The sequence below is a fragment of the Sinomonas sp. RB5 genome, from assembly GCF_054063535.1.
In genome coordinates, this window is sequence record NZ_JBSSGJ010000007.1 from 1 (window position 1) to 113,530 (window position 113,530).

The following is a 113,530-nucleotide window of genomic DNA, read 5'->3' on the forward strand; positions in this document are numbered from 1 at the left end:
CGAGACCGAGGGCGGACCGCGCCGTGCGAAACCCAGCCAGAGCGATCCGATGACCTCTCCGGTTTACGCTCCCTCCCCGGGCAGGTCAAGAGGCCGTGCGCGCGTGCCCCGCGACGTGGAGATGTCCCATCCCGGGCGTCGTGGCAATTCGAGAACCTAACCGCGCTCTCGTGTGGGAACGGTCTCGGGCCGGTGGGGCAGTTCTCGCATCGGCGTATTGCCGCCCGTCCTGTCCGGGCCTACCCTTTTCCCAGATCCCGGGGGACCTGCGGGGTCAGCGCCCTGATTCGGCGAGGTCTCGCGCTGAAGCCGGCAGCAGCGCCGGCCTGCCGTCCCGCCACTGTGGCGGGCGGCCCTTCTGCCTTCCGCTGTCGACGCTGGGACGGCAGGGCAGCGCTCCCTCGCAGAGATCGGGAGAAGCACGATGAAGAAGACGCGCACAGCTGTGCTAGGCGTCGCCACGGCCGCACTGGCCGCCGCAGCCTTCGCCACAGCAGGGCCCGCCACCGCCGACTACGGCAGCGGGCAGATCTACCAGATAACCCTCTCGGACAACATTGCAGGCCCCCACGGCGGCGGAGTGTGGATCTGGTGGGGACTGAACAGCGACGGAACCGGCGACTACGCCGGATCCGACTGCGGGCACGGCGGCGAGGGCGCCGTCTCCGACCTAGGTGACGTCACCTGGAAGTACAGCCCCGACGGGACCGAGATCATCATCTCCGGCACCGCCCTCAACGGGCTCGGCGGCTACCTCACGACGGTCACCGTCCCGGCAACCACCGGGCACTACACCGGGACCGACGAGACCTTCCTGACCCTGCCAGGATTCATCCCAAGCGGCATCGGCAACGCCCAGCTGCAGGTCTCCCCGTAGAACCAGCCGCAGCGCTGCGCCACGGGTCCGGGACGGCAAGCCGTCCCGGACCCGTCCCGCGAAGTCCTCGACCTGCTCGCTCGCTCGCACGGACTGACCGTCCGTGAACGGCAACTGGTCGGGCTGGCCCTTGCCGGCCTGGACACCCGGCAGATCGCAGGGCGCCTCTTCATCTCCGACTACACCGTGAAGGACCATCTGAAATCCGTGTTCGCGAAGATGGGCATCCACAGCCGACGCGAACTCCTTGGGAACCTGTTCGGGGCCGACGTCTAAGGCGAACGTCCAGCTCTCGATGCACGAGGTTACCGAAACCGACCGCACGAGGCCGTTCGTGGCGCCAGCAATCACCCTTGTTGGTTTCTGCCACCTCGCGTCCTGCTGACGGATCCGCCGGATTCGAAATACTACCCCTCACGTCGTCTCTCAACGCTGGAGATACGAGACGTCTCATCGGCACCCCCAGTCACCGCAGCGCCGGCGCCCTGATTTCCGCGACGAAGCAGGATTCTGTCCGCCTCCGGCGATTCTCGTAACTATGTCTCAAAAGACTCTGGTTGGATGACGGTATCCATCGTTGGTTACGAGACACATCAGAGTGGTCCATGGCGAAGCTGATCGGCTACGCGCGGGTCTCGACCCGGCAGCAGTCCACCGACCGGCAGCAGGCGGACCTCCTGGCCGCCGGCGTCCGACGCGACGACCTCTATGTGGACCACGGAGTCTCCGGGGCCCGGGCGTCGCGGCCGGCGTTCGACCGGGCGCTCGGGGCGCTGATCGAGGGCGACACCCTCGTCATCACGACGCTGGACCGGCTCGGCCGGTCCACCCAGAACATGCTCGCCTTCGCCCAGGACCTCCGGGCCCGGGGCGCCGGGCTGCGCGTACTCAACCTCGGCGGCGGCGACGTCGACACCGCAACACCCATGGGCTCGATGCTGTTCACCATCATGGCCGCCGTGGCCCAGATGGAGCACGAGATCAAACGCGAACGCGCCACCGACTCCATCACCAAGCGCAGAGCAGCCGGGAAGGACCTTGGCGGCCGACCCCGCCGGATCACCGATAGCCAGATCCGAAGCGCCCTCCGCCTCGTCCAAGGCGGGGAATCCGCCGCCCAGGTCGCCCGCGACCTCGGAATGTCACGCGCCACCTTCTACAGACGATCCCGGGCACTCGAGGGTTAGCTGTCCGGGCAGCCTGATCGGCGGGAGGTCAGGCTGTCTCGGCGTGGACGTCGCCGGCGAGCGGTCTGGGGCGCCGACCCGTCGTGAGCTTTCACGGGGGATCATGGTGGTCGCCAGGAGCGTCCTGCGGCCGATTGAGGGAGTCTCTTCGCCGATCCGACTGATCAGAAGCCTGGCGGCTTCCGTTCCTACTTCGTACGCGGGCTGGGAGACGACTGATATGGGCGGGTTGAGCAGGGGCGCCCATGGGGCGTCGTCGAACATGATGATCCCGATGTCCTTCCCTGGACGGATTCCCCGCTCCGCCAGCTCGGCGAGAACGCCGAGTGCGAGGCTGGCATTGGCGATGAAGAACGCGTCGGGGGGAGCGGCTTCCGAATCGAGTAGGGCAGCAGCGGCCCGCCGCCCGTCTTCAGTGCGGAATGCGCCGTGGACGACTCTCTCGTGCCGGGAGAGTCCGCGCTCCCGGAGGGCATCCTCATAGCCCCTGCGACGGTCCATGGCGGTGCTGGCGTCCTCGGGGCCAGTGATGCAGGCGGGAGCGGTCCATCCCTGATCCAGCAGGTGGAGGGTCGCTTCCCGGGAGCTCGACCGCGAGTCCACGAGCACGCTGTCGACCGGCTCGGCGAGGGCCCTGTCGATCACCACGCATGGGATACCCGCGTTCTGGAGGGAGGAGATGTCGGTATTGGCGTTGTGGGGCGAGAGGATCACCCCGGCGACCCGGTCCTCTTCCGCCACGGCCAGATAGGCGGCTTCCTTGGCTGGCTTCTCGTCGGCGTTGCACAGCATGACGGAGTAGCCGGCCTTCTGCGCGATGTCCTCCACGCCCCGGGCGACAGATGTGAAGAAGGGGTTGCTGATGTCGGAGATGATGAGGGCCCAGACCTTTGTGCGCTGACGTCGGAGGCTCCGCGCCAGAGGGTTGGGCCGGTAGCCGAGCCTCTTCGCGGCTGCGTGGACCCGTTTCCTCAGCTCCGGGCTGACGCTGTCTGGCTTGTTCATCGCGCGTGAGACGGTCGCGACGGAGACTCCGGCTTCTTCTGCCACGTCTCTGATCTTGGCAACCGGCTTCGCGGGAGCGCCCCCATTGGGGGGCGAGGGGCGCTCCCGGGTGCCCTCTCCCCTTTCGGCCCCCTTCCGGGGCGCCGGGGACGAGGTCATGTTGACCATGGTATTAGATACCGCTGATGTCGCCGCAGAGGTGGACGCGGACGCCGAGTTCGTCGAAGAATGCCGCTTTGGCCAGGAGTGCCTGTTCGGCTGTTGCAGTGTCGGGGGCGTAGGCGACTTGGACGTGGTTGGCCTTGTGGCGGGCCATCAGCTGGTCCCGGTCCACGCCGTGGAGCACGGCGTTCATGATGGGCCACTGGGGGTCGGTTGCGTCCAGCCTCCGCTGGGTCTCCTCGCGGGGAAGATCCGCTACGTGGCCCAACCCGAGGTCGAGGTGGAGCTGGCCGTCCATGATGAAGACGCGGGACCAGACGATCTCTCCCGGCTTGGAGACGCCGGAGAGGGTTCCCCCGCCCAAGGGGAAGAACATGGGGGGCTGACGCATGCTGTAGGACTTGTCGTAGCCGCCGTTGTGGGAGGCCGGGACGGAGCCGGAGATCTCGAAGACCCATACGAATTCGCCGTCGTACTCTTCCCCCCAGCGGACGTCGTGGAGGGTGGTTGCTGGGTCGAGCCCCATGGCGGTCCAGATGCGGTTGGTGATCAGGGCGTCGACCGCGACTCCTTCGTCGACCTCGTTGAAGTGGGGCAGGGCCCGGCCCGCGTAGAGCTCGCGGGAGCCGTCGCGGGAGAGTACCGGGGGCCTTTCCACGTTGTTGAGCAGGCCCTCTGCCAGGTCGCTTGCCGGGACGGTGTCCTTGAGGCCCTGCTGGTACTGGATGCCGACGGCGTCGAGCCCGAAGTCGTCGGCGATGCGGACGGCTGCGATGTACATCTTGAGCTGGCTGAGCACCTGGGCCTCGGTGAGCTCGGTTGCCCCGTCTGTCCCGAAGTGGAACTTCAGCCCTGCCCTCTCGAGCCAGTCCTTGGCCGAGGACGCCTCCTCGGCCGTGACCTCCTGCATTTCGGCGACCAGTGCACTCTGGGAGAGGCGTTCCTTGTAGATGCCCAGCGGGTTGAGCAGCTCGTCGTCGATGATGGCGTTGTACATGCCCATGCAGCCTTCGTCGAACACGCCGATGATCGCCTTCTGCGTGACGAGCTCGTTGCCGAGGGCGCGCCCGAGCCTGACCTCGTCGCGGTCCTCCGGGAGCGCGGGAAGGTCGCGCACGTGCGACTGGTCGTGCTCGACGTGTCCTGTCTCGAGCCATGTCTTCAGCTTCTCCACGGCCCACTCGTCCGTGAAGTCCTTGCTCCACAGGGCCGAGTAGTCCACTCCTGCCTTGGTGAGGCTGCCGGTGAGGTTCAGGAGCCCCACGAGGCCTGGGAAGTCCCCGGCCCAGTTCGCCACGACGAGGATGGGGCCGCGGTGGGTCCGCAGCCCGGGCAGGACGTGGTGGGAGTACTGCCACACGGCTTCGACCACGACCAGCGGCGCCTCCGGAGGAATGCCCTTGAAGACCTCGATCCCGTGCCGCTGGCTGTCGATGAAACCGTGGCCCTTTCCGCCGTCGACGCCGTGGGCCCGTTCGATGCGGTAGCCAAGGGCCTGGACGGCGGCGGCGAAATCTGATTCGAGCCGCTCCTGGGTCGGCCAGCACTTGACGTTGGCGCTCAGCCGCAGGTCCCCGGAAGCGACGGTGTAGACGGTCTTCGGTTCTGCCGCGGGCGCGGCCGGCAGCTGGGGGAAGGTATAGGAGGTCATCGTGTTCTTTCAGCTCGGAGGGAAGCGGAAGCCTTGGCCGGACCGGCCTGGAGGGCGGCCAGCCGGTGGGAGATGGGGGCTGTGGCCCGGTAGCACTCCAGATAGAGGTCGAAGAGCTCGTCGTACTGGGCGGCTACGCCTCGGCCCGGTGTGATCTCATCGGCGGGCGGGTTCCAGAGGGAGATGTCGGGGTGGCCTACAGCGCTGGCGGCCAGGTGGGCTGCCCCGTAGCTGGCGCCGATCGTTATCGAGGGGATGGTCTGGGGAAGCCCGGTGACATCGCTGACGATCTGCATCCACAGGCGCCCCTGGGTTCCCCCTCCGACCGCGACTGCCCGTTCAATGGATCCCCCGGCCTCTTCCATGGCGGCGATGTTGTGCCTCACGCCCAGTGCGGTCGCCTCGAGCGCGGCGCGGTAGATGTCCCCCCGGGTGTGGGAGAGGGTCAGCCCGGCAATGAGGCCGCGGGCGTGGGGGTCGCCGATCGGAGTCCGTTCCCCCGCGAAGTGCGGGAGCAGTAGGAGCCCGTGCGCCCCGGGCGGCGAGAGCTCGGCCTCTCGGAGGAGCTGGGGATAGTCCGCGGCGCCGAAGAGCTCTTTGAGCCATGCCGTCAGCGCCCCGGAGGTTGCGAGGCCGCCGGCGAGGTTCGACGTTCCCTCGAAGGCCCCGACCGTGCCCCACATCGTCCGGGAGGTCAGCCTGCTGGGCACGGTGTTGATGAAGAACATCGTGCTGCCGTACATGAGCATGAGGTCGCCGACGTTCTGGGCGTTGACGCTCACCGCCTCGCTCCAGGCGTCGATGGTGCCGGTGATGACCGGGATCCCGGCCGGCAGGCCGGTCGCCTCCGCGGCGTCGGGGGTGACGGCCCCGGCGATGTCCCCGGGCCACTTGAGCCGCGGCAGCTCCAGTTCGGGCGCGATTGCGCGGGCCCACGGGAGGTGCCACTGAAGGGACTCCGAGTCGTACAGCGGCACCGATTGGCTTGCCGAGTGGTGGTCCAGGACGTATTCGCCTGTCAACCGGTAGGCGAGGAAGGAGCTGGGCATGAACAGCATCCGGGCCCTGGCGTACGCTTCGGGCTCGTTCTCGGCCAGCCAGGCGAGTTTGGGCCCGACGGCCTGGGTGGAGAGGGCCGATCCGCAACGCGCGAGGATGTTCTCTGCGCCGAACCGCCGTTCGAGGGCCTCGATCTGCTCGGTGGCACGCGTGTCGATCCCGTACAGGATGGCGTTGCGCAGCGGCCTCCCACCGGAGTCGGCCAGCAGCACGCAAGGACCCATACCGCTCACCCCTACCGCTGTCACCCTCGCCGGGCCCCCCGCGGTCAGCTCCCGGCTGATCGCGGTGAACTCCTGCCACCACACCTCTGCGTCCATTTCGACCTGCCCGGGCCCCGGGCGCAGGACCGAATGGGGGCGCACGGCGCTCCTCAGGAGCCGGCCGTCCATGGCGACCAGCACCCCCTTGCTGCTGGACGTGCCGACGTCCACCGCCAGGACCGCCTCCTCAGACGCATCCATAGAGCCCTCCTTCTCCCTCAGCACCCACACGGTCCTGTGTGGTGGAAGTCACGGTATCCGCCTGTAATCGATTACTCAAGAGAAGGCAAAAGTGTGGCCTCCTCGCAGCGGACCGGTCCACTGCCTTCTCAGATACATATGATGTATAGCCCGGTTCATCGGGATTCCATCCCGTATAGGGCGGCGCAGCTCGACCTGAGGTTGGATGTATGCAGGGTCTTTACCGTCCCATGTGAGCTAGGTTACGATGCCGACATGTTCGTAATCGATTACGCGAGCTGCCACCGCAGCCACGCCGGCCTCGGGCCCTTTCCACGGCGAGGGGCGACCCATCCCGCAGGGTCCGCAGCTCCGTCCCGCCGAGCAGGGGGCAAAGGGTGGGAAGCGCGTTGAGCGAGGCCCCGAAGACGCTCCTGCGCGCGGAGGGCGTCAACAAGAGCTTCCCGGGCGTCCGGGCCCTGGCGGACGTCCGCCTCGAGCTGCGCCATGACGAAGTCCTCGCGCTCGTGGGAGAGAACGGCGCGGGCAAATCGACACTGATGAAGCTGCTCTCGGGCATATACCAACCGGACTCCGGGAGCTTCTTCATCGACGACCAGCCCGTCCACATCGGCGGCCCCCGCCACGCCCAAGAGCTGGGCATCAGCATCATCCATCAGGAATTCAACCTCATGCCCGACCTGACGGTCGCCCAGAACGTGTTCATAGGACGTGAACCGCGCGCAGCGGGGACGTTCCTGCAGGAGCGCTCCCTCAACAGGCGGGCGGCCGAGCTGTTCGAGCGCCTCGAACTCCCCCTGGACCCCCGCAGCCGGCTGGGGGACCTGACCGTCGCCACACAGCAGATGGTGGAGATCGCCAAGGCCCTCTCGTACGACGCCCGGATCCTGATCATGGACGAACCCACGGCAGCCTTGAACGACGCCGAGGTGGAGACCCTCCACCAGCTGATCCGACGGTTCAAGAACGAGCGAACCGGAGTCATCTACATCTCCCACCGGATGGACGAGCTGCGCGCCATCTCCGACCGGATCACCGTGATCCGCGACGGGCACTACGTGGACACGCTCGAGACGGCTGCTACCTCGATGAAGGAAGTCATCCGGCTGATGGTGGGCCGCGAGATCTCCGACGCGACGGCCCCCGAAGTGCAGAACGCACGCGAAGACGTGGTCCTGGGCGTCCGCGGAGTGAGCACCAAGGCCCTGCTGAAGGACGTCTCCTTCGAGCTGAGGAAGGGCGAGATCCTCGGATTCGCCGGCCTGCTCGGGGCCGGACGCACCGAGCTTGCCCGGGCCATCGTCGGCGCAGACAGGATCGACTCCGGCTCGACCACGGTGAACGGCCGCGAAACCGTGATCCACAACCCGGCAGAGGCTGCCAGCATGGGGATCGGGTACCTGTCCGAGGACCGGAAGCGGTACGGCCTGCTCCTGGAACGCGACGTGAAGGCCAACATCGGCCTGAGTTCCCTCGCCCGGCACAGCACTCGCCTGGGGTTCATCCGGGACAAAGAAGTCAAGGAGGAGTCCGAGCGGCTGATCTCCGCCCTGCGCATCAAGACGCCCTCCTCCTCACAGACCGCCAAGAACCTCTCCGGCGGGAACCAACAGAAGATCGTCATCGCCAAATGGCTGCTCAAGGACTGCGACATCCTGATCTTCGACGAGCCGACCCGCGGAATCGACGTGGGAGCCAAAGAGGAGATCTACAGACTCCTCAACGAGCTCTCCGCCCAGGGCAAGTCGATCATCATGATCTCCTCCGAGCTCCCAGAGGTGCTGCGGATGTCGCACCGCGTCGCGGTCATGTGCGAGGGGAAGATCACCGCCGTCCTCAAAGCGGACGAAGCCGACCAGGAGACCATCATGCACTACGCCACGCTGCGCCCCGACGTTCTGGGCGCCGTCGAACAACCGCAGGAAGGGGTGGGGTCCAAATGAGCCAGCAGACCCTGCAACGCAAGAGCGCAGCCCCAGGGATCGGGAACCGCGCCAGAGCCGGACTCCAGCAGCTGCTGGCATTCGGCAGCCTAATCGTCATCATCATCTTCTTCTCGATCGTGAGCCGGACGTTCTTCACGTTCACGAACATCACCAACGTCCTGCTGTCCGCAGTCGTCGTGGGCCTTCTCGCGCTGGGAACCACCTTCGTGATCGTCACCGGCGGGATCGACCTCTCGATCGGAACAGGCATGAGCCTGTGCGCCGTCATGTCCGGGGTCCTGATCGCCAACCTCGGCCTGCCGATCTGGGTTGGGGTCCTGGGAGCGCTGGCCGTAGGGGCCGCAATGGGAGCCTTCAACGGCGCGGCCGTGTCCCTGTTCGGAATCCCGCCCTTCATCGCCACCCTGGCCATGATGCTCGTGGCACAGGGCCTGGCCCTGGTGATCTCGAAGACGTCCCCGATCTACTTCACCAACGCGCCCCACTACATCGACATCTCATCGGGCAACCTCATCCCCGGAGTGGCCATCCCGAACGCGGTCGTCATCTTCTTCGTCGTGGCCGTCATCGCCGGCGTCCTTCTCAACCGCACTCTCGTGGGACGCTACGCGATCTCCATGGGCAGCAACGAGGAAGCCACCGCCATCTCGGGCATCAACGTCCGCAAGTGGAAGATCCTGATCTACACGATGGCAGGGCTCTTCACCGGCCTGGCCGGCGTGCTGATCTCGGCCCGCCTCAGCTCCGCCCAGCCGGCCGTGGGCGCCGGCTACGAGCTACAGGCCATCGCCGCCGTGGTGATCGGAGGGACCTCCCTCTCCGGCGGGAAGGGGTCCATGGTCGGGACCGTGATCGGCGCACTGATCATCGCGATCCTCAACAACGGCCTCCAGCTGATCAACGTCCCCCAGGAGTGGCAGAACGTCGTCCTGGGCTGCGTCATCCTCTTCGCCGTCTACATGGACATCGTCCGCCGCAAGCAGCAGCACTGAATGGACCGAGAGGTCCGAACCTTCGAAACAAGGAGTCCACATGAGAATCAAGCACGGCGTCGCAGCAACGGCTGCTGCTGCCCTGATGCTGTCCCTCGCCGCCTGCGGCGGAGGCGACGGGAACTCGTCCGCCGCAGGCGGCGGGAAGAACATCGCGATCATCGCCAAAGGCTTCCAGTTCGCCTACTGGCAGGCCGTGAAGAAGGGCGCCGAGCAGGAGGCCGCCAAGGAAGGGGCCAGCATCACCTTCAACGGCCCGCCCACCGAGCAGGACGTGGCCCAGCAGGTCACCATGATCCAGAACGCCCTCGCGACGAAGCCGGACGCCCTGGCCCTGGCCGCCCTGGACAGCAACGCGGTCGCGCCCCTGCTCTCCCAGGCACAGCAGCAGAAGATCCCCGTCATCGGGTTCGACTCCGGGGTCAAGAGCGACGTCCCCGTGACCACTGCCGCGACGGACAACAGCGCTGCGGCAGCCGAAGCGGCCAAGCACATGGCGCAGCTGATCGGGAACTCGGGCAAGGTCGCAGTCGTCGGCTTCGACCAGACGAGCGAGAACGGCAAGCAGCGCGTCCAGGGCTTCGTGGACTGGATGAAGCAGAACGCACCGAACGTCACCGTGTTGACCCCCCAGTTCGGGGGCGGCGACTTGGGCAAGTCCGCGGACATCGCCAAGAACTTCATCACCTCCAACCCCGACCTGAAGGGGATCTACGGTGCGAACGAGGGCGCCGCAGAGGGCGTGATCCAGGGGGTCACCGAAGCCGGCAAGGCCGGCAAGGTCACCGTCATCGGCTTCGACTCCGGCAAGGCCCAGACCGACGCCATCCGTTCAGGGGTGGAAGCCGGGGCGATCACCCAGAACCCGATCGGGATCGGCGAGCAGGTGGTCAAGGCCGCGATGCAGGCGATCAAGGGAGAGAAGCTGCCCAAGACGATCGACACGGGCTTCTACTTCTACGACAAGAGCAACATCGACGACCCGAAGATCGCCCCGCTGCTGTACCAGTGAGCACCGGGCGTGACCGGGGATAGGCCACGGGCAGGGCAGCGGCGATGCCTCGCTGCTGCCCTGCCGCCTACACCGTGCTGGAGTCGGTCCCCGCGATTTCGGCCGGAGTGCCCATCTCGTGGGGGGCGGCGGTGCGCAGGAAGTCCTCCACCCCATAGAGGTGCGCAGCCATCCGCACCCTTGCCCGCTCCGCGTCCCCTTCCCTCAGGGCTGCCAGGATCGCCAGATGTTCCCGGTGCGTCTGCAGGAGCCCAGGGAGGTCGTGGGTCGAACGCCACATCCGCCCCCGCACCGTCGGCTCCGAGAGAGCTTCGATCAGCGCTGCCAGGACCCCGTTCCCGCTGGCTTCCGCGATGAGGCGGTGGAACCGGATGTCGGCATCAAGCGCAGCGGCGTGGTCAACGGGCTCGCCCGTGATGGCCTGCTCGGCCCCCCTGAGGATTCCGGCCGCCCGCTCCAACTCCTCCGGAGATATTCCGGCGGCAGCGGCCCCGGCGGCCTCGGTCTCGAGGGAACGACGCACGGCATGGACCTCACCGGCCCTCACGCCCTCCTGCAGCCCGACCCAGAACTGCATGGCGGAGAGCAGCCTCGCCGGCTCCAGCTGCGTGACGAAGGTCCCGGCCCCCTGGCGCGTCTCCAGGATGCCCAGGGTGGACAGGGCCCTGACCCCCTCCCGCAAAGATCCCCTCGAGACCTCCAGCTCAGCCGCCAGATCCTTCTCGACCGGGAGCCTGTCCCCCGGGGCCAGCCTGCCCGTGACCAGCATCCGCTTAACACCGCTGATGACGACCTCCGTCTGGGACATCGTCGGCCGAGCGTCCACATCGGGCATCAGCGCCCACCTGCCTTTCCGTGCATGGAAGAACTTCCATCAATCATATGATGTTTACACCTCGAACTATGGACCGAACCCGTCAATACGCTATATATGATGAAGATCATCTGATCTTTAGGCCGAACCGTCGATTTTTGGAGTTTGCCATGTCCCGTGTCACTGGGTTCGACGTCTATGACGTGCGGTTCCCGACCTCGCTGTCCGCGGACGGCTCGGACGCCATGAACAAGGACGCGGACTACTCCGCTGCCTACATCGTCCTGCACACAGAGGACCCGCAGGTGTACGGGTGCGGCTTCACCTTCACGATCGGCCGGGGGAACGAGGTCTGTGCGGCGGCCATCGAGCTGCGTGCCCGGCCGCTCGTTGGCCGGGACGTCCAGGAGCTGTGCGGAGCACCGGGTGATGCCTACCGGTCCCTGAAGGCGGATTCCCAGCTGCGCTGGCTGGGACCGGACAAGGGGGTGGAGCACCTCGCACTGGGCGCAGTGATGAACGCCGTCTGGGACATGGCGGCCAGGCGGGCAGGCGTACCGCTGTGGAGGCTCCTGGCGGCCATGAGCCCCGAAGAGCTCGTCGACGCCGCGGACCTGAGCTACCTCTCCGACGTGCTCGGCCGGGCAGAGGCGCTCGAACTGCTGGAGAAGATGGCACCGACTCGGCAGGAACGGATTGCCGAGCTGGAACGCACCGGATACCCCTGCTACACCACCTCCGCGGGGTGGCTCGGCTACTCGGACGAGAAGCTGCGGCACCTGTGCCAGGAAGCCGTGGACCAGGGATACCGCCACATCAAGCTGAAGGTCGGAGCGAATCTGGAGGACGACGTGCGCCGCCTGCGGATCGCACGCGAGGTGATCGGCCCCGAGGCGAACCTGATGATCGATGCCAACCAGGTCTGGGACGTGCCCCAGGCGATCGAATGGGTGGGACGCCTGGCCGAGTTCAGGCCGCTGTGGATCGAAGAGCCCACCAGCCCCGACGACGTCCTCGGCCACGCCGCGATCCGCAGCGCCGTCTCGCCCATCGGGGTCGCGACCGGGGAGCACGGGATGAACAGGGTCCTGTTCAAGCAGCTCTTCCAGGCTCGGGCCATCGACTACTGCCAGCTGGACGCCTGCCGGCTCGCCAGCGTCAACGAAGTCCTCGCCGTCCAGCTGATGGCGGCGAAGCACGGCATCCCGGTCTGCCCCCACGCCGGCGGTGTGGGGCTGTGCGAACTCGTCCAGCACCTGTCGATCTTCGACTACGTCGCCGTCTCCGGAGACCTCACCGGCCGGGTGACCGAGTTCGTGGACCACCTCCACGAGCATTTCAGCGATCCCTGCATCGTCCGCGACGGCGCCTACGTGCTGCCCTCCAAGCCCGGCTACTCCGCCCAGATGCACCAGTCCTCCCTCGAGCGCTTCGCCTACCCCGCCGGCACCTACTGGTCTGGGACCGCCGAGGGCCGGGGCGAACAGCTGCACCGCGAGCGGACTTCCGGTGTCGGCCCCGTGTTCGCCTCAGTGGGTGAGGGGAGCCGGGCATGATCAACTACACGCTGCTCCACCCGGACCTCCTGGCTGTCCTCGCCCGTGCCGGCCACGGGTCGAGGATCCTGATCGCCGACGCAAACTACCCCCACAGCACCGGCGCCCCGCCAACGGCGGCCAGGATTGCCCTGAATCTCCGTCCGGGGCTGCTGACCGTGGACCAGATCCTCGAGGTCCTCCTGGACGCGGTCCCCATCGAGGCAGCCCTGACAATGGCCACAGCTGACGGGACCGAGTCCCCCGCCGTCCAGGGCTACCGGGAACAGCTGGGCCCCGACGTGGCATTCAGCGCCTGCGGACGCTTCGACTTCTACGCAGCCGCCCGCGAACCGGACGTGGCAGCGGTGATCGCCAGCGCAGACATGCGCCAATACGCGAACCTGCTGCTCACCCTCGGCGTCCGGACCACGGCCTAAGGCCTTGAAGGGACACAGAGATGGAAGAGATCGTCGACACCCACCTCCACTTCTGGGACCCTGCCCGGCTCCACTACCCCTGGCTCCGGGAAGCCCCCGGCCTGGACAGGCCGTTCATGCCGCCGGACCTGGACACCGGCGGGGTCCCACTCAAGGGGTTCGTCTTCGTCGAGGCGGACAGGAGTCCCGAGCAGAGGATGCAGGAGACAGACTGGGCCGTCGGACTTGCCCACCAAGACCCCCGTCTGCTCGCCGTAGTCGCCTCCGTTGCACTGACAGGACCGCAGGACGTGCGCCCTCAGCTCCGGGAGCTTGAGCAGAAGCCTCTGGTCAAGGGGGTCCGGGGGCTCTTCCAGGACCAGGATCCTTCGCTGATCACTGCCCCGGACACCCTCAGAGCAGCCCAGGCCGTCGCCCAGGCCGGCCTCGCCTTCGACGCCTGCATCCGGCACAGCCAGCTTGCTACCCTCACCGCCTTCGCCGCAACGGTCCCCGAACTGCCAGTGGTGCTCGACCATATGGGCAAGCCTCCGATCCGCACAGGCGGACACCGCGAGTGGGCCACCGCCCTCAAGGAGCTCGCCGCCCTGCCCAATACCTTCGTCAAGCTCTCCGGCGCCGCACCCGAAGCCGACCCCGACAAGGACCTCTCGGCCCAATCACTCCCCTATCTCAGGGCCGCCCTCGACGCCTTCGGCCCCCACCGATCCATGTTCGGAAGCGACTGGCCCGTCTCCAGTACCCGGCAAGGAGGACTGGAACCCGCAGCGGCATACAGGGAATGGGCAGAGATCGTCCTAGGCCGCGCCACGGACGGCCTCAGCACCCAAGATCAGGCAGCCGTCGCCTCTGGAACAGCACAGCGGTTCTACGGCATCGACTCCAAGGAGCCATCGCGATGAAGACCCGCTCTCTGCCCGGTACCGGCCTGGAGCTGACGGAGCTGGGGTTCGGAGCCGCCTCGATTGGGAACCTGTACCGGCAGACCACCGAGGAGGAGGCAGCCGCGGCAGTCCAGACCGCCTGGGACTGCGGCATCCGCTACTTCGACGTAGCCCCGCACTACGGCCTGGGACTGGCCGAGCGCCGCCTCGGAGCCGCACTGGCCCACCATGCCCGCGGAGACTACATCCTCTCGACCAAGGTCGGCCGCCTCCTCAGGCCCAACCCCCACCCCGTCGGAAGGGACCCCGAAGGCTTCGATGTGCCCGATGACCTCACGAGGGTCCGGGACTACTCGCGCGAGGGCGTGCTGCGCAGCATCGAGGAGAGCCTCGAACGGCTAGGCACGGACAGGATCGACATCGTCTACATCCATGACCCCGACGAGCACTGGGCCGAGGCCCTCGAAGGTGCCGTTCCGACCCTGTCGGCCCTGCGCGGGCAGGGCGTCATCGGCGCCTACGGGGCGGGCATGAACCAGGCCGAGATGCTCTGCCGCTTCGTCAACGAGACCGACGTGGACGTCGTCATGCTCGCGGGACGGTACACGCTCCTTGAGCAGGGAGCGAGCAGCGAACTGATCCCGGCATGCCTCGAGCGCAAGGTCGGGATCGTCGACGTCGGAGTGTTCAACTCCGGCCTGCTCTCCCGTCAACGGCCCGCCCCCGGCACCACCTACGACTACCATCCCGCACCTGCCGGGCTCATCGCCCGCGCGACACGACTGGCGGAAATCTGCGAAGCGCACGGCACCAGCCTGCCCGCGGCGGCGATAGCGTTCCCCCTCCAGTGCCCGGCCGTGGTCAACGTGACCCTGGGCATGCGGACCCGTGAGCACGTCAAGCGCAATGCCGAACTCGCAGCCCAGACCATTCCCGTCTCCCTCTGGGAGGACCTGCGTGCCGAAGGGCTCATACCCTCGCCAGCGCCTGACCCGAACCACACCTTCTGAAAGACAAGGACAGACATGAGATTCCTACGCGTGGGGGAACCCGGGCACGAGCGACCGGTACTGCTCCATGACGACCGGCACTACAGCCTCGAATCCCTCACCGATGACCTGGACGGAGCGTTCTGGGCCGAGGGCCCGTCCCGCGCCCTCGAGGCACTCACCGCCGGAGAACTCGAAGAGGTCAGCATCGAAGGCCTGCGCATCGGCTCTCCGATCGCCCGACCGGGCGCGGTGATCTGCATCGGACAGAACTACGCCGCCCACGCGGCCGAGTCCGGCTCCCCGGCGCCCGAACAGCCCATCGTGTTCTTCAAGACCCCCAACACCATCGCCGGACCCAACGACCCCGTCGGCATCCCCCCCGGCTCGGTCAAGACCGACTGGGAGGTCGAGCTGGGGATCGTCATCGGAAAGCGCGCCGAATACGTGTCTGAACCCGCCTCAGCTCCCGAACACATCGCCGGCTACGTACTCGCCAACGACCTCTCCGAACGGAGATACCAGCTGGAAGAGTCCGGGGGCCAGTGGAGCAAGGGGAAGTGCATCAAGGGCTACTGCCCCCTGGGACCTTTCCTGGTGACCCCCGACGAAGTCGACGTCCGCGAGCTAGCGATCCGCAGCTGGGTCAACGGCGAGCCGCGTCAGGACTCCAGCACCGCTGACATGATCTTCGACGTCAACTACCTCGTCCACCACCTCAGCCACTACATGCAGCTCGAACCAGGCGACCTCATCCTCACAGGCACCCCGCAGGGGGTGGCCCTCTCAGGACGGTTCCCCTACCTCAGCGACGGGGACGTGGTGGAGATGGAGATCACCGGACTCGGCCGTCAGCGCCAGCACTACACACAACTCTGAACAGACAGGAACACCATGAACAGCAGCAGCGGTGAATTCGAAGGGCTCCGCGCAGTAGTCACCGGCGGATCCTCCGGCATCGGCGCGGCAACCGCCGAACTCCTCCGCTCCAAAGGGTGCGCGGTGGCCGTCCTGGACCTCAACCCCCAGGCCGCACCGCCCGGCACCCGCGGCTTCAAGTGCGACGTCTCCGACACCGCATCAGTCGAAGACGCCGTCGCCGCCGCAGCCGACCACCTCGAAGGCATCGACATCCTCGTCAACAACGCCGGCATCGGCGCCCAGGGCGACATCGCCGCCAACGACGACGCCGAATGGGCCCGCGTCCTCAGCATCAACACCATCAGCATCGCCCGAGTCACCCGAGAGGCCCTCCCGCACCTGCGTGCCTCCGAGAACGCAGCCATCGTCAACACCTCCTCCATTGCGGCCACCGCAGGCCTGCCCCAACGCGCCCTCTACTCGGCCAGCAAGGGAGCCGTCCACTCCCTCACCCTCGCCATGGCCGCCGACCACATCAGGGAAGGCATCAGAGTAAACTGCGTCAACCCGGGAACCGTCGACACACCCTGGATCGGGCGCCTATTGGAAGCGGCCCCCGAACCAGAGACTGAACGCGCCGCACTGAATGCCCGGCAGCCACACGGCCGCCTCGTGAGCCCAGAAGAAGTCGCAGAAGCGATCGCTTACCTCGCAAGCCCCCTCAACAGATCAGCAGTGGGAGTCGCGCTTGCCGTCGACGGTGGAATGCAGGCCCTCCGCCTCCGCACCCAGTAAGGCCCCGAAATCGGCGCAGCAGCCTTGGGTGCAATAGCCGTCCGGACACCTGGGCTCCGCTCATCATCCCGGAACAACGGGTATCAACCGGCACTCCCAGGCAGCCCGGCCAAGCGAGGTTCGCAGGCCCTCCCAGAGCCCTCCCGATGAAAGAGCGAAAGCCGACAGAAAGCCAAGCCGACCCAGCCATGACCAAAGACCTCTACACCGAGTACACGGCACGCCCGGGCCATGAGCACCAAGTCGCCGAGATGATCCGTGAACTGACCTCGATGTCCATCAGCCAGCCAGGAGTCCTGCAATTCAGGAGCTACACCCTCGATCGTGAGCCCAGGAAGTACTTCCTGCTCGAACGGTACCTGAACGAACAGTCCTTCGAAGCCCACATCACCTCAGAGCTCCGCCAACGGTTCACGGAAGAGATAAGCCAGCATCTCGAGGTATCGCCTCCCTCCTTGACCCTGCTGAACACAGTCGTCTGACTCCACAACGCGCGCTTGGACAGGGGAACAGTCAGAAGTTCGCAGGACGATGCGCCGCAGTGACAGCGCGCCGCGGTGCGCCGGTGTCGAAGGAGTAGCCGATGCCGAGCCTCGATGGGGCCCGGGCCAGCTCCGCCGGGCCAGTTTGAAAGATCACGCGCTGCCCGTGGCGCCCCGCCACCGACAGCGCATCCGCTGGGCATCCACGTGCTGGTCCCAGTCGCGACTCTCCCCTACTTGGCACGCATGCCGAAAACTGAACGGGGAAGCCAGGACAAAGGCGAGTACACGACAAGCGTTACACATCAAGGGCGAAGAATCGGCAGGAGCTCAGAAGCGAACGCGGCCCTCTCAGGAACGATCGGCTCGGAGACGACATCGCGCAACCACACGTCTTTATCAAGGAACCAGTCGGCTCCCGCTTGGAGCGAGGAAACGAGGATGTGCCATGGGGCGCCTTTGAGAGTTCAATTATCACGAAGAGGAACTTCTCAGATATGCCATTACGGATGATCTGTTCGTACCTGTGCAACAGTTCTTGGCGGATTCTGAAGACGATGCGACCCGCGAGAGTAATTCGATTACAAAGACCACCCCAAATTCCGACCGAAGGGGAGCAAGCGGGGGATGCCCGCTTAACCTCAGCTGCGGATGAGGAACAGCAAAGGGGTGGTTCGCAGAATCGCCCACAAATGAGCGACCTGCCTGGAAGACTTCCAGGCAGGCCGCTCGTCTCTTGCACGTGAGGTCCGGTTCTTTCACCTAGACCTATTTCTCACACCAACGCGGGAATCCAGATTCACGTCCTCGGTGTTCAGGGGCTTGCCAATAGCCTAGTGCGATCCAACTTCCGAGAAGTAGTCACCGAACGGTGCTGGGTGGACCAGAGCGAGCCTGGGCCACCTACATGCAAGCCTTCCACGCAGGTGGCTCACCACATCCAACTTGACCGGCGTACGTCCAACTGGTCGACGCCCGGCAAGCGGATGGCCTATCTGCAAGAACTTGCAGATAGGCCATCCATTTCCGACAAATAGATGCCCAGACCTGCATCTAGACCTCTATCTCACACCCGACAAGGGATCTCGATTCTCATCGTTGGTTGCGACAAGATGCACGATCGCGTAGCTCGACTCTGAACCTGGGAAGAAGTCGCGGTTCGTGACCCGTCCCTAGACGAGGGCGTTGTTGGTGCAGTCCGAGATGGCCGCACCTTCCAACCTAAGGACCAAAGGACCAAGTTCGATGGAAGAGGACCAAGTACGTTGGAAAAAGGTCCAAGTTGCGTGGAAATCTACAACGACTCAGAACTCCCAGTCCTCGTCCTCCGTGTTGACGGCCTTGCCGATCACATAGCTCGAGCCGGACCCGGAGAAGAAGTCATGGTTCTCGTCCGCGTTCGGGGAGAGCGCCGAGAGGATCGCCGGGTTCACGTCCGTGACCGAGGACGGGAACATGGCCTCGTAGCCGAGGTTCATGAGCGCCTTGTTGGCGTTGTAGTGCAGGAACTTCTTCACGTCCTCGGCCAGGCCCACCGGGTCGTAGAGGTCGTGCGTGTACTGCACCTCGTTCTCGTACAGCTCGAAGAGCAGCTCGAACGTGTAGTCCTTGATCTCCTGGCGCTTCGCCTCGGAGACCTTCTCGAGGCCCTTCTGGAACTTGTAGCCGATGTAGTAGCCGTGCACGGCCTCGTCGCGGATGATGAGGCGGATGAGGTCGGCCGTGTTGGTCAGCTTGGCGCGCGAGGACCAGTACATGGGCAGGTAGAAGCCCGAGTAGAACAGGAAGCTCTCGAGCAGGGTCGAGGCGACCTTGCGCTTGAGCGGCTCGTCGCCCCGGTAGTAGTCCATGACGATGTGCGCCTTGCGCTGGAGGTTCTCGTTCTCGAGGCTCCAGCGGAACGCGTCGTCGATCTCCTTGGTCGAGCACAGGGTCGAGAAGATCGACGAGTAGCTCTTTGCGTGGACGGACTCCATGAACGCGATGTTCGTGTAGACGGCCTCCTCGTGCGGGGTGACCGCATCCGGGATGAGCGAGACCGCGCCGACCGTGCCCTGGATCGTGTCGAGGAGCGTGAGGCCCGTGAACACGCGCATCGTGAGCTGCTGCTCCTGCGGAGTCAGGGTCGCCCACGACGGCACGTCGTTGGACAGCGGCACCTTCTCGGGCAGCCAGAAGTTGTTCACGAGGCGGTTCCACACCTCGACGTCCTTCTCGTCCTGGATGCGGTTCCAGTTGATCGCCTGGACGTGGTCGAGGAGCTTGAGCTTCTCGGGAGTCATCGCTGGTCCTTTCGAGCGGATCCGAACAGAGGGGGTGCCACCACTAGAGCATGCAGCTGACGCAACCCTCCACCTCCGTGCCCTCGAGCGCGAGCTGGCGGATGCGGATGTAGTAGAGCGTCTTGATCCCCTTGCGCCACGCGTAGATCTGGGCCTTGTTGATGTCCCGCGTCGTCGCCGTGTCCTTGAAGAACAGCGTGAGCGAGAGGCCCTGGTCCACGTGCTGCGTCGCGGCCGCGTAGGTGTCGATGATCTTCTCGTAGCCGATCTCGTACGCGTCCTGGTAGTAGTCGAGGTTCTCGTTCGTCAGGTAGGGGGCCGGGTAGTAGACGCGGCCGATCTTGCCTTCCTTGCGGATCTCGATCTTGGAGGCCACCGGGTGGATCGACGAGGTCGAGTTGTTGATGTAGCTGATCGATCCGGTCGGCGGGACGGCCTGGAGGTTCTGGTTGTAGATCCCGTGCTCCATGACCTGCGCCTTGAGCTCACGCCAGTCGTCCTGGGTGGGGATGTGCACCTTGGCGAACAGCTCCTTGACCTTCTCGGTCTGGGGCGCCCACTCCTGCTCGGTGTACTTGTCGAAGAACTCGCCGGAGGCGTACTTGGAGTCCTCGAACCCGCCGAACGCCTGCCCGTGCTCCTTCGCGAGCAGGTTCGAGGCCCGCAGCGCGTGGAACAGCACCGTGTAGAAGTAGATGTTCGTGAAGTCCAGGCCCTCCTCGGAGCCGTAGTGGACCCGCTCCCGGGCGAGGTAGCCGTGCAGGTTCATCTGCCCGAGCCCGATCGCGTGGGACTTCGCGTTGCCCTCGGCCACCGAGGGGACCGACTGGATGTAGCTCATGTCGGACACGGCCGAGAGGGCGCGGATGGCCGTCTCGATGGAGCGCCCGAAGTCCTCGGAGTCCATCGTCTTGGCGATGTTCATCGAGCCGAGGTTGCAGGAGATGTCCTTGCCCACCGCGGCGTAGGTGAGGTCCTCGTTGTACTCGCTCGGCGTGGACACCTGCAGGATCTCCGAGCACAGGTTGCTCATGGTGACCTTGCCGGCGACCGGGTTGGCCCGGTTCACCGTGTCCTCGAACATGATGTAGGGGTAGCCCGACTCGAACTGGATCTCGGCGAGGGTCTGGAAGAACTCGCGGGCGTTGATCTTGGTCTTCTTGATCCGCGCGTCGTCGACCATCTCGTAGTACTTCTCCGTGACGGAGATGTCCGAGAATGGCTTGCCGTACACGCGCTGGACGTCGTACGGCGAGAACAGGTACATGTCCTCGTTCTTCTTGGCCAGCTCGAACGTGATGTCCGGGATCACGACGCCGAGGGAGAGGGTCTTGATGCGGATCTTCTCGTCCGCGTTCTCGCGCTTGGTGTCGAGGAACCGGTAGATGTCCGGGTGGTGCGCGTGCAGGTACACCGCGCCGGCGCCCTGGCGTGCGCCCAGCTGGTTGGCGTACGAGAAGGAGTCCTCGAGCAGCTTCATGACCGGGATGACGCCGGAGGACTGGTTCTCGATCTGCTTGATCGGCGCCCCGTGCTCGCGGATGTTGGTCAGCGACAGGGCGACGCCGCCGCCGCGCTTGGAGAGCTGGAGGGCCGAGTTGATGCCCCGCGCGATCGACTCCATGTTGTCCTCGATGCGCAGCAGGAAGCAGGAGACGAGCTCGCCGCGCTGCTTCTTGCCCGCGTTGAGGAACGTCGGGGTCGCCGGCTGGAACCGCCCGGCGATGATCTCGTCGACGAGCTGGGTCGCGAGCTGCTCGTCGCCGCGGGCGAGGTGGAGCGCCACCATGCACACGCGGTCCTCGTAGCGCTCGAGGTAGCGCTTGCCGTCGAAGGTCTTGAGTGTGTAGGAGGTGTAGAACTTGAACGCGCCGAGGAACGTCTCGAACCGGAACTTCTTCTTGTACGCGCGGCCGAACAGCTCGCGGACGAAGTTCATCGTGTACTGGTCGAGGGTCTCGCGCTCGTAGTAGTCCTTCTTGATGAGGTACTCGAGCTTCTCGTCCAGGTCGTGGAAGAAGACCGTGTTGGTGTTGACGTGGTCGAGGAAGTACTGGCGCGCCGCGTACCGGTCGGCCTCGAACTGGATCCTGCCGTCCTCGCCGTACAGGTTCAGCATCGCGTTGAGCTCGTGGTAGCCCAGGCCCTTGTAGTTGGCGGGCAGCTCCTTGGGGTCTGCCGTCACGGCGACTGCGGGCTCTGCGAGAGTCGTGTCCAAAATGCGTCCAATCCTTCGGTGACCCGGGCCACGTCGTCGGGCGTGCCCATGAGTTCGAATCGGTAGAGGTGGGGGACGTGGCACTTGGCGGCGACGATGTCGCCCGCTGCGCAGTAGTTGTCCCCGAAGTTCGTATTGCCGGCGCTGATGACGCCCCGGATGAGCGCCCTGTTGTGCGGGTCGTTCAGGAACCTGATGACCTGCTTGGGTACCGACCCCGCTCCCCCGGTCCCGCCGTAGGTCGGGACCACCAGCACGAACGGCGCCGTGGCCCTGAGGGCAGCCTCGCCCTGGTGGAGCGGGATCCGCGCGGCGTCCACGCCGAGCTTGTCGATGAACCGGCGCGTGTTCCCCGAGACGGAGGAGAAGTAGATGAGCCGTGCCGCCGTGGGGCGGGGTCCGGAATCCGAACCCGTGGCCCCGGCGTCGGCCGCGGCGAGGACCTGGGAGGTCATCTCAGCGCACTCCCTCGTTGGGATGGCGGAGTCGGGGCGTGCCCGACGCCGGGGATCAGGCCACCGAGGCTGCCGAGCTGCCCTCGGCGATCGCCGCGATCTTGTCCGGCCGGAAGCCGGACCAGTGGTCGGCGTCCGTGACGACGACCGGCGCCTGCATGTACCCCATGGACTTGAGGCGCTCGAGGGCCTCCGGGTCCTGGGTGACATCGACGCTCTGGTAGGCGATGCCCTTCTTGTCGAGGGCACGGTAGGTCGCGTTGCACTGCACGCAGGCCGGCTTCGTGTAGACCGTCACGTTCATGAATCCTTACCCCATTCTCCAAAGCTTCCCCAGCCGAGGCGTTCGCCGCTGCCGCACCGACGGCCGCCCTGACAGCCCTGTGATTCAGTCCTGCGCACCTCGGTGCCCTCGATACTACATGTAGTGCACGTCGCCGCCGAGGACCCCAAGATGTTGTCTTACAAGTATGTCATTCCTCACGCCGCGAGTCCACACGCAGCCCACATTTAATGCACCGCAGAAAGCCCGGATTCACGCCGTTCACGGCCCTGCGTCCACAGCCTGTGGATGCCCGGTTCCCACACCCGCGCCCAAGTGCGTGTCGCCCATCTCACGGCGTGTCGCGGCGTGTCGTAGGCTGGGCGGGTCGAGGCCGGAAGGAGCCGAGATGGTCAACCCTGTGCACCTGACGACCCTCATCGAGGTGGTCCGCCTCGGCTCGTTCGCGTCGGCGGCCGCCCATCTGGGGTACACGCCGTCGGCCGTGTCGCAGCAGATGGCGGCACTCGAGCGCGAGACCGGCGTCGAGCTCTTCCGCCGCACGCCGCGCAGCATCGTCCCCACCGAGGCGGCACTGGTGATGATCCGCCACGCCGAGAAGGTCCTCACGGACATCGACGCCCTGAAGGCGGCGACGGCCCGCGCCGCGGACGCGGCGGGCCGGGAGCTCCGCCTCGGCATCTTCCCGAGCCTCGCGACGTACGTGCTCCCCCGGGTCCTCAGCGGGGAGCGGTGGCGCCGGCTCGGCCTGGACCTGCACGTGTCCGTGGCCGAGCCCGGGGACACCATCCGGCGGCTCGCCTCGGGGGGAGGGCTCGATGTGGTCCTCGTCTACCAGGTGGGCCAGAGCGGCCTGGCCTGGCCGCACACCGCGGAGCGCCTCTGGATCGGCGACGACACGTTCCATGTGGTGCTGCCGAAGTCCTGGGGCATCGCCGACGGCGCCCGCGTCACCGCGGACCAGCTGGGCGGCATGCCGTGGATCGTCCACCACCCGGGGACCTCCGACGCGACGGTGATCGACCGACTCTTCGCCGCGTGCGGCCTCGCCCCGCGCGTGGTGGCCTACAGCGACGACTTCAACGCGAGCCTGGGCCTCGCCTCGGCGGGCCTGGGCGCGGCCCTCGTCCCCGAGCTCGCGCTCCAGGCGACGCCCGAGGGGGTCGTGCTCGTCGACGTGCCCGAGATCCGTCTCGCCCGGAACATCTTCGCCCTGCGTCCGCACGCCGCCGCGGACTCCGCCACGCGCCTCTTCCTCGACCTTGTCGCCGAGGCGCTCGCGGCGCTGCCCGTCCGGGCCGCGCGGGCAGAGCGCGGAACGTCCCCGGGGTAGCGTGTCCGGCATGGCCCGCGCATTCATCGGCACCTCCGGCTGGCGCTACGCCAGCTGGCGCGGCGACTTCTACCCGCAGGGGCTGCGGCAGGCGGACGAGCTCGCCTACCTCGCCCAGCGCATGACCTCCGCCGAGCTCAACGGTTCGTTCTACTCCCTCCAGCGGCCCTCCTCCTACGAGGCGTGGAAGGCCGCCGTCCCCGAGGGGTTCGTCTTCGCGGTCAAGGGCAGCCGCTACATCACCCACATGCTGCAGCTGCGCGGCATCGAGACGGCGCTGGCGAACTTCCTCGCCTCCGGTGTCCTCGCCCTCGGCGACACCCTCGGCCCCGTCCTGTGGCAGCTTCCGGCACGGATGGCGTTCGACGCCGGTCGGCTGGCCGAGTTCTTCGACCTCCTTCCGCGCACCACGGCCGACGCCGCGGCCCTCGCCGCGCGGCACGACGCCAAGGTCCCCGACGACAGGGCCCTGGTCAGCGCGGCGGCGGACCGTCCGATCCTGCACGCTGTCGAGCCCCGGCATGCGAGCTTCGCCAGCGGCCAGGCGCGGGAGCTCTTCGCGCGGGAGGGCATCTGCATGGTCACCTCCGACAGCGCCGGGACCTGGCCGGAGGTCGATGCGGACACGTCCGGAATCCGCTACGCGCGGCTGCACGGCGAGGCGAGGCTCTACGGGGGCGGGTACTCCGAGGCGTCGCTGGACCGCTGGGCGGAGCGCGTGCGTAGCTGGCTCGGCGCCGGGCGCGATGCGTACGTCTACTTCGACAACGACGCCGACGGGCGGGCTCCGCACGACGCGGCGGCGCTGCTCGCACGGCTCGCCTAGGGATGCTGGCCTGCCGCGCCCGCGCGGGCTTATCGTTCTGTCATGGAGACGGCAGTGAGCCAGCACTTCGGTGAGATCGCCCTCACGCCCGGCGGCGGGAGGGCTGTGGCCGGCAGGTTCACCCTCGACGGCGTCCCCGTCGAGCTCGACCTCAACATCACGGCCCAGGACCGGCTGGACGAGGCCGCGCTGCACAAGGTGGACTACCGGCTCCGCTTCCTCCCGGAACTCGTCGAGTCCGTCCGGGAGCTCATCGGCCAGCAGCTCGAGGACGCGGACAGCGCCGCGGAGCAGTACCGGCGCTTCCACTGCCAGAACGTCGACGACGGCGAAGTCCGGTCCGTCTTCGGCGTGGACCGCGCCCAGGACATCACGGACGAGGTGTTCCTCAAGGCCCTCCGGCTCGCCCATGTGGGCATCTTCCCCGCCCAGCCTGAGCGGTACTTCGTGCTCGACTTCACCCTCGGCGAGCACTTCACGGACGAGGTGCTCGTGGCCGCGGCGGACGCCGACGGCGTGGTCGACGACGAGGTGCTCTGGGACTGAGTCATGCCGGACACCGCTGCGGGGCCCCTGGCGTACCAGGGGCCCCGCAGTAAGTCACCTCACTCAGACGGCCGAGGACACGTCCGCGAGCGCGGCGCGGGCCACCTTCGCCGCCTCCACGAGGTTCCGCAGCGAGGCCTCGGTCTCCTCGTAGCCGCGGGTCTTGAGACCGCAGTCCGGGTTGACCCACAGCTGACGGGCGGGCACGTGCTCCACGGCACGGGCCAGCAGCTCCTCGATCTCCTGCTGGCTGGGCACCCGGGGCGAGTGGATGTCGTAGACGCCCGGGCCCACGCCGCGGCCGAACCCGTGCGCCTCGAGGTCCGTGACGACCTCCATGCGGGAGCGGGCGGCCTCGATCGAGGTCACGTCGGCGTCGAGGCCGTCGATCGCGTCGATGATGACCCCGAACTCCGAGTAGCACAGGTGGGTGTGGACCTGGGTCGCGTCCGCGGCGCCGGCCGTGGCCAGCCGGAACGCGTTCACCGACCAGTCGAGGTAGGCCGGACGGTCGGCAGCCCGCAGGGGCAGGAGCTCGCGGAGGGCGGGCTCGTCGACCTGGATGATGCCGATCCCGGCGTCCTCGAGGTCGGCGATCTCGTCGCGCAGCGCGAGGGCGACCTGGTTGGCGGTCTCGGCCAGCGGCTGGTCGTCGCGCACGAAGGACCACGCGAGGATCGTGACCGGGCCGGTGAGCATGCCCTTGACCGGCTTCTCGGTCAGGGACTGGGCGTAGGCGGCCCACGGGACCGTGATGGGCGCGGCGCTCGTGGCGTCGCCCCAGAGGATGGAGGCGCCGGCCTGCCGGGACACGTCGCCCCACAGGATCGACGGGCGCGTGCACCGCGAGCCGTAGGACTGCACCCAGCCGTGCACCGTGACGTCGAACCCGTCGAGGTGCTCGGCGAAGTACTGGACCATGTCGTTGCGCTCCGGCTCGCCGTGGACGAGGACGTCGAAGCCCAGCTCCTCCTGCAGGTCGATGACCCGGGCGATCTCGTCCTTCATGAGCCGCTCGTACTCGGCCTCGTCGATCGCGCCCTTGTTCAGGCGGGCGCGCGCACTGCGGACCTCGGCCGTCTGCGGGAAGGAGCCGATGGTCGTGGTGGGCAGCGGGGGCAGGTCGAGCACGGCCTCCTGGGCCTGGGCGCGGACACCGTACTCGGAGCGGGAGAAGTCGGCTGCCGTGAGCGCGGCCGTGCGCTCGCGGACCTCCGGCCGGCGCACGCCCGGCGCCTCGGCGCGCGTGGCGATGATCCGCGAGGACTCGGCCAGGGCCGCGTCCTGGGACCCCGGTGCGGCGAGATGGCCGGCGAGGGTCACGACTTCGCGCACCTTCTGGTCGGCGAAGGCCAGCCAGCTGCGCAGCTGCGGGTCCAGCTGGGTCTCCTCCTCCGCGTCGTGCGGGACGTGGAAGGTGGAGGTGGAGGTCGCGACGGCGACCGCGAAGCCGTGGCGGGCGCCGGCCTCGCGGAGGGCGTCGAGCGTGGCCGCGGAGGCTGCGAGGTCGTTGCGCCAGATGTTGTGGCCGTCCACGAGCCCGGCCACGACGGTCTTGCCGGCGAACTGCGCGAGGTCGGCGGGCAGCTGGCCCTTGAACAGGTCCAGGGCCACGGCCTCGGCACCCGTCGCCGCCACGGCGGCGGTCTGCTCGCCGAGGCCGCCGTACGGGGTGGAGAGGAGGATCGCGGGCCGGGCCGCCCCGACGGCCGGCGCCGTGAGGGCGGCGTAGGCGCGCTCGACGGCGGCGCCCAGCTCGGCGGCCGAGGTGCCGCCGGGCAGGTCGAGGTCGGCCACCAGGGCCGGCTCGTCGAGCTGGACCCACGGGGCGCCGGCGGCGGCGAGCTTCCCGAGGAGCTCGGCGTAGACCGGGAGGACGTCCTCGAGGCGGGACAGCGGCGCGAAGCCGGCCGGCGCGCCGTCGGACGCCTTCGACAGCGCGAGGAGGGTGACGGGCCCGACGAGGTAGGGGCGGGTGACCGTGCCGTGCGCCTTGGCGAGGGAGAACTCCTCCACGATCCGCTCCGAGGAGAGCGAGAAGACCGTCTCGGGGCCGATCTCCGGCACGAGATAGTGGTAGTTCGTGTCGAACCACTTGGTCATCTCGAGCGGCTGCTGCTCGGCGTTCCCGCGGGCGAGCGTGAAGTAGGCGTCGAGGCCGAGGCGGCCGGCGTCGTCGTGCAGGGTCCCGAAACGGGCCGGGACGGCGCCGAGCGCCACGAGGGTGTCGAGGACCTGGTCGTAGAAGGAGAAGGTGCCGGGGACGGCGGCCTCGTCGGTGAGGCCGAGCTCGGTGAGGCGGGCCGCCGTGGCGAGCTGGAGCGCCTCGGCCGAGGCCTCGAGCTCCGCGAGGGAGCTGGCGCCGCTCCAGTAGGCCTCGACGGCCTTCTTGAGCTCGCGCCGGCGGCCGATGCGGGGGTAGCCGAGGACGGTGGCGGAGGGGAACTGGGCAGGGGTGTGCTGGGTAGCCATGGTGGAGTCCTTGGTGGTGGAGGTCAGTGGGTCAGACGGCGGCGACGCGGTGGCGCGCCGCAAGCAGCGGCCGGCTGGGCCGCGGGAGGTCGAGCCGGGCGAGGACATCGAGGGCCGCGCCGTGCTCGTTGAAGGTGTAGAGGTGCAGGCCCGGGGCGCCGGCCCCGAGCGCGGCCTCGGCGAGCCGGACGCTCGCCTCGGTGCCGATGCGGCGGACTGCTGCCGCATCGTCCCCGGCGGAGCGGAGCCTGTCGACGAGCGCGGGGTCGGGCGCGACGCCGGAGAGCTGGGCGAGCTTCTCGACGCGCCGCAGGCTCGTGAAGGGCATGATCCCCGGGATGATCGGGATCGTGACCCCGGCCCGCCGGGCGCGGTGGACGAGCGAGGCGTACTGGTCGGCGTGGAAGAAGACCTGCGTGATGGCGAAGTCCGCACCCGAGCGCTGCTTCGCCAGGAGCACCTCGATGTCGTGGACCTCGCTGGGCGATTCCGGGTGGCGGGTGGGGTAGGCCGCCACCCCGATGGCGACCTTGCCCGCCGCGAACTGCGCGCACCGGCGGCCCTCGACCCGTCGGATGAGCTCGATGAGGTCCTGGGCGTAGCGCAGCGCACCGCGCGGGAGGGCCCCGTCGCGGGGAGCGTCCCCGCGAAGGGCGAGGATTCCGCGCACGCCGCGGTCGAGGAGCTCGTTGACGACGGCGGTCAGCTCCTCGGGCGTCCCGCCGACGCAGGTGAGGTGCGCGAGCGGGCGCAGCGTGGTCTCGAGCTGGAGGCGGTCCACGAGCTCGAGGGCCGTGTCGTGGTTGGACCCGCTCGCCCCGTAGGTGACGGAGACATAGTCCGGATCGGTGGCCTCGAGCTCGCGGATGGTGGTCCACAGAGTCTGCGAGGCGGCCGCGCTCCGCGGGGGGAACAGCTCGTAGGAGAGGGCGATGGGCGCCGGCGCGGCCGCGCCGGGTACGTCGATGAAGGTCGGTGGTGACATCTGCATCCTTGGCTGTCCGGTCTGCTCAGGCGCGCCGGGGCACGGCGCATCTCAAGAGCAGTGTTCTTCAGGGATCGCAGGGGAGGTCCACTCCTGTGGCGCCGCCGCGGCTGGCGCTGCTGACCAGGACGGGTCCCTGCGGCAAATGTCAGGCCCACACGGGGGCACCCACATCCCCGCTGAGGGGGATCGCTGACACGTTGCACGAGCAACTTGCCTACGAGCCTAGAAAGGCAGGAGCGGGTCCATCAAGCCCCCGCCCGAATGTGTCCTGCAGTGACGGAATGTGACCGAAGGCCGTCCGGCTACCAGGGCCTGTCGACGGGGGCGGTCGGCGGGGAGTCGAGGTAGTCGTCGCGCTGCTGTCCGTCCGAGCGTTCCTGCTGGCCGGCCTGGGACTTGCGCTCGAGGTCGCGCAGGCGCTGGTCCTGGGGCGTGCCGCCCTGCCCCGGCGGGGGCGCGGCCGAGGCCGAGGGGGCGGGGCCCTGCTGCCCGGACTGGTCCTGCTGTCCTGGCTGGCCCTGCTGTCCCGAGGGGTCGGGGCTGCCCTGCTTGGTCTGCAGCCGGTCCTTGGCCTCGCTGAGCCTCTGGCCCTGCTGCTGCTGGTTCTGGGGGCTGTTCTGCTGGAAGCACCCCTGCGGCGCAGCCTCGGCCACCGCTTCCCCGTCGCGGTAGAGCGCCCCCGCCTTCGGGGCGTCGCCCGCCTCCCGCGCCGCGTCGCCGAGCTTCTCGATCGTGAGCACGAGGTTGACCCGCACGGTGCACTCGTCGTCGGGTCCGGTCCGGCGCAGTGCCTCCTCGAACTCGGCGCGTGCCCGCGGCCAGTCCCCCGCCAGGACCGCGGCGTCGCCCGCAGCGAAGTGGGACTTGTGCGTCTCGACGAGGTCCAGGAAGCCCATGCCCGCCGCGGCCGAGGCGACGCCGCCGGCATCCTTGCCGTCGAAGGCCACGATGGCCCCTTGGGCGAAGGCGCTCATGCCCACCAGCTTCGCCGCTGCCAGCAGGAGGGCCAGGACGAAGGGCAGCCCGCCCAGCAGCAGCCTCGACCGGCGCCGCAGCCGCGCGGTGCGCTCGTCTGCGCTCTCCTCGGCGGGCCCGGGGCCGGCCGTGGGCCGCCGTCCCAGCAGCGCCGTCATCCTGGCCTCCGGACCGGCAGGATCTCCAGCAGGGCGCGGCCCGAACGCACGAGCTCCGCGAGGGTGAGCCCGAAGGCGGCCAGGGCGAAGACCCAGTACAGCTCGAACCGGCCGAACAGCCCGGACTCTGCCGTGGGCCGCAGGGTTCCCGGCTGCGCCTGGACGAGGGCGGCGTCCACGGCGTCTCCTGGTCCGCGGTGCACGTAGGGGACGCCGAGCTGGCCTGCGAGCCCGCGCAGGGCGTCCTCGTCGATCCGGCTCACGGCGTCGGCGCCGGTGGACGGGTCGAGCAGGTAGGGCTGCTCGCCCTTGGCGTCCGGGGCGTTCTCCCGCATGCGGCCGCCGGAGGCCGTGCCGTATCCGAGCACCGCTCCCCCGCTGACGAGCCCTCGGTCGATCCCCAGCGGCGCCGGCGCGGTCGCGCTCGTCTGCTCGCCGTCGCCGAGGTAGAAGACCACGCGCTGGCGCTCGGGGGCGTCGTGGGCCGACGCCTCGAGCCGCTGACGCAGGGCGTCCGCTCCGGCGGTGATGCTCGAGCCCTGCGAGTACACGTAGTAGGCGGGACGCAGGGTCTCGGCGGTCGCCTCGAGCGCGGAGGTGTCCGCGCTGAGGGGCATCCTGACGCTGCCCCTGGTGTCGAACGTGATGACGGCGAACTTGGCCCCGGCGAGCCGCTCGGCGATGGCCTCCATGTCCGCGCGCATGCCGTCGAGGCGGGGCCGGCCGCCATAGTCCTCGGCGGTCGAGCTCGTGGTGAGGTCGACGACGAAGAACACGTTCACGTCGCTCGAGGCGCCCTGCGCCTCGGCGCCGGGGATGCCGGGCCGCCACACGGCCGCGACGAGGCACAGCGCCAGCAGGCCCCGGAGGATCCAGGGCGTGCGCGGCCGCCCCGCCGCCACGGCGCGCCACGCGGCCCAGCCCACCCCGCCGAGCATGAGGGCGCTGGCCGCGAGCGCGGCCCACCAGGGGATCACGGGCAGCACGGTCATGTCCGCACCCTCCACAGCCCCAGCGCGAGCACCAGGGCCGCCGCCAGGGCGATCACCAGGGGAACCTCCGGCGTGTCCGCGACGAGACCGCGGGCCGCGGCCTTGGTTGCGGTCGCCTCGCTGGCCTGGATCTGGGCGATGATGCTGCGGGCCGCGGTGGTGCTCCGCAGCGGGAAGTAGGTCCCGCCGGTCGACTCCGCCGCCGTGCGCAGGCCGACGGCCTCTTCGGTGGCGGTGGCACCGCCGAAGTCGGCGGGGTTGAGGGCGTAGACCTTGACCTGGTTCGATGTCGCGAGGTCGGCGGCCTGCTGCAGCGTGAAGATCGGCCGGCCGGCGAGGTAGTTGTCCGTCGAGAGGATGACGGACCGCGAGCGCTGCTCCGTGCCGAGCCGCGGGAAGTTCGTCACGCACGCGGCCAGCCCGTCGCCGATCAGGGACGTGCCGCGCCCCTGGGACGTCCCCTCGAAGAAGGACGGGTCGCCGCCGCGCTGGTCGAAGGCGGACTGCGCCCGGCCCAGCTGCTCCTCGATGTAGGAGTAGTCGTCGGTGAGGGGGAAGACCTGCACCCCGCTGCCGTCGAAGATGGTCATGCCGATCCGCTCGCCCTGGAAGTCCCGCACCATGGAGGCAAAGACATCCACGATCGCCGAGTCGGCGCGGCTCATCGACCCGGAGGTGTCCAGGCACAGGATGATGTCGCGGCTGCGCTGCTCGGGGCGCTGGGACGAGGCGAGGATGGGCCGGGCGGCCGCGACGAGGAGCGCGCCGGCGAGCACGAGCGCAGCGCCGACCACGACAGCGAGCCAGATCCGCTGCCGGCGTACCAGCCGCTGGTAGCTCGGCAGGGAGGCGAGGCGATCGCCGTGGGCGACCAGCACGGCGTCGTCCGTGCCCTTCTTCCTCCACAGCACGAGCGCCGCGGCGCCGACCAGGGCCAGCGCCCCCGGCACGAGGAGCCAGGCGTAGTTCAGGTCCATGCGTCCACCACCGTCCGGGCGGCGGCGAGAGCGGCCTCCGCATCCGGCTCTCCCGGGGCCGAGAACTCGCCGGGGTAGAAGCGCTCGACGGCGGTGGCCACCGCCGGGACCGGCTGCCGGCGCAGTTCCTCGAGGGTCATGCGGGACGCCCTGACGGCGGTGGCCTCCTGCACGAACCCGCGCACGATCTGCGACAGCTCCTGGACGGCGGTGCGGGAGCCGATCTCCCCCGCCTCGAGCAGCGCGGCGATCTCCTCGATCCTGCCCAGGTACACCCCGCGGAGGCCGGGCGAGGCGTGGAAGCGCGGGATGGACGCCTCTGCCACGGCCCGGGGCGGCCGGGTGCTGACCACGGCGTAGCCGACCCAGCCGACGGCGGCGGCCGCGAGCGCCAGGCCCAGGAAGAGCCAGAATCCCGAGTAGGCCAAGGGGCCGTAGAACGGTGTGTCAGCGGGCACGGCGATGCTTCTCCAGGAGCCGGAAGAGGCCCGGAAGGACCTCGTCGACGGAGCCGAGACGGCCTTCGACGATGCCGAGACGGTTCAGGATCCGCTCGCGGCGCTCGGTGCGCCCGGCCATGAGGCGCCCGTAGTCGCGCACCACCTCCTCCTCGGCGGCGAGCCGGCCCAGCAGCGGTGCCCCGCCGTCGACGTCGTAGCTGCGCCGGGGCGCGGCGGCGCCGACGAGCTCGGCGTCCAGGACCGTGATCCACAGGATCTCGTGCTGGATGGCGAGACGCGTCAGGAGCGCCTCGTCCTCCTCGTCCAGCGCTGCCTCGTCGGCGACGATGACGAGCAGGCCGCGGCGCCGGACGGTCCGGGCCACGTGGGCGAGCTGGGCGGTGAGGTCGCTGCGGGCAGCAGAGGCGCCGGCAGAGGACTCGAGGCGGCGCAGGATCTGCTCGAGGTGGGCCTGGCCCGTGCGGGGCGGGTGCGCGGCGGTGGCCGCGGAGTCCCCGGCGACGAGGGCCAGCTGGTCGCCGTGGCGGTGCGCCAGGTAGCCCATGACGCCGAGCGCCATGAGCATGATCTCGCGCTTGGGGTCCCCGCTCCGGGACACCGCGGCCATGCCCCGCCCGGTGTCGGCCACGAGGATGACCGTCTGCTTGCGGACGGCCGCGTAGCGCCGCACGAGGGGGGACCCGAGGCGGGCGGAGGCCTTCCAGTCGATGTCGCGGATCTCGTCGCCGGGGGTGTAGGCGCGCAGGTCGTCGAAGTCGAGGCTGCGGCCGCGGGACACCGCGCCGTACTCGCCGTCGAGCATCGTCCGCGCCCGGCGGTGGGCGAAGATGAACATCTTCGAGGCGACCCGCGCCACGAGGCTGGTCTGCACGGTGCGCCTAGGGGGTCTGCACGGCCGCGACCAGCGCGTCCACGACCGTCTCGACGGGCACCTGGTCCGCGGCGGCCTCGAAGCCCAGGATGACCCGGTGGCGCAGCACCCGGTGCGCGAGTGACTTGACGTCCTCGGGGACCACGTAGTCGCGCCCCGACAGGAGGGCCGCCGCCCTGGCTGCGGCGGCGAACGCGATGGACGCGCGGGGGCTCGCGCCGAACTCGATGTAGCCTGCCAGCCGCGGATCGATGTACTGCTCCGCGTGCCGGGTCACGTAGGTCAGCCCGACGATGTAGCGCACGATCGCCGGATCGAGGTAGACCCGGCGGGCCGCGGCCTGGAGCCCCCTGATCTGGTCGAGGTCGGCCGCCGGTCCGGCGGAGGCGTCATCGGCGTAGACCCCCCGGTCGATCCGGTGCAGGACCTCGGCCTCCTCCTCGGGCGTCGGGTAGTCGAGCACGTCCTTGAGCATGAACCGGTCCATCTGCGCCTCAGGCAGCTGGTAGGTGCCCTCCTGCTCGATCGGGTTCTGGGTCGCGAGCACGAGGAACGGCTCGGGCAGACGGTGGACCTCCCCGCCGATGCTGGTCTGGCGTTCCTGCATCGCCTCGAGCATGGCGCTCTGCGTCTTGGCGCTGGAGCGGTTGATCTCGTCGAGGAGCACGATGTTGGCGTGCACGGGGCCGAGCTGGGTCGTGAAGCTCGCATCGCGCGCGTCGTAGACCTGCGTGCCCACGATGTCGCTCGGCAGGAGATCCGGCGTGCACTGGATGCGCCGGAAGGAGCCGCGGATCGAGTCCGCGAGCGTGGAGGCCGCGGTCGTCTTGGCGAGCCCGGGGACCGACTCGAGCAGGACGTGGCCGCCGGTGAGGAGGCCGATCAGCAGCGTCTGCCGCAGCCGGTCCTGGCCCACGACCTTCGATTCGAACTGCCGGGAGACTGCCGCGATGACGCGCGCCGCCTCGTCGAGTTCGCCGGCGGTCAGCGGCGGTGCCGGCGATCCCGTGTCGACGTGCTGGAGCATGGCGTCCCCCTCCTGTGCTCGCACCGCCCGGGCGCGTGCGCCGGCGGCTTGGTGCCCATGCTACCCGCCGAGCAGGAGCCGTTCTGCCCTCGGGGCGAGCGCGCGCTCGAGCACGAGGCACGCGGCTCCGACGGCCCCGACGTCGTCGCCCAGCACGGTCCCGGCGATCTCGACCCGGTGGATGCCGCGCGCGGCGAGGAGGTCGTTGACCATGTCGGGCAGCACGGCCAGGCAGAAGTCGGCCACCGGCGCCCAGAAGGGTCCTCCCAGGACGAGCCGGTCGACGTCGAGGAGGTTGCCGACCACGGCGGCCGCCCAGGCCAGCTTCCGCGCGGCCGCGCCGAGGATCGCGACGGCGCGCTCGTCGCCCTCCCCGACCAGGCGGCTCAGGTGCGCGAAGGCCTCCTGGAAGTCCCCGGCCGTGGGCTCCTCGCCGAGCGGCGAGAGCACGCCGGCCTGGATGGCCTCGCCGACGAGCCGCACGGGCTCGAGGACGGTGGCGATGGTCCCGCGCATCCCGCACCGGTCGAAGCATTCCGGACCGTCCGGGTCGACGATGATGTGCCCGATCTCGCCGACGTTGCCCGAGCTGCCCCGGTAGACCTCGCCGCCCAGGACGAGGCCGCAGCCGAGTCCGGTGCCCAGGTAGAAGAGGGCGAAGCTGTCCGCCCCGCCGGGAGCCCCGGCCCAGGTTTCCGCGACGGCGGCACCGGTGACGTCCTTGTCCATGGTGGTCGGCAGGCCCGTGGCCTCCTCGACCATCGCCCGCAGCGGGACGTCGACCCAGCCGCGCAGCAGCGGCGGGCCGACCACGGCGCCACGGTCCAGGTCGATGGGTCCCGGGGCGGCCACACCGACGCCGGCCACGAGTTCGCGGGGGATCCCGGAGCGGTCCAGGAGCCCCTCGATGGAGTCCGCGATGGCCGCGACGACCTCGTCGGGCTCGTGGCTGCGGGGGGTCACGAACATCTCCTTCACCACGATCTGGCCGACCAGGTCGAGGAGCACCACCGTGACGAGGCTCGGATCGAGGTGGACCCCGAGCGCGTACATGCCCTGCGGATTGAGCCGGAGGATGGTGCGCGGCTTGCCCGGCCCCGAGCCTTCCTTCCCGGCCTCGACGATGAGCTTCTGGTCCAGCAGGCGGCGCGAGATGTTGGAGATGGTCTGGGGCGACAGGCCCACGATCTGTGCGAGCTCGACGCGGCTGAGTCCCGACTCGGACCGGCGGATGGCGTCGAGGATGACGGTGAGGTTGAAGTCGCCCATGCGAGGCAGGTTGGTGCCACGTCGGGCGGCTGACTGGCGGGGCTCCGTCACTGGGTCCTCTCGGCAGAATCGCGGACGCGCTACTTCGGAGTACGTTACCGCGAAGGCAATTCTCCCACCGTCCGCGTGCCGCACCGCACTTCGGCCCAGCATTTGCACAAACGCAATTGTTTGCATGGCGCAAGCGGCGGGAAGGAGCGCACCAGCCGGCCGGGTGCGCCCCTGCTCCTGGCCGCGGAGTGATCGGAGGATTGCGGATGTCGTCTTGGCCGTTGTGGGCACTGCTGCTGCTCTTCGCTGTCGCCGCCGCGGTGATATGGGTCGCGGGCATCCAGCTCTCGAAGCAGACCGACGTCCTCGATGCGCGGCTGCACCTGGGCTCGGCGCTGGGCGGCCTGATCCTGCTCGCGGTCGCCACCAACCTGCCCGAGATCGCGATCACCGTGAGTGCGGCCCTCTCAGGCAATCTGGGCGTCGCCGTGGGCAACATCCTGGGAGGCATCGCGGTCCAGACCGTGGTCCTGGTGGCCCTGGACGCGATCGGCACACGAAAGGGGGAACCGCTGATGTACCGCGCATCGTCGCTGACGCTCGTGATCGAGGCGGTCACCGTCGTCGGGGTACTCGGCGTCGTCGTGGCCGGCAGCCAGATGCCCCCGAGCCTCGTCGCCTTCCGCCTGACCCCTGCCGCCGTCCTGATCGCCGCCGTGTGGATCGTGGGCCTCCTCGCCGTCCAGCGCAGCCAGAAGGGCCTGCCCTGGCACGAGCAGGGCAATGCCCCCGGCTCCCAGTCCAAGCCCCAGGGACACAGCAAGGACTCCGGAGACGGCAGCAAGAAGGTCAGCACAGGCCGCGCCGCGCTGATCTTCTCCGTGGCAGCGATCGCCACCCTCGGCGCCGGCGTCGCGCTCGAACGCAGCGGGGACGCGATCGCCGGGCACATCGGCCTCTCCGGAGTCCTTTTCGGCGCCACCATCCTGGCGCTGGCGACCTCCCTGCCCGAGATCTCCACGGGCCTGGCCTCCGTCAAGCAGGGCGACTACCGGCTCGCGGTCAGCGACATCTTCGGCGGCAATGCCTTCCTGCCCGTCCTCTTCCTCGTCGCAGTGCTCATCTCGGGCCAGCCGGTGCTGCCCCAGGCGCACAACACCGACATCTACCTCACCGCGCTGGCGATACTGCTGACCCTCGTCTACGTCATGAGCCTGATCTTCCGACCCAAGCGCCGCATCGCGGGCATGGGCGTCGACTCGTTCATCGTGCTGGTCCTCTACCTGCTCGGCGTCGCGGGGCTCTTCGCCGTCGCCTCGGGGTAGGGCAGGTCCGGCACTCCTGCCGCCGCGGCTAGGGCCGCGCCACGTCCTGCACCACCTCGTTGCGGCGCAGGAAGAAGGGCTTGAAGGGCGGGTCGAAGCGGGCGAACCGGGGCGGCCCCGAGGGCTCGAGGCCGGCCGCGGCCATCGCGTCCCGCAGCTCCCGGCTGCGCTTGGCGAATGCCTCGCCGGAGCCGCGGCCGGAGAAGCGCAGCACGGCCGCCGTCGAACCCGGCACAGTGCGGATCCGCACCCGCGGATCGGCGGGCACCGGAGCCGACTCCTCGGTCATGCCGGCAGGGAGCACGAACGCCACCGCGTAGGCGCCCTCCCCCGCGGCGGCGCCGCCGGCACGGCTGGCATCCAGCGGCCCGCTCTGGAGCACGGGGGCCGTCATCGCCACCTTCTGGGACGGGGGCCGCCCCGGCGCCGCCCCCTGTACCACGGGCGCGGTCATGGCCAGCGACTGCCGGGCCGTGTTGTTCCCGCTGATGTAGTTGAAGAGGTGGCGGAAGGCGGCGTTGCCCGCCCGGTCGAAGGACGCGTCCACCTCCACCTCTGCCACGGTGTGGGCGGGGTAGCGCCGCAGCTCGAAGTCTGCGTAGCGCCGGAGGAGCTCGTAGGGCTGCTGTTCGGTCATGGTCCCTCCGACGGTACGCCGGGCGGCGGAGCGCGAGAAGGGCCCTAGGCCCGCGCGTCCGTGGCGCGGACATCCCGAGGGCGGTCCCGGCGCACCGAACGCGTCACGGTGAACTTCCGGTCGCGCCCTGCCACCTCGGTCCTGCCCACCGCGCTCTGGAGCGCGGCCCGGTAGCCGAGGTGGCTGTTCGCCACGCACCACAGCTCGCCGCCGGGGGCCAGCAGCCGCCCGGCGGCGCGGATGAGCTTGAGGCCCGCTCCCGCGTGGACGCTCGCCCCGAGGTGGAACGGCGGGTTGAGGAGCACGACGTCGGCGGAGGCCGCGGGCAGCGAGCCGCCGGCATCGTCGTGCTCCACGGCGACCCGCCCGGCGACGCCGTTCGCCTCCATCGTGGCGCGCGCCGAGCGGACCGCCGCGGCCGAGCGGTCCGTGGCCACGACGTGCGCGCCGGGGTGGCGCAGCGCGTAGGCGGCGGCGAGGGCGCCGGTGCCGCATCCGAGGTCGACGGCGGAGCCCCCTGGGCCTCCGGGCATGCGGTCGAGGAATCCGAGCAGGAAGCGCGTGCCGATGTCGAGCCGCGGACCCGCGAAGGCGCCGCCGAACGCACACAGGGTCAGGCCCACGTCGTCGTGCGCCGTGCACACCGGGAACGGCGCCCGCTCCGGGACGGGGCGCGGGCCGGCCGCGGTCAGCAGCCGCGACTTCTGCACCGCGAGCCCGGCGCCGACCTCCGTGAAGCGGGAGCCGAGGACGGCATTCATGGCCAGCGTCATGTGCTTGACGCGCCCGCCCGCGACGAGCACGACGTCGCCGGCCGCCCAGCGGGCGACCGCGTCGGCGAGCTCCTCGAGCTCCGCGAGGCCGCGCGGGAGCTGCGCGAGGACCAGCCGGACACCGGAGAGCAGGCCGGCGTCCAGCTCGTGGGCCTCGTAGGTGCCCGCGAGGCCGAGGGCCGCGGCGTTGCCCGCGAGCGCCGCCCGGCCGGTCACGAGGTCCTGGTGGACCCGGACTCCGGTGAGTCCGGCGGCGGCGAGCTGGAGCGTCACCGCGCCGTAGGCGTCGCCTATCACCGCGATCTCCCGCCCCGCCAGTCCGCGCGCGGCCGCCTGGTCGATGCCGCGGGCACCGAGGAGCCTGTCGGTCGCGTCGAAGGCCAACAGGTTCGGCGCCTCGACATCGGGGTGGCGTCGGAGCTCGTCGAAGGGGAAGTCTGGCCTGCGTGGGTCGTGCACCCGTCCACCCTAGCGGCGTGCCAGCCACCCCAGTGCGGCCTGCGCGGCCCGGTACCCGGACATCCCGTGGCTCCCCGGTCCGGGCGGGGTCGCCGCGGAGCAGAGGTACACGCCCGGGACCCCGGTCGCGTAGGGGTTGACGGCCAGGCGGGGGCGTGCGAGGAGCTGGAGCCCGGAGGTGGCACCCGTGCCGATGTCGCCGCCCACGTAGTTGGCGTTGTGCGCCTCGAGGGCCGCCGGTCCCCGGACGGCGGTCGCCCGGATCCTGGCCCTGAAGCCGGGGGCGAACCGCTCGATCTGGGCCGTGAGCGCCTCGGTCGCATCCCCCGGGTAGCCGTGCGGGACGTGGGCGTAGGCCCAGATGGGGTTGATGCCCTCCCGCGACCGTGAGGGGTCGGCGAGGTACTGCTGGCCCACGAGGACGAACGGCCGTGCCGGCATCCAGCCTCGGGCCACGTCCGCCTCGGCCGCGGCGATCTCCTCGAGCGTGCCGCCGAGGTGCACGGTGCCGGCCCGGCGGGAGTGCTCTGCCTGCCAGGGGATGTCCCCCTCGACCGCGAAGTCGACCTTGAAGGCGGCGGGGCCGTGGCGGTAGCGGGCGTAGGCCGCTGCTGTGCTGGCGGGGAGGCGCCGGGCGAGGAGCCTGGCCGCGGCACCGGGGGCGAGGTCGAGCAGGACGAGGTCCGCGCCGTCGAACTCGCGGGCCGAGGTGACGGGGGCGGCGGTCTCGATGGTCCCCCCGAGGTCCGCGAGCCGGGCTGCGAGCGCGGCGGCGATGGTCCCGGATCCGCCCGCGGCGACCGGCCACCCGACCGCGTGCGCGGACGCGGCCAGGACCAGTCCCACGGAGGTGGTCAGGGGCGTGTGGAGGGGCGCGAACGCATGCGCGGCGATGCCGGCGAACAGGGCCCTCGCCTCCTGGCCCCGCCACCGGCGGGCCGTGACCGTCGCCGGGAGGACGGCGTCGGCCCCGAAGCGGGCGAGGGCCAGGGGATGCCGGGGCACATGGAGCAGCGGGCCGAGGAACTCGCCGGCGATGGTGCCGAAATCGCGGGCGGCGCGGCCCACGAGCGCGTCCCACGCCGGGCCGTCCGCACCGAGTCCCGCCGTGGTACGGGCCAGGTCCTGCCACAGGACAGCCTCCCGGCCGCCGTCGAGGGGGTGCGAGAGCTGGACCTCGGGCCACAGCCAGCGCAGGCCGTGCTCCTCGAGCCCCAGCCCGGTCAGGAACGGCGACGCGGCGGCGAGGGGGTGGAATGCCGAGCAGTCGTCGGCGACCACCCCCGGCAGGGTCGGCTCGGACGAGCGGCATCCTCCACCGATCTCCGCCTGGGCCTCGAGCACCCGGACCCGGACGCCGTGGGCCGCCAGGTGCACGGCCGCAGAGAGGCCGTTGGGTCCGCTGCCGACGACGATGGCTGTGCTCACCCTCCCATCCTGCCACCGGCACTGGCGGCGGGGAGGGGCTGCGCCGCATCATCCCAGCATGGGCGTGGGCCGGAGGCAGACACGCGGCACGGAGGCTGGTGGCCGCGTGCCGCGCTGGATCCCCCTCGCGCCCTGGCTGCGGCACTATGAGCCGCGGTGGCTGCGCGACGACGCCGTGGCCGGGGCGGGGCTGTTCGCGCTCCTCATTCCGGCCGGGATGGCGTACGCGCAGGCCGCGGGGCTCCCGCCGGTCACGGGCCTCTATGCGACCGTGGTCCCGATGGCCGTCTACGCCCTCGTCGGGCCGAGCAGGGTCCTCGTGCTGGGGCCCGACTCAGCGCTCGCGCCCCTCATCGCGGCCTCCGTCCTGCCGCTCGCGGCGGGCAGCGCCGAGCGCGCCGTCGCGCTCGCGGGCCTCCTCGCCCTGCTCATGGGCGCCATCATGGTGATCGGCTCGATCCTGCGGCTCGGGGTCGTGACGCAGCTGCTGTCGCGGCCGATCCGGCTCGGATACCTCAGCGGGCTCGCGCTCGTGGTCTTCGCGTCCCAGCTGGCCACGCTGCTGGGACTCCATGCCGCGGGGGCCACGCCGTGGGAGGAGCTCGCGGCGCTGGCATCGGCACTCCGTGCGGCCAACCCGGTCTCGCTCGCGGTGGGCGCGGGCTCGCTGGCGGTCATGGCTGCGGCCGGGCTGCTCGGGTGGCGGCTCGTGGGCATGCTCGCGGCCGTCGTCGGGTCGGCGCTGGCCACCTGGGTCCTCGGGCTGGGCGCCCGGACCGCGGTGGCCGGCGCCCTCCCCTCCGGGCTGCCGCCCGCGCCGCTGGGCGGCCTCGGGTGGGGCGACGCGCTGGCGCTCGTGGTGCCGGCGGCCGGAATCGCCCTCATGACCTTCGCGGACTCGGGCGTGCTCTCGAAGAGCCTCGCATCACGGCACGGCGGCGATGTCTCGGGCAACCGGGAGCTCGGCGCGATCGGGCTGGCGAACGCCGCGACCGGGCTCCTCGGCGGCCTCCCGGTCTCGGCCAGCGGGTCGCGGACCCCGGTGGCGCTGGCGGCGGGGGCGCGCAGCCAGCTCGCCGGGGTCGTGGCCGCAGTCCTCGTGCTCGCCTTCATGCTCCTCGCGCCGGGCGCCACTGCGTACCTGCCGACCGCGACGCTCGCGGCCGTGGTGATCGTGGCCGTGGCCGGCCTCGTGGACGTGCCCGAGATGGTCCGGCTCGTGCGGATGAGCCGGGCGGAGGCGGCAGTCATGGCGGCCACGTTCGTGGGCGTCACGACGCTCGGTGTGCTCCCCGGCATCCTCGTGGCGATCGGGCTGGCCCTGCTCGAGTTCGTCCGGCGGGCGTTCACGCCGTACCGCGCCGAGCTCGGCCACCTCGAGGAGGTGCCCGGCTACCACGACCTCTCCCGCCACCCCGAGGGCACCCGCATCCCGGGCCTCATCCTCGCGCGGTTCGATGCGCCCCTCTTCTTCGCCAACGGCTCGGTCCTCACGGACTTCCTCCGCTCGCTCGTCGAGTCCGCCGGCAGGCCCGTCACCCATCTGGTCCTCGCCGCCGAGCCGATCACCGGGATCGACACCACGGCGCTCGAGGAGCTCATCGAGCTCGACGAGTGGCTCGCGCAGCGCGGCATCCAGCTCGTGTTCGCCGAGCTGAAGGGCCCCATGAAGGACAGGCTCGTGCGGTTCGGCACCCGGGCGAGGTTCGGCGTCGACCATTTCTACCCGACGGTGAGCGCGGCCGTGCGGGCCCTCCGCGCCGACCGGGACGACCCGGGGACGCACGACGGCGGGGAGGAGCCTCCCGTGCCGGCCCCGCCCCCTGCATGAGGTGGGGCTAGAGCGCGGCGCTGCGCACGAAGTCGGCCGTCTGCCGCGCCAACGGGGCCACGACCTCCGCAGGGCTCCGCCTGGCGCCCTTGATGGCGAAGGAGTGGTCGCCGCCCTCCTGCCAGGTGAGGGTGGCCGTGGGGAGCTTGGCCACGACGCCCTCGAGCAGGTCTGCGCCGGCGAGGGTGTCGCGGGTGCCGGAGAGGAACAGCATCGGCAGCGTGATCCCGTACAGGTGCTCGTCGCGCAGCTTCTCGGGCTTTCCGGCCGGGTGCAGGGGGTAGCCGAGGAACACGAGCCCGGCGGGCTCCATGGCGCCCTCGGCCACGGCCAGGGACGCCATGCGGCCGCCGAAGGACTTCCCCGCCGCCCACACCGGTTCCCCGGCGGAGCGGCGCCGCGCCTCCTCGAGCACGGCCGCCCACACGGGGACCGCCTTCGGCGCCCGGTCGGGAAGCTTCCTGCCCGCCTCCAGGTAGGCGAAGTTGAACCGTAGGGTCGCCAGACCGAGCGCGTTGAGCGCCTCGGCGTAGGCGACCATGAACGGGTGGTCCATGCCGGCCCCGGCGCCGTGCGCGATGACGACGGTGGCGTCCGCACCGTCCGGGCGTGAGTAGACGCCGGAGACGTCGGAGACGGGTGTGGGGATCGTGAGGCGCTCGCCGTGGTCAGCCATGGGACTATCCTGCCGTTCATGGACCTCGACGTCAGGCCGATCCCCAAGCCCCAGCGCAAGCGGGCGGTGTTCGCGGCGTTCGCGAACCTCGCGGTGGGCGAGTCGTTCGTGCTCGTGACGAACGTCGAACCCGGGCCGCTGCGGGCGGAGTTCGACGACGACCAGTACGGCGCCTCCTCCTGGGTGTACCTCGAGCGGGGCCCCGTGTGGCGCATCGGGGTGACGCGGACCGCCTCCACTCCCCTGCCGCGGGTGCTCACCGACACCCGCGCGCTGGCACAGGAGCACGACGCCGACGCCTCGGGGGCCGTCTTCCGGCTCACCATGGGCAACCGCGACCTCGACTCGAACGTGATCGCCCTTCCGCCCCACGGCACCATCGGCGAGCATGTCGGGCCGGACCTCGATGTGCTGCTCCACGTCATCGCCGGGGACGGCACCCTCGCCACCGAGGACGGCGAGGTGGCCCTCGCGCCCGGGGCTCTCGTGTGGCTGCCCAAGCGCTCGCGCCGCCAGTTCACCGCCGGCGCCGAGGGCCTGCGCTACCTCTCGGTGCACCAGCGCAAGCCCGGCCTCGGCCTCACCCGCCGGCCGTGGTGAGCCAGCGCCCGGGGACCTAGTCGTCGGGGGCGGTCCGGCCCCGAGGGCGCGCCTCAGCCTGAGAGGTTGTCGATCATGGCCTGGAGGGCCCGGAGCGTGCGCTCGTACTCGCCGTCCTCGAGGCCACGGACCGTCTGCGCGCGCAGCCCGTGGACCGTGTCCCGCGCGCCGTGCAGCTCCATCCGGCCCAGGTCCGTGAGCCGGTAGACCCCGCCCTTCTCCGCGACGAGGCCGCCGCCGAGCAGGGGCTCGAGGTGCCGCTCGCTCGTCTCCTCCGCCCCGTCATCGAGCAGGGGCGCGACGGCCTCGTCGAGCTGGGCGACCGTGGCCTGGGTGTCGGCCAGGACATTCAGGAGCTGCCACTGGCGCCGGCTGAGCCGATGCCGCTCGAGCGCCTCGTCGAAGCGCTCCTCGAGCAGCCGGTCCAGCGTCCGCAGGAGGAAGCCGATGGGGCGCTGGGTTTCTTGCATGGCGTCGCTCCGGTGGCGCGTGGGTCTCGGTCGAGACCACTATGCGCCGCCACGGGGAGCGCGGCTAGGGACCTCAGTCCGTCTGCAGCGCCTGGCTGCGGACCTCCCGGCCGGCAGACTTGACGGTCTGGGCCAGGCTCGCGGCCGCAGTGCCCTCGCCGTTGAGCACGGCGGAGGCGAGGTCCTCGACGAGGTCGATGTACTCGGTGATCTGCACGGGACCATCGTCGCCTCCCGACGTGTACCGGCAGCCGAGAGGCCGGTGAACGCCGGATGAAGGCTTCGTGGAAACACAGCGACGAGGACCGCCTCGTGGGCAGCATAGCCACCGGATCACGCCCGAGGGAACCACGCCGCCACGCGGAGGCTTCCAGATGAGTCTCGGGGCCCTATCGCCACAGGTGATCCGGTCGTACCCTGCGCGTGTAGGGACCGCTGGTACCCCTGCCAAGGGTCCGCGCTCACGGCGCTTCGCCCGCTCGCGCCCCGGCAGCTGTGGCAGCGCAGCAGCAACACTTGATCGGAGTGCAAGAGATGACCGCAACATCAGCTCACAGCGCGGCAACGACCCCAGTCACTGTAGGACCAGCATTCGCCGATCCGGCTGCGCTTGGCCTAGGTGCCTTTGCCATGACAACCTTCGTCCTCAGCCTTGCCAACGCGAACGTCGTCCCGACGGCGGGCTCGGCTGTGCTCGGTCTGGCCCTCTTCTACGGCGGACTCGCGCAGGTCGCGGCCGGGCTCTGGGAATTCGCCAAGGGGAACACGTTCGGCGCGACCGCGTTCTGCTCCTTTGGATTCTTCTGGGCGTCCTTCTGGTGGCTCGAGATAAACCCGGACGTCGCCAGCAAGGCCGGGTCCGCTGGCGTCGGCGCCTACCTCCTCGGCTGGACGATTTTCACCGCCTATATGACAGTCGCCGCGATCAGGACCAATGGCGTGGTCCTCGCAGTCTTCGTCATGCTGACCCTGACGTTCCTTGCCCTCACCATCGGCGCCTTCTCGGCTTCCACCATTTTCGACCGCATCGGGGGCTGGCTCGGCATCATCACCGCGATCCTGGCTTGGTACGGTTCGTTCGCGACCGTCGTCAACGCGACGTGGAAGCGATCATTGCTTCCCGTCTGGGCAGCACGGTAGGCAGCAGGATGGCCACCGCCCCAGAGGGGCCACGTCCCTCTCCCTTGGAGAACCTGACAACCGAGGAGCGCGTCTTCCCTCCGTCGCCAGAGTTCGCCTCAGCCGCGAACCTGCACCAAGACGCCTATGCCGAGGCCGAGCGCGATCCGCTCGCGTTCTGGGCCAAGCAGGCCGAGCGGCTTACGTGGTCGAAGAAATGGGAGACAGTTCTCGACTGGTCGAATCCCCCGTTTGCCAAATGGTTCGTCGGAGGGCGCCTGAACGTGGCGTACAACTGCCTCGACCGGCACCTGGAGGCGGGCCTCGGGGAGCGTGTGGCCTTCTACTTCGAGGGCGAGCCGGGCGACAGCCGCACCATCACCTACGCAGAGCTCACCGAAGCGGTGTGCCAGGCGGCCAACACCTTGGCGGGCCTCGGGGTCAGGGCCGGTGACCGGGTGGCCATCTACATGCCGATGATCCCGGAAACCGTCGTGGCCATGCTCGCGTGTGCGAGGCTCGGGGCTCCGCATACGGTCGTCTTCGGCGGATTCTCTTCCGAAGCACTGCAGGCCCGCATCCTGGACTGTGACGCGCACGTCGTCATCACGGCCGACGGCGGGTACCGCAGGGGCAACGCCACGGCCCTCAAGCCTGCGGTCGATGAGGCGCTCGTGGACTGCCCGGACGTCCACAGTGTGCTCGTGGTGCGGCGCACGGGCCAGGACGTGGGGTGGACCGAGGGGCGCGACCACTGGTGGCATGAGACGGTCGAACGGGCCGACATCCACCACGATCCGGAGGCCTTCGACGCGGAGCATCCGCTCTATGTCATGTACACCTCTGGCACGACCGGGAAGCCCAAGGGCATCCTCCACACCTCTGGCGGCTACCTGGTCGGCTGTTCCTATACCCACTGGGGCGTCTTCGATCTCAAGGCCGACACCGACGTCTTCTGGACGGCCGCGGACATCGGCTGGGTGACGGGGCACAGCTACATCGTCTATGGGCCGCTCAGCAACGCTGCGACGTCCGTGCTCTACGAGGGGACCCCCGACGCCCCGCACCGGGGCCGGTGGTGGGAGATCATCGACAAATACAAGGTCTCGATCCTCTACTGCGCGCCCACGGCCATCCGCACCTTCATGAAGTGGGGCGAGGACATCCCCGGACGCTTCGACTTGGGCTCACTCAGGGTGCTCGGTACCGTCGGGGAGCCGATCAACCCCGAGGCATACGTCTGGTATCGCGAGAACATCGGCCACAGTCGAGTGCCGGTGGTCGACACCTGGTGGCAGACCGAAACCGGCATGCAGATGATCAGCCCCCTGCCGGGTGTCACGCCGGCGAAGCCGGGCGCCGCCATGCGAGCACTGCCCGGGGTCTTCGCCGATGTCGTGGATGACGAGGGCCGCCCCGTCCCGAAGGGGTCCGGAGGCTATCTTGTGCTGACCGAGCCGTGGCCAGCCATGCTGCGGACGATCTGGGGAGATGACAAGCGGTACGTCGAGACCTACTGGTCGCGGTTCCCTGGGCTGTACTTCGCCGGCGACGGGGCCAAGCGCGACGAGGACGGCGACATCTGGTTGCTCGGACGCGTGGACGACGTCATGAATGTCTCCGGGCACCGCCTCTCGACAACAGAGATCGAGTCGGCCCTCGTGGCGCATCCCAAGGTAGCCGAGGCCGCGGTCGTGGGGGCCTCGGATGAGGTGGGCGGCCAGGGGATTGTGGCGTTTGTCATTCTCCGCGCAGACGCGGGAGACGGCGGGCCCGACGTCGTGCAGGAACTGCGCGAGCACGTCGAACACGAGATCGGCAAGATCGCGAGGCCGAGGCAGATCATGATCGTCCCTGAGCTGCCCAAGACGCGGTCGGGAAAGATCATGCGCCGGCTCCTGCGCGACGTCGCAGAGCAGCGCCCGATCGGCGACGTCACGACCCTTGCGGACACGACCGTCATGGAAACCATCAAGGCCAACCTCGCTGCCGGAGCCGAGGGGCAGAGCTAGGCCGCGGGGCGGTTGCCCTCCTCCGGAAACGCGTGAGGCCGCCCATCGGGCGGCCTCACAGCTCGGATGCACTTTTGATACGAGCAACTCCGTGGAGGTAAGGGGATTCGAACCCCTGACCTTCTGCATGCCATGCAGACGCGCTACCAACTGCGCCATACCCCCGTGGAGCTGAGGGGACTCGAACCCCTGACCCCCTGCATGCCATGCAGGTGCGCTACCAGCTGCGCCACAGCCCCGGAAGTCGGTTCCGGACGTGTCGTGACGGGCCTTCAGAGCCCTTCACCCCGTCCGGAGCAACTCGATTATCTTAGAGCCTCGCGGCCCGTCCGCACAAATCAGCGGCGGTCGCCGCGCGACGTCGTGCGTCAGCCCTCTTCGACGGTGACGGGCACGGGCAGGGTCCCCGCGTTGTGCTCGCCCAGCCGCCACCGGGAACCCCCGTCGCGGTGCGGCCGGCGCTCCTCGAGGATGGACCACGAGCAGTTCGAGAGCCCCGCCAGCGCGCCCCAGAGGTCGTGCGGCAGGCCCAGCAGGTGGGCGAGGCCCACGCGGATGGCACCGCCGTGGCTCACGACCACGAGGGTTCCGTCGGCGGGCACCGCGGCGAGGGCGCGGTCCACGGCGCGGTGGACGCGGGCGGCGACGTCGAGGCGCGTCTCGGCGCCGCCCGCGGCCGTGTTGACGTCGCCGTCCTCCCAGCGGCGGAGCGCCTCGGGGTCCATGCCCCGGATCGCATCGAATGTGTGCCCCTGCCAGGCGCCGGCGTTGGTCTCGCGCAGCCCGCTGTCCACGGCCACCGGCAGGCCGGTCACCGCGGCGAGGGCCTCGGCGGTCGCCCGCGTGCGGTCCAGGTCCGAGGAGACGATGGCGGACGGGGAGAGCGAGGCGAGCCGGCGCGCGGCCTGGTGGGCCTGGCGGTGGCCCTCCTCGTTCAGCGGGATGTCGGTCTGCCCCTGGAACCGGCCGGCGGCGTTCCAGTCGGTGCGCCCATGGCGCCAGAACACGATGCGCCGCAGCGCCCCGCGCGCGGCGTCGGGGTGCACCGCCCTCAGCCCGCGGCGGAGGCGGAGGCCCCCGCGTCGTCGAGGCCGAGGTCCACCAGAGGGCAGTCCTTCCAGAGGCGCTCGAGCGCGTAGAAGGCGCGGTCCTCGCGGTGCATGACGTGGACCACGACGTCGCCGAAGTCGAGCAGGACCCAGCGGCCCTCGGAGCGGCCCTCGCGGCGCACGGGGCGCCGGTCCAGCTGGACGATCAGCTCGTCCTCGATGTTGTCCACCACGGCGTTGACCTGCCGCTCGGTGTCCGCCGAGGCGATGACGAAGACGTCGGTGATCGCGAGCCGTTCGCTCACGTCTACGGCGACGATGTTCTCGGCCAGCTTGTCTGCTGCGGCCTTCGCGGCCGTGCGGGCCAGCTCGACGGCCGTCTCTGTTGCGCTCACTCTTCTCCTTGGAAGCTTGCTGCTGCTGGGCGGGCTACTTGCCGCCCAGCACGATCATGATGATGGCGACGATGAGGGCGAGGATGCCGACCGCGCCGATGGCCAGGAGCACGATGCGCTCGCGCTGGGCCCGGCCCATGCCCGCGTGCGCGGAATCGAGCGGGTCGAGACCGTGGGCGCTGCGGGCAGAGACTGGGGCGCCTTCCGGCATGTCCCCGCGGGGCTGGGCGCGGCGGACGTCCACGGGCCGCGAGCCGGCAGGTCCGGCGCCCGCGGACCGCGGCTGGCGCGCATTCTTCCCGGTGACCACGGGCACGTGGGTGGTCGTGGGGGGCTTCATGACCGGGTGCGGGACCCCCGGCACCCGCACGAACTCGAGCGGGGTCACCATCGCGAGGTTGTCGGTGGCCGCGGGGGCGGGCGCCTTCCGCGGCGGAGCCGCCGCTTCCTTCCGCGATTCCTCGGCGAGGCGCTGCTTGGCCTGGGCGCGGCGGTTCAGCACGGCGGCGCGCTCGGCCATGGCCACCTGCTCGGCGAGGAGCGCCGGGTCGACTTCAGTCCCGGCTCCGCCGCGCTGGGCCTCGAGCATAGCCGCCTGGTTCTTGGCCTGCTCCTTGAGCAGTTCGCGGGCGGCGGCGATCTGCTCGTGGCTGAGCCGGCGGAAGGAGCCGGTCTCGGGGCCCAGTGCGGGGGTGACCGTCAGGCCCTGCGGCACGATCCCCTGCATGGCCGTCGGCGGCGCCGGGTCGACGCCGGGCACCGGCGCACTGCCGCCCTCAGGTGGGCCCTGCGGCTGGGGGACGACCGGCAGCGGCTGGGCCGAGGGAGCCGGCCCTCCGGAAGCCTCGGCCGGCGGCTGCTGGGCGGGCGCTCCGGGAACACCCGTGATCGGCGGGATCTTGCCCGTCTCGCGTTCGCGGATGGAGCGGCGGGTCGGGAAGGACTGCCGGGCGTTCTGGGCGGCCTGCTCCTTCTCGGCCAGCTCCCGCAGCACGCGCTGGGCAGCGCGGTCCCGGGCGCGCGCCTGGGAGCTGCGCTCGGAGGGCGCCGGCTCGCTTCCCGCGGTGCGGGCGCGGGGGGCGCGGGCGGGTGCGGGCGGCACGGCGGCGGACGACGGCGCGTGGCCGCCGCGCGCTGACGCCGCAGCCGCGCCGTGGGCAGCCGCGAGGGCTTCGGACCGGGCACGGGCGGCCGCGGCCGCCGCCTCGGCCCGGCCACGGGCCTCCGCCTCGGCCTGGTCCGGCGTCAGCTGCTGCTGCGGGGCCGAGGCGAGTGCAGCCTGCTGGGCCAGGCGACGCTCGCGCCGGCTCGTGATCGGCCTATCCTCGTTGCTCATGCCTGCTCATCGCACAGCAGCTGCTGTGCTCCCTGCCTCTCCGTTCTCGTCCTGCGCGTGGCCGTCGCCGTCGTCGGACGGGCGGCCCTTCCCACGGTAGAGGCCGTACTTGGCGATGTACTGCACCACGCCGTCGGGAACCAGATACCAGACCGGCTCGGCCACGGCCACGCGCGCGCGGCAGTCCGTCGAGGAGATCGCCATCGCGGGCACCTCGAGGAGGCTGACGTCCGCCCGGCCGAGGTCGTGCAGCTCATGGCCGGGCCGGGTCACGCCCACGAAGTGGGCGAGCTCCCACAGCTCGTCGACGTCCTTCCACCCCACGATCTGCGCCATGGCGTCGGCGCCGGTGATGAAGTAGAGGTCGGCCTCGGGCCGCAGCCGCCGCAGGTCGCGCAGCGTGTCCTTCGTGTACGTCGGGCCGGGCCGGTCGATGTCCACGCGGCTCACCGTGAAGCGCGGATTCGACGCTGTCGCGATCACCGTCATGAGGTAGCGGTGCTCGGCGGCGCTGACCGTGCTCTTGGACTTCTGCCACGGCTCCCCCGTCGGCACGAACACGACCTCGTCGAGATCGAACTTCGACGCGACCTCGCTGGCCGCGACAAGGTGGCCGTGGTGGATCGGATCGAAGGTGCCGCCCATGACACCGAGTCGGTGACGGCGTGCGCTCCGGGGCTGCTCTGCTGGGGCCAAGGCGAAAGGGTTCAGTGGCCCTGGCCGCGGTCGTGCTTGTTCGGGTGCTGGCGGTGCGGATCCGCGTGCTCGTCGACGGCCTCGTGGCGGCGGCCGAGGTTGGTGTAGGAGACCGTCACGAACATCAGCACTGCGAAGATCACGAACATCGTCACACCGATGACGAGCGGCGGTGCGATGAGCGGCGCGGGCTCCTCGTGGCCGGCGGCCTCCGCTGTGACGTTGACTGCGGTGCTGATCAGCGTTGCCAGCATGGTCTCCCCTTCAGGTCGTGTCTCTCAGATGAAGCATCTGGACTGGCTATCATCCTACCCCGGCGGATCAGGCGCGGACCTGCCCCTCGCCCTGCACGATCCACTTGGTGGTCGTCAGCTCCGACAGGCCCATGGGGCCGCGGGCGTGCAGCTTCTGCGTGGAGATCCCCACCTCTGCGCCGAGTCCGAGCTCGCCGCCGTCGGTGAACCGGGTCGAGGCGTTGACCATGACCGCGGCCGAGTCGACCTCGGCGATGAAGCGCTCGGCGTTCGCGAGGTCGTTGGTGATGATGGCCTCGGTGTGGCCGGTGCTCCAGCGGCGGATGTGCGCGATCGCCTCGTCGAGTCCGTCCACCGTGGCGACCGCGAGCTCGAGGTCCATGTACTCGGTGGCCCAGTCCCGGTCGGTCGCCTCGTCCGCGGCCACGTCGGCCGGCAGCGCCGCGAGGGTGCGCCCGTCGACGTGCAGGCGCACACCGCGCTCGGCGAGGGCCCGCGCGACAGCGGGCAGCACCGTGGAGTCCTTGTGGACCAGGACGGTCTCGACCGTGTTGCAGACACTCGGGCGCTGCGTCTTGGCGTTGACGAGGATCTCGACCGCCATGCGCTCGTCGGCGCTCGCGTCGACGAAAACGTGCACGTTGCCCTCGCCGGTCTCGATGACGGGCACGGTCGAGTTGAGCACCACATTCTGGATCAGGTCGCGGCCGCCGCGCGGGATCAGCACGTCCACCCGGCCCCGGGCCCTCATGAGGGCGTTGCCGCCCTCGCGCCCGTAGGCGTCCACGCTCTGGACGGCGTCGTCGGGGAGGCCCACGGAGGCGAGGGCGTCGCGGATGATCCCCAGCAGGGCCGCGTTGGTGTGGCCCGCGGCGCTGCCGCCGCGCAGGATGACGGCATTGCCGCTCTTGAGGGCCAGCCCGGCGATGTCCACGGTCACGTTGGGGCGCGCCTCGTAGATGGCGGCGACCACGCCCATCGGCACGTTGACCTGGCGCACCCGCACCCCATTGGGCAGCGTCTGGCCCCGGACCACGGTGCCCACGGGGTCGGGCAGCCCCGCCAGGGTCTCGAGGGCATCGACGAGTCCGTCGATGCGGGCGGGGCTCAGGGCGAGCCGGTCGAGCAGGGCCTTGGACGTGCCGTTGGCGCGTCCCGCCTCGAGGTCCTCGCTGTTGGCGGCGAGGATCGCGGCCTCGTTCTCCTTCAGCGCGGCGCCGATCGCCCGGAGCGCGCGGTCCTTCCAGGCGCGGTTGGCGCGGGCCAGCACGCGCGAGGCGGTGCGGGCGCGGTCGCCGATCGCGTGGACCGCCGCCTCGACGTCCGCCGGAACGAGCACGGCCTGCCCGGGCGCCGGCGTGGCCGGTGCGGTGGCAGCAGTGGTCTCGGGCTGGACGGAGGCAGGCGTGGCCGTGCGCGCGGTGTCGGTCATGCAACAAGTCTACCGAGGCGGGCGCGGGCGGGCCCGGCCCGGCGTCACACGAGCACGAGGTCGTCGACGTGGACGACGACGCGCTCGTACTCGGGCCCGAGCTCGCGCCCGAGGTCCCTGGTCGAGCGGCCCAGCATGGCCGGGAGCTCGTCCGCGGAGAAGTTGACGAGCCCGCGGGCGAGCACGTGGCCGGACTGGTCGGCGATCTCCACCGGGTCGCCTGCCTCGAACTCCCCCGAGACGGCCGTGATGCCGGCGGGCAGCAGCGAGCGGTGACGCTGCCCGACGGCCCGGACGGCGCCGTCGTCGAGCGTGAGGGTCCCCCGGACCGCCGCGAGGTGCTCGAGCCAGAGCAGGCGCACGGGCTTGCGCCGTCCGCTCACGCTGAACCAGGTGCCCACGTCCTCCCCGGCGAGGGCGCGCGCAGCGGCGGCGGTGGAGGTCACGAGGGCGGGAATGCCGGAGCTGGCGGCGATGCTCGCGGCCTCGACCTTGGTGGCCATGCCGCCGGTGCCCACGCCGGCCTTGCCGGCGCTGCCGATCCTCACCCCGTCGAGGTCGGCGGCGTCGCGGACGTGGTCGATCCGCACGCCCCCCTCGGCCGGCGGCCCCGTGTAGACGGAGTCCACATCGGAGAGGAGCACGAGCGCGTCGGCGTGCACGAGGTGGGCCACGAGCGCGGCGAGCCTGTCATTGTCGCCGAAGCGGATCTCATGGGTGGCCACGGTGTCGTTCTCGTTCACCACCGGGACCACGCCGAGGTGCAGGAGCTTCTCGAGGGCGCGGTGCGCGTTCTTGTACTGGGTCCGGCGCACGAGGTCGTCGGCGGTGAGGAGCACTTGGCTGACGGTCACGCCGTGCGCCGTGAACGCCTGCGTGTAGCGCGCCATGAGCAGCCCCTGCCCCACGCTCGCCGCAGCCTGCTGGGTGGCGAGGTCCTTGGGCCGGCGCGCCAGCCCGAGCGGGGCCAGGCCGGCGGCGATGGCACCCGAGGAGACGAGGACGATCTCGGTGCCGGCGTTGGCACGCTCGGCGAGGGTGTCGACGAGCGCTTTGAGGGCCTTCTCCGAGATGCCGCCCCGGATCGTCGTCAGGGACGAGGAGCCGACCTTGACCACGATCCTGCGGGCCTCGGGCAGCCATTCGCGCCCGCGCGCGGTGGCCTCAGAGGTCGTCGTCGTCATCGACCCACTCTCCCTCGGCGGCCTCCTCGGCGGCCACGGTGTCCTTCTCCGGCGTCCGGCGCCGCGACGACTCGGTCCAGATGCCGGCGCGGCGCTCGGCCTCGAGCTCCTCGCGTGCCGCGGCCCTCGCGGCCTTGCGGTCCTCGTAGTCCTCGCGCTTCTGGGCGCGGGTGGGGCGTTCCCAGTCTGCGAGGCGCAGGTCCGTGCCCCGGGGCCCGGTGAGCACCTCGGCCCCGGTCATCATGGTCGGCTCCCAGTCGAAGACCACCGCGTTGTCCTCGCCGATGACCACGGTGTCCCCCGGCTTCGCGCCGACCTTGAAGAGCTGGTCCTCCACCCCGAGGCGGTTGAGGCGGTCCGCGAGGTACCCGATGGCCTCCTCGTTGGTGAAGTCGGTCTGCTTGACCCACTTCTCCGGCTTCTCCCCCAGGACGCGGAACAGCGGCTCGAGGTTGCGCTCCTCGCGCCGGATCGTGAATCCGGCCTCGTTCACGGCGCGGGGACGGAGGACGGCGGGTGCCACCTTCGGCGGGGCGGCCTGGACGGCGTCCCGGGCGGCCTGGACGATCTCGGCCATCGCGAAGCCGAGGGGCTTGAGGCCCGCGTGGCTCGTCGCGGAGACCTCGAAGACGCGGTATCCGCGGCGCTCGAGCTCCGGCCGGACCATCTCGGCCATGTCCTTCCCGTCGGGCAGGTCCGTCTTGTTCAGGGCCACGAGCTTGGGACGGGCGTTGAGCGGCTGCGCCTGCCCGTCGGCGCCCGCGTAGCTCATGTCCACGGCGTACTTCTCGAGCTCGCGCTCGATCACGTCGAGGTCGTCGATGGGGTTGCGGTCGGCCTCGAGGGTGCCGCAGTCGAGGACGTGGACGATCGCCGCGCACCGTTCGACGTGGCGAAGGAAGTCGTGGCCGAGGCCGCGGCCCTCGCTCGCGCCCTCGATGAGGCCCGGGACGTCGGCGATGGTGAAGCGCACGTCGCCGGCCTGGACCACGCCGAGGTTGGGCACGAGGGTCGTGAAGGGGTAGTCGGCGACCTTCGGGCGGGCGGCGGACATGGCGGCGATGAGGCTCGACTTGCCTGCCGAGGGGTAGCCGACGAGGGCGATGTCCGCGATCGACTTGAGCTCGAGGACGATGTCCCGCTCGTCCCCGGGGATCCCGAGGAGGGCGAAGCCGGGGGCCTTGCGCTTGGCCGAGGCGAGCGCGGCGTTGCCGAGGCCGCCCTGGCCGCCGGCCGCGGCCACGTACTCGGCGCCCTCGCCGACCAGGTCCGCCAGGACCTTCCCGTCGCGGGACTTGACCACGGTGCCGTCCGGCACGGGCAGCACGAGCGTGTCGCCGGTGTGCCCGGCGCGCCAGTCGCCCATGCCGGGGCCGCCGTTCTGGGCGTGCCGGTGCGGGGAATGGTGGTAGTCGAGCAGCGTCGTGGTCTGGTGCGACACGCGCAGGACGACGTCGCCGCCGTTGCCGCCGTTGCCGCCGTCGGGGCCGCCGAGCGGCTTGAACTTCTCGCGCTTGACCGAGATGCAGCCGTGGCCGCCGTTCCCGCCCGAGACGTGCAGGACTACGCGGTCCACGAAGCTCGCCACGTCATTCTCCTTAGCTCTTCGGGCCTGTCACCCGATTCTAGTGCTGGGCCGTGCCTGCCCCTCCGGAACGGAGTGGGGACACAGCAAAAGGGTGGAGCGGACCACTGGCCCACTCCACCCTGTGTCAACGGACCGCGCCCAAGGGCGCAGCCGCTGCTGCCTGTCCTCTGCTACGCAGCGACGACGATGTCCACGATCCGGCGCCCGCCACGGGTGCCGAACTGGACCGCGCCCGCGGTCAGAGCGAAGAGGGTGTCATCCTTGCCGCGACCCACGCCGTTGCCGGGGTGGAAGTGCGTGCCGCGCTGGCGGACGATGATCTCGCCGGCGTTGACGGACTGGCCGCCGAAGCGCTTGACGCCGAGGCGCTGGGCGTTCGAGTCGCGGCCGTTGCGGGTGGAGCTTGCGCCCTTCTTGTGTGCCATGAGCTGTGCCTCCCTGAGGAAATCTAGAGTCTGGGCGAACCCGAAGGTTCAGGCGTTGATGCCGGTGATCTTGACCTTGGTCAGCTCCTGGCGGTGGCCCTGGCGCTTCTTGTAACCGGTCTTGTTCTTGTACTTCTGGATGACGATCTTCGGGCCGCGCAGGTCCTCGAGGACCTCGGCCGTGACCGTCACCTTGGCCAGCTCGGCAGCGGCGGAGGTCACCTTCTCGCCATCGACCAGCAGGAGGGCGGGCAGCTCGATGGTGCTGCCGGCCTCACCGGCCACGCGGTTGAGGGTGACGAGGTCTCCGACGGACACCTTCTCCTGACGGCCGCCGGCGCGGACAATCGCGTACACCACTGGGGAACTCACTTCTCTCGACTGATATTTCCAAAAGCTCTTTGCGCGCGGCGCCCGGCGTCCGTGCCTTCGCACGGCGCGTCAGGCGCCCAAGTGTGCTTCTGCCGTGAGTCCGCGAGGGGAATCCCTGGGAGTGAATACCCAAGTGACGGCGCAAGCACCGAGGATCAAGAATACGCTAGTCCTCTGTCCGGCCGCAAATGAGGCCTACCCGGCCATTGCCTGCCGGAAAAGCACGCCCGACCAGTGTATCCCACCGGCCGGGCGTGCCCCGTCACGCGAACCTGCGCGGCGCGTCGAAGAACTCGCGTTCGTAGACGGCGGACGCGGCGAAGGCCTCGCGCATCGCCGTGCGCTCGTCGACCGAGGCGCGGCGGCCCGCGGCGTCGGTGAAGGCGATGGCACGGCGGGTCGCCGCGGCAAAGCCCTCGTCGGCGTACGTGCCGATCCAGGCGCCGTACGGATGCGCGTCCTTCTCGGGCCGGGCGGCATGCCGCGCGTGCAGGGCCGCGCCGACCTCGGCGTAGATCCAGTAGCAGGGCAGCGCTGCCGCGGCGAGCACGGCATAGCTTCCGGACGCAGAGGCCGCGAGCAGGTGGTCCACGTAGGCCTTCGTCACCGGGCCGGGGACGGCAGCGCCGGTGCCGCCGGTCCCCGCCCCGGCCGCGGCGGCGTCGTGCGCGGGCTGCGGATGGCGGGAGAGCCAGGTGCGGTGCAGCTCGGCCTCGACCTCTAGGCAGACCCGGGCGCCCTCCGCCCAGAAGGCCTGCTCCTCCTCCGTCGGGGCGAGCGCGCTCGCCCTGGCCAGGACGCGGGAGTACCCGTTGAGGTACAGGGCGTCCTGGGTGAGGTAGTAGGCGAAGTGCGCCTGGGACAGTGTCCCGTCGTCGAGCTGGGCGACGAACGGCAGCGCGTCGATCTCGGCCCGGACCTTGGCCGTGTCGCGCCAGAGCCCGTCCGTGAACTCGCCCTCGGCGAGGGGAACGGACCCCGTGAGGTGGTGGAAGTGGTGCACGGGGCCGTGGCCGCCGCCGACCTCGAGGTCGCCCGAGGCGGCCAGCGCACCGCGCAGCCACTCCTTGACCACCGCGAGCGAGCGCGCCCAGTCGCCGGTGCGGACCTGCACCGTGGCCAGTGCGGAGGACAGCGAGCAGCCGGTGCCGTGCGTGTTGCGGGTGGACACCCGATCGCCGTCGAGCTGTACGAGGACGCCGTCCGCTCCGCGCCGGGCATCGACGATCGCGTCGGGACAGGCCGCGCCGTCGAGGTGGCCGCCCTTGACGAGCACTGCTCCCCCGGTGCGCTCAGAGAGCCGGCGCCCCTGGTCGAGCGCCTCCTCCCAGGACGATGCCGTCGCCTCTCCGAGCAGCGCCCCGAGCTCGGGCAGATTGGGCGTGACGAGATGGGCGTGGGCGAGCAGGTCGCGCAGCGCCTCCTCGGCGTCCGCGGCGAGCAGCCGGTCGCCGCTCGTGGCGACCATCACCGGATCGAGCACGACGACGGCCGGCCGCGCCCGCTCGAGCCAGGCGGCCACCGTGCGGATCACCTCCGCGTCGGCGAGCATGCCGATCTTCACCGCATCGATCTGGATGTCGCTGCCGACGGCCTCGAGCTGGGCCGCGAGGAAGTCCGCCGGCGGGGTGTGCACTGCGGTGACACCGCGGGTGTTCTGGGCGGTGAGCGCCGTGATGGCGCACATGCCGTAGCCGCCCATCGCCGCGATGCTCTTCAGGTCGGCCTGGATGCCGGCTCCGCCCGAGGGGTCGGAGCCGGCGATGCTCAGGACGCGCGGAACGCTGCCCACAGCGCTACAGCTCCGACGCCGGGACGCCGACGCCGAGGATCATGGGGCCGCCCTCGTCCTTCGGGCTGTCCTTGGCGGCCCGGCCTGCCTCTGCCGGCTGCGCGGGCGCAGCGGCGGAGCGCGTCTGGCCGCCGACGGCGCCTGCGGTCTCCTCGACGCGCGTCACCTCCGCCGAGCCCTGGCCGCTGCGGGCGCCGCGGCTGCGGCGCTTGCGGCCCTGGCGCGGCTCGGCCTCGCTCGGCGCGTGCCGCTCCCCCGTGAGCTGGTCGAACGCGTGGCTGAGCGCGTCGAGGCTCAGGGCCGGTGCGGCGGCCGGGGGCTCGTGCGGCGTGTCGCCGTGCGGGATCTCGATCCGCTCCCCGCCGATCGTGAGGACGGGCCGGCCGTCCTCGCCTTCGGAGGTGGCGCGGGCCGTGGCAGGCCCGTGGGTTGCCTCGGCCCGGGCCGCCGGGGCGGACGAGGCCAGGGCGCGCACCGGCTCCTGGGCCTGCCGTGCGGCGGCGTGCTCGGCCGCGCCGGCCGCCTCCGCCGGGACGGTGGACGTGGCTGCGGGCGCCTGCTGCGCGGGCGCCTGTGCGGGCGCCTCCGGGGCGGGCCCGGCAGCGGGTGCGTGCTCGGCGGGCGCGGGGTGCTCGCCGTCGTGCAGGTGGGCAGCGTGGGCCGCTGCTGCCACGGCGGCAAGAGCGGCGCGGGTCGCCTGGGCACGGGCCTGGCGCTCGGCGTCGTCGGCCGGCGGAGCGGCGGGCTGCGCCGGGGCCGCCTGCGGCTCGGCCGGCTGCCCGCTGCCGCGGCGGCGGCGCTTGCGCCCGCTGCTGGCGGCGGCGCCCTCAGTCCGCGGGGGGGCCTGGTGCTCGGGTGCCGGCGCCGGCGGACGGCTGCCGCGCTCCACGGGCTCCTCGTGGGTGATGACGCCGCGGCCGCCGCACACCTCGCAGTTCTCGCTGAAGACCTCGAGCAGGCCCGTGCCCATGCGCTTGCGGGTCATCTGGACCAGCCCGAGCGAGGTGACCTCGGCCACCTGGTGCTTGGTGCGGTCACGCCCGAGGCACTCGACCAGACGGCGGAGCACGAGGTCGCGGTTGGACTCGAGCACCATGTCGATGAAGTCGATCACGATGATGCCGCCGATGTCCCGCAGGCGCAGCTGGCGGACGATCTCCTCCGCGGCCTCGAGGTTGTTCTTGGTGACGGTCTCCTCGAGGTTGCCGCCCGAGCCGGTGAACTTGCCGGTGTTGACGTCGACCACCGTCATGGCCTCGGTCCGGTCGATCACGAGGGAGCCGCCCGAGGGCAGGAACACCTTGCGGTCGAGCGCCTTGTGGATCTGCTCGTCGATGCGCCAGTGGGCGAAGACGTCCTCGTCCGCCTCGTACTTCTCGAGCCGGCCGAGGAGGTCCGGCGCGACGTAGGTGACGTAGGCCTCGATCGTGTCCCAGGCCTCCTCGCCGCTCACGATGAGCTTCGAGAAGTCCTCGTTGAAGACGTCGCGGACCACCTTGATGGTCAGGTCGGGCTCGCCGTACAGGAGCTCCGGCGCGAGCACCTTGGTGCTGGAGGCCTGCTCCTGGATCGACTCCCACTGGGCGCGGAGCCTGTTGATGTCGTGGGTGAGCTCTTCCTCGCTCGCGCCCTCGGCGGCGGTGCGCACGATCACCCCGGCGTCCTCGGGGAGCCGGTCCTTGAGGATCTTCTTCAGCCGCGCGCGCTCGACGTCGGGCAGCTTGCGGGAGATGCCCGTCATCGATCCGCCGGGCACGTACACGAGGTAGCGGCCGGGCAGGGAGATCTGGCTCGTGAGCCGTGCACCCTTGTGGCCCACCGGGTCCTTCGTGACCTGGACGAGGACGGAGTCGCCGGACTTGAGCGCGTTCTCGATGCGGCGCGGGGCGCCGTCGAGGCCAGCCGCGTCCCAGTTGACCTCGCCGGCGTACAGGACGGCGTTGCGGCCGCGGCCGATGTCCACAAAGGCCGCCTCCATGGAGGGCAGCACGTTCTGGACCCGGCCGAGGTAGACGTTGCCGATGAGCGAGTCCTGCTGCGTCTTGGAGACGAAGTGCTCGGCCAGCACGCCGTCCTCGAGGACCGCGATCTGGATGCGGTCGTCCTTCTGGCGGACCACCATCTGGCGGTCCACGGACTCGCGGCGCGCCAGGAACTCGGCCTCGGTGATGACGTGGCGGCGGCGCCCCGACTCGCGGGACTCGCGGCGGCGCTGCTTCTTGGCCTCGAGGCGGGTGGAGCCCTTCAGGCTCTGAACCCGGGTGCTCGTCGACTCGGACGGCGTGCGGGGCGCGCGGACGCGGGTCACCGTTCCGGGCGGGTCGTCGTCGAGGCCGCCCTCGAGCTCGAGGTCGGCCTCACCGCGGCGGCGGCGCCTGCGGCGGCGGGACGTGACCTCGTCGGTCTCCTCGTCAGCGTCGCCGTGCTCGGCGTCCTGGTCGTCGCCGGCCTCGGTGGCGCGCGTGCGGCCCCGGCGGCCGCGTCCGCGGCGGCGACGGCGTCCGGTCAGCTCCGACTCCTCGTCCTCCTCCTGCTCCTCCTCGTGGTCCTCCACGGGCTCTGCGGCCACCGGCCGCACGACCGTGCTGAGGTCAGGGGCCTGGAAGATCATCGAGGTCGGAGAGATGGGCTCCCGGAAGAGCGACGCGAAGCCGCCCTCCGGCTGCTCCCCGGTCTCCGCCTCGGCGGCTTGCGGGGCGGCTGCCTCCTCGCGCGGGGCGCGGGCCGGCGCGGATTCCTGCGGGGCCGCTTTCCGGGTGTTCGGCTCTGCGGCCTGCTTCTCGGGCTCGGCTGCGGCAGCGGCCTGCACCACCTCGGCCGGGGCCTCGCCGGCTGCACCCGGTCGCGCCGCAGCGCGGCGGCGGGCGCGGACCGAGCTCTTGGCCCGGGAACCGGCCGCGGGAGCAGCGGCGTCCTCGTCCTGCGGTGCCTGCGCCTGGTCCGCAGCGGCCGCGTGCTCGGGACGGCGCGTCTCCTCCTTCACCGCGGCGGCCCTGGCGGAGGTCCGCCGTCGGCGCGGCGCCTTCTGCTCGGTGGCCTCCGTGCCCTCGGCGCCCGTCACCTCAGCGGCTGGCTGGGCCGCCGGGACGGCAGCCGTCGCCTCAGCGGCAGGCTGGGCCGCCGGGACGGCTTCGGCGTCGTTGGCGGGGGCGGGGGCAGCCTGCTGCTCCCCCTGCGGCCCGGCGGCCTCTGCGGCCTGTTCGGCAGCCACCGGCTCGGCGGTTGGCTCCTTGGTCGCGGCGGCGGCGCGGCGCGTGCGGGTCGCCCGCTTCGGCTTGGCCGGCGGCTCAGCCGCGCTGGCCTCGGCCTCGCTGGCCTCGGTGCTGGCGGTCTGGGGCGCCTCCGCCACGGCGGCGTCCACCTCTGCCGGCTCCTGGGCGGCGGCCGGCGACGCGGCCGGGCTCGAGGCGCTGCGCCGCCGGGTGGTGCGGCGGGGCTTCTGCTGCTCGGCTGCCACGTGCTCGGCTACCGCTGCGTCGTCAGGTGAGGCTGCGCCCGGCTGCTGTTCCATATCCATCTGTACGTACTCCAAAGGCCGCCCCGTCCGTCCCCACATACGGCGGCCGCGGCGGCGCCACGAGTCGGCACCCGCAGGCGCCGACGAAGTCAGTCCTGTGCCCTCGCGGAATCCCGCGCGGGCCGGCGCCACGTTGCAACCCGCCACCGGTCGAGGCCGGGCAGGTGCCGCTCTGGCCCGCGCATCCCGGTCGGGATCGGTGGATCCGGACGGGCACGGGGCGGCGGTCTTCTCGCTGAGCACCGGACCGGGCACTGCATGTGGATCAGCGTCCGGCCACTGGCATTCTCTCACATGCCGGCCCGGCAAGATCCGGAAGGGCGCGCCCGCCGCCGCCGCGTCGCGCGGGGTCCGGCCCGCGGGCGGGGCTGGACGGGCTCCAGTGATCGCCCAGACGGGCAGCCTAGAATCGGAGCATCCCGCAGGAAGGACCTCCATGACTCCCCAGAGCAGCCCGAGCCGGGCAACGACCGCGTCCGAGACCCACGAGGCCGGCACGGACGGGACGGCCGCCCTCCCCGACGGCGACCGGCACGTGATGACCCGCACCGTCCCGTTCGCGTGGCTCGTGCTGGTCACGAGCGTGGTCGGCTGGCTCGCCTCGGGCGAACTCGTCCTCGAGAAGATCGAGAAGCTCATCAACCCCAGCCACACCACGATCTGCGACGTCAACCCGTGGGTCTCCTGCGGCGAGGTCATGAGCACATGGCAGAGCTCGCTCTTCGGTTTCCCGAACATGTTCATCGGGATCGTGGCCTTCGCCGTCACGATCACCGTGGCGATGGCGCTCCTGGCCGGGGCCCGCTTCAGCCGATGGTTCTGGGTCGGCCTGCAGGTCGGCGTCACGCTCGGCTTCGTCTTCGTCATCTGGCTGTGGAGCCAGGCCCTCTACGCCATCGGGATCCTGTGCCCGCTGTGCATGATCGTGTGGGCCATGATGATCCCCCTCTTCGTCTGGACCACCGCCCGCAACGTCGCCCACGGCGTCATCCCGGCGCCGGCCCGGGTCGCGAAGGCCCTCGCCGACTGGGGCTGGGTGACGGTGGCGGTGCTCTACGTCGCGGTCATCGCGACGATCTTCTTCCGCTTCCTGAACCTCTTCGTCCCCTCCACCATGTAGCCCCCCTCGCCGTTTCGGGTACGCATCTCGTCGCGCTTCTGCCGTTCCGGGTACGCATCTCGTCGGCTTTCCGGCATTCCGGGTACGACGACGGCCGGCGCCTTCCACACGGAAGGCGCCGGCCGTCGTCGTCTGTGGATCCTCCGGAAGGATCGGCCGCTGGCGCGCGTACCCGAAACGCGAAATCAGCGTCGAGATGCGTACCCGAGAGTCAGCGGGAGAACCAGATGCCGATCTCGCGCGCGGCGGACTCGGGCGAGTCGGACCCGTGGACGAGGTTCTGCTGGACCTTCAGGCCCCAGTCGCGGCCGAAGTCGCCGCGGATGGTTCCCGGGGCCGCGGCGGTCGGGTCAGTCGCGCCGGCGAGCGAGCGGAAGCCCTCGATGACGCGCTCGCCCTCGAAGACCGCCGCGACCACGGGGCCGCTCGCCATGAACTCGAGCAGCGGCTCGTAGAAGGGCTTGCCCTCGTGCTCGGCGTAGTGCTCGGCCAGCAGCTCGCGGCTCGGCGTGAGCTGCTCGAGGGCCGCGAGGCGGTAGCCCTTCGCCTCGACGCGGGCGAGGATGGCACCAGTCAGGCCGCGGGAGACACCGTCGGGCTTGACGAGGACAAGGGTGCGTTCGGTGGTCACAGGTACTCCTGGGTGAAGGGGGCTGGTTTCCCGACCAGTCTACTGATCAGGCCCCGCCGCCGCCGGCGCCGGTCCCCGCCGGACCGCCCTCGGGGTGCGTGCGCTCCCATGCGGCCTGCTCGCGGTCGCGCTGGAGGTTCTCCCGGTCGAGGCGGGCGCCGGTGCGGACCGCGAAGAACCACGTCACCAGCAGGATCCCGCCGACGAGGAACATCGTGGGCTCGAAGAAGCCGAGGGCAACGAGGACCAGCTGCAGGATCCAGCCGAGGGCCATGCCCCACGGTCGGGAGACCACGGCGCACGAGAGCACGAACACGGCGAGCAGGACGAACCCGCCGCCGAGCACCGTCCCGGCGCCGAGATCATGCGCGCGCAGCCCGAACAGCACGAGCGTGGCGAAGAACACGACGAAGGCCTCGGTCAGCAGGAGCACCGAGGCGAACATGACGCGGACGGAGCGGCGCTTCTTGGGCATGCCCGGGCGCCACTCGCGCTGGGCCCTCGTGAGCCTGGCCATCATGAGGCATCCTTCCCCAGCAGGGTGCGGGCCTCGCCCACCACCGTGATCGATCCCGTGATCAGCACCCCGCCGGCGAAGTCCTCGGTGGCGTCCGCGCGCTCGACGGCGTACGCGATGGCGTCGTCGAGCTTCTCCTCGACGTGCACGGCGTCCTCGTCGAATCCGAGGTCGAGGGCCAGCTCGGCGAGCTCCTCGGCCGGGATGGCGCGCGGGGACGCCGACTGGGTGAAGCAGTACTCGACGCGCTCGTCCGCGAACTCCTCCTCGAGGGTCCGCAGGATCTCCTCGGCGTCCTTCTCGCGCAGGACGCCGAGCACGATGACGAGGGTCGAGAAGTCGAACGCCTCCTTGAGGGCCTGCGCGCTCACCCGGATCCCGTCCGGGTTGTGCGCGGCGTCCACGATGATCGTCGGGGACGTCCGGACGGTCTCGAGCCGTCCGGGAGAGCTGACCTCCGCGAAGCCCTCGCGCAGCAGGTCGATCGAGAGCTCCCGCTCCCCGCCGCCGAGGAAGGCCTCGAGGGCCGCGACGGCCACCGCGGCGTTCTCCGCCTGGTGGGCGCCGTGCAGCGGCACCGCGAGGTCCTCGTAGCGCCCGGCGAGGCCGCGCACCGTGACGAGCTGGCCGCCGACGGCGAGCGAACGGGACTCGACCCCGAACTCCACGCCCTCGAACCGGTGCGGCACGCCCACCTCGCGGGCCTTCTCGAGGAGCACCTGCGCGGCGCCCCGGGGCTGGGCCGCGCTCACGAGGAAGCCGCCGCGCTTGATGATGCCGGCCTTCTCGCGCGCGATGTCCTCGACGGTGTCCCCCAGCAGGTCGGTGTGGTCGAGGGAGATGGGGGTGACGACGGAGACCGCGCCGTCGCCGACATTGGTGGCGTCGGTGATGCCGCCAAGGCCGACCTCGATGACCGCCACGTCCACGGGCTCGTCCGCGAAGACGGCGAAGCCGAGGATCGTGACGCACTCGAAGTAGGTCAGCCGCGGCTCGCCGGCCGCCTCGAGCTCGGTGTCCACGATCGCCAGGTACGGGGTGATCTCATTCCAGATCCGCACGAAGGTCGCGTCCGGCACCGGGGCACCGTCGAGGCTGATCCGCTCCGTCACCCGGGCCAGGTGCGGGCTCGTGTACCTCCCGGTGCGCAGCCCGTGGGCCCGCAGGCCAGCCTCGATCATGCGGGCGGTGGACGTCTTCCCGTTGGTGCCGGTGATGTGGATGATCGGGAAGGCCCGGTTGGGCTCGCCGAGCACATGCATCGCCCGGAAGAGGGGCGCGAGGCGCGGCTCCATCTTGTTCTCCGGGGCCCGGCTGAGGAGGATCGCGTAGACCTCCTCGACCGTGGTCGGCTCCGCCGCGGGGCCGGTGGCGCGATCGCTCACTGGCCAGCCTCCCCTGCGCGCACGCCCTGGCCGTCGGCCACGCCGGCGTCGACGCGCTCGACGAGCGCTGAGGGCTCGACGTCGGCCACGAGCAGCTCGAGCTCGACCGCGAGGGTCTCGCCCCTGAGCAGCTCGGCATGCTCGCGGGCAGCCGCGATGACGTGCGCCTTCGCGGTCACGCTCGCGCGGATCCGGTCGCCCACGGCGAGGTCGGCCTCCTTGCGGGCCTGCTGGATCACGCGCACGAGGTCGCGGGCCAGGCCCTCGGCCTCGAGCTCGGGGGTGAGGCCCGTGTCGAGGACCACGAAGCCCCCGCCCGGGAGCATGGCGACGGCGGCGTGCTCGCCTGCCTTCGCCGGGTCCACGACCGTCTCGAGCGTGTACTCGTGCGGTTCGAGGCCGATGCCCCCGGCGGTGACGGAGCCGTCGTCGGCCACCGACCAGTCCCCCGACTTCGAGCCCTTGATGGCCGTCTGGACGCCCTTGCCGAGGCGCGGGCCGGCGGCGCGGGCGTTGACGACGAGCCGGCGCTCGATGCCGAACTCCTCCTCGCTGGCCTCGGCCGCGTCGAGGAGCCGGACGGCCTTGAGGTTCAGCTCGTCCGCGATGACCGCTTCCGAGCCGGAGAGCTCCGCCGCGCCGGGCACGACGACGGTCATCGCCGCGAGCGGCAGGCGCACCCGCAGCTTCGCGGCCTTGCGCAGCGACGAGCCGGCCGAGCACACGGCCTGGGTGCGGTCCATCTGCTCGACGAGCGCGGGGTCGTCGGCGAAGAGCGCGGCGTCCGGCCAGTCGGTGAGGTGGACCGAGCGGCCGCCGGTGAGGCCGCGCCAGATCTCCTCGGTGACGAGGGGCAGCAGCGGCGCCGCGACGCGGCACACGGCCTCGAGCGCGGTGAAGAGGGCGTCGAAGGCGTCGGCGTCCTCGTCGAAGAACCGCTGGCGGGACCTGCGCACGTACCAGTTGGTGAGCATGTCGAGGTACTCGCGCAGCACGTCGCATGCGGTGGAGATGTCGTAGGCGTCGAGGTGCTGCTGCATCCCGCGCACGAGGCGTCCGGTCTGGGCCATGAGGTAGCGGTCCAGGGGGTCGGTGTAGCCGTCGTGCCGGACTGCCGCCTCGAAGCCTGCGCCGGCAGCGCCGTCGCGGGAGGCGCGCGCCGCGTTGGCGTAGAGCGTGAAGAAGCTGTACACGTTCCACAGCGGCAGGATCACCTGGCGCACGCCGTCGCGGATGCCCTGCTCGGTGACGATGAGGTTGCCGCCGCGCAGGATGGGGCTGGCCATGAGGAACCAGCGCATCGCGTCGGAGCCGTCGCGGTCCAGCACCTCGGAGACGTCCGGGTAGTTGCGCAGGCTCTTGGACATCTTCTGCCCGTCGGAGCCGAGCACGATCCCGTGGCTGATGACATTGCGGAAGGCGGGACGGTCGAACAGCGCCGTCGCGAGGATGTGGAGCGTGTAGAACCAGCCGCGGGTCTGGCCGATGTACTCGACGATGAAGTCGCCGGGGTTGTGCGTCTCGAACCATTCCTGGTTCTCGTACGGGTAGTGGACCTGGGCGTACGGCATCGACCCGGAGTCGAACCAGACGTCGAGGACGTCGGGGACGCGGCGCATCGTGGACTGCCCCGTGGGGTCGTCCGGGTTGGGCCGGGTGAGCTCGTCGATGAAGGGCCGGTGCAGGTCGGGCTTGCCCTCGTGGTTGAGCGGGAGCCGGCCGAAGTCGGCCTCGAGCTCGGCGAGGGAGCCGTAGACGTCGGTGCGCGGGTACTCCGGGTTGTCCGAGACCCAGACGGGGATGGGCGATCCCCAGTAGCGGTTGCGGCTGATCGACCAGTCGCGCGCGTTCTCGAGCCACTTGCCGAACTGGCCGTGCTTGACGTTGCCCGGGATCCAGGTGATCTGCTCGTTGAGCTCGAGCATGCGGTCCTTGATCTTGGTGACCTCGACGAACCAGCTCGAGACGGCGCGGTAGATCAGGGGGTTCCGGCAGCGCCAGCAGTGCGGGTAGCTGTGCACGTAGCTGGCCTGCTTCAGGAGGCGGCCCTGCTCGCGCAGCACGCGGGTGATGGGCTTGTTGGCCTCGAAGACCTGCAGCCCCACGATCTCCCTCAGCGGGGCGTTCTCGCGCGAGCCGAACAGCGGAAGGAACTTGGCGCCGTCGTCCACGGAGAGGATCACCGGGATGCCGGCCGCCTCGCAGACGCGCTGGTCGTCCTCGCCGTACGCGGGCGCCTGGTGGACGATGCCGGTGCCGTCGGTCGTGGTGACGTAGTCGGCGACGAGGATGCGCCAGGCCTTGCCCGTGCCGTAGACCTCGGCGTCGGCGAAGTAGTCCCACAGCGGCTCGTACCGGATGCCCTCGAGCTCGGTACCGAGGTAGGTGCGCTCGACGGCGGCCGCGGCGGCCTGGGCGTCCTCGTAGCCGAGGTCCTTGGCGTAGGAGGCCACGAGGTCCTCGGCGAGGAGGAAGCGGGTGCCGGCGGCGAACGGCGAGACGCCGGGGGCGCTCACCCCGTCGGGTCCGGCGGGCACGACGGCGTAGCGCACCTCGGGCCCGACGGCGAGCGCTGCGTTGGTGGGCAGCGTCCACGGCGTGGTGGTCCAGGCGATGGCGAGGACGCCGGCAAGCTGGCGCGAAATGTCGGAGTCGCCGGCGAGCAGCGGGAAGGTGACCGTGACCGTCTGGTCCTGGCGGTCCTTGTACACGTCGTCGTCCATGCGCAGCTCGTGGTTGGACAGCGGCGTCTCGTCGTTCCAGCAGTACGGCAGCACGCGGTAGCCACTGTACGTGAGCCCCTTCTCATGGAGCGTCTTGAACGCCCAGATCACGGACTCCATGTACTCGACGTTGAGGGTCTTGTAGTCGTTCTCGAAGTCGACCCAGCGGGCCTGGCGCTTGACGTAGGCTTCCCACTCGCGCGTGTACTTGAGGACCGAGGCACGGCAGGCGTCGTTGAACTTGTCGACGCCCATCGCGTCGATGTCCGACTTCTGGTTCATGCCGAGCTGCTTCATGGCCTCGAGCTCGGCGGGAAGGCCGTGGGTGTCCCAGCCGAAGCGCCGCTCGACCCGCTTGCCGCGCAGGGTCTGGTAGCGCGCCACGAGGTCCTTGGCGTAGCCGGTGAGCAGGTGGCCGTAGTGCGGCAGGCCGTTGGCGAAGGGCGGCCCGTCGTAGAAGACGAACTCGTTGGCGCCGTCACGCCCGGCATCCCGGCCGTCGACCGATGCCTGGAAGGTGCCGTCCTCGTCCCAGTAGGCGAGGATGCGCTCCTCCAGCTCGGGGAAGCGCACGGAATGGGTCGTCGCCGCATCCTGGGCGGCTGCTGCAGAGGCCTTGGGGTACACGCTCACTCGGATCCTGGCTCGCTTCATGCTGCTGGATGCGAGGACGGCGTCCACCCGGATCTGCCGGACGGGGCCGCGGTACCACCTCACTTGCCCGCACCGGCCGGCGCGGGCCTCTCATTGACGGCTGTGACGGGCCTGCCCGTCCGGTTCTACTGGGCGTCCCCGCTGCGGCGGGTGGCGCTGTTCTTCCGGAAGCTCGCCGGTGATGGCCGGGTCGACGCTGTGCTGCCCAGTCTACGCATCCGCGCTCGGCCCTGTCGAAAGTCCCGAATATCTCCAACGACTAGAATAACAGGCCTAGGGGGCGCACAATGGAGCCGTCCCACCACGCGCACGAAGGAGCCCAGGATGCGCACCACCCCAGCACTGTCGCTGCCGACCCTCGTCTCGGCGCAGGAATGGGTCGCCGCGGCCGCCGCCGACGGCCTCCGGCTCGAGATCGCCCACACCGGACGCCGCCAGCGGGTGGGACGCACCACTCGCTCGGCCGCCACCGCCATCCTGCGCACCGCCCTCGAGAACGCGGCGCGGCACGCGGACTGCTCCCGGCCGGTGCGGCTCGAGATCGCCTGGCAGCCCGGGGGCCTCAGGCTGCGGATGCTCAACGTTCCCGGCGAAACGGCCCTCGGCCAGATCCTGCGGCCCGGCCGCGGGATCGCCTCGATGGCCGCACAGGCCCGCCGCGCCGGCGGCTGGCTGCGGGCAGGACTGTCCGAGGAAGGGTTCGAGGTCGCGGCCTTCCTGCCGTGCGCCGTGCCGTTCCCCGTGCAGGCCCGCGCCCACGTCGCGGGAGCGCGGCGCCCTGCGCCGGCCCTGCCCGCGTGCGCGGCCGGCGCGTGAGCCGGACGCGCCCTAGGCCCCCTTGCGGATGAGCTTGTGGGCGGCGGCCTGCGCGACCGGCCGCACCACGATCTCGTCGAGGTTGATGTGGTGCGGCACGGTCACCGCGTACCGGACGATGTCGGCGATGTCCTCCGCCGTGAGGGGCTCCTCGACGCCCTCGTACACCTTGTCGGCCGCCTCGGCGTCGCCGCCGAGACGGCGGAGGGAGAACTCCTCCGTCTTGACGAGCCCGGGCAGCACCTCGATGACGCGCACGTTGTTCTCGGCCTCCTCGAGGCGCAGCGCCCGGGTCATGGCCCGCTCGGCTGCCTTGGCGGCGTTGTAGCCGCCGCCGCCCTCATAGGAGACGAGCGCGGCCACCGAGGTGAGGTTGAGCACGGTCCCCTGGCCTTTCGCACGGAGCATCGGCAGGAAGGCGCGCGTGATCTTCATCGTGCCGAGGACGTTCGAGCGGAACATCCACTCCCAGTCCTCGGTCTTGGCCTCCGCGACCCAGTCCGTCCCGCGTGCGCCGCCGGCGATGTTCACGAGCGTGTCGGCCCCTCCCCCATCGGCGACGGCGGCGAGGAGCCGCGCGACGTCGTCGTCCTCGGAGATGTCGGCGGGGACGGCGATCGCGCCGGTCTCGGCGGCAAGGCTTTCGAGCCGCTCGGCCCGCCGGGCCACGGCGAACACCCGCCAGCCCTCCGCGGCGAGCGCCCGCACCGTGGCCTCTCCGATCCCGGTGCTCGCTCCCGTCACGATCGCGGAGCGCTGGTCAGTCTGGGGCACAGTCGTCGTCATGCGCCCAACCTACCGCGCTCCCCCGCCGCGGGCCCGTCAGCGGGCCCGGAGCAGGTCCGCCAGGACCACGGCCTGATTGTGCTCGGTGTCCCTGGCCGAATACACGAGGTCCACGCTGTCGTGGTCGCGGACGGCGGACCTGAGCTCGTCGAAGGCCTCGGCGCCGTCGAGCTCCTGGCGGTACTTCCGCGCGAACTCCTCGAAGCGGGCAGGGTCGTGGCCGAACCAGGTGCGGAGCCCGTCGGAGGGCCCGACCTCCTTGAGCCAGAGGTCCACCGCGGCCCTGTCCTTGCTCAGCCCCCGGGGCCAGATGCGGTCCACGAGAATGCGGTAGGTTCCCTCGGGGGAAGGCTCGTACACCCTGCGGATCCCCATGCTGCCCATGCCGCCATGCTAGGACCGCCGGCGCCGCGGGGCCAGGGGACGGCCACGGGCAGCAGAAAGCATGGAAGAATCGATGGCATGCCTGAAGCAGCCATCACGGGTACAGACACGCCCGACCGCACCCCGACGAATCCGACGACCGTCCCCGACAAGCCCGCCCTCGAGGGGCTCGAGGCCAAGCTCACCGAGCGCTGGCTCGCCGAGGGGACCTACCGATTCGACCCCGATACGACCCGCGAGGCCGTCTACTCGATCGACACGCCCCCGCCCACGGCGTCGGGGTCCCTGCACGTCGGCCACATGTTCTCCTTCACGCAGACCGACCTCCTCGCGCGCTACCAGCGCATGACGGGCAAGAACGTCTTCTACCCCATGGGCTGGGACGACAACGGCCTGCCCACGGAGCGCCGCGTCCAGAACTACTACGGGGTCCGCTGCGACCCGGCCATCCCGTACGACGCTGACTACCGTCCCCCCGCGCAGCCGGCGAAGAACCAGCGCGACTTCGATGTCATCTCCCGCAAGAACTTCATCGCGCTGTGCGAGGAGCTCGCGGTCGAGGACGAGAAGGTGTTCGAGCACCTGTTCAAGACGCTCGGACTCTCGGTCGACTGGGGCCTGACCTACCGCACCATCGACGACACCTCCCGGGCCGTCTCGCAGCGCGCGTTCCTGCGCAACTTCGCGGCCGGGGACGCCTACCTCGCCGAGGCCCCCACGCTCTGGGACGTCACCTTCCGCACCGCCGTCGCGCAGGCCGAGCTCGAGGACCGCGAGGTTCCCGGCGCCTACTACCGCTACGCCTTCACCGCGCCCGACGGCGAGGCGGTGCACATCGAGACAACCCGTCCCGAGCTGCTGGCCGCCTGCGCCGCCCTCGTGGCGCACCCTGACGACGAGCGCTACCAGCACCTCTTCGGCACCACGGTCGTCTCGCCGCTGTTCGGCGTGGAGGTCGAGGTCAGGGCCCACCCGCTCGCCAAGCCGGACAAGGGCTCGGGCATTGCGATGGTCTGCACGTTCGGTGACCTGACCGACGTCACCTGGTGGCGCGAGCTCCAGCTGCCGACCCGCCCGATCATCGGCCGCGACGGCCGCCTGGCCGCCGAGACCCCCGAGTGGATCACGGCCGAGGAGGGCCGCGCAGCCTACGCCCGGATCGCCGGCAAGACGGCGTTCTCGGCCAAGGAGGCCGTCGTGGAGATGCTCGCCGAGCAGGGACTGCTCGACGGCGAGCCGAAGAAGATCCTCCACCCGGTGAACTTCTACGAGAAGGGCGACAAGCCGCTCGAGGTTGTGACCTCGCGCCAGTGGTACATCCGCAACGGCGGCCGCGACGAGGAGCGGCGCGCGACCTTCGTGCAGCGGGGGCGCGAGCTGGAATGGCACCCGACATTCATGCGCGCCCGCTACGAGAACTGGGTCGAGGGCCTCAACGGCGACTGGCTCGTCTCCCGCCAGCGCTTCTTCGGTGTGCCGATCCCGGTCTGGTACCGGCTCGACGCCGAGGGCAACCCCGACTACACGGACCCGATCGTGCCCGACGAGGCCTCGCTGCCCGTGGATCCGGTGGCTGAGCCGGCCCCCGGCTTCACCGAGGACCAGCGCGATGTCCCCGGCGGCTTCACGGGCGACCCGGACGTCCTCGACACGTGGGCCACCTCGTCCCTCACGCCGCAGATCGTGGGCCGCTGGAGCCGGGACGATGAGTTCTTCGCGAACGTCTTCCCCTTCGACGTGCGGCCGCAGGCACACGAGATCATCCGCACCTGGCTGTTCTCGACCGTGGTGCGCGCGCAGGAGCTCCACGGCTCGCTGCCGTGGAGGCATGCGGCGATCTCCGGATGGGTGCTCGACCCGGACCGGAAGAAGATGTCCAAGTCGAAGGGCAACGTGGTGGTCCCGACCGACATCCTCGAGGAATACGGCGCTGACGCCGTCCGCTACTGGGCGGCCTCCGCCAAGCTGGGCGCGGACACGGCGTTCGAGGTTGCCCAGATGAAGATCGGCCGGCGGCTCGCGATCAAGGTCCTCAACGCCTCCAAGTTCGTCCTCGGGCTCGGAGCGACGGAGGCGGACGTCGTCAGCGACGGTTCCGACCCCGTGCTCATCAACGCCCTGGACCGCGCGCTCCTCGCCCAGCTCGCGGACGTCGTCGAGCAGGCGGGAGCTGCCTTTGCCGCCTACGACCCGGCGAAGGCGCTCCAGCTGACCGAGTCCTTCTTCTGGCAGTTCACGGACGACTACGTCGAGCTCATCAAGGACCGCGCGTACGGCGCCCAGGGCGAGGAGCAGAAGGCCTCCGTCCTCGCCGCCCTGGCGACGACGCTCGACGCCGTGCTGCGCCTCTTCGCTCCCGTCCTTCCGTTCGCGACGGACGAGGTGTGGAGCTGGTGGCGCGCGGGGTCGGTCCACCGCGCCCCGTGGCCGGCTCCGGTGCCGGTGGCCGACGGCGACCGCGGCATGCTGCCGACGGTGGGCCTTGCCCTCTCAGGCATCCGCAAGGCGAAGTCCGAGGCGAAGGTCAAGCAGCGCACCGAGGTCCTCGCGGCCGTGGTGTCCGCCCCGGCGGAGCTGCTCCCCCAGCTCGAGGCCGGACTCGGAGACCTCCGGGCCGCGGCGAACGCGCGCTCGATCGAGCTCCGGGACGGTTCCAGTGAGGTGAGCGTGAGCGAGGTGCAGCTCGCGGACGCCTAGCCGAGGCGCCTGCGGGCAAAGGGGAAGCCCCATCAGCGTTTTCGCGTTGGTGGGGCTTCGACTTTTCGGCTGCTCGGTGACGTTCTCGCAGTCTGGTGGACTCCTTGGCATCCAGGTCTTGCCGTCCCGTCACTGGCGGCCAGTCGACGGCTTTGCCTGAGGCTGCGCTGAGTCGGCTGTCACTGGATCTTCGGTTTCCACGTCCTCATCGTCTCCGATGGGGTGCTTCCATTGTGATCTCGGGCACCCTCGGATTCAAGGGCGTCAGGCGAACTACACGAGGGTAGTTCGGGCGGGGGCGACCGCGCGGCCTTCAGTCTGCCGTGGGGCTCTCGGTGCGGGTGCGCTTGAGCTCGAAGAAGTGCGGGAACGCCGCGAGCCCGACCGCCGCGTCCCACAGGGAGCCTGCCTCCTCGCCGCGGGGCACGCGGGTGATGACCGGCCCGAAGAAGGCCGTGCCGTTGATGGCCACGACGGGGGTGCCGACGTCCTGCCCGACCTTCTCGATGCCTTCGCGGTGGCTTGCCCGCAGCTGGCGGTCGAACTCGTCGGAGTCGGCGTACTGGGCGAGCTCGGCAGGCAGGCCGACCTGTTCGAGCGCGCGGCGCACCACCTCGGTGCGGTCCGCGACCTTCTCGTGGTGGATGAGGGTCCCCATGGCGTCGTAGAGCGGCTTGATGTGCTCGGCGCCGTGAAGCTCGGCGGCCGCCACGATGACCCGGACGGGGCCCCAGTTCTCGTCCATGGCGCGCTGGTAGTCGTGCTCGAGCTCACGGCCCTCGTTGAGGACGGACAGGCTCATGACGTGCCACCTGGTCTCGATGTCGCGGACCTTCTCCACCTCCTCGATCCAGCGGGAGGTCACCCAGGCGAACGGGCAGGCCGGGTCGAACCAGAAGTCGGCGCGCTGGGTGGCGGCGGCAGGGGTGGACATGCAGGCTCCTTCGACGTTGCCGGACGGCACGGCGGGCACCGGGCCGCCGGCGGAGATCAGGCTGACTTGTTGCGGCGCTTGACGACGCTGTGCGGGATCAGGTCCGGCTCCTCCGAGCCGGCCACGACGCCGCGGGTGATGACGACACCGGAGATGTCGTCCCGGCTCGGGAGGTCGAACATGACGGGGAGCAGCACTTCCTCCATGATCGCGCGCAGCCCGCGGGCTCCGGTGCCGCGCTCGAGCGCGAGGTCCGCGATGGCCTCCAGGGCGCCCTCCTCGAAGTGGAGGTCCACACCATCGAGCTGGAACATCTTCTCGTACTGCTTCACGAGCGCGTTCTTCGGGACGGTGAGGATCTGCATGAGCGCAGGCCGGTCAAGGTTCTCGACCGTGGTGATCACCGGAAGCCGGCCGATGAATTCCGGGATGAGGCCGAACTTGAGCAGATCCTCCGGCATGACGTCTGAGTAGGAGCTCTCCTTGCTGGTCAGCGCGCTGAGGGGGGCCCCGAAGCCGATGCCCTTCTTGCCGGCACGCTGGCCGATGATCTCCTCGAGGCCGGCGAACGCGCCGGCGACGATGAAGAGCACGTTCGTGGTGTCGATCTGGATGAACTCCTGATGGGGGTGCTTGCGCCCGCCCTGGGGCGGCACCGAGGCGACCGTCCCCTCGAGGATCTTCAGCAGGGCCTGCTGCACGCCCTCGCCGGAGACATCCCGGGTGATCGACGGGTTCTCGCTCTTGCGGGAGATCTTGTCGATCTCGTCGATGTAGATGATGCCCTGCTCGGCCTTCTTGACGTCGTAGTCCGCCGCCTGGATGAGCTTGAGCAGGATGTTCTCGACGTCCTCGCCCACGTAGCCGGCCTCGGTCAGCGCCGTGGCGTCCGCGACGGCGAAGGGCACATTGAGCCGACGGGCCAGGGTCTGGGCCAGATAGGTCTTGCCGCAGCCGGTGGGACCGATCAGGAGGATGTTGGACTTGGCGATCTCGACGTCGTCATGCGCGTCCGCGAGCGAGCCGCCCTTGCTGGCGTGGCCCGACTGGATCCGCTTGTAGTGGTTGTAGACGGCGACGGCGAGGGCCCGCTTGGCCGGCTCCTGCCCGATCACGTACTCCTGGAGGAAGTCGAAGATCTCGCGCGGCTTGGGAAGCTCGAACGAGCCGAGGTCCGAGACTTCGGCGAGCTCCTCCTCGATGATCTCGTTGCACAGCTCGATGCACTCGTCGCAGATGTAGACGCCCGGGCCCGCAATGAGCTTCCGGACCTGCTTCTGGCTCTTGCCGCAGAAGGAGCACTTCAGCAGGTCTGCGCTCTCGCCAATGCGCGCCATTCGTCGATTCCCTTCCTGAAGAAGTATGACCATCCCACTGTAGGCCACCGTGCCGACAGCCGTCGTAGGACACGGCACGGGACGCCGCGCCCGGCACGGCGCCGGTCCCCGGACTACGGGGCACCGGTGCCGCGCCGAGGAGGCGGGCGTCAGCGGGTGATGGCGCTCGGACGGATCTTGCGCGACTCGAGGACCTCGTCCACGAGCCCGTACTCCTTGGCCTCGCTTGCCGTGAGGAAGAGGTCGCGCTCGATGTCCCGGCTGATGTCCTCCGGCGTCTTGTTCGAGTGCTTCGCCCACGTGTGCTCGAGCCACTCGCGCATGCGCAGCACCTCGCGCGCCTGGATCTCGAGGTCGGTGGCCTGGCCGCCAGACCCCCCGGCGAGCGAGGGCTGGTGGATCATGACGGTCGAGTTGGGCAGCGCCAGCCGCTTCCCGGGGGTGCCGGCAGCGAGGATCACCGCGGCGGCGGAGGCCGCCATGCCGAGGCACACCGTCTGGATCTCCGGCCGGATGAACTGCATCGTGTCGTAGATCGCGGTCATCGCCGTGAACGATCCGCCCGGGGAGTTGATGTACATCGTGATGTCGCGGTCCGGGTCGTTCGCCTCGAGGACGAGCAGCTGCGCCATGATGTCGTCCGCCGAGGCGTCGTCGACCTGCACGCCCATGAAAATGATGCGGTCCTCGAAGAGCTTGGTGTACGGGTCCTGGCGCTTGAAGCCGTACGGGGTGCGCTCCTCGAACTGCGGGAGCACGTAGCGGCTCGTGGGGAGGTTCGCGGGGTTGACGCCCATGCTGTAGTTCATCTCGTTGCTCCTAGTCCTTCCGGGCGTGCTACTTGTCGGTCCCGCCGCCGCCGGACACGTGGCCTGCACGCGCGGCGATCTTGTCGAAGAAGCCGTACTCGAGGGCCTCCTGCGCGGTGAACCACTTGTCGCGGTCGTTGTCCTTGAGGATCTGCTCGACGGACTGCCCGGTCTGCTCGGCGGTCAGCTCGGCCATGACCTGCTTCATGTGCAGGATCAGCTCGGCCTGGATCTTGATGTCCGACGCCGTGCCCCCGATGCCGCCCGACGGCTGGTGCATGAGGATCCGGGCGTGCGGAGTCGCGTAGCGCTTGCCCTTCGTGCCCGAGGAGAGCAGGAACTGCCCCATGGACGCGGCCAGGCCCGTCGCCACCGTCACGACATCGTTCGGGATGTACTGCATGGTGTCGTAGATGGCCATGCCCGCCGTGACGGATCCGCCGGGCGAGTTGATGTAGAGGTAGATGTCCTTCTCAGGATCCTCGGCCGAGAGGAGGAGCAGCTGCGAGCAGATCGCGTTCGCGTTGTCATCGCGCACCTCCGATCCGAGCCAGATGATCCGCTCCTTGAGGAGCCGCTGGTAGATGTAGTCCTGGCCGCCGGACCCCTGGACCGGCTCAGCCATGCTCGGCGACTTCTCCTGCTGGTGCATGGTGCGATACCTCTCGATCTGATGCACTGGGCATGGTTCGTTCTACAGGGACATTAGCCGTTTTCAGGGGCGCAATGTTCCGGCCCTGCGGGCTGTTCGCTTCAAGCGCATGCGCCCCGGGCCCGGGACGGCGAAGGCCGCCGCCCCCGTCCCTGGGGGGACGGCGGACGGCGGCCTCGTGCACCGTGCGGACCGGCGGCAGAAGTGCCCGGTCCGGATGGCGTCAGAACGTCGCGGCGGCGGGATCGTCGCTCGGCGTCGCCTCGGACTGCTGCGGCTCGGCGGCCTCGGGGGCCTCCTCCTCGTCGAGCGGGCGGACGAACTCGCTGAGGTCGACGGCGTTGCCCTCGGAGTCGGTCACCTCGGCCTTGCCGAGCACGGCGGCGAGCGCCTTGCGGCGGCGGACCTCGCCGACCATCATCGGAACCTGGCCGGACTGGTCCATGATCTGGGCGAACTGGTTCGGGTCCATGCCGTACTGGCTGGCGGTGGTGACGAGGTACTCGATGAGCTCGCCCTGCGAGACCCCGATCTCCTCCTTGTCGGCGATCGCGTCGAGGATGACCTCGTTCTTGAAGGCACGCTCCGTGTTGGCCTTGACCTCGGCGCGGTGCTCGTCGGTGTCGTGGTCCTCGTCGGCCGCGTGGCCGCCGTTCGCCGGGTTGAAGTGGGCCTCGACCTGCTCGGTCACGACGCTCTCCGGAACCGGGACCTCGACCAGCTCGACGAGCTTGTCGAGGACCTTGTCGCGGGCCTCGACGCCCTGGGCGACAACCTTCGACTGGGCGGCCTGCTTGACGAGGTCGCCGCGGAGCTCCTCGATGGTGTCGAACTCGGAGGCGAGCTGGGCGAAGTCGTCGTCGGCCTCGGGGAGCTCACGCTCCTTCACCGCGGTGACCTTGACCGTCACGGAAGCGGTCTCGCCCGCGTGCTCGCCGCCGGCGAGCTTCGTCTCGAAGACGGCCTCTTCGCCCTCGGACAGGCCCGTCACGGCCTCGTCGAGGCCCTCGAGCATGGTGCCCGAGCCGACTTGGTAGGACAGGCCCGCGGCGGAGTCGACTTCCTCGCCCTCGACGGACGCGGAGATGTCGATCGTGAGGAAGTCATCGGCCTGCGCGGGACGGTCCACCGGCTTGAGGGTGCCGAAGCGGCCGCGGAGCTCGTCGAGCGCGGTCTGGACGTCGTCGTCGCCCACCTCGGCGGCGGCGACGTCGACCTTGAGGCCCTCGTAGTCGGGGAGCTCGATCTCGGGGCGCACGTCGACCTCGACCGCGAACTTCAGCTCGCCCTCGGTGGCGGCCGGGTCCGGAACCTCGGTGATCTCGACCTCGGGGCGGGAGAGCGGGCGGATGCCGGTCTCGGCCACGGCCTGCTGGTACCAGTCGTTGAGGCCCTCGTTGATGGCGGTCTCGAGCACGTAGCCGCGGCCGACGCGCTGGTCGATGAGGCGGGACGGGACCTTGCCCTTGCGGAAGCCCGGCACCTGGATCTGCTCGGCGACGGACTTGTAGGCGGCATCGATGTTGGGCTTCAGCTCGTCGAGGGTCACCTCGACGTTGAGCTTGACCCGCGTGGGGCTGAGGTTCTCGGCAGCGCTCTTCACAGCGTGGCTCTCCTGGATGGTCGGATCATGGGTGCCGCCCTGGGCGTGATGCCTCAGGACGCGACTGTCGGGGTGACAGGATTTGAACCTGCGACTTCCTGCTCCCAAAGCAGGCGCTCTAGCCAAGCTGAGCTACACCCCGGTCTAGTGCACAGACCACGATACAGGCCCGCGACAAACCAATGCACATCAGCCCCGGGCACGGAAACGGGCCCCTCCATGGCAGGAAGGGCCCGGTGCAGGCGAGGGGGCGACGGGAATCGAACCCGCGTATCCAGTTTGGAAGACTGGCGCTCTACCATTGAGCTACGCCCCCGGGGCCCTCCAACTAAAGCGAACGGGGGGCAGGGGTGTCAAATTGCGCCACGGGCGCCGTCCGGAGCCTGGCAGACGCGGCACCAGTACAGCCTCCGCCCGGCCTCCTCGGCCATCGTCACGGCGGTGCCGCAGGCGCGGCACCGCAGGCCGTGGCGCCGGTACACGTAGTGGGCGTCCTCCGGCGCGGGAAGGTCCCGGGGGCCGGCCGGCCACAGCCGCGGATCGGTGGTGACGATCCTTCCGTGGCGCACCCCCTCGGCCATGGCCGCGACGGCATCCGCCCAGAGGGAGAGCGCACGCTGCCTCCCGACGGACGTGCCGGGGGGTGAACGGGTCGAGCCGCGCACGGAACAGGAGCTCGGCACGGTAGACGTTCCCGATCCCTGCGACGACTTCCTGGTCCATGAGCAGCCGTGCCACCGGTGTGCGGCGCCGCGCGATGCGCCGGGCGAACTCCGCGGCGTCCTCGTCGCCGGACGCCCGCGGCTCCCCCGCGGTAAGGCCGCCGAGCGGGTCAGGGCCGAGACGCGCCTGGACCGCCCTGGCCTCGTCCTCGGTCTCGACCACGCACGCGCTCGCGCCGCGAAGGTCGGCCCAGCCGTGCTCGGAGACGAGTCGCGCGCGGACCGCGCCGCGGGGAGGGGGAGGCGCGGCACCCTGCTGCCGCGCGGCGTCGTCCGCTGTCTCCCGCTCCCCCACGCGCCGCGGCGCGCCGATACTCGAGGCGCCGCGGAAGGTCGCATCGCCGCCGAACTCCCACGCCCCGTATAGGCCGAGGTGGACGCGGAGCACCATCCCGCCCTCGAAGCGGAGGAACAGCTGCTTGCCGTGGGCCGACGCGCCCTGGAGGACCCGGCCGTCGAGGAGGGCCGCCCCGGGGGCGAAGCGGCCCTGTGGGCTCGAGACGGCGAGCCGTTCGCCGACGAAGACGTCGCCGAACTGGCGCGCAAGGCGGTGGATGGAGTGACCCTCGGGCACGGTGGCCGGCGCCTTCGGGCTACTCGACGATCTCGCCGGAGGCCTCGTACGCGGCGATCTTGCCGATGCGCCGGACGTGGCGCTCGTCCTGGCTGAACGGTTCGGCGAGGAAGGCCTCGATGAGGGCGGTCGCCTCGTCCACGCTGTGCTGGCGGCCCCCGACGGCCACGACGTTGGCGTCGTTGTGCTCCCGTGCGAGGCGGGCGGTGTCGAGATTCCAGGCCAGCGCCGCGCGGATCCCCTTGACCTTGTTGGCCGCGATCTGCTCGCCGTTGCCCGAGCCGCCCAGGACGATGCCCAGCGCGGGCGTGCCCGCCTCCTGGTCGGCGACGACGGCGAGCGCGGCCTTGATGCAGAAGGCGGGGTAGTCGTCGAGCGGATCGTACTCGGCGGGCCCGTGGTCCACGACTTCGAAGCCCCGGCCGCGCAGGTGGGACACGAGATGGGCGGAAAGCTCCATGCCGGCATGGTCGGTGGCAATGTGGACGCGCGGCTTGGGCACGGGGTTCCTCTCCTCGAATTCGGTGGCCCCCGTCGCCGGCGCGGAGGCCGTGCCCGGCGCCTTCCGGGACCTCGCGGGGAGCGAGGTCAAGCCTACGCGCCCGAGGCGGCCCGCAGCACGTCCACGACGCGGCGGGCAGTGTCGCCGTCCCGGCCGGAGAACGTGGCACGGCGGCCGTCGTCGAGGATCACCGTGATGGCCTCGCCGCTGGCCACGAGGACGGAGCGGGACTGCCCCCGGCGCCGGTATCCCCATCCTCCGAAGTCCCTGGCGCGCACCGTCTCGAATTCGGCGCGCAGCACCCGCTCGGGGTCGAACCGGAGCACGGGGAGGACCCCGGCGAGGCGGACGACGACGGACTCCGGGCTCACCCCCACGCGGGCCACGAGCGAGGCGGCCGTGAGCGCTGCCGCCGCGGTCAGCGCCAGCGAGATCCACCAGGAGAGGACGAGCAGCAGGAGGGAGACCGAGACGCCGATGATGCTGAGCATGACGAACACGGAGGACCGCGCGTGGGCCCAGTAGGCGAAGGTCGAGGCGGCGCGCTCCGGCTCGAGCTCATCGAGGAGCGCGGCCTCGTCCTTCGGGCTCCACTGCTCCTCGGGCTTGAAGGACAGCAGCATCACGACGCTGAAGGCGACGGTGGCCCCGGACCCCATCGCCAGCACGATCGGGTCGGGATGCGAGGCGCGGGCCGGGATGCCGTCCTGGCCGATGAGGCCCGCGGCGAGCACCGTCGTGAGGAACATCGACATCCCGACGCCGCCGGCCATGAAGATCCGGCGGGAGATGGGTGGGCGGGTCAGGAGGGCGGCCTGGACGCACAGCAGCGCCCCGACCACCGCCACCAGCGCCGCACCGCCGATGAGGTAGGCGGCAAAGGGGATGAACGCCCGGCCCCCGTTCGCGTCCCACTGCCACGCCACCGGGTCGGGGACCCGGCCATGGAAGGAGAGCGAAGCCAGCCCGAAGCCCAGTGCCAGCAGAACGGGGTAGCCGATCGCGAAGCGGAGCGCCTTCCGGTCCCACCTCGCCTCCGCCGATCCCGCCATGCTCCAACGCTACTGCACCCGCACGGCCGCCCGGGGGCGCCCCAGGAAGGCGCTGGCATGCTGTGGCGCACCATGAAAGAATAATTTCAAAAGTGACCCGCACCACGCGGGCCATCGTGGCGCACATGCTTGGAGGGCACATGCCAGGGACGAATCTCACCCGCTCGGAAGCCGTCGAGAGGGCTGAGTGCATCCGGCACGTCGAGGACTACCACGTCGAGCTCGACCTCACCCGCGGAGAGCGGGTCTTCGGCTCGCGGACCACGGTGCGCTTCAGCGCGGCCGAGGGCGCGTCGTCATTCATCGACGCCATCACCGACACGGTCCGTTCGGTGACCCTCAACGGCGTCGAGCTGGACGTCGAGAAGGCCAGCGACGGCGTCCGCATCCAGCTGCCGTCCCTCGCCGCCGAGAACGTCCTCGTGGTCGACGCCGACGCCCCCTACATGAACACCGGCGAGGGCCTGCACCGCTTCGTCGATCCCGTGGACGGCGAGGCCTACCTGTACACGCAGTTCGAGGTCCCGGACTCGCGCCGCATGTTCGCCGTCTTCGAGCAGCCCGACCTCAAGGCCTCCTTCCGCTTCACGGTCACGGCGCCGTCACACTGGGAGGTCGTGTCCAATTCGCCCACTCCGGAGCCCGTGCGCGTGCCCGGCCAGGAGGCCCGCTCGACCTGGGACTTCGCCCCCACGCCCCGGATCTCCAGCTACGTCACGGCGCTCGTCGCCGGCCCGTACCAGAAGGTCGCGGACGAGCTCGTGAACGCCGAGGGCCGGACCATTCCGCTGGGCATCTTCGCGCGGAAGTCGCTCATGCAGTACCTCGACGCGGAGAACATCTTCGCGCTCACCAAGGAGGGCTTCGCGTTCTACGAGCGCGAGTTCGGCTGCGGGTACCCGTTCGAGAAGTACGACCAGCTCTTCGTCCCCGAGTTCAACGCGGGCGCGATGGAGAACGCCGGCGCGGTGACGATCCTCGAGAGCTACGTGTTCCGCTCGAAGCCCACGCAGGCGACCGTCGAGCGGCGCGCCATCACGGTGCTGCACGAGCTCGCGCACATGTGGTTCGGCGACCTCGTGACGATGCGCTGGTGGGACGACCTCTGGCTCAACGAGTCGTTCGCCGAGTTCATGTCCCACCTCGCGGCCGCCGAGGCCACCGACTTCCGCCACGCGTGGACCACGTTCGCCTCGGTCGAGAAGTCGTGGGCCTACCGTCAGGACCAGCTCCCCACCACCCACCCGATCTTCGCGGACATCAGCGACCTGGCCGACGTCGAGGTGAACTTCGACGGCATCACGTACGCCAAGGGCGCCTCCGTGCTCAAGCAGCTCGTTGCGTGGGTCGGCCAGGACCACTTCATGGAGGGCGTCCGCCGGTACTTCGCCAAGCATGCCTGGGGCAACACGGTCCTCGCGGACCTCATGGCCGAGCTCGAGGCTGCAAGCGGGCGCGACCTGACCGCGTGGGGCCAGGCCTGGCTCGAGACGGCCGGCGTCAACACCCTCTCCCCCGAGATCGAGACGGACGACGACGGGCGCATCCTCCGCTTCGCCGTCCGGCAAAGTGCCGTCCCCGACTACCCCCAGATCCGCCCCCACCGCCTCGCCATCGCCTTCTACGACCGTGACGGCGCCGGGGAGCTCGTGCGCACCCACCGAGCCGAGCTCGACGTGGACGGGGAGCTCACCGAGGTGCCCGAGCTCGTGGGGCGCCCGCGCCCGGCCCTCGTGCTGCTGAACGACGACGACCTCGCCTACGCGAAGGTCCGCCTCGACCCGGTGTCGCTGGCGACCGCGACCTCGTGCCTGAAGGACATCTCCGAGAGCCTGCCGCGCGCCCTCGTCTGGGGCTCTGCCTGGGACGGGGCGCGGGACGGCGAGACCCCGGCCCGCGCCTATGTGGACCTCGTCCTGGGCAACATCGGCGCAGAGTCGGACGCCTCCGTCGTGCAGACGCTGCTCCGCCAGCTCGCCACGACGCTCGACTACTACGTCGCCGCCGACGCGCAGCCGGAAGCCAAGCGCAGCGCGGCGGAGCGCCTGTGGGCGCTCGTCCACGAGGCGGCGCCGGGCTCTGACTCCCAGCTGCAGTTCGTGAAGTCCTTCTCGGCACTCGCCTCGTCCGAGGAGCACCTGGACGCGGTGGCCGGCCTCCTCGACGGATCCGCGCCGATCCCTGGCCTCGACGTGGACCAGGACCTCCGCTGGGAGCTCGTCGCCTCACTCGCCTGCGGCGGCCGGATCGAGCGGGCGCGGATCGAGGACGAGCTCGCCCGGGACACGACCTCGACGGGGCAGTGCGCGGCGGCGCTCGCCACGGCCGCGCTGCCGACCCCGGAGGCGAAGGCCGAGGCGTGGGAGTCGATCGTGGTGAAGGGCACGCTCTCCAACGCCATGCAGCAGGCTGCGATCAACGGCTTCGCACGTGTCCACGACGCGGCGCTGCTCGCCCCGTTCGCCGAGAAGTACTTCGAAGCGGTGCCGCGCATCGTCGCCGAGCGCACCCACGCCCTCGCCCAGCAGGTCGTGGTCGGGCTCTACCCCGCGCGCCAGACGACCCAGGCCATGCTCGAGCGCACCGATGAGTTCCTCGCGTCCCTCGGGCCCGACCAGGCCGCCCTGCGCCGCATGACCCTCGAGAACCGCGACGGAGTGCAGCGGGCCCTGCGCGCCCAGGCCGCCGACAGGTAGCCTGCCTTCCATGGCGATCGGAGAGCACCACTACAGCGTGTCCGTGACATGGACGGGCAACCGCGGCACCGGCACGTCCGGCGTGCGCGACTTCGGGCGTGAGCACGACGTCGCGCTGCCGGGGCTGCCCGTCCTGCCCGGCACCGCCGACCCCGCGTTCCGCGGAACGGCCGACCGGTACAACCCGGAGCAGCTGCTGCTGGCCGCGCTGGCCCAGTGCCACATGCTCAGCTATCTGTTCGAGGCGGCGCGGGCGGGCGTCGTCGTGACCGGGTACTCCGACGACGCGACGGGGACCCTGACGGTCCACGGCTCCTCCGGGGAGTTCACCGAGGTGACGCTGCGTCCGCGCGTCGAGCTCGCGGACGAGTCTCAGCGCGCGCTCGCCGACAGGCTGCACGACGACGCGCACGCGACGTGCTTCATTGCGCGCTCCGTGAACTTCCCCGTCAGGCACGAGCCGGCAGCACCCTGACACCCCCAGGTCGTTAAGGTGGAAGGGCCACCATCCCCCAGACAAGGAGGCCCCCGACAGTGCAATCCGGCCTGTCCGCGATCCCGCGTGCCCTCGTGCCCCGCACGGCGTCGACCCCGTCCCCGACGCCCACTCCGGCCCCCACCACCGACACCCCGAGCCCGGTGCCCATCACCGCGGCCCAACTCGACAGCGCCGTCACCACCTTCAACCAGACCCTCCTCCAGATAGCGATCGCGGTCGGCATCGGGCTCATCGTGTGGCTCGTGGCGACCTACCTGATCCGGCAGGTCGTCAAGCGCATCCTCGCCGGCAGGACCCTGACGCAGCGGCGCATCTTCCGGTGGGCGGCGCCGGCGCTGCGGGCGCTGGACTCGGAGCGGAGGGCACAGCGAGCCCAGACGATCGGGTCGCTCCTGAATTCGGTGGTCGCCGTGGTGATCACGACGATCGTCGGCATGTACGTGCTCCGGGCGCTCGGCGTCGACCTCGCCCCCGTCCTGACCAGCGTCGGGATCCTCGGCGTCGCGATCGGCTTCGGCGCCCAGCAGCTCATCCGCGACTTCCTCGCCGGGATCTTCATCACCCTCGAGGACCAGTACGGGATCGGCGACTTCATCGAGACGGGCGCCGGAGAGGTCGCCGGCACGGTCGAGTCGGTCGGCCTGCGCATCACGCGGGTTCGGGCCGAGGACGGCACGATCTGGTACCTGCGCAACGGGGAGATCCTGCGTCTGGGCAACCGCTCCCAGGGCACCTACCTGCCGCCGACGACGGACCCCGCGGCAGCGGCCCCCACCTCCGGCGCGGCGGGCGGGGCCCACACCGACGGAGCGGCAGTTCCCGTGCACGAAGGCAAGGGCGCGCTCGGCCAGGCAGCGGGCGAACAGTACGGCAACGGAGGACAGAGGTCCCATGAGTGAGATGACCACGCCGGGCGCCCCGCGCGGAAACCAGCCGAACCTCCTCCAGGGCTCGGCCGCGGGGGCTTCCTTCTACGACCTCGTGGGCGGCCACGAGACCTTCGTCAAGCTCGTCGACACCTTCTACGAGGGCGTGGCCGACGACCCGCTGCTGCGCCCCATGTACCCCGAAGAAGACCTCGGACCCGCTCGGCACCGCCTGACCATGTTCCTCGAGCAGTACTGGGGTGGGCCGGGCACCTACAGCGCAGAGCGGGGGCACCCGCGCCTGCGCATGCGGCACGTGCCGTTCAAGGTCAACCCCGAGGCACGCGACCGGTGGCTCCACCACATGCGGGCGGGCGTGGATGCGCTCGGCCTCGCCCCCGTGTACGAGGCCACCCTGTGGGACTACCTCGAGCGCGCGGCGCACTCGCTCGTGAACACGTTCGACGAGTGAGGGGCGCCCGGCCGGGAGGCCGGGCATGGGGGTGGCTGCCGCTGGGCGGCTAAAGGCCCTTCAGCACGGCCGGGCGCCGGCACAGCACGTGTCCCCGGCTCGAGGACAGCCGGGACCACGGACCGCAGGAGAACCACTGCAGGTCCTCCCCCGGCGCGATGAAGCCGAGCAGGTGGGCGGCGAACGCGGCCCCCGCAGGGAGAGCCGGGCAGGCCTCGAGGTCCCGGCCCCACACCGCGGCGCGCACGCCCTGCAGCACCGCGGCGCCGGGCTGGTCGGGGACCGTCCCGGCGACCTCCGCGATGCCCGCTTCCGCGGCGGCCCGCACGGCGTCGGCGTCCACTGTGCCGTCCGGTGCCCACGGTCCGCGCGGTGGCGTCACCGCCGCCCACGGCGCACGGACCTGGGCGGGCGGAAGCTCGAGCTCGGTGCCCGATCCCCCCAGGCGCGCGAGCCGGTCGAACACCGAGGCAATCGAGACGGTCACATCGGCCTGGGCGGGACGGGCGAGGCCCGCGGTCCGGAGCCCCAGGACGGTCGGCACCGGCTCGCCGAGGGCCCGTGGGCCCATGACCAGCACGTAGGCGGCCAGCACGCTGCCCACGGCCTGGAGCCGCACGGCGCCGTCCTCGACGGAGCGCGCCCGGGAGAGGAAGACCCTCAGGTCCTCGATCGCGCGCGGATCGCCGAGGTCCAGCACGGTGTCCGTCCCCGAGGTCCTCACGCCTGCCCCGCCTCAGCCGGGAGCGGCGGACGGCGGCGGAAGGGAACGTCCGGGCCGGCGAAGTGCGCGAACTCCGCCCTCATTCCCTCCGGCAGCCGCACGGGGCGCCCCGTCGAGCGGCTCACCAGCACCATCGACGTCGAGCAGTTGGCGCACACGGCCCCGTCCTCGGGGACGATCACCGCATAGCCGAGGTCGAAGCTCGACCCACCGACCCGCGTCACCCAGAGGTCCACGGCCACCGGCTCACGGCGGTACATGAGCGGAGCGAGGTACTCGATCTCGTGCCGCCCCACCAGGGTGAAGTTCTCGGGGGTGACGAGGTCCGCGAGGGTCTGCGCGCCGTCGCCGCCACGGGGCGCGCTCCTGAGCGGCTCCCGGAGCCAGTGGACGCGGGCGTCCTCGAGGAACTGGAGGAACCGCACGTTGTTCACGTGGCCGTAGGAGTCGACGTCGCCGAAGCGCAGCTGGAGGGGAAACCGGTAGGCGGAGGGCATGGATCCATCTTCGCACCCGCTGGAGAGGCCCCCACCGCGGCCGGCTGGCAGCGGGCTGGCCCGTGCGTCTAATGTCGTGCCATGACGTCAGCCGCGCGCCGGTCCGGCCCCACCGGAACCCTGCTCACCCTCCTCGACCTCGACGATCTGGGAGGTGCCCGCACCGACAAGGACGTGTTCGTCGGCCCGAGCGAGCGGCAGCCGCGGCACCGGGTCTTCGGCGGGCAGGTCCTCGCGCAGAGCCTCGTCGCCGCCTCGCGCACGGTGACCGGGGAGCGCCCCGTCCATTCCATGCACGCATACTTCCTGCGGCCCGGCGACGCGGACAAGTCGATCACCTTCGGCGTCGAGCGGCTGCGGGACGGCCGGTCCTTCTCGGCCCGGCAGGTCCACGCCTACCAGGACGGCAACCCGATCCTGTCGATGATCGCCTCGTTCCAGGAAGAGTCGGAGGGGGTCGAGCACCAGTCGGCCATGCCGGAGGGGATCCCCGATCCGGAGTCGCTGCCCAGCACCGCCGACCTCCTGGGGGAGATCGACCACCCTGTCGCCCAGTACTGGGCGTTCGACCGCCCGTTCGACGTCCGCCACGTGGACCCCGCGATCTACATCTCGTCCTCCGGGCCGCAGGTGGCGCGCAATGCCGTCTGGATGAAGACCATCGAGCCGATGCCCGACGACGACATGCTGCACCGCGCCGCCCTGGCGTTCGCGAGCGACTACACGCTGCTGGAGCCGGTCCTCCGCCGCCACGGCCTCTCGTGGATCACGCCGGGGATGAGCGTCGCGAGCCTCGACCACGCGATGTGGTGGCACCGGCCGGTGCGGGTCGACGAGTGGCTGCTCTACGTCCAGGAGTCCCCGAGCGCCCAGGGCGCCCGGGGGCTGGGCGCCGGCAAGGTCTTCAACCGCCACGGAGTCCACGTGGCCAGCGTCGCCCAGGAGGGCATGGTCCGCCTGCCCTACCTGGAGGGCCCCGCCTAGCGGCGGAGTCTGCCCGGGCCCGGCGGCCCCGGCTCCTGCGGCCGCCGTGCCGGCGCGCAGACGACGAGGGGAGGCCGGCCCAGCGGGCCGGCCTCCCCTCGTCGGATCGGAGCGTCCGCGATCAGTCGCGGGTGAGCTTGCGGTGGGTGACCCGGTGCGGCTTGGCTGCCTCGGGCCCGAGGCGGTCCACCTTGTTCTGCTCGTAGGACTCGAAGTTGCCCTCGAACCAGTACCAGCTCGACTCGTCCTCGTCCGTGCCCTCGTAGGCGAGGATGTGCGTGGCCACCCGGTCGAGGAACCACCGGTCGTGGGAGACCACGACGGCGCAGCCGGGGAACTCGAGCAGGGCGTTCTCGAGGCTCGAGAGCGTCTCGACGTCGAGGTCGTTCGTGGGCTCGTCGAGCAGGAGGAGGTTTCCGCCCTGCTTGAGCGTCAGCGCGAGGTTGAGCCGGTTGCGCTCTCCGCCCGAGAGCACGCCGGCCTTCTTCTGCTGGTCGGGGCCCTTGAACCCGAACGCGGAGACGTAGGCGCGCGAGGGCATCTCGACCTGGCCGACCTGGATGTGGTCGAGCCCGTCGGAGACGACCTCCCACAGGGTCTTGTTGGGGTCGATGCCGCCGCGGCCCTGGTCGACGTAGGAGATCTTGACCGAGTCGCCGATCTTCAGCTCGCCGCCGTCGAGGGGCTCGAGGCCGACGAGCGTCTTGAAGAGCGTGGTCTTGCCGACGCCGTTGGGGCCGATCACCCCGACGATGCCGTTGCGCGGCAGGGAGAAGGACAGCCCGTCGATGAGCACCCGGTCGCCGAAGCCCTTCTTGAGGTCCTTCGCCTCGATGACGAGCTGGCCGAGGCGCGGACCCGGCGGGATCTGGATCTCCTCGAAGTCGAGCTTGCGGGTGCGCTCGGCCTCGGCGGCCATCTCCTCGTAGCGGGCGAGACGGGCCTTGGACTTCGTCTGACGGCCCTTCGCGTTGGACCGGACCCACTCGAGCTCCTCCGAGAGGCGCTTGGCGAGCTTCGCGTCCTTCTTGCCCTGGACCTCGAGACGGGCACGCTTCTTCTCGAGGTACGTCGAGTAGTTGCCCTCGTAGGGGTAGAGGCGGCCGCGGTCGACCTCGCAGATCCACTGGGCGACGTGGTCGAGGAAGTAGCGGTCGTGGGTCACCGCGAGCACGGCGCCGGGGTACTCCGAGAGGTGCTGCTCGAGCCAGAGGACGCTCTCGGCATCGAGGTGGTTGGTCGGCTCATCGAGCAGCAGGAGGTCGGGCTTCTGCAGCAGGAGCTTGCACAGCGCGACGCGCCTGCGCTCACCTCCCGAGAGGACCTTCACGTCAGCGTCCGGCGGCGGGCACCGCAGGGCATCCATGGCCTGCTCGAGCTGCGAGTCGAGGTCCCAGGCATCCGCGGCGTCGATGGCCTCCTGGAGCTTGCCCATCTCCTCGAGCAGCGCGTCGTAGTCCGCGTCGGGGTTCGCCATCTCCTCGGAGATCTGGTTGAAGCGCTGGATCTTGCCATAGATCTCGCCGACGCCCTCCTGCACGTTCCCGAGGACGGTCTTGTCCTCGTTCAGCGGCGGCTCCTGGAGGAGAATGCCGACGCTGTAGCCCGGCGAAAGCCGGGCCTCCCCGTTGGACGGGGTGTCGAGGCCCGCCATGATCTTGAGGATGGTCGACTTGCCGGCACCGTTCGGCCCCACGACGCCGATCTTGGCTCCGGGGAAGAACGACATGCTCACGTCGTCGAGGATGACCTTGTCCCCCACGGCTTTGCGGGCCTTGGTCATGGTGTAGATGAATTCCGCCATGGCCTTAAATCTAGTGCTTCGCGCGCACGATCACACATCCGGCACCGGTCGCGGGGAGCCCTTCAGGCCAGCCGTCGGGGCTCCCCTGCCCACGCACGGCGGCTCACGCCGACATGAGCCGCTCCCCGGGGCCGGCGTCAGCGCTCCGCTCTGCGCCCTCGTCCCCGTCCTGATCCTCGTCCCCGTAGGCCGCCGCGGCCTCGTCGCCCGGGGGGAACGCGCCGTCCTCGCCGAAGTCGGGCGCCACGCCCAGGAAGGGGTCCTCGGGGGCACCTTCGGCCGCGACCTCACCGGTGACGGGATCGACGACGCCGACCCCGACCACGGTCTCGGCGCCCCGCGGGAGCTGTGCCGGCTCGTCCCGGCGCCGGTTCCACCGGCCCATGCCGAGGGCGAGGTCGTGTCCCACGGACGCGGCGATGAGGTCGGCCTCGGTGCCGGGCGTGCCATCGGCCCGTTCGAAGTTCCGGATCTGCAGGCGTCCCATGACGATCAGCCGGTGGCCCTTGCGGACGCTGTCCGCGACGTTCTCCGCCATCGGCCCGTAGCACTGGATGTTGTACCAGCTCGTGTGGTTGTCGACCCATGACTGGCGCTCGCGGTCGAACCGCCGGTCGTTCACGGACATCCGGAACCGGCAGTAGGGCGTGTTGTGCCGCGTCAGTCCCACCGTCGGCTCGGTGCCGACCCAGCCGCGCAGGGTGATCGTGTCGTTCATCTGAAGACCTCCAGTCCGAGGCCCTCCGGACTGGAGGGCTCGGAACCAGCCTGTCGGCGGGACAGGTGCAGCAGAAGCGCGTCCGGCACGTATGTGGACGACGCGCGGCCCGCGGGCGCTGTGGAGGAGAAGCTGGCCCGCGGGAGGGGAGGACTGCCGCGGGCCCCTCGGCCGCGGCGGTGCGACAGTGCCGCGCGGGGCGGGATAGACTTTCACAGGCCCGCCCCAGTAGCTCAGAGGATAGAGCAGGAGCCTTCTAATCTCTTGGTCGGGGGTTCGATTCCCTCCTGGGGCGCTCGGTAGTGTCCCGGGCCCTGGCCGCCGGGGCCTCGCGACATCGACGGCACCCCCGGTCCGAGCACCGGGGGTGCCCGCCCGTCTCCGGCCTAGCCTCCGGATCCCTTGCGGCCGGCAGCCTCGGCCCGGAAGCCGAGCGAGAGCCGGAACCGGCGGGCGTCCAGGCGGTACTGCGGCAGTTCCACTGGTCCGCACGCCCCGCTGCCGAGACCGTGGTGCTCGGCATCGAGGGTGACCCACAGCCAGTGCGGGTCCGGCACCAGATCGGTCGGATGCGCCGCAGCGGCGAGGGCCTCGCTGGTCCAGGGGCGGGCCGTGAGGATGAAGGGGCCGCCGGTGACCGTCAGCGCGGCCGCCCCGCCGGACAGCGTCACGCGGCGCACGCAGCGCCGGGCACCGTTCTCCTGGGGGCGCACGCAGGGCTCCTGGAGGTCCGCGACGCACGCGGTGAACCTGCCCTGTCGCACCGATGCCACCGCGTCCGGGTAGGACTCCCCCGGGCCCAGCCCGAGCCATTCGACCCGCCGCAGTGCGGCAGGCACGGCCAGGCGCACGCCGAGGCGCGGAACCGCAGCCTGCCAGGCGCCCAGAGGCGAGCCGACGACGTCGAGGTGCAGCCCGCCGTCGTGCGCGTGCCAGCGGTACTCGACCTCGTACCCCACGTCGCTGCCCGCGGGCATGACGTGGGCGACGACGCTCAGCGCCCCCTGTTCCTCCGCGACCGACACGGTGCGGTGCTGGAGCCTGTCGAGGCCGAGCGCCCTCCACGCCGCCGCGGGCGCGGTCCCCGGCGCCCGCTCGTCGTTGTCGGTGGGCGCGCGCCACAGGTCCAGCCGGGGCCCGACCAGCGGGACGCCGGCCAGCTCGGTCAGCCTCCCCGCAGCGTCGAAGCGGCCCGGGCCGAGCTGCCAGCCGCCGGCAGCAAGGGGCAGGCACGGCGCGTCCCCGGCGGGCCTGCCCGGGCGGCGGGGCGGCTCTTCCGGCCGGTCCACGCGGGCCTGTCCGAAGGCGACCTCGTGCCCGGCACCGGCCCACGGGGCCGCCTCCGCGAGGTGCGCGGACACCGTCAGCCACCGCTCCCGCCCTGGGGGCGGCGGCGGGGCCGCTGCGGAGCGGGGCAGCGGGACGTCCGCGCAGCCTCCCGGCTCCAGCGCGGGGACGTCGAGCACGCCGGAGGCGACGGCCTCGCCGTCGTCCTCGATGCGCCAGCGGTACGCGAGGTGGGACGTGTCCCGGTGGGCCAGCCGCGAGCGGACGCGCACCCCGTCAGGCCGCGGCTCGAGGACTACCGGAGCGTACGCCACGGCCAGCTCGGCGAGCCCGGAGGAGGGGCGGCGGTCCGGGAAGAGGAGGCCGTCGGCGACGAAGTTGCCGTCGTGGACGTCCTCGCCGAAGTCGCCCCCGTAGGCGAAGAACTCCGCGCCCGGGGTGGGGCCGCCGGGTGCGCGCTGGGCGATGCCGTGGTCGATCCACTCCCAGACGAAGCCTCCGGCGATCCGGGGGTACGCGTCGAACAGCGCCGCGTACTCGGCGAGGCCTCCGGGGCCCGTGCCCATGGCGTGGGCGTACTCGCACAGGACGAACGGCAGGGCCCGCCGGTGGGCGTCCGCCGCGGGATCGGAAGCGGGCGGTTCCTCGCCGCGGCCGATGAGCTCCGTCTCTGCGTGGTCGGCGTACATGCGGGAGTACACGTCGACGTACGTGCTGTCCCAGTCGCCCTCGTAGTGGATGAACCGGTCCGGGTCGCGCTGGCGGGCCCACGCGGCCATCGACTCGAGGTTGGCGCCCCGCCCGGACTCGTTGCCGAGGGACCAGCCGACCACGCAGGGATGGTTCTTGTCCCGTTCGACGGTGCGGGTCATGCGGTCGAGGAACGCGTCGCGCCAGACGGGTTCTCCGCTCGGATTCCGGTGCCAGCCGACCTTCACGAAGCCGTGGGTCTCGAGGTCGCATTCGTCGAGGACCCACAGCCCGTATTCGTCGCACAGGGCGAGGAACCGCGCGTCCGGCGGATAGTGGCTCGTGCGCACCGCGTTGATGTTGTGCCGCTTCATGAGCTCGACGTCGGCGCGCATCGTGTCGAGGTCGAGGGTGCGTCCGGTGCGCGGATGCCATTCGTGCCGGTTGACCCCCCGAAGCTTCAGCGGGGCGCCGTTGACGGTGAGCGTGGCGTCCTCGATCGCGACCGTCCGGAAGCCCACCGCGATCCGCACCGTCTCCCCGGGAGTCGAGACGGTGCCGCGGTACAGCCGCGGCACCTCCGCACTCCAGGGCTCCACGCCCGGCACCTCGAGCGGCTCGTTGGCCGGCGCCTCGATCCCGAGTTCGGGCAGGCGCACGACGGCGCCGCGCGGGCCCTCGACGAGGAGGGACCCTTGGCGGGCGGCGGCATCGAACCCGGCGTGGACGAACAGCTCATCGATGCCGTCCGCGGGCCGGTGGAGGAGGGTGACCGGCCGGAAGATCCCCGACAGCCACCACATGTCCTGGTCCTCGAGGTAGGAGCCGGCGGACCATTGGTGGACGCGCACCGCGATGAGGTTCCCGGTAGGCCGGACGCCGGCGGTGACATCGAACTCGTGGACCAGCCGGGACCCCATGGCATCCCCGATCCGCTCTCCGTTGAGGTAGACCTCGAACGCCGAGTCCACGCCCTCGAAGCGCACCATCCAGCGCCCGCCTGCCGGAGCGGACGGCAGGTCGAACCGGCGGCGGTACTCCCCGGTCGGATTCTCGTCCGGCACGTCCGGCGGATCCAGGGGGAAAGGGTAGGTGACGTTCGTGTAGGCCGGGGCCGAGTACCTGGGCGGGCCCGGGACGCCCTCGAGCTGCCAGCAGTGCGGGACCTGCACCCGGGCCCAGGAGCCGTCGTCGAACCCGCTCTCCTCGAAGCCTGCGGTGCCCGCGGCGGTGGCGGAACAGCGGAACGCCCAGGCGCCGTCGAGGGGGAGGCTGTCCGCATCGGTATCGAGGAGCGCCCGCGGAGCCACCGCGCCGTGGTGCGGCGCGGTGTCGGTGAACCATGCGGGCCCTTGCCTGGCAGCGGTCATGGGGTCCTGCTGCGGGACGGGATCAGCGGTGCGAAGAGGACACGGGTCTTCCAGTCCCACAGCACCATGTAGGAGACGAACGCCACGCTCAGCACGATCGCCACGGCGCGCACCACCGCGAGCGGGATCCACTCGAACACGTCGAGCTGGTCCGTGATCGCGATGACGGTGAAGAACACGGTCACGAGGTAGTAGGCGAGCAGCTGCCAGCCCTTCCGGACGCCGACCAGGGCGAACAGGGCCATGAGCCACGTGATGTACCACGGCTGGATCATCGAGGCGGTCATCACCACGGCGGTGAAGGCCAGGGCCATGCGCAGGAACACCTGGTCGCTGCGGCCGCGCAGGATGAACCAGAGGGCGATGACCGCTCCCACGATGGTCCCGACCCGCTTGATGAGCCCGGCCACGAGGTCCGGGTCGCCGCCGGCGAGCTGGGTGATGTCGCCGGCGATGACGGAGAGGAGCCCGAACGGCGCGTACCAGATCCACAGCGCCCCGGGCGTGGCCATCGCGGGGACCCACCCGAACCAGAGGCCCGAAACGGCGCCGGCGGCTGCCAGCAGTGCGAGGGAGATTGCCGCGGTCGCGGCCCAGTACAGGATGCGCCTGCCCCAGCCGGCGTCCCTGCCGGCCCAGATGAGGCCGATGAACGGCAGCGCAAGGATGGTGATGGGCTTGATGAGGATCGACACCGTGACGATGACGACGGCGAGCACGGGCCTGCGCCGCACGGCCGCGAGGAGCCCGAGGAGCAGCAGGCCGAGCATGAGCGCGTCATTGTGGATGCTGGCGACGAAGTTGATGACGAACAGCGGGTTGACCACGGTCAGCCAGAGGGTCTTGGACGTCCCGAGTCCGAAGTGCTCGGCAAGGCCGACCACCGCGACGGCGCACAGCGCCACACCGCCGACGGCGACGAGCCGGAACAGCACGATCGCCACCTCGAGGTTCCCGCCGCTGAGCCACACGATGCCCTGCTCGATCCACAGGAACAGCGGGCCGTAGGGCGTGGGTGCCTCGGTCCAGAGCGAGTCGGGGCCCAGGTTGTGGTAGTTGTTCAGCGCGGAGATGCCGTTCACGTACGGATCGAGGCCGGCCGCCATGAGCCGGCCCTGGCCGATGTAGGCGTACACGTCCCGGCTGAGCAGGGGGAACGTGACCATGAACGGGGCGCACCACAGGGCGGCAATCCTGACCGCGACGCGGGGGTGCACCCCCGTCCAGTCCCCCACCCGCTGGCCCAGGCGGAGCCACGCCCGCACGAGCAGGAGGCCGCCCGAGGCGACCAGGACGGTGCACAGCACCACGAGGACGGGGTTGTCCCGCAGGACGATGAAGAACGGCACCCGGATGAGCGAGGACCCGTTCGCCATCCAGCCCACGCCGAGACCGCCGACCGCCATGGCGAGCGCCGAGGCGAACCCCTGCCACACGGCGATGCGGCCCCCGCCCGGAAGCCCGGCGATCGTGCCGGCGGCGCGGGGGACGCTCAGGCTGCCGCCTGCCGGAGGCTGAGGCATCACGGTCCCTACTGTTTCGGAAGCGCTGGCTCGGGAGCGCTGTCTCTCAAGCGCCGGACGGGGGCGACCTGCTGGGTGCCTTCCCCGTCGGCATGACATCCTCTCGATGCTATCAGCCGGCAGCCGCGGCCCCGCGGGGCGCCGGGGGCCCGCTGGTAGACTTGCGGGCGGTCGCGAGCCCCGTGCGGCCCGCCGGTCCGTAGCGAGGAGAACAGCCATTTCCATCCAGCCTGCCCGCCCCGCGGACAAGAGCCAGCCCGCGGACGAGAGCCGCTCCCCCCAGCCCCGCCGCCTCATCGCGTGGCTCCTCTCCCCCGCCGGGCTGCTGACCGGCTACCTCGCCGTCCACCTCGGCTACCTCGCCTACCTCTCCATCTTCGTCTTCCAGGGGCAGGCGTTCAGCGACACGAACATCTACCGCGCCTGGGCAGCGGCAGGCTTCCCCCAGAACGTGCAGCCCTCGCCGTGGGTCTACCCGATGGTCGGGCTCCTGCCGATCTGGATCTCGGGCCTGGCCGGCCCGGGCCCCTTCCTCATCGTGTGGGTGGTGCTCACGTCGCTGCTCAACGGCGCGGCCCTCGGAATCCTCAGCGGCTGGGGCCGGAAGGCCGAAGGCGTGCGCGCGGGATGGTGGTGGCTCGTCTTCATCACCCTCATGGGCCTGCTGGGCTTCGCCCGGGTCGACGGCGTGACGGCGCCGATCGTCCTCATGGGCCTGAGCCTCGGCGTGGCGAGCCCCTTCGCGGCGTCCGCCATCCTCGCCTTCGCCACCTGGATGAAGATCTGGCCCGCCGCCGCCCTGCTGCCGCTCTTCGCCGTGGTCCGGGACCGCTGGAAGGTCATCGTGGGCGCCGCGCTCGTCACGGCCGCCGTGGTCGCTGCGGCCGCCGCCCTCGGTGTGCTCGGCCACCTGCTCGACTTCCTCACCACCCAGGGTTCGCGCGGCATGCAGCTCGAGGCCACGTTCACGACGCCGTGGCTGTGGATGTCGGTGCTCGGCCTCGGCGGCGCACACATGTACATGAACACCGAGATCAACTCGATGCAGGTGGACGGCCCCGGCTCGACGGTGGCTTCGGCGCTCATGCAGCCGCTCTTCGTCGTGGTGGCCGCGGCCATCGCCGGGGCCATCTTCTGGGCGCTGCACGAGGGGAAGAAGCGCGGCCACGAGGACCGCTCGGAACTCCTGCTCGCCGGGGCACTCGCCATGGTGAGCGCCTTCATCGTGTTCAACAAGGTCGGCTCGCCGCAGTTCATGGTCTGGCTCGGCCCCGTCGTGGCGCTCGGCATCGCCCAGGACAGGGCTGCCTGGCGGGTGCCTGCGCGGCTCCTGCTCGGCATCGCGGTGGCGACCTACTTCATCTACCCGCTCTTCTATGACGCGCTGAGCCACAACAACCCGCTCATGGCCCTCGTGCTCACCGTGCGGAATGTGCTGCTCGTGGTCCTGTTCGTGTGGTCCGCGATCCGCCTCGTCCGACTCGGGCGGCGTGGCGCGCCCGCCGTGCCCGCGCCCGGTTCCGGATCCGACGCCGCGTAGGCCCGCCGCCGCGCCGGGTCACCCGGCCGGCTCTGGGCTTGCCTGCAGTCTGGGCCGGCCCCGCTCGCCAGCCGGCAGGCCGGCCGCGGGCCGGCCCCGCTTGTCAGTACGAACCGCTCCGGCTGCTGCCCCGCTCGCGCGGACGCTCGAAGACGATGCGCCGGGTCTTCGGGTCCAGCAGGACGAGGTAGGCGACGAACGCGAGGGCCACGAGCCCCGCGAGGGCGTCGGGCGGGAGCGGGATGTTCACGAAGCCGAACACGTGCAGCTGGTCCTGGGCGCCGAACACCACGAAGAACACCACGGTGAGGTACCAAAGCTTCACCTGCCAGTCGTCGCGGATCCCGGTCACCGCGAGGAACGGGACGAACCACAGGACGTACCACGGCTGGATGATCGGGCCGAGCACCACGATCGCCATGAAGGCCAGGCCGAGCCGGCGGACGACCTGCCGGTCGTCGCCGCGGAAGATGAGCCAGACGGCCAGGGCGATGCCCGCCCACTTCAGGACGCCGCGGTAGACCTCGGCGGCGTGGCCCCCGTCGAGGCCCATTGCGCCGAGCACGGCGGCCACGATGTTGCTCGTGAACCCCGAGGGCGTGTAGGCGATGAAACCGGGCGTCGGATCGACGATCGCGTTGACCCACCCGAAGCCGAGCCCGTACACGAGCGAGCTCACGACGAAGAGTCCCAGGCAGATGAGGCCTGTGCCGGCCCAGCAGAGGAACTTGCGCGCCCAGGAGGCCCGGGGGCCCGCCCAGAGCAGGCCTATGAACGGCAGGACCACCGCGGTGATCGGCTTGACGCCGATGGAGAGGGTCGTCAGTGCGATCCCTGCGAGCCAGTTGCCGCGCGCCGCGTAGTAGACGCCGGCGACGGCGAAGCCGATCATGAGCGCCTCGTTGTGGGCACTGGCGATGCACGAGATGAGGAAGAGCGGGTTGGCCACCGTGAGCCAGACGGCTCGTGCGCCGTCCACCCCGTGGAGCTCGGCGAGCCGGTAGCCGTAGTACGCGCACAGTGCCACCCCGCCGAGCGCGAGGACGCGGAAGAGCAGGACGGAGAGATCGGGCTGTCCTCCGGTGAGCTGCACGATCCAGCGTTCGAACCAGAGGAAGTAGGGCCCGTAGGGGGTGCGCGTCGACGCCCAGGAGGGGTCCGTGCCGAGCTCGAGCCAGTTGTTAAGGCTCGAGATGCCGGTGTCGTAGGGGTTCAGGCCGGCCGCCATGAGCCTGCCCTGGCCCACGTAGGCGTAGACGTCCCGCGAATAGATCGGGACGGCGGCCAGGAGCGGCAGGCCCCAGAGCAGGACGGCCGCGACCGTGGGCCGGATCGTCCCGGGTCCCCAGTGGCGCAGCCGCTGCCCGAGCCTCAGCCAGGAGCGGGTGAGGAGCATGGCCCCGATCACGAGCGCGATGATGCAGGCGGTGACGCCCCACGTCTCGGTCCGCAGCATGATGAACAGCGCGGTGCGGTTGAACTGCGAGGCGTCCGCGAGCCACCCGACGCCGAAGGAGCCGACCACGATCAGCAGCGATCCGATGAATCCCTGGCCGAGGGCCCAGTGCGGGGGCTGGTTCACGCCCGCCGGAGGAACCGACGTCCACAGGGAACCCAGCCGCTCGAGAATCCTCCCGGGCAGGGCAGGGCGCTGTGAGGACATGGGTCACCCCTTCTGTCGGTGCGGGAGAGGCTCATTCTAGCATCGGCGCCCCCGCGGGGACCGGCCGGAACCGGGTGCCGCATCCCGCTTGGCGGTAGTCTGGGCCGGTGCCCATCAGCAACGAACACATTGTCTGGATCGACTGCGAGATGACCGGCCTCGACCCGGTCGCCGACGCCCTCATCGAGGTGGCGGTCCTCGTCACCGATTCGGAGCTCAACGTCCTCGGCGACGGAGTCGACGTCGTCATCAAGCCCTCCGAGGAGGCCCTGGCCGGCATGGGCGACTTCGTCCGTGCCATGCACACCGAGTCCAAGCTGCTCGACGAGCTGCCCCGCGGCATGACGATGGAGGCCGCCCAGACCGAGGTCATGGCCTACATCCGGGCGTGGGTCAAGGAGCCGAACAAGGCCCAGCTCGGCGGCAACTCCGTCGGGACCGACCGGATTTTCCTGGCCAGGGACATGCCGGAGGTGATCGAGTACCTCCACTACCGCGTCATCGACGTCTCGACCATCAAGGAGCTCGCGCGGCGCTGGTACCCGCGGGCCTACTTCCAGGCGCCGGCCAAGACCGGGAACCACCGTGCCCTGGGTGACATCCGTGACTCCATCGACGAGCTGCGCTACTACCGCGAGACGGTGTTCGTCCCCGCGCCCGGGCCGGACTCCTCGGCGGCCCGCGAAGCCGCGGAGCGGATCTCCTCGGGCGCGACCGGCACGGGGACGCCCGCGAGCCCCGAGGCCGCAGAAAAAAGTTAGTCCGGAGCCGCCGTTTTGGTCATGAGCACCGGCGCGGAGCAGGTAGACTATTTCTCGTTGCTTTCACGGGGAAGGACGGCTGAGCGAGCTCGGCCCATCTCCCGAGAGTGAACGCGGTGGGTATAGCTCAGTTGGCAGAGCGTCTGGTTGTGGTCCAGAAGGTCGCGGGTTCGAGCCCCGTTACTCACCCCGAAGAGGCCGGGTCTCCGGTCACCACGAGGCCGCCGGGGATGTCCCCCGGCGGCCTCGTCGTTGTCCCTCGCCGTCCCGTCGATCCGTGAGGGCGAATGCCCGGCACAGAACAGGAGCCGATCCGTGGCCGTCCGTCCCATCACCATCTGGGGGGAGCCTGTCCTCCACCGCCGCGCCTCCGAGGTCACCGAGTTCGACGGCGCCCTGCGGGCCCTGATCGAGGATATGCACGAGACGAACGAGGCCGCCCACGGAGTGGGCCTGGCCGCCCCGCAGATCGGCGTCGGGCTGCGGGTCTTCGTGTACAAGTTCAACAATGACGACGGCGTGCCGCCCCGTGGCGTCGTCGTCAACCCGCGCCTGACCCTCTCCAAGGTCCCCGGCGCGGCGCCGGACCCCGAGGAGGACGAGGAAGGCTGCCTCTCCTTCCCGGGCGAGGGCTACCCGCTGCAGCGCGCAGAGTGGGTCAAGGTCGAGGGGTTCGACGGCGACGGACGCCCGCTCGAGTTCGTGGCGACGGGCTGGTTCGGCCGGGTCATGCAGCACGAGTACGACCACCTCGACGGCAAGCTCTACGTGGACCGCCTGATCGACCGCTACGCGAAGAAGGCCCGGCGGGCGGCGCGCAAGCACGGGTGGGGCGTCCCCGGCCTGACGTGGATGCCCGGGGTGGACCCGGACCCGTTCGGCCATGACGACCACGACCACGACGTGCACGAGCACATCTGAGGCACGGCCCCGCGGGGCCGACCAGGACGCGCGAAGGGCGCCGCACCGGATGGTGCGGCGCCCTTCGCGCATCGTGTCGGGACGGACCTACTGCTCGCGGATGACCCGCTGGAGATCCTCGTCCGCCGCCCGCTGGAGCTCCTCCAGCTGGGCGACGCGCTCGGGACTCACGTCCCCGCGCGCGAGGGCCGCCTTCGCGTGGTCCACGAGCAGCTTTGCCTGCTTGGCGTTGGCCTTGGCGACGTCGAGCGCGTGCTCGAGCGTGCTCTCATGCTCTGTTGCTTCCATAGGTGCATCTTGCCCCTGGGCCGTCGCCGAATCCAGCTTCCCCGCCGATTGCTACCGAGATGTCGCCAGGGTGTACTCGTCGGCGGCGGTCTGCACGGGGAACGACGGCGCGTGGTCGCCGGCCATGTCCTCGAGGACACGCACCACCTGCGAGCTGTAGCCGAACTCGTTGTCGTACCAGACGTACAGCACGAGGTTCTTGCCGGTCGAGATGGTCGCGAGGCCGTCGACGATCCCGGCGCGGCGCGAGCCGACGAAGTCGCTCGAGACGACCTCGGGCGAGTCGATGTAGTCGATCTGCTTGCGCAGGTCCGAGTGCAGCGACATCTCGCGCAGGTACGCGTTGACCTCGTCCTTGGTGGTCTCGTTGTCCAGGCTGAGGTTCAGCACGGCCATCGACACATCCGGGGTGGGGACGCGGATCGCGTTGCCGGTGAGCTTGCCGGCCAGCTCGGGCAGGGCCTTGGCCACGGCCTTGGCCGCGCCGGTCTCGGTCAGGACCATGTTGAGCCCGGCGGCGCGGCCGCGGCGGTCGCCCTTGTGGAAGTTGTCGATCAGGTTCTGGTCGTTCGTGAAGGAGTGCACGGTCTCGACGTGGCCGTGGACCACCCCGTACTTGTCGTTGATGGCCTTCAGGACCGGCGTGATCGCGTTGGTCGTGCACGAGGCAGCCGTGACGATCCTGTCGGCGGCCGAGATCGAGGTGTGGTTGATCCCGTGCACGATGTTCGGCAGGTCGCCCTTGCCCGGGGCGGTCAGGAGCACGCGGGCCACGCCCTTGCTCTGAAGGTGCTGGGCCAGGCCCTCCGCGTCGCGCCACTTGCCGGTGTTGTCGACGACGATGGCGTCCTCGATGCCGTACTGCGTGTAGTCGACGGTGGCCGGGCTGTCCGAGTAGATGACCCGGATGAGCGTGCCGTTGGCGAGGATCGTGCTGTTCTCCTCGTCGACCGTGATGGTGCCCTCGAAGGCGCCGTGCACGGAGTCGCGGCGCAGGAGGCTCGCGCGCTTGATGAGGTCCTTCTCGGAGCCCTTGCGGACCACGATGGCGCGCAGCCGCAGGCCAGCGCCGCCGCCGGCGTGCTCGATGAGGATCCGCGCGACGAGGCGGCCGATCCGGCCGAAGCCGTAGAGCACCACGTCGGTGCCCTTGCGCGGGTCGGCGCCGTGCTTGCCCACGACCTCGGCGAGCTCGGCGCGCAGGAAGTCCTCGAGGGAGAGGGTCTGCCCCTCGGCCCGGAACGCCTCGTTCAGGCGCGCGATGTCGATCGAGGCGGCCCCGAGCTCAAGCGTGTCGAGGGCCTTGAGGATCGGGAGGGTCTCCTCGAGGGCGAGCTCCTCGCTGTCGATCTGGCGGGCCCAGCGGTGGGCCTTGAGCAGTCCGACCACGGACTGGTTGATGAGGCTGCGGCCGTGGACCGAGGTGACCACGTTGTTCTGGCGGTAGAGCCGGCCGATGACCGGGATCATCTCCTCCGCGGCGGCCTCGCGTCCGATCCACGTGCCGAGTGCGGTTTCCGTCGTTGTGCTCACACAGGTGCCTTTCTCTGCTTTTCGCACGCCGTCGTGCGTATACCCGCCGTGGGTGTCCAGGGGTTGGTCAGCGGGCATGAAAAGAGCCGGTCCTGCGATCGCAGAGCCCGGCCCGTGGAGAACTTCTACGTTCTCTTCCAGTGTACTGAGGCTGCCGCACGGCCGCCGCCCCAGGCCCTGTGAACCTACTCACAGCGCCCGCTGGGGGCATGCGGTAGGGGTGTGAGGACAGGCCGGCCTGTGAGCCGGGTTCTGTCTCCGCGCCGGGTTGCCCCGGCGCGGGAGGCGACCATCCATCTAGGACCGCCGTTGCCGGCGGCCTCGAGCGGCCTACCCGGGCGCTCGGGCGGGCAGCCCTCGATCGCGCCCTGTCTGGCCTTGCTCCGGGTGGGGTTTACCGAGCCTCCCCGGTCGCCCGGGGAGCTGGTGGTCTCTTACACCGCCGTTTCACCCTTACCGCGGACGCGGCGCCAGGCGCCCGTCCGCGGCGGTCTGTTCTCTGTGGCACTGGCCTGCGGGTTTCCCCGAGTGGGCGTTACCCACCACCCTGCCCTGCGGAGCCCGGACTTTCCTCGCGGCGCCCTGGCTTACGCCAGACCGCCCCGCGGTCGCCCGGCCGACCTGTCCTCTCGTTCCCAGTCTATAGGGCCGCGCTCGGCCTTCAGGTGTCCGGCCGGCCGCCGGGTACGATGCCGTGGTGCTGATCCTGCTTCCGCCCTCTGAGGGCAAGACGCCCGCGCCCTCCGGTCCCGCCGTCGACCTCGGTTCGCTGAGCTTCCCGCAGCTCGAGGTGGCCCGGAAGGAGGCACTGGAGGCCCTCGCCGAGGTGAGCGGGCGCGAGGACGCCCTCGAGGTGCTCGGCGTCGGGCCGTCGCTGGCGCACGACGTCGAGCGGAACCGGCGGCTCGCGACGGAGCCGGCGGCTCCGGCCCACGCCGTCTACTCGGGGGTGCTGTACGAGGCCCTCGGCTACGCGGGCCTGACCCCGGCGCAGCGCCGCAGGGCCGACGACTGGGTCGTCGTGGTCTCGGCGCTGTGGGGCGCGGTGGGGTTCGCGGACAGGGTTCCGGCGTACCGGCTCTCGATGTCGGCGGCCCTGCCCGGGCTCGGGCGGCTCGCCTCGTACTGGAAGCCGCTCCTCGCCGAGGCACTGGCGGAGCGCGCAGCCGGGGAGCTCGTCGTCGACTGCCGGTCGAGCACGTATGCCGCTGCCTACGCTCCCCCGCCGGCCGCGACCGTCACCGTCGACGTGTTCAGGGAGCGGAACGGGAAGCGCAGCGTCGTGAGCCACTTCGCCAAGCACCACCGAGGCGACCTGGTCAGGCACCTGCTCACGCGTCGCGGCAAGGCGCCTGCCACGCCGGAGGCCCTGCTCGCCGCCGCGGCAGAGAAGTGGGAGGCGGAGCTCATCCCTGGCACGGTGCGCCGCCCGCACTCCCTCGCGCTCGTGCTCAGGGACTGAGGGCAGGGACGCCCGCTCAGCCCCACTCGGCCGAGCGGACCAGGATGCACCCGGAGTCCGGGCAGAAGACCACATCGTCCTCGGCGGCGCCCCGGATCGCTGCCAGGTCCCCGGGGCTCAGCGCCATGCCGGAGCCCTCGGACGTTCCGTGGAAGAGTCGCGCAGCGCCCACTCCCCGCTTGGCCAGCGTCTTCTCGTAGATCCCCACGAGGCCCGGCTCGATGCCACGGGCATACTCGGCCCGCTCCTCGGCCACCGTGGCCCGCTCGGCGGCGATCGATGCGAGCTGCGCATCGAGCTCCGCGCGGAGATCCTCGCTCGCGCCGCGCGCGTCCCCGAGCGCCTCGGCCGCGGACCCCTGGGCCGCCCGCAGGCCGTCGAGCCGCTCGAGGACCTCGAGCTCGGCGTCCTCAAGGTCGCTCTGGCGCGCACGCAGCCCCGCGATGTCCTTCTGGAGGGCCTCGAGGTCCTTCGACAGGCCCCCCGCGTAGAGGCGATCCTCGTCCCGCGCGATCCGGGTGGAGGCCTCGGAGACCTTCGACTCGATCCCGGCAAGCTCCGCCTCGGCCTCCGCCACCGCCCGGTCGGCCTCGCCCGCCGCCGCCGAGGCCTGCTCGAGGGCGGCCTTCGCCGGGGCGAGCCGGGGGTCCGTCTCGAGGCTCCGGCGGCGCACCTCGAGCGAGCGCAGCCGGGCGTCCAGGGCCTGCAGCCCGAGGAGCTTGAGCTGTTCGGCGGCCGGGGCCTTGGGCATCGTTCCTCCTTAGGGGCCGCTGCCCTGGGTGGCTGGGCGGAGGCGGCCGGTGGCTGCGACTCTATCCCTCGCCCGGGGTGAGGATGAAGTCCCAGGGATCGGTGTTGATCGTCGAGACCCTGATGTCGAGGCTATGGCCCTGGTCGGTGAGCACGTTGTCGAGCGCGGAGGCGGCGGCGGGGAGCCAGAGCCACTCGCTCGCGAAGTGGCTCACGTCGATGAGGTAGGGGCGCCCGTCCGCGGACGCCTCGCGCGCCTCCGAGGCGGGGTGGTGCCGCAGGTCCGCGGTGATGTAGACGTCCGCCTCGGCCGCGCGGACGGCGTCGAACAGGCTGTCACCCGCGCCACCGCACACGGCCACGCGGCGGACGAGCCCGTCGCGGTCGCCGGAGACGCGGACGCCGCCGGCCACCGCCGGCAGGATGCCGAAGAGCCGCCCGGCGAGGTCTCCGAGGCTCGTGATCTCGCCGAGGTCGCCCACGCGCCCGATCCCCTCTTCGGGCAGGCCGGCGGCGGCCTTCGTCAGCGGCGCGACGTCGTCGAGCCCCAGCGCGTCGGCGAGCACATCGGAGACGCCGCCGACGGCGGAGTCCCCGTTCGTGTGGACGCTCACGAGGGCGGTGCCCGACTCGATGAGGCGGTGCACGGCGCGACCCTTGGGGGTGTTCGCGGCGACGCTCGTGACCCCCCGCAGCAGCAGCGGGTGGTGGGCCACGATCAGGTCCGCCTCCCATGCCGCGGCCTCCTCGATGACCTCAAGGACCGGGTCGACGCAGAACAGGATCCTGCGCACGGGCTGGGACGGCCGTCCCGTCACCAGGCCGACGGCATCCCAGCCCTCGGCGAGGGACTCGGGCCACAGCTCCTCGACGGCCAGGAGCACGTCGGCGAGCGTCACGCCCTCTGCGGCGCCGGGGGTGCCCTCCGGGGCTCCCTCCTCTCCGGGCTCGGCGCGGGGGCCGGTGGACGCGTCCTCCAGCGGGGCGGGGCCGTTCTGCTCTGTCACGAGGCGAGGTCCTCTCTCGGGAATCTTCCGCGGGCTGCGGACATTGTAGGCAGCATGAAGACTTTCATTCTGGGCGGCGGCTGCTTCTGGTGCCTCGACGCGGTCTACCAGAAGACCCGCGGCGTCTCCTCGGTGGTCTCGGGCTACACCGGCGGCCACTTCCCTGACCCTGACTACTACAGCGTGTGCTCCGGGATGACGGGGCACGCCGAGGTCGTCGCAGTCACCTTCGACGAGGAGGTCATTCCCCAGGAGACCGTCCTGGACATGTTCTTCGCCCTGCACGATCCGACCACGCCCAACCGGCAGGGCTACGACGTCGGCACCCAGTACCGCTCGTCCATGTTCTACCTGACGGACGAGGAGAAGGAGCTGTTCGAGCGGGCGATCGAGCGCAACCAGTCGCTCTGGAACACCCCGATCGTGACCGAGGTGAGCCGGGCTGGCACCTTCTACCCTGCAGAAGACTTCCATCAGGACTACTACGCGAAGAACCCGGACGCGGGCTACTGCAGCGTGATCATCAACCCCAAGCTCGCCAAGGCCAGAAAATATTACTCTCAGTGGCTGATTTCCTAGCCGCCCTCCGGCGCGCTGGCTAGGCTGAAGCCGCAGCCGGCCCCTACGGTCAGACTGTCACGCCTACTGCAGAAAGCTAAGGACTCATGGCACGCATCTACGACGACGTCACGCAGCTGGTCGGCAACACCCCGCTGGTCCGGCTCAACCGGCTCACGGAAGGCCTGGAGGCCCAGGTCGCGGTCAAGCTCGAGTTCTACAATCCCGCCAACAGCGTCAAGGACCGCATCGGCGTGGCCATCATCGATGCTGCCGAGAAGGCGGGCGCGCTCAAGCCGGGCGGGACGATCGTGGAGGGCACCTCCGGCAACACGGGCATCGCTCTGGCCATGGTGGGCGCCGCCCGCGGCTACAAGGTGATCCTGACGATGCCCGAGACGATGTCGACCGAGCGCCGCGTGCTGCTGCGCGCGTACGGCGCCGAGATCGTCCTCACCCCCGGCTCGGACGGCATGCGTGGCGCCGTGGAGAAGGCCCAGGAGATCGTGGCCAACACCGAGAACTCGATCTGGGCCCAGCAGTTCGCGAACCCGGCCAACCCTGAGGTCCACCGGGCCACGACGGCCGAAGAGGTCTGGAACGACACCGACGGCGGCGTCGACATCTTCGTCAGCGGGATCGGCACCGGCGGCACCATCACCGGTGTCGGCCAGGTCCTGAAGGAGCGCAAGCCGGGCGTGCAGGTCGTGGCCGTCGAGCCGAAGGACTCCCCCATCCTCAACGGCGGCCCCGCCGGCCCCCACAAGATCCAGGGCCTCGGCGCGAACTTCGTGCCCGAGATCCTCGACACGAATGTGTACGATGAGGTGCTCGACGCGACCCTCGAGGACTCCGTCGCAGTCGCGCGGGACCTCGCCGCCCAGGAGGGCATCCTCGGCGGCATCTCCTCCGGCGCCATCGTCTGGGGCGCCCTCGAGCTGGCCAAGCGTCCCGAGAACAAGGGCAAGCTGATCGTCGCCATCGTGTGCGACTTCGGCGAGCGCTACATCTCCACTGTCCTCTACGACGACATCCGCGGCTAGGGGCACGGGCTCCGGCTCGGCGGAAGGAAACCTGTTGTCTCTGATCAAACGCACGGTGGCGCGGCTGAGGGAAGACCTCGAAGCCGCGGCCGCGCACGACCCGGCTGCCCGCGGCAACGTCGAGAACTTCCTCGCGTACTCCGGGCTGCATGCCATCTGGATCCACCGCCTCACCCATGCCATGTGGCAGCGCGAGGAACTCCGTCTCCCGGCCCGGCTGATCTCGCAGGCCGGCCGCTTCCTCACCGGCATCGAGATCCATCCCGGTGCGACGATCGGGCGCAGGTTCTTCATCGACCACGGGATGGGCGTGGTGATCGGGGAGACGGCCGAGATCGGCAACGACGTGTTCCTCTACCACGGGGTCACCCTCGGCGGCCGCTCGCTCGCGAAGGTCAAGCGGCACCCCACTATCGGCGACGGCGTGACCATCGGCGCGGGCGCGAAGGTCCTCGGACCCATCACGATCGGGGCGGGCAGCGCTGTGGGCGCCAACGCCGTGGTGGTCAAGGATGCCCCGCCCAACTCGATCGTCACGGGCGTGCCCGCGACCTGGCGCCACCGGGACGCCGCGAAGGAGACGAAGCCGGCCGTCGACCCGGCGGAGTACTACTACATCTAGCCCCGACGGAACCACGCACGGCGGCGCCGCTCCCCCACGCGGGGTGCGGCGCCGCCGTCGTCCGCGGATGTCCCGGAACGTCCACCCTCCGTTAAGGCGCGGTTGGCCTCGGGCGCACCCGCGCGCGGCATGCTCTGCCCATGACGAACCCCCCTGAGAACTCCCCCGTCACCCGCCGTCGCCTCCTCCTGGGCGCCGGCCTCGCCGCAGCCGCCGGGACCGTGGGCTTCGCGGCCCCGGCGCAGGCGTCCCCGGCGGCCGGAGCATCCGGCAAGGACCTGCCCGGCTCGCTCTCGGCGACCGACCCCACGGCCGTCCCGACGGTCGACGGCCTCCACCTCCAGTTCGGCGCGGACGCCTCGAGCGAGATGGTGGTCTCGTGGCACACCCTCCAGCCGGTGCGCGGTGCCCGGGTGGTCCTAGGCGATGGGCACGGCACCTTCGACAAGGCGGTCGAGGCGACGACCCGCAGCTACGTGGACGCGAAGTCCGGCCAGACGGTGTACGCGCACCATGCGGTCCTGTCCGGCCTCGCCGCGGAGACGGGCTACCTGTACGCAGCGGTCCACGCAGGAGCTGCGCCGCAGTTCGGGACCTTCACCACCGCACCGCGCGGCCGCGGCCGCGTGACCTTCACGAGCTTCGGCGACCAGGGCACCCCCACGCTCGGCAAGAAGCTGGGCACCTCGTGGGCCAACGACAACCTCGGCTCCCCCGCCGCCGGCGACACGACGGGCGGCGTCGAGCGGGTGCAGCCCATGTTCCACCTCTTCAACGGAGACCTCTGCTACGCGAACCTCGCGACGGACCGGATCCGCACGTGGTGGGACTTCTGGGCCAACAACTCGCGCAGCGCCCGGAACCGGCCGTGGATGCCCTCGGCCGGGAACCACGAGAACGAGCTCGGCAACGGTCCCATCGGCTACGCGGCGTACCAGACCTACTTCCAGGTCCCCGAGGCCTCCGGACAGACCGACGTGACGCGGGGGCTCTGGTACAGCTTCACCGTGGGCGCGGTGCGGGTCATCTCGCTCGCGAACGACGACGTGTGCTACCAGGACGGCGGCAACTCGTACGTGCGCGGCTACTCGGGCGGCGCGCAGAAGGCCTGGCTCGAGAAGGAGCTCGCCGCGGCCCGCTCGGACCGTGACGTCGACTGGATCGTCGTGTGCATGCACCAGGTGGCGATCAGCACGGCCAACAACTTCAACGGCGCCGACCTCGGCGTCCGGCAGGAGTGGGTGCCGCTGTTCGACAAGTACGGCGTCGACCTCGTAGTGTGCGGGCACGAGCACCACTACGAGCGCTCGCACCCGATCCGCGGGCACGAGGCGAACCAGACGATGACGCCGGTGCCGGCCGCCACCGACACGCGGACCGTCGACACGACCAAGGGCACGGTGCACATGGTCCTGGGCGGCGGCGGGACCTCAGCTCCGTCGAACCAGCTCCTGTTCACCCCGCCCGAGTGCCGGGTGATCGTCTCGGTCTCGGACCAGCCGGATCCGACGACGCACCACCGGGTGCCCGTCTACGTGCACGAGCCGGCTCCCTGGTCCGCCGTCCGCGATGCCGCGAACTCCTACGGCTTCGGCGCGTTCGAGGTCGACCCGGGGACACCCGGCGGGGACACCACGATGAAGGTCACCTACTACAACGTCACCGGCGTGGGCGGGGGCCTGGAGGCCTTCGAATCCTTCACGCTGCGACGTCCGCGCTCGGACGCCGGCCGGTCGGCCGGCGCGCCCGGGCAGCAGGGCTGACGCCGCCGGTCGGCACCGGCGACCCACGCACGACGGCGCCGCCCACCTCGCGAGGTGGGCGGCGCCGTCGTGGTTCGGGACGCGGCTCCCGGAGGGCGACCCCCAGGAGGTGACCTCCAGAAGGTGACCTCCAGAAGGTGACTCCCAGGAGGTGACCTTTAGGAGGTGACTTCCAGATGCGGCCCCGGGCGTCCCGTCAGTGCGTGTCGACGGCCGAGATCTCGGAGCGGTCCTCGCCCCAGAGCGTGTGGAAGGTGCCCTCGGTGTCGACGCGGCGGTACGTGTGCGCCCCGAAGAGGTCGCGCTGGCCCTGGATCACGGCGGCGGGGAGCCGCTCGGCCCGCAGTGCGTCGTAGTAGGCCAGCGAGGACGAGAACACCGGCACGGGGATGCCGAGCTGGACGGCCGTGGCCACGACGCGGCGCCAGGCCGGGACGGCCTTCCCCACGGACTCGACGAAGGCCGGGGCGAACAGGAGGTTCGCCGGAGCCTGATCGCCCTTGTAGGCCTCCATGATGACCTTGAGCAGGTCGGCGCGGATGATGCACCCGGCGCGCCACAGCGACGCGATCTCGTCGAGCTTGAGGTCCCAGCCGTACTCCTTGGCGGCGCTGGTGAGCATGTCGAGCCCCTGCGCATAGGAGACGAGCTTGGAGGCGTAGAGGGCCTGGCGCACGTCCTCGACGAAGTCCTCCGGCAGGGCCACCTCGGCCTCGTGGCCGGCGAGGGTCCTCTGGGCGATCTCCCTCTGGGCCGCCTGCGAGGAGATCCCGCGGGCGAACACGGACTCGGCGATGCCGGACACGGGGGAACCGAGGTCGAGGGCGGACTGGACGGTCCAGCGGCCCGTCCCCTTCTGGCCGGCGGCGTCCACGACGACGTCGACGAACGGCTTGCCGGTCTTGGCGTCGACGTGCCCGAGCACCTGCGCCGTGATCTCGATGAGGAAGGAGGACAGGTCGCCCTTGTTCCACTCCTCGAAGATGGCCGCCTGCTCGGCGGGCTCGATCCCGGCGGCGCCGCGGAGGAGGCTGTACGCCTCGCCGATGACCTGCATGTCGGCGTACTCGATGCCGTTGTGCACCATCTTCACGAAGTGGCCCGCGCCGTCGGTGCCGATCCACGCGCAGCAGGGAGCGCCGTCGTCGGCCTTCGCGGAGATCTTCTCGAGGAGGGGGCCGAGCGCGTCGTAGGACTCCTTGGAGCCGCCGGGCATGATGGACGGCCCGTTGAGGGCGCCCTCCTCGCCGCCGGAGACGCCGACGCCCACGAAGTGGAGCCCCTTCTCGGCGAGGGCGGCCTCCCGGCGCCTCGTGTCCTGGTAGTGCGAGTTGCCGCCGTCGATGACGATGTCGCCCTCTTCGAGGAGCGGGACGAGCTGGTCGACGACCGCGTCCACGGGCGCGCCGGCCTTGACCATGATGAGCACCCGACGGGGCTTCTCGAGGGCGTCCACGAGTTCCTGGAGCGTCTCGGTGCGCACGAACTCGCCCTCGTCGCCGTGCTTGGCCAGGAGGGTGTCCGTCTTCTCGACCGACCGGTTGTGCAGCGCGACGGTGAAGCCGTTGCGGGCAAGGTTGCGGGCGAGGTTCGCGCCCATCACCGCAAGGCCGGTGACGCCGATCTGTGCAGACATGTACTCTCCGTCTCTTCGGGGGATCTCAAGCACCAAGGCTAGTTGAGGCACGGAACCCTGGCCTCCGTTTGACATCGTATTTCGGCGCGCCTCACTTTTGGCAATCGATTGCCAAAGATGCCATCACGCAGGCTGCGGGCCAGCGGCACGCGGGGTCTCCGGCCGCTCTCCGCGACATACTGCTCATCTGTTTTGAAATGGGCGGCGTTTCGCCTTATATTCATCTGCAGAGCCTCCCGCCGCGGCAACCCCCCCAATGGCCGCGGCGGGAGGCTCGTTCCATGCTCGGGCACCTCCGGGCAGACGCGGGAATCCGCCGGGCACACGGTGGCAGCACGATCACGATCGCGGCGCGAAGCCGGCAGCGGGAGCTGGAGGGCACGGCGGCGTGCGCCGTGCGAACGGTGGGTCCTACCGGGATCGAACCGATGACATCCACGGTGTAAGCGTGGCGCTCTACCAGCTGAGCTAAAGACCCTCGAGGCCGGCCGCAGAGGCGGTCCGACGGGGTTCAACACTACCGCAGACCCCGGGTGGCCGCTAACAGCGCGGCCGCCCTAGGCGACGGGGGTCCCCGTGATCTGGGCGAGGGCCCGGCGGTACTCGGCGATGTCGCGGGCCTGCCCCCGGGGATTGACGACGCGGTAGCGCACCACACCTTCGGCATCGAGGATGAAGGTGCCGCGCAGGGCCATGCCGTCCCGGTCGTCGAAGACGCCGTAGCGCTGCGCCACCTCGCCGTGCGGCCAGAAGTCGGCCAGGAGCGAGAACTCGTAGCCCTCGGACGCCGCGTAGGCCCGCTGGGCGAACTTGCTGTCCACCGAGATCGCGAGGACCTCGCAGTCAACCTTGGCGAAGGCGTCCCAGCCGTCCCGCACCTCGCAGAGCTCGCCCGTGCAGATCCCCGAGAACGCAAAGGGGAAGAAGATCACTACGACGGGCCTGCCGCGGAACGATGAGAGCCGCACGGGCTCGCCGTACTGGTTGGGCAGCTCGAAATCGGGGGCAGTCTCCCCCACCGCGGGCGCGTCGCCCGCCGCGGCGCTCACTGCTTCTTCCGCACGAGGCGCGTCGCGCTCCAGTCCTTCGAGACCCCCACCGAGGAGGTGGAGTGAAGGCCCGCCGTCGGGGCCGACTCCTGGACCTCGACCGGGCGCACGTGCCCGTCACGGCCCTGCTTGGGCGTCAGGAGCCAGACGACGCCCGCCTCGTTGAGGGTGGTCTGCGCGTCCATGAGCATGTCGACGAGGTCGCCGTCGCCCTCGCGCCACCACACGATCACACCGTCGACGACGTCGTGGTCCTCCTCGTCGAGGAGGTCGGAGCCGACCTGCTCCTCGATCGCCTCGCGCAGACCGAAGTCCACGTCCTCGTCGTAGCCGAACTCTTGGATCAGGTCACCGTCCTTGAAACCCAATCGCGCCGCCACATTGCTGCCCGCGGCGGTGTCGGTCTCGCCCACGTCGTCTCCTCCTCGTCTCTGCTGTGCCCTCAGGCACTGTCCCGGCAGGCCGCGAGTGCCGCATCCGCCGGATGCGGCGCAGCACACAGCCCGCCGTAGCTATAAGCCAACTACGTTTGGCCCGCAGCTTCAAGCACGTGCCGCGTGGAGGCGCGCCCCGCCGGGCTCCGTTGCCGCCGTTCAGCGCGGTATTCTCCTCCGATCGCCCTCGCGCGGCCCCCGCGGGAGGAGCGCCCGGGGGCCCTCGCCGCGGTGGAGAGGCGCCGCCGCCGTTGGCCGGGGCACCACGCTGGCGGCGCGAACATGACCGGGTACCGCCGCCTCCGGCTAACAGTCCCTTCCCGCGCGCGGCTAGAGTGGCATCTGAGTGCCCGGCGCCCGGCAGACCCCTCCGGCCGCGCGGCGCTCAGAGTACCAACGGCCCTGCACGCACAGGGCACCGCGACGAGACTGCCCGCATCCGGCTGCCACCAGCTCCGGCCCTACGGGCTCGAAGAGAGGTTTGGACGTGTCTGTAGGAGAGGAAACCTCGCACATCCTCAGCGGCCTGACGAATCAGCTGCCGGACCGCGATCCCGAAGAGACCGCCGAATGGGTTGAGTCCCTCGACTCCCTGATCGAGGAACACGGCACCGAGCGCGCGCAGTACATCATGCGCAGCCTCCTGCAGCGGGCCGGTTCGCGCAGTGTCGGAGTCCCGATGGTCACCACCACGGACTTCGTGAACACCATCCCGGCCGACCAGGAGCCCGAGTACCCGGGCAACGAGGAGTTCGAGCGCCGCTACCGCGCGTACATGCGCTGGAACGCCGCGATCATGGTCCACCGGGCCCAGCGCCCCGGCATCGGCGTCGGCGGCCACATCTCCACCTACGCCGGTGCGGCCACGCTCTACGAGGTGGGCTTCAACCACTTCTTCCGCGGCAAGGACCACCCCGGCGGCGGCGACCAGGTCTTCTTCCAGGGCCACGCCTCCCCGGGCATGTACGCCCGCGCGTTCATGGAGGGCCGCCTCACCGAGGAGGACCTCGACGGGTTCCGCCAGGAGAAGTCGAAGGAGGGCCACGCGCTCTCCTCCTATCCGCACCCGCGCATGATGCCGGAGTTCTGGGAGTTCCCCACGGTCTCCATGGGCATCGGCCCGATGAACGCGATCTACCAGGCGCAGACCAACCGCTACCTCCACAACCGCGGGATCAAGGACACCTCGGACCAGCACGTCTGGGCATTCCTCGGCGACGGGGAGATGGACGAGCCGGAGTCCCGCGGCCTGCTCCAGCTCGCGGCGAACGAGAACCTGGACAACCTCACGTTCGTGGTCAACTGCAACCTCCAGCGCCTCGACGGCCCGGTGCGCGGCAACGGCAAGATCATCCAGGAGCTCGAGGCGTTCTTCCGCGGCGCCGGCTGGAACGTCATCAAGGTCATCTGGGGCCGCGAGTGGGACTCCCTGCTCGCCCGCGACGACAACAACCAGCTCGTCAAGATCATGAACGAGACGCTCGACGGCGACTACCAGACGTACAAGGCGGAGTCCGGCGGATTCGTCCGGGACCACTTCTTCGGCAAGACCCCGGAGACCAAGGAGCTCGTCGCCGACTACACGGACGAGCAGATCTGGAACCTCAAGCGCGGCGGCCACGACTACTGGAAGGTCTACGCGGCCTACAAGGCGGCCACCGAGTTCAAGGGCAAGCCGACCGTGGTGCTCGCCATGACGGTCAAGGGCTACGGCCTGGGCCCGCACTTCGAGGGCCGCAACGCGACCCACCAGATGAAGAAGATGACGCTGGGCGACCTCAAGGACTTCCGCGACCACCTGCGCATCCCGATCACGGACGAGC

The 113,530-nt window shown here is 70.6% G+C and carries 100 protein-coding genes, 7 tRNA genes, 1 other RNA gene and 1 pseudogene (1 of these 109 cut by a window edge); 40 read left to right on the forward strand and 69 right to left on the reverse strand.

All coding sequences use genetic code 11. The features are described from left to right. The first annotated feature begins 424 nt into the window (after positions 1-424). The 3 genes from ACVWWH_RS09605 to ACVWWH_RS09615 all read left to right on the forward strand — a co-directional run bounded on the left by ACVWWH_RS09605 (position 425) and on the right by ACVWWH_RS09615 (position 2,064). Positions 425-877, forward strand: coding sequence for a hypothetical protein (locus ACVWWH_RS09605; RefSeq protein ID WP_066495758.1), 453 nt, complete (start codon positions 425-427; stop codon positions 875-877). A 93-nt stretch (positions 878-970) separates the two neighbouring features. Further along, positions 971-1,153, forward strand: a complete 183-nt coding sequence (locus tag ACVWWH_RS09610; RefSeq protein ID WP_457316548.1) for a helix-turn-helix domain-containing protein — start codon at positions 971-973, stop codon at positions 1,151-1,153. Positions 1,154-1,482: 329 nt separating this feature from the next. Continuing rightward, on the forward strand, positions 1,483-2,064 hold the full coding sequence (locus ACVWWH_RS09615) for a recombinase family protein (protein ID WP_457316435.1): 582 nt from the start codon (positions 1,483-1,485) through the stop codon (positions 2,062-2,064). Here the strand turns inward: ACVWWH_RS09615 and ACVWWH_RS09620 are convergent. The 3 genes from ACVWWH_RS09620 to ACVWWH_RS09630 form a co-directional block, all read right to left on the reverse strand. Further along, positions 2,020-3,114 (reverse strand): LacI family DNA-binding transcriptional regulator, encoded by a 1,095-nt coding sequence (locus ACVWWH_RS09620; protein WP_457316436.1) that lies wholly within the window; start codon positions 3,112-3,114, stop codon positions 2,020-2,022. The genes ACVWWH_RS09615 and ACVWWH_RS09620 overlap by 45 nt on opposite strands. Positions 3,115-3,241: 127 nt before the next feature. Further along, positions 3,242-4,882, reverse strand: coding sequence for a fucose isomerase (locus ACVWWH_RS09625; protein WP_457316437.1), 1,641 nt, complete (start codon positions 4,880-4,882; stop codon positions 3,242-3,244). Next, positions 4,879-6,405, reverse strand: coding sequence for an FGGY-family carbohydrate kinase (locus ACVWWH_RS09630; RefSeq protein WP_457316438.1), 1,527 nt, complete (start codon positions 6,403-6,405; stop codon positions 4,879-4,881). Before ACVWWH_RS09630 ends, ACVWWH_RS09625 begins: the two co-directional genes overlap by 4 nt. 389 nt (positions 6,406-6,794) lie before the next feature. On the opposite strand from ACVWWH_RS09630, the gene ACVWWH_RS09635 reads away from it, so the two are divergent. The 3 genes from ACVWWH_RS09635 to ACVWWH_RS09645 are packed head-to-tail and all read left to right on the forward strand — an operon-like array spanning position 6,795 to position 10,355. After that, the gene (locus ACVWWH_RS09635; protein ID WP_457316439.1) at positions 6,795-8,348 is read left to right on the forward strand and encodes a sugar ABC transporter ATP-binding protein; all 1,554 of its coding nucleotides are present in this window, start codon (positions 6,795-6,797) and stop codon (positions 8,346-8,348) included. Continuing rightward, the gene (locus tag ACVWWH_RS09640; protein WP_457316440.1) at positions 8,345-9,343 is read left to right on the forward strand and encodes an ABC transporter permease; all 999 of its coding nucleotides are present in this window, start codon (positions 8,345-8,347) and stop codon (positions 9,341-9,343) included. The genes ACVWWH_RS09635 and ACVWWH_RS09640 overlap by 4 nt, the downstream gene beginning before the upstream one ends. Positions 9,344-9,383: 40 nt before the next feature. After that, on the forward strand, positions 9,384-10,355 hold the full coding sequence (locus ACVWWH_RS09645) for a substrate-binding domain-containing protein (protein WP_457316441.1): 972 nt from the start codon (positions 9,384-9,386) through the stop codon (positions 10,353-10,355). Positions 10,356-10,422: 67 nt separating this feature from the next. Here ACVWWH_RS09645 and ACVWWH_RS09650 read toward each other — a convergent pair whose 3' ends face one another. Beyond that, positions 10,423-11,190 (reverse strand): FadR/GntR family transcriptional regulator, encoded by a 768-nt coding sequence (locus ACVWWH_RS09650; protein WP_457316442.1) that lies wholly within the window; start codon positions 11,188-11,190, stop codon positions 10,423-10,425. Positions 11,191-11,339: 149 nt separating this feature from the next. Here ACVWWH_RS09650 and ACVWWH_RS09655 point away from each other — a divergent pair, with 149 nt between their 5' ends. The 7 genes from ACVWWH_RS09655 to ACVWWH_RS09685 all read left to right on the forward strand — a co-directional run bounded on the left by ACVWWH_RS09655 (position 11,340) and on the right by ACVWWH_RS09685 (position 17,155). Beyond that, a complete protein-coding gene (locus ACVWWH_RS09655; RefSeq protein ID WP_457316443.1) occupies positions 11,340-12,725 on the forward strand; it encodes an L-fuconate dehydratase in 1,386 nt (461 codons plus the stop codon). Further along, positions 12,722-13,144, forward strand: a complete 423-nt coding sequence (locus tag ACVWWH_RS09660; RefSeq protein WP_457316444.1) for an RbsD/FucU family protein — start codon at positions 12,722-12,724, stop codon at positions 13,142-13,144. The genes ACVWWH_RS09655 and ACVWWH_RS09660 overlap by 4 nt, the downstream gene beginning before the upstream one ends. A 20-nt stretch (positions 13,145-13,164) precedes the next feature. Then, positions 13,165-14,046, forward strand: a complete 882-nt coding sequence (locus ACVWWH_RS09665) for an amidohydrolase family protein (RefSeq protein ID WP_457316445.1) — start codon at positions 13,165-13,167, stop codon at positions 14,044-14,046. Further along, positions 14,043-15,038: an aldo/keto reductase gene (locus ACVWWH_RS09670; protein ID WP_457316446.1), complete on the forward strand. Its 996-nt coding sequence runs from the start codon at positions 14,043-14,045 to the stop codon at positions 15,036-15,038. The genes ACVWWH_RS09665 and ACVWWH_RS09670 overlap by 4 nt, the downstream gene beginning before the upstream one ends. 15 nt (positions 15,039-15,053) lie before the next feature. Next, a complete protein-coding gene (locus tag ACVWWH_RS09675; RefSeq protein WP_457316447.1) occupies positions 15,054-15,896 on the forward strand; it encodes a fumarylacetoacetate hydrolase family protein in 843 nt (280 codons plus the stop codon). Between the two features lie 15 nt (positions 15,897-15,911). Further along, entirely contained in the window at positions 15,912-16,673 is a 762-nt protein-coding gene (locus tag ACVWWH_RS09680) for an SDR family NAD(P)-dependent oxidoreductase (RefSeq protein ID WP_457316448.1), read from the forward strand. A gap of 188 nt (positions 16,674-16,861) precedes the next feature. Then, positions 16,862-17,155, forward strand: coding sequence for a putative quinol monooxygenase (locus tag ACVWWH_RS09685; protein WP_457316449.1), 294 nt, complete (start codon positions 16,862-16,864; stop codon positions 17,153-17,155). Positions 17,156-18,459: 1,304 nt separating this feature from the next. Here ACVWWH_RS09685 and nrdF read toward each other — a convergent pair. Genes nrdF through nrdH form a run of 4 tightly spaced genes read right to left on the reverse strand, consistent with a single transcriptional unit; the run spans position 18,460 to position 22,414 of the window. After that, positions 18,460-19,437: a class 1b ribonucleoside-diphosphate reductase subunit beta gene (nrdF, locus tag ACVWWH_RS09690; protein WP_066498106.1), complete on the reverse strand. Its 978-nt coding sequence runs from the start codon at positions 19,435-19,437 to the stop codon at positions 18,460-18,462. A 43-nt stretch (positions 19,438-19,480) separates the two neighbouring features. Beyond that, complete coding sequence (nrdE, locus tag ACVWWH_RS09695) at positions 19,481-21,601, reverse strand: class 1b ribonucleoside-diphosphate reductase subunit alpha (protein WP_457316549.1); 2,121 nt, start codon at positions 21,599-21,601, stop codon at positions 19,481-19,483. Positions 21,602-21,618: 17 nt separating this feature from the next. Beyond that, positions 21,619-22,110: a class Ib ribonucleoside-diphosphate reductase assembly flavoprotein NrdI gene (gene nrdI / locus ACVWWH_RS09700; protein ID WP_066498108.1), complete on the reverse strand. Its 492-nt coding sequence runs from the start codon at positions 22,108-22,110 to the stop codon at positions 21,619-21,621. A 55-nt stretch (positions 22,111-22,165) separates the two neighbouring features. Beyond that, entirely contained in the window at positions 22,166-22,414 is a 249-nt protein-coding gene (gene nrdH / locus ACVWWH_RS09705; protein WP_066498111.1) for a glutaredoxin-like protein NrdH, read from the reverse strand. 367 nt (positions 22,415-22,781) lie between these two features. On the opposite strand from nrdH, the gene ACVWWH_RS09710 reads away from it, so the two are divergent. The 3 genes from ACVWWH_RS09710 to ACVWWH_RS09720 are packed head-to-tail and all read left to right on the forward strand — an operon-like array spanning position 22,782 to position 25,098. Beyond that, a complete protein-coding gene (locus tag ACVWWH_RS09710; protein WP_457316450.1) occupies positions 22,782-23,726 on the forward strand; it encodes a LysR family transcriptional regulator in 945 nt (314 codons plus the stop codon). Between the two features lie 10 nt (positions 23,727-23,736). Beyond that, entirely contained in the window at positions 23,737-24,552 is an 816-nt protein-coding gene (locus tag ACVWWH_RS09715; RefSeq protein WP_457316451.1) for a DUF72 domain-containing protein, read from the forward strand. 42 nt (positions 24,553-24,594) lie between these two features. Further along, positions 24,595-25,098: a DUF2004 domain-containing protein gene (locus ACVWWH_RS09720; protein ID WP_457316452.1), complete on the forward strand. Its 504-nt coding sequence runs from the start codon at positions 24,595-24,597 to the stop codon at positions 25,096-25,098. 63 nt (positions 25,099-25,161) lie between these two features. Here the strand turns inward: ACVWWH_RS09720 and metE are convergent, their stop codons facing one another. The 9 genes from metE to ACVWWH_RS09765 form a co-directional block, all read right to left on the reverse strand. Beyond that, on the reverse strand, positions 25,162-27,570 hold the full coding sequence (gene metE, locus ACVWWH_RS09725; RefSeq protein WP_457316453.1) for a 5-methyltetrahydropteroyltriglutamate--homocysteine S-methyltransferase: 2,409 nt from the start codon (positions 27,568-27,570) through the stop codon (positions 25,162-25,164). 31 nt (positions 27,571-27,601) lie between these two features. After that, on the reverse strand, positions 27,602-28,555 hold the full coding sequence (locus ACVWWH_RS09730) for a methylenetetrahydrofolate reductase (protein WP_066498121.1): 954 nt from the start codon (positions 28,553-28,555) through the stop codon (positions 27,602-27,604). A 305-nt stretch (positions 28,556-28,860) separates the two neighbouring features. Then, a complete protein-coding gene (locus ACVWWH_RS09735; RefSeq protein ID WP_457316454.1) occupies positions 28,861-29,691 on the reverse strand; it encodes a hypothetical protein in 831 nt (276 codons plus the stop codon). Beyond that, positions 29,688-30,683, reverse strand: a complete 996-nt coding sequence (locus ACVWWH_RS09740; RefSeq protein ID WP_457316455.1) for a vWA domain-containing protein — start codon at positions 30,681-30,683, stop codon at positions 29,688-29,690. The genes ACVWWH_RS09735 and ACVWWH_RS09740 overlap by 4 nt, the downstream gene beginning before the upstream one ends. Beyond that, complete coding sequence (locus ACVWWH_RS09745; protein ID WP_457316456.1) at positions 30,680-31,660, reverse strand: vWA domain-containing protein; 981 nt, start codon at positions 31,658-31,660, stop codon at positions 30,680-30,682. The genes ACVWWH_RS09740 and ACVWWH_RS09745 overlap by 4 nt, the downstream gene beginning before the upstream one ends. Beyond that, the gene (locus ACVWWH_RS09750) at positions 31,651-32,118 is read right to left on the reverse strand and encodes a hypothetical protein (RefSeq protein WP_457316457.1); all 468 of its coding nucleotides are present in this window, start codon (positions 32,116-32,118) and stop codon (positions 31,651-31,653) included. The genes ACVWWH_RS09745 and ACVWWH_RS09750 overlap by 10 nt, the downstream gene beginning before the upstream one ends. Then, positions 32,108-32,992, reverse strand: a complete 885-nt coding sequence (locus tag ACVWWH_RS09755; RefSeq protein WP_457316458.1) for a DUF58 domain-containing protein — start codon at positions 32,990-32,992, stop codon at positions 32,108-32,110. The genes ACVWWH_RS09750 and ACVWWH_RS09755 overlap by 11 nt, the downstream gene beginning before the upstream one ends. A 7-nt stretch (positions 32,993-32,999) precedes the next feature. After that, complete coding sequence (locus tag ACVWWH_RS09760; protein WP_457316459.1) at positions 33,000-34,019, reverse strand: AAA family ATPase; 1,020 nt, start codon at positions 34,017-34,019, stop codon at positions 33,000-33,002. Between the two features lie 60 nt (positions 34,020-34,079). Beyond that, a complete protein-coding gene (locus ACVWWH_RS09765; protein ID WP_457316460.1) occupies positions 34,080-35,288 on the reverse strand; it encodes an ROK family transcriptional regulator in 1,209 nt (402 codons plus the stop codon). Positions 35,289-35,545: 257 nt separating this feature from the next. On the opposite strand from ACVWWH_RS09765, the gene ACVWWH_RS09770 reads away from it, so the two are divergent. Continuing rightward, positions 35,546-36,604 (forward strand): sodium:calcium antiporter, encoded by a 1,059-nt coding sequence (locus tag ACVWWH_RS09770; protein WP_457316461.1) that lies wholly within the window; start codon positions 35,546-35,548, stop codon positions 36,602-36,604. Positions 36,605-36,632: 28 nt separating this feature from the next. On the opposite strand, the gene ACVWWH_RS09775 is transcribed toward ACVWWH_RS09770, so the two are convergent. The 3 genes from ACVWWH_RS09775 to ACVWWH_RS09785 are packed head-to-tail and all read right to left on the reverse strand — an operon-like array spanning position 36,633 to position 39,901. Next, positions 36,633-37,241, reverse strand: a complete 609-nt coding sequence (locus ACVWWH_RS09775) for an SOUL family heme-binding protein (protein ID WP_457316462.1) — start codon at positions 37,239-37,241, stop codon at positions 36,633-36,635. Between the two features lie 44 nt (positions 37,242-37,285). Beyond that, positions 37,286-38,473 (reverse strand): class I SAM-dependent methyltransferase, encoded by a 1,188-nt coding sequence (locus ACVWWH_RS09780; RefSeq protein ID WP_457316463.1) that lies wholly within the window; start codon positions 38,471-38,473, stop codon positions 37,286-37,288. A gap of 9 nt (positions 38,474-38,482) precedes the next feature. Continuing rightward, positions 38,483-39,901, reverse strand: coding sequence for a phytoene desaturase family protein (locus ACVWWH_RS09785; protein ID WP_457316464.1), 1,419 nt, complete (start codon positions 39,899-39,901; stop codon positions 38,483-38,485). A 106-nt stretch (positions 39,902-40,007) separates the two neighbouring features. Between ACVWWH_RS09785 and ACVWWH_RS09790 the strand changes: the two genes are divergently transcribed. After that, entirely contained in the window at positions 40,008-41,732 is a 1,725-nt protein-coding gene (locus ACVWWH_RS09790) for a SulP family inorganic anion transporter (protein WP_457316465.1), read from the forward strand. A gap of 7 nt (positions 41,733-41,739) precedes the next feature. On the opposite strand, the gene ACVWWH_RS09795 is transcribed toward ACVWWH_RS09790, so the two are convergent. Then, on the reverse strand, positions 41,740-42,408 hold the full coding sequence (locus ACVWWH_RS09795; RefSeq protein ID WP_457316466.1) for an alpha/beta hydrolase family protein: 669 nt from the start codon (positions 42,406-42,408) through the stop codon (positions 41,740-41,742). Between the two features lie 18 nt (positions 42,409-42,426). Between ACVWWH_RS09795 and ACVWWH_RS09800 the strand changes: the two genes are divergently transcribed. Further along, positions 42,427-43,008 (forward strand): DUF2249 domain-containing protein, encoded by a 582-nt coding sequence (locus tag ACVWWH_RS09800; RefSeq protein ID WP_457316467.1) that lies wholly within the window; start codon positions 42,427-42,429, stop codon positions 43,006-43,008. Between the two features lie 53 nt (positions 43,009-43,061). Here ACVWWH_RS09800 and ACVWWH_RS09805 read toward each other — a convergent pair whose 3' ends face one another. Continuing rightward, positions 43,062-43,478 carry a MarR family winged helix-turn-helix transcriptional regulator gene (locus ACVWWH_RS09805; RefSeq protein ID WP_457316468.1) on the reverse strand — a complete coding sequence of 139 codons (417 nt, stop codon included), beginning with the start codon at positions 43,476-43,478 and terminating at the stop codon, positions 43,062-43,064. Positions 43,479-43,551: 73 nt separating this feature from the next. Beyond that, positions 43,552-43,695, reverse strand: a complete 144-nt coding sequence (locus ACVWWH_RS09810) for a hypothetical protein (protein ID WP_157089128.1) — start codon at positions 43,693-43,695, stop codon at positions 43,552-43,554. Positions 43,696-44,012: 317 nt separating this feature from the next. On the opposite strand from ACVWWH_RS09810, the gene ACVWWH_RS09815 reads away from it, so the two are divergent. After that, the gene (locus ACVWWH_RS09815) at positions 44,013-44,618 is read left to right on the forward strand and encodes an acetate uptake transporter (protein WP_447419052.1); all 606 of its coding nucleotides are present in this window, start codon (positions 44,013-44,015) and stop codon (positions 44,616-44,618) included. A gap of 8 nt (positions 44,619-44,626) precedes the next feature. Then, the gene (gene acs, locus ACVWWH_RS09820; RefSeq protein ID WP_457316469.1) at positions 44,627-46,609 is read left to right on the forward strand and encodes an acetate--CoA ligase; all 1,983 of its coding nucleotides are present in this window, start codon (positions 44,627-44,629) and stop codon (positions 46,607-46,609) included. A 92-nt stretch (positions 46,610-46,701) separates the two neighbouring features. Here acs and ACVWWH_RS09825 read toward each other — a convergent pair. From ACVWWH_RS09825 to ACVWWH_RS09890, 14 genes are all read right to left on the reverse strand, one after another. Next, positions 46,702-46,774: transfer RNA gene (locus tag ACVWWH_RS09825), tRNA-Ala, on the reverse strand. A 1-nt stretch (position 46,775) separates the two neighbouring features. Next, a tRNA-Ala gene (locus ACVWWH_RS09830) sits at positions 46,776-46,848 on the reverse strand. Positions 46,849-46,977: 129 nt separating this feature from the next. Next, positions 46,978-47,655 carry a histidine phosphatase family protein gene (locus tag ACVWWH_RS09835; RefSeq protein ID WP_457316470.1) on the reverse strand — a complete coding sequence of 226 codons (678 nt, stop codon included), beginning with the start codon at positions 47,653-47,655 and terminating at the stop codon, positions 46,978-46,980. 5 nt (positions 47,656-47,660) lie between these two features. Further along, complete coding sequence (rsfS, locus tag ACVWWH_RS09840) at positions 47,661-48,053, reverse strand: ribosome silencing factor (RefSeq protein WP_066498152.1); 393 nt, start codon at positions 48,051-48,053, stop codon at positions 47,661-47,663. 34 nt (positions 48,054-48,087) lie between these two features. Next, the gene (locus tag ACVWWH_RS09845; protein ID WP_457316471.1) at positions 48,088-49,389 is read right to left on the reverse strand and encodes a hypothetical protein; all 1,302 of its coding nucleotides are present in this window, start codon (positions 49,387-49,389) and stop codon (positions 48,088-48,090) included. A gap of 6 nt (positions 49,390-49,395) precedes the next feature. After that, the gene (gene nadD / locus ACVWWH_RS09850; protein WP_457316472.1) at positions 49,396-50,085 is read right to left on the reverse strand and encodes a nicotinate-nucleotide adenylyltransferase; all 690 of its coding nucleotides are present in this window, start codon (positions 50,083-50,085) and stop codon (positions 49,396-49,398) included. An 11-nt stretch (positions 50,086-50,096) separates the two neighbouring features. Then, complete coding sequence (locus ACVWWH_RS09855) at positions 50,097-50,339, reverse strand: hypothetical protein (RefSeq protein WP_066498156.1); 243 nt, start codon at positions 50,337-50,339, stop codon at positions 50,097-50,099. A gap of 67 nt (positions 50,340-50,406) precedes the next feature. Next, positions 50,407-51,771: a glutamate-5-semialdehyde dehydrogenase gene (locus tag ACVWWH_RS09860; RefSeq protein WP_457316473.1), complete on the reverse strand. Its 1,365-nt coding sequence runs from the start codon at positions 51,769-51,771 to the stop codon at positions 50,407-50,409. A gap of 44 nt (positions 51,772-51,815) precedes the next feature. Beyond that, positions 51,816-52,955: a glutamate 5-kinase gene (gene proB / locus ACVWWH_RS09865; protein WP_457316474.1), complete on the reverse strand. Its 1,140-nt coding sequence runs from the start codon at positions 52,953-52,955 to the stop codon at positions 51,816-51,818. Then, positions 52,936-54,543 (reverse strand): GTPase ObgE, encoded by a 1,608-nt coding sequence (gene obgE, locus ACVWWH_RS09870; RefSeq protein WP_457316475.1) that lies wholly within the window; start codon positions 54,541-54,543, stop codon positions 52,936-52,938. The genes proB and obgE overlap by 20 nt, the downstream gene beginning before the upstream one ends. A gap of 170 nt (positions 54,544-54,713) precedes the next feature. Next, positions 54,714-54,968 carry a 50S ribosomal protein L27 gene (rpmA, locus tag ACVWWH_RS09875; RefSeq protein ID WP_066498165.1) on the reverse strand — a complete coding sequence of 85 codons (255 nt, stop codon included), beginning with the start codon at positions 54,966-54,968 and terminating at the stop codon, positions 54,714-54,716. 48 nt (positions 54,969-55,016) lie between these two features. After that, positions 55,017-55,328 (reverse strand): 50S ribosomal protein L21, encoded by a 312-nt coding sequence (gene rplU / locus ACVWWH_RS09880; protein WP_066498167.1) that lies wholly within the window; start codon positions 55,326-55,328, stop codon positions 55,017-55,019. A 274-nt stretch (positions 55,329-55,602) separates the two neighbouring features. Continuing rightward, a complete protein-coding gene (locus tag ACVWWH_RS09885) occupies positions 55,603-57,132 on the reverse strand; it encodes a bifunctional hydroxymethylpyrimidine kinase/phosphomethylpyrimidine kinase (protein ID WP_066498169.1) in 1,530 nt (509 codons plus the stop codon). 4 nt (positions 57,133-57,136) lie between these two features. After that, entirely contained in the window at positions 57,137-60,643 is a 3,507-nt protein-coding gene (locus ACVWWH_RS09890; RefSeq protein WP_457316550.1) for an Rne/Rng family ribonuclease, read from the reverse strand. 442 nt (positions 60,644-61,085) lie between these two features. Between ACVWWH_RS09890 and ACVWWH_RS09895 the strand changes: the two genes are divergently transcribed. Further along, complete coding sequence (locus ACVWWH_RS09895; RefSeq protein ID WP_066498172.1) at positions 61,086-61,769, forward strand: vitamin K epoxide reductase family protein; 684 nt, start codon at positions 61,086-61,088, stop codon at positions 61,767-61,769. A gap of 211 nt (positions 61,770-61,980) precedes the next feature. On the opposite strand, the gene ndk is transcribed toward ACVWWH_RS09895, so the two are convergent. From ndk to ileS, 4 genes are read right to left on the reverse strand one after another with little or no spacing between them, the layout of a single operon-like run. After that, complete coding sequence (ndk, locus tag ACVWWH_RS09900; protein ID WP_066498174.1) at positions 61,981-62,400, reverse strand: nucleoside-diphosphate kinase; 420 nt, start codon at positions 62,398-62,400, stop codon at positions 61,981-61,983. Between the two features lie 46 nt (positions 62,401-62,446). Beyond that, entirely contained in the window at positions 62,447-62,917 is a 471-nt protein-coding gene (locus tag ACVWWH_RS09905) for a DUF4233 domain-containing protein (protein WP_457316551.1), read from the reverse strand. After that, the gene (locus ACVWWH_RS09910; protein ID WP_457316476.1) at positions 62,917-64,302 is read right to left on the reverse strand and encodes a bifunctional folylpolyglutamate synthase/dihydrofolate synthase; all 1,386 of its coding nucleotides are present in this window, start codon (positions 64,300-64,302) and stop codon (positions 62,917-62,919) included. The genes ACVWWH_RS09905 and ACVWWH_RS09910 overlap by 1 nt, the downstream gene beginning before the upstream one ends. Beyond that, positions 64,299-67,658: an isoleucine--tRNA ligase gene (ileS, locus tag ACVWWH_RS09915; protein ID WP_457316477.1), complete on the reverse strand. Its 3,360-nt coding sequence runs from the start codon at positions 67,656-67,658 to the stop codon at positions 64,299-64,301. Before ileS ends, ACVWWH_RS09910 begins: the two co-directional genes overlap by 4 nt. A 345-nt stretch (positions 67,659-68,003) precedes the next feature. On the opposite strand from ileS, the gene ACVWWH_RS09920 reads away from it, so the two are divergent. After that, positions 68,004-68,495 carry a sensor histidine kinase gene (locus ACVWWH_RS09920; protein WP_141305515.1) on the forward strand — a complete coding sequence of 164 codons (492 nt, stop codon included), beginning with the start codon at positions 68,004-68,006 and terminating at the stop codon, positions 68,493-68,495. Positions 68,496-68,507: 12 nt separating this feature from the next. On the opposite strand, the gene ACVWWH_RS09925 is transcribed toward ACVWWH_RS09920, so the two are convergent. Next, positions 68,508-69,281, reverse strand: a complete 774-nt coding sequence (locus ACVWWH_RS09925; protein WP_457316478.1) for an SDR family oxidoreductase — start codon at positions 69,279-69,281, stop codon at positions 68,508-68,510. 36 nt (positions 69,282-69,317) lie between these two features. Next, a complete protein-coding gene (locus ACVWWH_RS09930) occupies positions 69,318-69,665 on the reverse strand; it encodes a DUF488 domain-containing protein (RefSeq protein WP_457316479.1) in 348 nt (115 codons plus the stop codon). 78 nt (positions 69,666-69,743) lie between these two features. Between ACVWWH_RS09930 and valS the strand changes: the two genes are divergently transcribed. Then, positions 69,744-72,362, forward strand: a complete 2,619-nt coding sequence (valS, locus tag ACVWWH_RS09935) for a valine--tRNA ligase (protein ID WP_457316480.1) — start codon at positions 69,744-69,746, stop codon at positions 72,360-72,362. Positions 72,363-72,675: 313 nt separating this feature from the next. On the opposite strand, the gene ACVWWH_RS09940 is transcribed toward valS, so the two are convergent. From ACVWWH_RS09940 to ACVWWH_RS09985, 10 genes and pseudogenes are all read right to left on the reverse strand, one after another. After that, positions 72,676-73,296, reverse strand: a complete 621-nt coding sequence (locus tag ACVWWH_RS09940) for a mycothiol-dependent nitroreductase Rv2466c family protein (RefSeq protein WP_066498185.1) — start codon at positions 73,294-73,296, stop codon at positions 72,676-72,678. A gap of 56 nt (positions 73,297-73,352) precedes the next feature. Continuing rightward, on the reverse strand, positions 73,353-74,633 hold the full coding sequence (clpX, locus tag ACVWWH_RS09945; RefSeq protein ID WP_066498187.1) for an ATP-dependent Clp protease ATP-binding subunit ClpX: 1,281 nt from the start codon (positions 74,631-74,633) through the stop codon (positions 73,353-73,355). 149 nt (positions 74,634-74,782) lie between these two features. After that, positions 74,783-75,442, reverse strand: a complete 660-nt coding sequence (locus ACVWWH_RS09950; protein ID WP_066498189.1) for an ATP-dependent Clp protease proteolytic subunit — start codon at positions 75,440-75,442, stop codon at positions 74,783-74,785. 28 nt (positions 75,443-75,470) lie between these two features. Further along, entirely contained in the window at positions 75,471-76,094 is a 624-nt protein-coding gene (locus ACVWWH_RS09955) for an ATP-dependent Clp protease proteolytic subunit (RefSeq protein ID WP_084249468.1), read from the reverse strand. A 223-nt stretch (positions 76,095-76,317) separates the two neighbouring features. Continuing rightward, a complete protein-coding gene (gene tig, locus ACVWWH_RS09960; protein ID WP_457316481.1) occupies positions 76,318-77,697 on the reverse strand; it encodes a trigger factor in 1,380 nt (459 codons plus the stop codon). A gap of 67 nt (positions 77,698-77,764) precedes the next feature. Then, positions 77,765-77,839, reverse strand: a tRNA-Pro gene (locus ACVWWH_RS09965). Positions 77,840-77,942: 103 nt separating this feature from the next. Next, positions 77,943-78,013, reverse strand: a tRNA-Gly gene (locus ACVWWH_RS09970). Between the two features lie 37 nt (positions 78,014-78,050). Further along, a pseudogene (locus tag ACVWWH_RS09975) lies at positions 78,051-78,993 on the reverse strand (Fpg/Nei family DNA glycosylase). A 19-nt stretch (positions 78,994-79,012) separates the two neighbouring features. Next, a complete protein-coding gene (locus ACVWWH_RS09980) occupies positions 79,013-79,495 on the reverse strand; it encodes a ribose-5-phosphate isomerase (protein ID WP_141305513.1) in 483 nt (160 codons plus the stop codon). 92 nt (positions 79,496-79,587) lie between these two features. Continuing rightward, complete coding sequence (locus ACVWWH_RS09985; protein ID WP_457316482.1) at positions 79,588-80,547, reverse strand: hypothetical protein; 960 nt, start codon at positions 80,545-80,547, stop codon at positions 79,588-79,590. Between the two features lie 140 nt (positions 80,548-80,687). Between ACVWWH_RS09985 and pepN the strand changes: the two genes are divergently transcribed. The 4 genes from pepN to ACVWWH_RS10005 all read left to right on the forward strand — a co-directional run bounded on the left by pepN (position 80,688) and on the right by ACVWWH_RS10005 (position 85,080). Next, positions 80,688-83,243 carry an aminopeptidase N gene (gene pepN / locus ACVWWH_RS09990; protein ID WP_457316483.1) on the forward strand — a complete coding sequence of 852 codons (2,556 nt, stop codon included), beginning with the start codon at positions 80,688-80,690 and terminating at the stop codon, positions 83,241-83,243. A gap of 10 nt (positions 83,244-83,253) precedes the next feature. Further along, complete coding sequence (locus ACVWWH_RS09995) at positions 83,254-83,718, forward strand: OsmC family protein (RefSeq protein ID WP_066498197.1); 465 nt, start codon at positions 83,254-83,256, stop codon at positions 83,716-83,718. Positions 83,719-83,888: 170 nt separating this feature from the next. Continuing rightward, positions 83,889-84,641: a mechanosensitive ion channel family protein gene (locus ACVWWH_RS10000; protein ID WP_229710916.1), complete on the forward strand. Its 753-nt coding sequence runs from the start codon at positions 83,889-83,891 to the stop codon at positions 84,639-84,641. Between the two features lies 1 nt (position 84,642). After that, entirely contained in the window at positions 84,643-85,080 is a 438-nt protein-coding gene (locus ACVWWH_RS10005) for a globin (RefSeq protein ID WP_457316552.1), read from the forward strand. Between the two features lie 49 nt (positions 85,081-85,129). Here the strand turns inward: ACVWWH_RS10005 and ACVWWH_RS10010 are convergent, their stop codons facing one another. Both ACVWWH_RS10010 and ACVWWH_RS10015 read right to left on the reverse strand, forming a co-directional pair. Further along, positions 85,130-85,804: a hypothetical protein gene (locus ACVWWH_RS10010; RefSeq protein ID WP_457316484.1), complete on the reverse strand. Its 675-nt coding sequence runs from the start codon at positions 85,802-85,804 to the stop codon at positions 85,130-85,132. After that, a complete protein-coding gene (locus tag ACVWWH_RS10015; protein WP_457316485.1) occupies positions 85,801-86,301 on the reverse strand; it encodes an acyl-CoA thioesterase in 501 nt (166 codons plus the stop codon). Before ACVWWH_RS10015 ends, ACVWWH_RS10010 begins: the two co-directional genes overlap by 4 nt. 81 nt (positions 86,302-86,382) lie before the next feature. Between ACVWWH_RS10015 and ACVWWH_RS10020 the strand changes: the two genes are divergently transcribed. Continuing rightward, entirely contained in the window at positions 86,383-87,285 is a 903-nt protein-coding gene (locus tag ACVWWH_RS10020; RefSeq protein WP_066498200.1) for an acyl-CoA thioesterase, read from the forward strand. A gap of 121 nt (positions 87,286-87,406) precedes the next feature. On the opposite strand, the gene ettA is transcribed toward ACVWWH_RS10020, so the two are convergent. Both ettA and ACVWWH_RS10030 read right to left on the reverse strand, forming a co-directional pair. Next, positions 87,407-89,089: an energy-dependent translational throttle protein EttA gene (gene ettA, locus ACVWWH_RS10025; protein WP_066498202.1), complete on the reverse strand. Its 1,683-nt coding sequence runs from the start codon at positions 89,087-89,089 to the stop codon at positions 87,407-87,409. Between the two features lie 103 nt (positions 89,090-89,192). Further along, positions 89,193-89,807, reverse strand: a complete 615-nt coding sequence (locus ACVWWH_RS10030) for a single-stranded DNA-binding protein (RefSeq protein WP_457316486.1) — start codon at positions 89,805-89,807, stop codon at positions 89,193-89,195. A 222-nt stretch (positions 89,808-90,029) separates the two neighbouring features. Here ACVWWH_RS10030 and ACVWWH_RS10035 point away from each other — a divergent pair. After that, positions 90,030-90,102 (forward strand) — tRNA-Arg (locus ACVWWH_RS10035). A 91-nt stretch (positions 90,103-90,193) separates the two neighbouring features. Here the strand turns inward: ACVWWH_RS10035 and ACVWWH_RS10040 are convergent. Together ACVWWH_RS10040 and mptB (ACVWWH_RS10045) are read right to left on the reverse strand one after the other, a co-directional pair. Next, on the reverse strand, positions 90,194-93,154 hold the full coding sequence (locus ACVWWH_RS10040) for a glycoside hydrolase family 2 TIM barrel-domain containing protein (protein ID WP_457316487.1): 2,961 nt from the start codon (positions 93,152-93,154) through the stop codon (positions 90,194-90,196). Next, the gene (gene mptB / locus ACVWWH_RS10045) at positions 93,151-94,677 is read right to left on the reverse strand and encodes a polyprenol phosphomannose-dependent alpha 1,6 mannosyltransferase MptB (protein WP_066498208.1); all 1,527 of its coding nucleotides are present in this window, start codon (positions 94,675-94,677) and stop codon (positions 93,151-93,153) included. Before mptB (ACVWWH_RS10045) ends, ACVWWH_RS10040 begins: the two co-directional genes overlap by 4 nt. Before the next feature lie 106 nt (positions 94,678-94,783). On the opposite strand from mptB (ACVWWH_RS10045), the gene ACVWWH_RS10050 reads away from it, so the two are divergent. After that, entirely contained in the window at positions 94,784-96,217 is a 1,434-nt protein-coding gene (locus tag ACVWWH_RS10050; protein ID WP_084249471.1) for a glycosyltransferase 87 family protein, read from the forward strand. Positions 96,218-96,320: 103 nt separating this feature from the next. On the opposite strand, the gene mptB (ACVWWH_RS10055) is transcribed toward ACVWWH_RS10050, so the two are convergent. Further along, complete coding sequence (gene mptB / locus ACVWWH_RS10055; RefSeq protein ID WP_457316488.1) at positions 96,321-97,880, reverse strand: polyprenol phosphomannose-dependent alpha 1,6 mannosyltransferase MptB; 1,560 nt, start codon at positions 97,878-97,880, stop codon at positions 96,321-96,323. A gap of 149 nt (positions 97,881-98,029) precedes the next feature. Between mptB (ACVWWH_RS10055) and orn the strand changes: the two genes are divergently transcribed. The 3 genes from orn (at position 98,030) to def (ending at position 99,562) form a co-directional block, all read left to right on the forward strand. After that, positions 98,030-98,641, forward strand: coding sequence for an oligoribonuclease (orn, locus tag ACVWWH_RS10060; protein ID WP_457316553.1), 612 nt, complete (start codon positions 98,030-98,032; stop codon positions 98,639-98,641). A gap of 116 nt (positions 98,642-98,757) precedes the next feature. Further along, a tRNA-His gene (locus ACVWWH_RS10065) sits at positions 98,758-98,830 on the forward strand. Between the two features lie 126 nt (positions 98,831-98,956). Then, positions 98,957-99,562: a peptide deformylase gene (gene def / locus ACVWWH_RS10070; protein ID WP_066498217.1), complete on the forward strand. Its 606-nt coding sequence runs from the start codon at positions 98,957-98,959 to the stop codon at positions 99,560-99,562. An 87-nt stretch (positions 99,563-99,649) separates the two neighbouring features. Here def and ACVWWH_RS10075 read toward each other — a convergent pair whose 3' ends face one another. The 3 genes from ACVWWH_RS10075 to rnpB all read right to left on the reverse strand — a co-directional run bounded on the left by ACVWWH_RS10075 (position 99,650) and on the right by rnpB (position 102,007). Beyond that, the gene (locus tag ACVWWH_RS10075) at positions 99,650-99,850 is read right to left on the reverse strand and encodes a hypothetical protein (RefSeq protein ID WP_066498219.1); all 201 of its coding nucleotides are present in this window, start codon (positions 99,848-99,850) and stop codon (positions 99,650-99,652) included. Between the two features lie 51 nt (positions 99,851-99,901). Then, positions 99,902-101,461, reverse strand: coding sequence for a glyceraldehyde-3-phosphate dehydrogenase (locus tag ACVWWH_RS10080; RefSeq protein WP_447419076.1), 1,560 nt, complete (start codon positions 101,459-101,461; stop codon positions 99,902-99,904). Between the two features lie 147 nt (positions 101,462-101,608). Continuing rightward, an RNA gene (gene rnpB, locus ACVWWH_RS10085) (RNase P RNA component class A) lies at positions 101,609-102,007 on the reverse strand. A gap of 73 nt (positions 102,008-102,080) precedes the next feature. Between rnpB and ACVWWH_RS10090 the strand changes: the two genes are divergently transcribed. After that, a complete protein-coding gene (locus ACVWWH_RS10090; RefSeq protein ID WP_457316489.1) occupies positions 102,081-102,845 on the forward strand; it encodes a YaaA family protein in 765 nt (254 codons plus the stop codon). A 16-nt stretch (positions 102,846-102,861) separates the two neighbouring features. Here the strand turns inward: ACVWWH_RS10090 and ACVWWH_RS10095 are convergent, their stop codons facing one another. Together ACVWWH_RS10095 and ACVWWH_RS10100 are read right to left on the reverse strand one after the other, a co-directional pair. After that, positions 102,862-103,596 carry a zinc ribbon domain-containing protein gene (locus ACVWWH_RS10095; protein ID WP_457316490.1) on the reverse strand — a complete coding sequence of 245 codons (735 nt, stop codon included), beginning with the start codon at positions 103,594-103,596 and terminating at the stop codon, positions 102,862-102,864. Positions 103,597-103,657: 61 nt separating this feature from the next. Then, positions 103,658-104,575 (reverse strand): Nif3-like dinuclear metal center hexameric protein, encoded by a 918-nt coding sequence (locus tag ACVWWH_RS10100; protein WP_457316554.1) that lies wholly within the window; start codon positions 104,573-104,575, stop codon positions 103,658-103,660. An 81-nt stretch (positions 104,576-104,656) separates the two neighbouring features. Between ACVWWH_RS10100 and msrA the strand changes: the two genes are divergently transcribed. The 4 genes from msrA to ACVWWH_RS10120 all read left to right on the forward strand — a co-directional run bounded on the left by msrA (position 104,657) and on the right by ACVWWH_RS10120 (position 108,588). Further along, positions 104,657-105,181, forward strand: coding sequence for a peptide-methionine (S)-S-oxide reductase MsrA (gene msrA, locus ACVWWH_RS10105; protein ID WP_066498225.1), 525 nt, complete (start codon positions 104,657-104,659; stop codon positions 105,179-105,181). Positions 105,182-105,267: 86 nt separating this feature from the next. Then, on the forward strand, positions 105,268-106,203 hold the full coding sequence (gene cysK, locus ACVWWH_RS10110; protein WP_066498226.1) for a cysteine synthase A: 936 nt from the start codon (positions 105,268-105,270) through the stop codon (positions 106,201-106,203). Between the two features lie 43 nt (positions 106,204-106,246). Then, positions 106,247-106,825, forward strand: a complete 579-nt coding sequence (gene epsC / locus ACVWWH_RS10115) for a serine O-acetyltransferase EpsC (protein ID WP_229710818.1) — start codon at positions 106,247-106,249, stop codon at positions 106,823-106,825. A 140-nt stretch (positions 106,826-106,965) separates the two neighbouring features. Next, positions 106,966-108,588, forward strand: a complete 1,623-nt coding sequence (locus ACVWWH_RS10120; protein ID WP_457316491.1) for a purple acid phosphatase family protein — start codon at positions 106,966-106,968, stop codon at positions 108,586-108,588. Positions 108,589-108,784: 196 nt separating this feature from the next. On the opposite strand, the gene gndA is transcribed toward ACVWWH_RS10120, so the two are convergent. The 4 genes from gndA to ACVWWH_RS10140 form a co-directional block, all read right to left on the reverse strand. Next, positions 108,785-110,224 (reverse strand): NADP-dependent phosphogluconate dehydrogenase, encoded by a 1,440-nt coding sequence (gndA, locus tag ACVWWH_RS10125; protein ID WP_066498229.1) that lies wholly within the window; start codon positions 110,222-110,224, stop codon positions 108,785-108,787. 405 nt (positions 110,225-110,629) lie between these two features. Continuing rightward, positions 110,630-110,702: transfer RNA gene (locus ACVWWH_RS10130), tRNA-Val, on the reverse strand. A 79-nt stretch (positions 110,703-110,781) separates the two neighbouring features. Next, positions 110,782-111,273, reverse strand: coding sequence for a peroxiredoxin (locus tag ACVWWH_RS10135; RefSeq protein WP_457316492.1), 492 nt, complete (start codon positions 111,271-111,273; stop codon positions 110,782-110,784). After that, entirely contained in the window at positions 111,270-111,686 is a 417-nt protein-coding gene (locus ACVWWH_RS10140; protein ID WP_066498237.1) for a DUF3052 domain-containing protein, read from the reverse strand. The genes ACVWWH_RS10135 and ACVWWH_RS10140 overlap by 4 nt, the downstream gene beginning before the upstream one ends. Positions 111,687-112,194: 508 nt before the next feature. On the opposite strand from ACVWWH_RS10140, the gene aceE reads away from it, so the two are divergent. Continuing rightward, positions 112,195-113,530, forward strand: the 5' end (the start) of a protein-coding gene (gene aceE, locus ACVWWH_RS10145; protein ID WP_457316493.1) for a pyruvate dehydrogenase (acetyl-transferring), homodimeric type. It continues 1,406 nt past the right edge of the window; the window shows 1,336 of its 2,742 coding nt (coding positions 1-1,336); the start codon lies at positions 112,195-112,197; the stop codon falls past the right edge of the window.

Coding starts and splice junctions, on each gene's coding strand:
- ACVWWH_RS09760 (WP_457316459.1), bottom strand. CDS start 34,019: ATGCTCCAGCACGTCGACACGGGATCGCCGGCACCGCCGCTGACCGCC.
- nrdH (WP_066498111.1), bottom strand. CDS start 22,414: ATGAACGTGACGGTCTACACGAAGCCGGCCTGCGTGCAGTGCAACGCG.
- ACVWWH_RS10030 (WP_457316486.1), bottom strand. CDS start 89,807: ATGAACGACACGATCACCCTGCGCGGCTGGGTCGGCACCGAGCCGACG.
- ACVWWH_RS09800 (WP_457316467.1), top strand. CDS start 42,427: ATGGACCTCGACGTCAGGCCGATCCCCAAGCCCCAGCGCAAGCGGGCG.
- valS (WP_457316480.1), top strand. CDS start 69,744: ATGCCTGAAGCAGCCATCACGGGTACAGACACGCCCGACCGCACCCCG.
- ACVWWH_RS09765 (WP_457316460.1), bottom strand. CDS start 35,288: ATGGGCGACTTCAACCTCACCGTCATCCTCGACGCCATCCGCCGGTCC.
- ACVWWH_RS09625 (WP_457316437.1), bottom strand. CDS start 4,882: ATGACCTCCTATACCTTCCCCCAGCTGCCGGCCGCGCCCGCGGCAGAA.
- ACVWWH_RS09795 (WP_457316466.1), bottom strand. CDS start 42,408: ATGGCTGACCACGGCGAGCGCCTCACGATCCCCACACCCGTCTCCGAC.
- mptB (WP_066498208.1), bottom strand. CDS start 94,677: ATGCCTCAGCCTCCGGCAGGCGGCAGCCTGAGCGTCCCCCGCGCCGCC.
- nrdI (WP_066498108.1), bottom strand. CDS start 22,110: ATGACCTCCCAGGTCCTCGCCGCGGCCGACGCCGGGGCCACGGGTTCG.
- proB (WP_457316474.1), bottom strand. CDS start 52,955: ATGACGACGACGACCTCTGAGGCCACCGCGCGCGGGCGCGAATGGCTG.
- ACVWWH_RS09925 (WP_457316478.1), bottom strand. CDS start 69,281: ATGACGACGACTGTGCCCCAGACTGACCAGCGCTCCGCGATCGTGACG.
- nrdF (WP_066498106.1), bottom strand. CDS start 19,437: ATGACTCCCGAGAAGCTCAAGCTCCTCGACCACGTCCAGGCGATCAAC.
- ACVWWH_RS09720 (WP_457316452.1), top strand. CDS start 24,595: ATGGAGACGGCAGTGAGCCAGCACTTCGGTGAGATCGCCCTCACGCCC.
- ACVWWH_RS09930 (WP_457316479.1), bottom strand. CDS start 69,665: ATGGGCAGCATGGGGATCCGCAGGGTGTACGAGCCTTCCCCCGAGGGA.
- msrA (WP_066498225.1), top strand. CDS start 104,657: ATGAAGACTTTCATTCTGGGCGGCGGCTGCTTCTGGTGCCTCGACGCG.
- ACVWWH_RS09735 (WP_457316454.1), bottom strand. CDS start 29,691: ATGACGGCGCTGCTGGGACGGCGGCCCACGGCCGGCCCCGGGCCCGCC.
- orn (WP_457316553.1), top strand. CDS start 98,030: ATGACCGGCCTCGACCCGGTCGCCGACGCCCTCATCGAGGTGGCGGTC.
- ACVWWH_RS10120 (WP_457316491.1), top strand. CDS start 106,966: ATGACGAACCCCCCTGAGAACTCCCCCGTCACCCGCCGTCGCCTCCTC.
- ACVWWH_RS09645 (WP_457316441.1), top strand. CDS start 9,384: ATGAGAATCAAGCACGGCGTCGCAGCAACGGCTGCTGCTGCCCTGATG.
- rpmA (WP_066498165.1), bottom strand. CDS start 54,968: ATGGCACACAAGAAGGGCGCAAGCTCCACCCGCAACGGCCGCGACTCG.
- acs (WP_457316469.1), top strand. CDS start 44,627: ATGGCCACCGCCCCAGAGGGGCCACGTCCCTCTCCCTTGGAGAACCTG.
- ACVWWH_RS09845 (WP_457316471.1), bottom strand. CDS start 49,389: ATGAGCAACGAGGATAGGCCGATCACGAGCCGGCGCGAGCGTCGCCTG.
- ACVWWH_RS10095 (WP_457316490.1), bottom strand. CDS start 103,596: ATGCCCAAGGCCCCGGCCGCCGAACAGCTCAAGCTCCTCGGGCTGCAG.
- ACVWWH_RS09730 (WP_066498121.1), bottom strand. CDS start 28,555: ATGTCACCACCGACCTTCATCGACGTACCCGGCGCGGCCGCGCCGGCG.
- ACVWWH_RS09660 (WP_457316444.1), top strand. CDS start 12,722: ATGATCAACTACACGCTGCTCCACCCGGACCTCCTGGCTGTCCTCGCC.
- ACVWWH_RS10020 (WP_066498200.1), top strand. CDS start 86,383: ATGACGTCAGCCGCGCGCCGGTCCGGCCCCACCGGAACCCTGCTCACC.
- ACVWWH_RS09890 (WP_457316550.1), bottom strand. CDS start 60,643: ATGGAACAGCAGCCGGGCGCAGCCTCACCTGACGACGCAGCGGTAGCC.
- ACVWWH_RS09905 (WP_457316551.1), bottom strand. CDS start 62,917: ATGGCCAGGCTCACGAGGGCCCAGCGCGAGTGGCGCCCGGGCATGCCC.
- ACVWWH_RS10005 (WP_457316552.1), top strand. CDS start 84,643: ATGACCACGCCGGGCGCCCCGCGCGGAAACCAGCCGAACCTCCTCCAG.
- ACVWWH_RS09860 (WP_457316473.1), bottom strand. CDS start 51,771: ATGACCGACACCGCGCGCACGGCCACGCCTGCCTCCGTCCAGCCCGAG.
- ACVWWH_RS09740 (WP_457316455.1), bottom strand. CDS start 30,683: ATGACCGTGCTGCCCGTGATCCCCTGGTGGGCCGCGCTCGCGGCCAGC.
- ACVWWH_RS09770 (WP_457316461.1), top strand. CDS start 35,546: ATGTCGTCTTGGCCGTTGTGGGCACTGCTGCTGCTCTTCGCTGTCGCC.
- ACVWWH_RS10075 (WP_066498219.1), bottom strand. CDS start 99,850: ATGGAAGCAACAGAGCATGAGAGCACGCTCGAGCACGCGCTCGACGTC.
- ACVWWH_RS10015 (WP_457316485.1), bottom strand. CDS start 86,301: ATGCCCTCCGCCTACCGGTTTCCCCTCCAGCTGCGCTTCGGCGACGTC.
- ACVWWH_RS09855 (WP_066498156.1), bottom strand. CDS start 50,339: ATGCTGGCAACGCTGATCAGCACCGCAGTCAACGTCACAGCGGAGGCC.
- ACVWWH_RS09745 (WP_457316456.1), bottom strand. CDS start 31,660: ATGGACCTGAACTACGCCTGGCTCCTCGTGCCGGGGGCGCTGGCCCTG.
- ACVWWH_RS09675 (WP_457316447.1), top strand. CDS start 15,054: ATGAGATTCCTACGCGTGGGGGAACCCGGGCACGAGCGACCGGTACTG.
- metE (WP_457316453.1), bottom strand. CDS start 27,570: ATGGCTACCCAGCACACCCCTGCCCAGTTCCCCTCCGCCACCGTCCTC.
- ettA (WP_066498202.1), bottom strand. CDS start 89,089: ATGGCGGAATTCATCTACACCATGACCAAGGCCCGCAAAGCCGTGGGG.
- ACVWWH_RS09710 (WP_457316450.1), top strand. CDS start 22,782: ATGGTCAACCCTGTGCACCTGACGACCCTCATCGAGGTGGTCCGCCTC.
- ACVWWH_RS09680 (WP_457316448.1), top strand. CDS start 15,912: ATGAACAGCAGCAGCGGTGAATTCGAAGGGCTCCGCGCAGTAGTCACC.
- ACVWWH_RS09670 (WP_457316446.1), top strand. CDS start 14,043: ATGAAGACCCGCTCTCTGCCCGGTACCGGCCTGGAGCTGACGGAGCTG.
- ACVWWH_RS09940 (WP_066498185.1), bottom strand. CDS start 73,296: ATGTCCACCCCTGCCGCCGCCACCCAGCGCGCCGACTTCTGGTTCGAC.
- clpX (WP_066498187.1), bottom strand. CDS start 74,633: ATGGCGCGCATTGGCGAGAGCGCAGACCTGCTGAAGTGCTCCTTCTGC.
- ACVWWH_RS09955 (WP_084249468.1), bottom strand. CDS start 76,094: ATGCACCAGCAGGAGAAGTCGCCGAGCATGGCTGAGCCGGTCCAGGGG.
- ACVWWH_RS09640 (WP_457316440.1), top strand. CDS start 8,345: ATGAGCCAGCAGACCCTGCAACGCAAGAGCGCAGCCCCAGGGATCGGG.
- ACVWWH_RS09615 (WP_457316435.1), top strand. CDS start 1,483: ATGGCGAAGCTGATCGGCTACGCGCGGGTCTCGACCCGGCAGCAGTCC.
- ACVWWH_RS09775 (WP_457316462.1), bottom strand. CDS start 37,241: ATGACCGAACAGCAGCCCTACGAGCTCCTCCGGCGCTACGCAGACTTC.
- ACVWWH_RS09805 (WP_457316468.1), bottom strand. CDS start 43,478: ATGCAAGAAACCCAGCGCCCCATCGGCTTCCTCCTGCGGACGCTGGAC.
- cysK (WP_066498226.1), top strand. CDS start 105,268: ATGGCACGCATCTACGACGACGTCACGCAGCTGGTCGGCAACACCCCG.
- ACVWWH_RS09685 (WP_457316449.1), top strand. CDS start 16,862: ATGACCAAAGACCTCTACACCGAGTACACGGCACGCCCGGGCCATGAG.
- ACVWWH_RS09715 (WP_457316451.1), top strand. CDS start 23,737: ATGGCCCGCGCATTCATCGGCACCTCCGGCTGGCGCTACGCCAGCTGG.
- ACVWWH_RS09920 (WP_141305515.1), top strand. CDS start 68,004: ATGCGCACCACCCCAGCACTGTCGCTGCCGACCCTCGTCTCGGCGCAG.
- ACVWWH_RS09655 (WP_457316443.1), top strand. CDS start 11,340: ATGTCCCGTGTCACTGGGTTCGACGTCTATGACGTGCGGTTCCCGACC.
- ACVWWH_RS09815 (WP_447419052.1), top strand. CDS start 44,013: ATGACCGCAACATCAGCTCACAGCGCGGCAACGACCCCAGTCACTGTA.
- ACVWWH_RS09995 (WP_066498197.1), top strand. CDS start 83,254: ATGGCGATCGGAGAGCACCACTACAGCGTGTCCGTGACATGGACGGGC.
- ACVWWH_RS09950 (WP_066498189.1), bottom strand. CDS start 75,442: ATGAACTACAGCATGGGCGTCAACCCCGCGAACCTCCCCACGAGCCGC.
- ACVWWH_RS10040 (WP_457316487.1), bottom strand. CDS start 93,154: ATGACCGCTGCCAGGCAAGGGCCCGCATGGTTCACCGACACCGCGCCG.
- ACVWWH_RS09895 (WP_066498172.1), top strand. CDS start 61,086: ATGACTCCCCAGAGCAGCCCGAGCCGGGCAACGACCGCGTCCGAGACC.
- ACVWWH_RS09650 (WP_457316442.1), bottom strand. CDS start 11,190: ATGCCCGATGTGGACGCTCGGCCGACGATGTCCCAGACGGAGGTCGTC.
- ACVWWH_RS10050 (WP_084249471.1), top strand. CDS start 94,784: ATGCTATCAGCCGGCAGCCGCGGCCCCGCGGGGCGCCGGGGGCCCGCT.
- ACVWWH_RS09630 (WP_457316438.1), bottom strand. CDS start 6,405: ATGGATGCGTCTGAGGAGGCGGTCCTGGCGGTGGACGTCGGCACGTCC.
- pepN (WP_457316483.1), top strand. CDS start 80,688: ATGCCAGGGACGAATCTCACCCGCTCGGAAGCCGTCGAGAGGGCTGAG.
- ACVWWH_RS09665 (WP_457316445.1), top strand. CDS start 13,165: ATGGAAGAGATCGTCGACACCCACCTCCACTTCTGGGACCCTGCCCGG.
- ACVWWH_RS09605 (WP_066495758.1), top strand. CDS start 425: ATGAAGAAGACGCGCACAGCTGTGCTAGGCGTCGCCACGGCCGCACTG.
- mptB (WP_457316488.1), bottom strand. CDS start 97,880: ATGTCCTCACAGCGCCCTGCCCTGCCCGGGAGGATTCTCGAGCGGCTG.
- gndA (WP_066498229.1), bottom strand. CDS start 110,224: ATGTCTGCACAGATCGGCGTCACCGGCCTTGCGGTGATGGGCGCGAAC.
- ACVWWH_RS09985 (WP_457316482.1), bottom strand. CDS start 80,547: ATGGCGGGATCGGCGGAGGCGAGGTGGGACCGGAAGGCGCTCCGCTTC.
- ACVWWH_RS10080 (WP_447419076.1), bottom strand. CDS start 101,461: ATGCCCGCTGACCAACCCCTGGACACCCACGGCGGGTATACGCACGAC.